The following is a 115,343-nucleotide window of genomic DNA, read 5'->3' on the forward strand; positions in this document are numbered from 1 at the left end:
AACGCCCGGTCCCATTCCGAACCCGGAAGCTAAGCCTGACAGCGCCGATGGTACTGCAACCGAAGGGTTGTGGGAGAGTAGGACACCGCCGGACTCAACGTTAAACAAGGTCCAGGCCCCGGTCGAGAACCCAACAGTTCTCCCGGGACCTGGACCTTTTTCACGTTCCCCACACCGCAACACCCTGCCTACGCCCGTGACACCCGTGCCTGAAGGCGAAACACCCGTGCCTGAAGGCGGAACATGCGTGCTTGAAAGCGTGACACGCGTGCTTGGAGGCGGAACATCGTGTCGCGCGCTCAAGCACGCGAGTTACGCGCTCAAGCACGTGAGGTGCGGGGGTCGGGCGCGCGACGTGCGGGGTTGGGCGCGTGAGGTGTGGGGCTGGTTACGTGAGGTCAGGGGTTGGGTAGGGGCCGACGGGGCGGCGCAGGTGATAGATGTCCATGATCCAGCCTTTCCGGTCTCGCGCCGCGGCGCGGGTGGAGCGGATCTGGGTGGCGAGAGCGTCGGTGAGCGGGCCTGAGAGCAGGAGCTCGTCGGGCGTGCCGAGGTAGGCGCCCCAGTAGATCTCCAAGCCCGTGTCCGCGAACCGTGAGAACGTGCACCTCGCGTCCAACATCACGAAGACGTCGTCGACGTCTGCGGGCCAGCCTGCTTCCAGGCGGCGACCGGTCGTGATCAGCACCGGCCGTCCGATCTGGTTCATCGTGGTCCGGTGCCGGGACGTCAGCGCGGCCACGCTGCTGACGCCGGGAACGACGTCGTACTCGAACTCGACGTTCCCGCGTTCGAGCACGGCGTCCAGCAGGGTGAGAGTCGAGTCGTACAGGGCCGGGTCGCCCCACACGAGAAAGGCACCCCGCTCATCGGGACCTAGGGAGCCGATCATGGTCTCGTAGACGTCGGTGCGGAGGCGGTGCCAGTCGGCGACCGCCTTCCGATAGTCATCCGGCGTACGGTCGCGTTCGGGGTCCGGTGCCCGTACGACGCGGTAGCCGGGCCGTTCGACGAAGCGGTCGAGGATCTCCTGGCGCAGACCCACCAGGTCCTGCTTCTCTGAACCCTTGTCGAGGACGAAGAAGACGTCGGTCTCGTTGAGCAGCCGGATGGCCTGGACGGTCAGGTGGCCAGGGTCGCCGGCGCCGATGCCGATGGCGGAGATCTTCCTCATCACCGCAGTCTGCCCGCCCCCTCACTGCACACCCCTACCCCCATGGGGTATAAATGAAGTGATTGCTTCGTCTGTCCTGTAGAGGAGTTCGTACCGATGGCCGAAACCACCTACATCGTCAAGGGCATGTCCTGCGGGCACTGCGCTTCCTCGGTCACCGAGGAGGTCGGCGGCATCTCGGGTGTCAGCGCCGTGAACGTGGACGTCGCGAGTGGCAAGGTCACCGTCACCAGCGAAGACGCACTCGACGTCCAGGTCGTGGACGCGGCCGTCTCCGAGGCCGGTTACCAGCTCGTCTCGTGAGCACCCCCGTCAAGGTGTCGGCGTTCGCCGCGGCTCTGGTCGCGGTGTTCGTCGTCGCCTGGGCGATCGGGTCCGCGGTCGGGCCCCTTGACGAGACGCCGCCCCCGACGCCGCCGACCAGCGTGCACGAAGGACATCACGAGGGGCACCCGGGAGGGACACCGTGAGCGTCGAGACCTCCCAGCGTGTCGAGCTGGTCATCGGCGGGATGACTTGCGCCTCCTGTGCCGCGCGGGTCGAGCGCAAGCTGAACAAGGTCGACGGCGTCTCCGCCACGGTCAATTACGCGACCGAGAAGGCGCACGTCGATTTCCCGGGCGCGATCTCCGTCGACGACCTCGTCGGCGTCGTCGAGTCCGCCGGATACACGGCTCAGCCGCCGAAGCCGGACGAAGCACAGACAGACGAGACCGGCGAGCTCCGGCAGCGCCTGCTGGTCTCGGCCGCGCTCGCGGTGCCGGTGATCGTGCTCGCGATGGTCCCAGCCTGGCAGTTCACCTACTGGCAGTGGGTCTCGCTGGCACTGGCCGCCCCCGTGGTCACCTGGGGCGCGTGGCCGTTCCACCGCGCCACCTGGACGAACCTCCGCCACGGCGCCGCCACCATGGACACCCTCATCTCACTCGGCGTCGTGGCCGCCGCGCTCTGGTCGCTGTACGCGTTGCTGTTCGGCACCGCCGGTACACCCGGCATGCGGCACGGCTTCGAGTGGACGATGGAGCGTGGCTCCGGCGCGGGCAACGTCTACCTCGAGGTCGCCGCCGGAGTGACGACGTTCCTCCTGGCCGGTCGCTACTTCGAGGCCCGCTCCAAGCGCCGGTCCGGCGCGGCCTTGCGTGCGCTGCTCGAACTCGGCGCGAAGGAGGTCGCCGTTCTCGAAGACGGGGCCGAGCGCCGCGTCCCGATCGGCGAGCTGAAGACCGGCGACGAGTTCGTCGTGCGGCCGGGGGAGAAGATCGCCACCGACGGCGTCGTGATCGACGGCGGGTCCGCGGTCGATCTGAGCATGCTGACGGGTGAGGCCGTCCCGGTCGAGGTGACTACCGGTGACACCGTGGTCGGCGGGACGGTCAACGCGGGCGGCAGGCTCGTCGTCCGTGCCACCCGGATCGGCGCCGGCACGCAGCTGGCGCAGATGGCGCGGCTGGTCGAAGCGGCGCAGAACGGCAAGGCACGGGTCCAGCGGCTTGCCGACCGGGTGTCGGCCGTCTTCGTCCCGGTGGTGATCGCGCTCGCGGTCGGCACGCTCGGCTTCTGGCTCGGCGCCGGCACCGGGGCGGACGCCGCTTTCACCGCCGCCGTCGCGGTCCTGATCATCGCCTGCCCGTGCGCGCTCGGGCTGGCCACGCCGACGGCGCTGCTGGTCGGCACCGGCCGCGGCGCGCAGCTAGGGATCCTCATCAAGGGTCCCGAAGTGCTCGAATCCACTCGGAAGGTGGACACCGTCGTCCTGGACAAGACCGGCACGGTGACCGCCGGGAAGATGAGCCTCACCGACCTCCATGGTGACGACGAGACCGAGGTGCTCCGGCTGGCCGGGGCCGTCGAGCACGCGTCCGAGCATCCCATCGCCCGCGCGATCGCCGGGGCCGCCGAGGAGCGGCTGGGTGCGCTGCCGCCGGTCCAAGGGTTCCGCAACGTCGAGGGCCTGGGTGTCGTCGGCGAGGCCGAGGGCAAGACCGTCCTGGCCGGGCGCATCGCACTCCTCGACCAGCACGGCATTACCGTCGGCAACGAGTTCACGCAGGTCAAAGCCGCCGCCGAGGAGCGAGGCGCGACGGCCGTCGTGGTCGCCTGGGATGGCGAGGCGCGTGGCGTGGTCGTCGTCGCGGACACGGTCAAGCCGACGTCCAAGCAGGCCGTGGCGGAACTGCGGGCGCTCGGGCTCCGCCCGGTACTGCTGACGGGTGACAACGCGGGCTCCGCGCAAGCGGTCGCCGCCGAGGTAGGGATCGACGAGGTCGTCGCCGAAGTACTGCCCGCCGACAAGGTCGACGTCGTCAAACGGTTGCAGTCCGAAGGACGCGTGGTCGCCATGGTCGGTGACGGCGTCAACGACGCGGCCGCGCTCGCGCAGGCCGACCTCGGCTTGTCGATGGGCACCGGGACGGACGCCGCGATCGAAGCCGGTGACCTGACCTTGGTGCGTGGCGACCTGCGTGCGGCCGTCGACGCCATCCGGCTCTCGCGCCGCACGCTCGGCACGATCAAGGGCAACTTGTTCTGGGCGTTCGCCTACAACGTCGCCGCGCTGCCGCTGGCCGCGCTGGGCCTGCTCAACCCCATGATCGCCGGAGCCGCGATGGCGTTCTCCTCGGTTTTCGTGGTCTCCAACAGCTTGCGGCTACGTGGCTTCCGCGGCACCGCTTAGGAGCGGACGAGCCGCGCGATCGCGTCGGAGGCTTCCCGGACTTTGAGGTCGGCTTCCTCACCGCCCGTGGCGGCGGCCTGGACCACGCAGGTGGCGAGATGCTCGTCCAGGAGTTCGAGGGAAAACGACTGCAGTGCCTTCGTGGCCGCGGACACCTGGGTCAGGATGTCGATGCAGTACTTGTCCTCTTCCACCATCCGCTGCAAGCCGCGGATCTGCCCCTCAATCCGGCGCAGGCGCTTGAGGTAGGCCTCCCGCTCGCTGCCATAGCCCGTCATCGCCGCACCCGTTCTGTCGTCGTTCCCCTGCCGTCACCGACTATACCCTCCCCACGTATCCGCCCGGGGCGGCCGGAAAAGATCGGTGCCAGGATGTCGAAGACGATCCGAGGGCTCCGACTAGTGCGTGAGTGGCCGGGTAACGGCCGAATGACCAGGAGGAACACCGATGAAGTACATGATCATGATCACGATGAACCCGACCGCGTGGGACGCCCTGCCCGAGAGTGAGCGCGACGAGGTGATGGCCAGGATCGACCCTTTCATGAAGAACCTGACCGAGAGCGGCGAACTGCTCGGGACGCAGGCATTGGGGGAGCCGAAGGAGAGCACGGTGGTCCGGGTGCGTGACGGCGTCCCCGTGGTGACCGACGGGCCGTTCGCCGAGTCGAAGGAGTACCTCGCGGGCTTCTACCTGGTCGAATGCGACAGCAAGGAGCGCGCGATCGAGATCGCCGGTCAGATCCCGGACGCGCATGTCAACGCGATGGAGATCCGGCCGGTGATCTTTTCTTCGGGTTTGGGGTTGACCAGCCAGGCGTAGCCCTGCCCGGTGAGGGCGGGGCGGGGTCCAGGCTAGGCGGGTGCTTCGGTGCCGGCGCGGGCCTCTGGCCTGCTCCGGCGCTGAACGGGTACTTCCGGTTCCTCGGTGACCGCAAGGACCGCTCCGGCTTCCGCGAGTAGTTCGCGGCAGCCGACCAGCTGTTTCAGCACGTCGTCGCGCAGGTGGAGGGCCACCTCGGCCTTCTGCCGCGCGTCGGTGATAAGACGTTCGCCCTCTTCGGCGGCGTCGCTGAGCAGTTTCCGCGCTCTGGCCTGCGCGGCTTCGTCCCGCGCGGCGAGCGCGCGCATGGCCTCGGCCCGGCGCAGTGTCATGGCGCGTTCGAAGTCTTCGGTGATCTGCTCGCGTTCCGCCTCGGCCTTGGCGGCCTCTTGAGTGGCGCGCGCGATGATGTCGGCGGCTTCTTCGCGAGTGAGTTCGAGCATCCGGCGCGAACGTTCCTGCAACGCGTCCGGCGCGATCGGCACTCGGCTGATCCGGTCGACACTGTCCTTCAGTTCGCGGTTTTCCGCTTCCGCGGCGGTGAGCCTGGCGGCAAGGGCTTCCTCGCGACGGATCGCCTCGTCACGTTCGGCGGCCACCCGCTTCAGTTCGGCTTCCACTTCGCGAACGAATTCCCGGACCTGCGCGCGGTTGAATCCACGCCACGCCAGATCGAAGCCGGGCATCTCCATTAGTCACCTCCACAGTGGTCGATCCGTCACCGGTGGGCGGTTTTTCGGTACCACACGGGCATTTCTACGACCAGTGTGCCTGAAGCCGTCACGACACGCGTCACGGGTGGGTGATTCCTGCGCCGAACGGTCGGCGCAAGCGGTGAGAAGGGTGAACATCGAACCGGTGGGAGAATAGGCGACCAGCGCTTTACCCCTACTGGAGGTGGCCGCGTGACGAGCAGCCGAATTCGGGTCCCTGGCTGGAATACGGCGACAGCGGCCGACGGGTATCGGCAGGTCAGAGAGAACATCACGATCTTGCTCACCGATCACCCCGGCACGGGTGACCGGATCATCCCGGCATGTCCACAGTGGACAGTCCGGGAGCTGCTCGCGCATCTGGCCGAAGTCTGTGATCGGGTGATCACCCGGTTCGGCGGCGAACCGTGCCCGGTTCCGGAGACGGCGTCGGTCACCGAAGTGCTGCGGCTCTGGAACGAGCGCGGCCCCGAGGCGGATACGTTGCTCACCGTCGACGGCGAAGGGAAGAGCCGGGGCGACATCATGGTGATGGACGCCTTCACTCACGAGCTCGATCTTCGGTACGCGCTCGGCGAGCCGCTGCCCGAGGCACACGCGGCCTGGCTGCGTGGGTTCGAAGTGCTCGTCAGTGGTCTCGGTTCCTCGCTGGCCAGCCACGGGCTGCCCGGGATGCGGATCGAGACCCAGGGCGCGACCTGGATCGCCGGTACCGAACCGGTCGCCGCGGTGCTTTCGGGCCCGCCCACGGACCTGTACCGTTCGCTCGCCGGACGCCGGAGCCCGGCCCAGATCACCGCCTTGACGTGGCTCGGTGATCCCGAGCCATGGCTCCGAGCCTTCACCTGGGGGCCGTTCGTCCCGCCGGACGAGCCGACCGAGCCGGTCATCGCGAAGCGTTGATCAGCCGGTCGGGGACATCGAAGACAGCATCGCGGCCAGCCCGAGCACGACGGCCACGATCAGCACCTCGACCCCGACGCTGACCCGCAGCCGCCGCAGGTCGGCGGTCACCACGCCGGTGCCGCCCCGGCCGGAGAAGCCGCGGCGCACGGCGTTGCGGCTCACGTTCGCCACCGTCAGCAGCGAGGCGAACCCGGTCAGTTTCAGCAGGAAGACGATGCCGTAGGCCGACGTCCAGAGCGCCTCCACCGACGGCACGAGCCGGAAGCCGAGGTAGGCGCCGCTGACCACCATGACCACCATCGACGTGGTGGCGATCGGGTGGAACCGCGCCAGTGCCGGCTCGGCCTCCGAGGCCGGGATCCGGCCACGCAGGAGCACCCCGAGCTGGATCAGGCCGCCGCCCCAGACGGCCATCGCGCCGAAATGCGCGAGGTCCGCGCCGACCGAGAGGAACATGATCTTGTCGGCCACCGCGTGCCCGGTCGCGGAGAAACTCAGCATCACGATGAACCCGGCCGCCATGCCGAGGTTCTCGTAGCGCGATCGCAGTCGTTCCGGCAGGCCCTCGGTCAGCAGCTTCCGTGCGATCACGGCGAACGCGACGATCACGGCGAGGCGCAGGAGCAGCAGTTTCCCGTACGCCACCCGCAGGGTCGCCTCGATCAGGGCCGGGTCGAAGATCGCGTCCGCGCCGCGGCCCGCGACGTAGGGGCCTTGCAGCAGGAACCCGGCGACGGCCGTGACGCCGGAGAGCCACAGGCCGGCGGTGATCAGCTTCCGTGCCGCCGGGTCGGTCCGGCCGCCGGGACGGCAGACCAGCAGGAAGACCAGGCCGCCGAGCAGTGCGACGCCGCCGAACGAGCCCCAGCGGAAGGTGGTGAACAGCGCGTCGGTGACCGGATCCGTGCCGGTCGAGGCGGATACGGCGCCCGCCGAGGTGATCAGGGGGCCGGTGCCGATGACGAACGCGATCGTGCCGCGTACCGGATGGGAGTCCGTCGAGACGAAGGCGTACTCGACGAGGTAACTGCCGTCGGGCAGGTCGGGCTTCAGCTTGATGGCGACCTCTTCGGCGACGTCGCCCGGCTGGAACACCGGACCGGTGACGACGTTCGTGCCGTGGGCGTCGACGACCTTGATGGAGTTCGGCTGGATGCCGATGTTCTCCGACAGGGTCACGGAGACCTGGGTGGGTGCCGAGGTGAGCCGGGCGCCGTCGGCCGGGTTCGAGGAGAGCAGTTCGACATGGGCGGAGGCCGGGGCCGCGGCGAGTACCGCGACCCCGAGCCACGCTGCCACGAGGGCGAGGAGCGCGAAGAGCCTCCTGGTCACGACGCCGTGGTCGCCAGCTCACGCCGGCTCTCGGGCGAGCACGTGCAGCCGGTCAGCTCCTGCTCGGCAGCCGAGGCCTTCCGGTGCACGATCATCGCGATGATCATCGGGATGGTGACGATCGTGTTGTAGAACAAGTGCAGTTCCACGCGCGGGATGAACAGCTGGATGATGCTGCTCGGCGCGGTGCCGCCGCCGAGCCGCCAGCCGGTCTGCGCCTGGAGCAGCAGGAGCAGATGCTCGATGTGGTGCCAGAACTGCAGGCCGAGCGCGAGGTTCCACCACTGCCGCGAGCGGCCGGCGAAACCCTTGCGCAGGGCGAACAACGCGATCAGCATGACGATGGCGTAGCCGTAGTGCAGCCATTCGGAGCTGATCAGTTCGGGGAAGGGGATGCCGAGCACGCCTCGGGCGTCCGACGTCTTCCAGCCGAGGGCGTAGATCTGAAACGCCTGCACCAGGTGCTCCACCCAGTGGGCCACCACGACCACCGCGAAGACGGCCAGTGCCGCGCGGTGGTATTTCCCGTTGAGCGAAGCGAGCAGGCCGGGGCGTGTCGAATCGAGTGCGGCCATGAAGGGGCTCCTAGCGCGAAAGACCGGCCGGTGACGGATACCGACGATATCCCGCGTACCGGCGGTTTCCGTTACTCCGGATTGCTGACATAACCTACGGAATTACGCCGTTCGGCCGGTTGTGGCAACGAATGGGCCAACGAATGGCACGGAAGGGTCACGAAAAGGAGCGGTTCGTGGTCAGCGAACGACGATTCCCTGTGCTGCTTTCGGCGCCGCGGGGATGTGGAACAGCTCGGTGAACAAGTCCAGGTACTCGGTGGCGCCTTCGAGCCGGACCTTGCCGGTCCGCAGCGCGTCGGCGGCGGAGAGCTCGCCGCTGAGAAGGTCCGTGATGAACGGGCCCAGCGGTTCGATCATCGCGTCGGCACCCGGATGCGCGCCGTCCGCGACCTTGAGCGCGCCGTCCTCGACGATCGCGTGCAGGACCATGCCACCAGGGTAATGCAGTTCGTAGGTGGCGTGGACACCCTTGGCCTTCTCGCTCTGGAAAGTCGTGTACAGCGAGAGAATCGCCGCGTCCAGGGTGAAGACGTCCTCGGGGGCGGGCCGCCCCAGCGACCGCGCGCCCCAGAGGCCGAGGTCGAGCACGATCTGGTCGAGCTCGCCGCCGTACTCGGTGAGTTCGTAGACCACCGAGGCGTCGAGCTGGGGGAGCAGGCGGCGGCGGAGCACACCGGACTGCTCGAGTTCGTTGAGCCGGGCCGAAAGCGTGCTCGCCGGGATCCTCGGCAGGCCTGACTGAAGCTCGGTGAACCGCTTCGGGCCGAGGACCAGGTCCCGGACGATGAGCAGTGACCAGCGTTCGCCGATGATCTCCAGCGCGCGGGCGAGCCCGCAGAACTGTCCGTAGGTACGACTGGTCATCCGCCGATCCTTTCGTTCCCGTGCCGGAAGTGTCTTGGGCCGTTCACGCGGGTTCACCCTCGGAAAGCAGGTCGTGCTGCAGGATCTGCAGTTCGTCGCAGGGTTCCACGCCCAGTTCATTGTTGAGCCTCGTGCGCACCTGGCGATAGGTCGCCAGCGCGTCGGATCGACGTCCGCTGCGGCCGAGTACCCGGATCAGCTGGCCGTGCAGGGCTTCGTCGAGCGGGTTCGCCGTCACCAGGGAGCGCAGTTCACCGATCAGCTCGTGCCGCATCCCGGCCGCGATATCCGCCTCGATGCGCAGGTGCAGGGTGCTGCGCCGCTGCTCGACGAGGTCGACCGCGTACGCCGACAGCACTGGTCCACAGTGGACGTTCGCGAGCGGCGGCCCGGACCACAGGTCGAGCGCCGCGCGGAAGGACCGAGCCGCTTCGGCGTGCTCGCCCCGCAGCTGGAGCTCCCGGCCCCGCTTCTGCAGCGTCTGGAACTCGAAGACGTCCACCTGCGTGGGATCGATGCGGAAGACGTACCCCGGCGGTTTCGTCGCCAGCATGGTCTCGCCGTACGGGGCGAGGTCGTTCTCGTCGATGCACCGGCGCAGCTGATAGACGTAGGTGTGCATGGTGGTGCGGACGCTGCGTGGCGGGTCGTTCGCCCACAGCTCCTGGACGATCGTGTCGATGTGCACGATCTTGCCCGGGCTCATCACCAGCATCGCGAGCACCTGAAGCAGCTTCGGTGTCGTCGGCGCGTAGTCGATCCCGTCCCGTATGAGTTCGAGCGGGCCGAGGAGGGTGAAACGGACAGGGCTTGCGGACAGGGCCGGATTCGTGTTGGGTGCCGAGCCGTGGTGCGTGTCCGATACTCGTGATCCGGGGTACATCGTAAGCGCCCTCCAGCTCGATACGCGTCGTGTCGTGTTTCCCAGTGCGTCGACAGTGACAGAGCGGCACAGTGAGGGGCCAGTGACTCGTCCACCAGACGTCGCGTGCGTGTGTCCCGGGAAAACATGGATTTTTCATGTTTGACCCGTGAATCGCGCACTGGCCGGTACGTGGTCTCGCCCAGCAGGATTCGGGGATCGCACCGACCTACGGGGGTTCCCATGCGCGAGGCAGTGTCGAACGGGTCCGGCTCGATCAGCGGCGGTCTGGGATTCAAAAGGCATCTGCGTGCGGAGATCAGTGAGGGCAACGGCGCCTACCTGTTCTCGGAACAGGGGGTCATCGCGATGCGCGGCGCACAGGTCGCCTCGGTCGCGGCGCTGCTCGACGGCACCCGTGACCTCGACGGCTTGCTGTCCGCCTGCCCGGAGGGGATGAGCGCGGAGCAGGTGACCGGCGTGCTCGCCCGGCTGGTCGAGGCGGGACTGGTCTCCTTGCGTGTACCGGACGAACTCAGCGTGGACGAGCGCGCGCTGGCGTACTGGGACGCGTGCGGTCTCGACGCGTCCGCGGTGGCGTCCCGGCGGAAGCCGGCGACGGCGAGCTTGACCGCGATCGGCCGCGGCGTCGACACCTCCCAGGTGGCGCACGCGCTCACCGCGAGCGGCATCGAGGTCGTCGACGCGGCCGAGGAACTGGCCATCGTGCTGTGTGACGACTACCTGGATCCGCGCCTGGCCGAGGTCGACGCGGAGCATCGGCGCACCGGCCGTCCGTGGCTGCTGGCGAGACCGTCGGGTTCGCAGGTGTGGATCGGCCCGATCATGCGGCCGGGGCGGTCGGGTTGCTGGAACTGCCTGACCAACCGGCTGTGGGGGCACCGGCACGCGGAGGCGTGCGTGCAGGAGGTGCTCGGGCACGACGGCCCCGCCTCGTTCCCGATGCCCGCGGTGCCGCCGCTGACCGCGGCCGCGTCGCATCTGATCTCCCTCGAAGCGTCGAAATGGCTGGCGGGACACCGGTATCCGGGTCAGCAGTGCGTCTGGATCCTCGACACCCTCGACCTGCAAGGGCGGCTGCACGAACTGCGGCGGCGGCCGCAGTGCCCGGATTGCGGCGACGAGGGGATCGTCGCGGCGCGGACGGCCGAACCGGTCGTCCTCAAGGAGGCCAAGAAGGCGACGTCGGGCGGCGGCGGGCATCGCACGCTCACCCCGGTCGAGGTCCTCGACCGCTACGGTCACCTGGTCAGCCCGGTCACCGGGATCATCAAGGAGATCGCGCGCGACCCGAGGGCTCCGGCGTTCGTGAACGCCTACCGCTCCGGGCTGAACGTCGCGCGCCGCGTACGCGGTGAGGCGGGACTGCAGGCCGGGCTGCGTGGGGACAACGGCGGCAAGGGTGCGAGCCCGATCGACGCCGAGGTCGGCGCGCTGTGCGAGGCCATCGAACGGTTCTCGGCGAACTACCAGGGTGACGAACTGCGGATCCGCGACACCTTCCGCGCGCTCGGCGGCGACGCCGTCCACCCGAACTCGTGCATGCTCTTCGACGAACGGCAGTACGACGGCCGGGACGAGTGGAACGCCAGACACGCGATCTTCCAACATGTTCCCGAGCGCTTCGACGAGAAGGCCGCCGTCGACTGGACACCGTTGTGGTCGCTTTCCCGGCAACGCCGGAAGCTGATGCCGACGGCGTACCTGTACTACGGCGTGCCGCTGGAATGCGGGATCACCGGGATACGCGCCGACTCCAACGGCTGCGCGGCGGGCAGCAGCCTCGAAGACGCGATCCTGCAAGGACTGCTCGAACTCGTCGAACGCGACGCCGTCGCGATGTGGTGGTACAACCGGCTTCCCGTACCCGGCGTCGACATCGCGTCGTTCGACGACCCGTGGGCCGAGGAGATGGTGGGCCAGTACGCGCGGTCGGGCCGCGAACTGTGGGTCCTCGACCTGACCGCGGACCTCGGAATCCCGGTGATGGTCGCGCTGTCCAGGAGTATCGCCGGGCCGCGCGAGAACGTCATGATGGGTTTCGGCGCCCACCTGGATCCCAGGACGGCGCTGCGGAGGGCGGTCAGCGAGCTCAACCAGATGATCCCGGCGGTGCTCGCGAACGACGTCGAACTCGGCGATCCCGATGCGGCGCAGTGGCTCCGGCACGCTACGGTCGCCAACCAGCCGTATTTGCTGCCGGCGCCTGGACGGTCGGCGAAACGGGCGGCGGACTTCAAGTTCGTCCGGCGCCCCGACGTACGGGACGACGTGGAATCGCTGGTACGCAAGCTTTCCGCGCTGGGAATGGAGACGCTGGTGCTCGATCAGACCAGGCCCGACATCGACCTCCCGGTGGTCCGGGTGGTCGTCCCGGGGTTGCGGCCCTTCTGGAGCCGCTTCGCCCCCGGGCGGCTCTTCGACGTCCCCGTTCGGCTCGGCAGAGTCGCCGAACCGACTCCCTACGACCGGCTGAACCCCTTCCCCATGTTCTTGTAGATTCCAGCTGGAGCAACAGTTGAGGACTGATCCCCCCGGCGGTGTGGCCGAGACGATCCCCCTGTGGTCGCTCACCGACGACAGCCTTGTCGAAATCGGTGAGGACGGCTCACTGGTGGTCGTGACGCGCTGGGGGGAGTACGACTTCGGCCGCGCGGAGCCGCTGGTCCGGGAATCGTTGCGGCGGATGGCGTTGGGGCCGATCTCGCTGGCGAACGTGACGTCGTCGTGGGAGCCGGTCGAACGGGAGCCCGACCTCGAAGGCGAACTGAGCTGGACGGCCGACGGCGCCGACGCGCTGCGGCAGGCGCTCAAGGAACTCGGTGGTTCCGTGGTGCGCTCACTCGGGCTCGCCGACGGGCGAGGACCGCTGCTTTCGGTGATCCCGGTGGTGCTCGCGCCGGTGTTCACGCCGGAACGGATCCCGGCCACCCGCCCGATCCGGTTGTCCCGCTTCTGTTCCCTGCGCTCCGACGCCTACGGGATGGGGCTGGAGTCGCCGTCCGCGCGATACCGCGTCGTGCTGTATCAGCCGTGGGCGGTGCACGTCGCGGCGACACTGGCGACGGCGAAGTCGGTGGGGGAGATCGCCACCACCACGGGGATCGACACCGCCGTGGTCGGCGCGATCGTGTCGTACCTCGTCGCGGCGGGCGTCGTCCAGGTCTCCGGGGAACAAGGCCGGTTCGCCGAGGACGACGACCCCGAACTGGGTTTGTGGTCCCCGGACGAGCTGCTGTTCCACACCACGAGCCGGACCTGGCGCTCCGGTGGCCCGGCCGATCTGCCAGGGCTGGGGAAACCGCCGGTGGTCAAGGCCGCCACCGGGGAAGGGCCGGTCTATGCGCTGTACCGGCCGGACCTGACCGCCTGTGCGGAGACCGACCCGACGCTGACGGCGTTGCTGGAGAACGACCACACCTGCCCCGAATTCAGCGAGGGCGTGCTGTCCGCCGAGCAGATCGGCGAGTTCCTGTTCCGGGGTGCGCGGATCCGCTCGATCGGGCCCGCGCACTTCCCCAGTGGACAAGGACCCAATGGGCCGAGCCACAACGCTTCGCAGCGGCCGTACTTCAGCGTCGCCTGCCTGTACGAACTCGAGTTGTACGTCTCGGTGAACCGCTGCTCGGGGCTGGACCGCGGGATCTACCACTACGATCCGCTCGGCCACCGGCTGAGCCTGGTCAACGACGACGAGGCCGACCTCGCCGCGATGCTCGACATGGCGATGATCGGCGGCGGCAACCACCGGCGGCCCTCGGCGCTGATCACGGTGACCGCGCGGATGCCGCGGATGGCGTCGGTGCTCGGCGGCGGCGCGTACGCCACGACCCTGGCACACGTGGGCGCGCTGCAGCAGACGCTCTACCTGGTCGCCCGCGCGATGGGGCTGGCCGCGCACGCCGTCCCGGTGGACGCGGGGGACCGGGTCGACCGCGCCCTCAAACTCGACTGGCCCGCCGAAGTGGGCGTGGGGGAGTGCGTACTCGACCTCCCCTCGTGACGGAACCCCGATCATGCGTGCTTGAAGACGTCACACGCGTGCTTGAAGAGGGAACACGAAGATCCGCCTTCAAGCACGCGTGTTACGCCTTTAGGCACGCATGTTCCCTCTTCAAGCACGCATGTTCCCTCTTCAAGCACGCATGTGACGTCTTCAAGCACGCGTGTTACGGCTTTAGGCACGCGAGATCGGTGTTCGGGGTCGGTTCGACCGTTCGCCGATCGCGCAGACCTGGATAACCCCTGCGTAGAGCCCACCTCGATCGCATGTCGAGTGCTTCGAAATCGTTGGCGCGTTTGCTGGCGAGCAGAGGAAAAGCGACAGCGAATCCGAGGTTGGTCTGATGCAGCTACGAACAGTCGCCACGGCGGCGAACGAGAAAGGCGCCATCGAACCCGGTCGGCTCCCCGAGCCGGCGTCTCCCTTGCAACCTGCGGTGCTGCAGGCCATCTCCGCGATGCACGCGAGGTACTTCGACCCGATCACGCTGGGGGATCTGGCGTCCGAAGTCTTCGTAAGCCCCTTCCACTTCTCCCGGATCTTCACCAAGGCCACCGGGGTGACCCCCGGCCGGTACCTCACCGCGATCCGGCTCTTCGAAGCCAAACGACTGCTGCTGACGACATCGCTGACGGTGTCGGACATCGTGTGCAGTGTCGGCTACAGCAGTGTCGGCACGTTCACCAGCCGCTTCACCCGTGCGGTCGGGATGACCCCGACCCAGTACCGCGATCCCGAGGTCGGCGAACTGCTTGTCGCGCTGGCCCCGCATTTCCAGCGGCTGCCTTCGCTGGAGTCCCTGCACGGCGCCGGGATGGGCTGCGCGTCACTGCACGCCGGCACCGGCACGATCAGCGTGCGCGTGGAGACCCCGCGCGGGGCGGGCCCGGCGAGTGTCCTCATCGGACTGTTCGCCGAGTCGATCCCGCAGTGCGGCCCGGTCGCGTTCGGCGGACGGGCGAACGTCCTTTCGGCGGACATCGAGATCCAGAACGTTCCCGAAGGCCGGTGGACCGTCATCGCGGTCGCCGAGCACGCCGCCGGGACCGCCGCGTCGACGTTCTCCATGGGCACCCTGCCCGGCCGCGTCGACATCACCCGCTACGGCCGGGTCCACCTGCGGATGCCGATGCGCAGCCCGCGGCCGACCGACGCGCCGATGGCGATCACCCTCGCCGGTGGCCCGGCGTCGACCGGCAACCGCATGACCCTGCCCGCTCCCGACTACCTGCGCGCGGTCGCCTGACCGAGGTCTATTCCGCGGTTCTCCCGGTTACGCAAACCGGGAGAACCGCGGGCGCAACCGTGGAGTAGCTGCCTTATCGCCACGCATGTGAGCCTTTAAGCAGTCCGCAGAATTCGAATCCACCCGTTAGGGGGAGAGTGCGTTGGGCAATGGTTGGCGCACGTTCAGACGTCGCATCATCACTCCGGATGTCTCCGAGACGTCGCTGGACAAGCGGGGTTTTCACAAGAAGAGCCCAGCCGCTCAAGAATTGCTGGAGACCGTCGGTGAGAAATTCCTGCTCGGCTACGCGCACGCGGTAGAAGCGCGTACCACCGGACAGGCGGAAGAATGGCTCGAACGTATTCCGGTCAAATACCGCGGCTTCGCTTACGAAGGCGCGGGAATGGGCTACGGAATGCTGGACGGCCTGCCTGGCGGAGGTCGCGGGCATATCGCGGACTTCCTCGACGGACCGGCCGAGAAGCACGACTACATCATCTACGTCGGCGTCGGCTGGGCGATGGCGCGGCTGCCGCGCTTCCGCTGGCCGTCCGCCGAGGAGTTCGACCCGTTGCTGCGCTGGCTGGTGCTCGACGGGTACGGCTTCCACCAGGCCTACTTCAAAACCGCCAAGTACATCGACGGTCAGTTCCAGGACCCGAACTTCAACTGGCCCGCCGGAAACAACGGCTACTCGTTGCGGGCGATCGACCAGGGCATCGGCCGGGCGCTGTGGTTCGTCTGCGGCACCGACGTCGATCTGGTCACCGAAGCGATCGCGCGATTCCCCGAGCGGCGTCACGGAGACCTCTACGCCGGGGTCGGGCTCGCCTCGACCTACGCGTGCGGTGTCACCTCGGACGAACTGCTGAAGCTCGCCGAGTTCGCCGGTGAGTACCGCGGGAACCTGGCGCAGGGTAGCGCTTTCGCCGCCGAAGCCCGGATCCGCGCCGGACTGCTGATCCCCGAGACCGATGTCGCCACCCAGGTGATCTGCGGGCTGCCGGCCGAGCGCGCCGCGGCCATCACCCAGGAAGTCCGCCCCACCGTGATCGTCGACGGCGAACTCCCGCATTTCGAAACCTGGCGACAGCGCATCGCCGCCGAGGTACTGACTTCTGGAGGTGCAGGTAAATGACCGCGACCTTGGGCTGGCTCCGCAAGCAGCTTGCGGGCATCGTGGCGCTGTTGCTGATGGCGGGACTGTTCGTGGTGGCGCAGCTGCCCACGGTCTCGACCGCCGAGGCGGACACCATGGCCTCGAAGTACGCGTTCGAGCCCTTGACGATCGCCCTGCCGGAGGCGGCGAAGAGCCAGTCGATCCGGACGGTGAACAAGGAGTACGAGCACATCCGTGCCTGGATCTCCTCGGTCGGCGCGGCGATCGCGGTCAACGACCTCGACGGCGACAAGCTCGCGAACGACCTGTGCTTCGTGGACCCGCGCAGCGACCAGGTGGTCGTCACCCCGACGCCGGGCAAGGGCGGCGAGCGGTACGCGCCGTTCGCGCTCGACGCCGCGCCGCTGCCGATGGGCAAGTACATCGCGCCCATGGGCTGTGTGCCGGGTGACTTCAACGAGGACGGCCGGGTCGACCTGCTGGCCTACTACTGGGGACGCACGCCGATCGTGTTCCTCGCCGACCCGTCCGCGACCGGCCTCTCGGCGAAGTCATACGTGCCGGTGGAACTGGTGCCGGGCAACAACGTCAAGAACGGCGAGTACTCCGGTCCGCTGTGGAACACCAACGCCGCGGCCGTCGGTGACTTCGACGGCGACGGCCACCAGGACATCTTCATCGGCAACTACTTCCCCGACAGCGCGGTGCTCGACGACCGGGTCGAGGGCGGGGTCGAGATGAACAAGTCGATGTCGCACGCCGACAACGCGGGTGGCAAGTACATCTTCCGCTTCACCGGCGCCGCCACCCAGGCAGGCAAGCCTTCGGTCACCTTCCAGTGCGACGACCAGGCCATCCCGGCCGACGCCCGCGGCGGCTGGTCGCTGGCTGCCAGCGCCACCGACGTCGACGGCGACAACCTGCCGGAGCTCTACATCGGCAACGACTTCGGGCACGATCGCCTGCTGTACAACAAGTCCACGGCAGGCAAGACCTCCTTCGCCGAGGTGAAGGGGATCCGCGGACCCACCGAGCCGAAGTCCAAGGTGGTCGGCAACGACTCCTTCAAGGGGATGGGCGTCGACTTCGGCGATCTCGACCACGACGGCCTCTACGACATGTACGTCAGCAACATCACGACGTCGTGGGGTATTGAGGAAAGCCACTTCCAGTTCATGAACACCGCCAAGGACACCGCGGATCTGCGTGGCCGTCTGCAGGGCGGCGAGGCACCGTGGGTCGACCGCAGCGCACAGGCGGGCACCGCGTGGTCCGGCTGGGGCTGGGACGTCAAGATCGCCGACTACAACAACAGCGGCGAATCGGTGATCACCCAGGCGACCGGCTTCGTCAAGGGCGACGTCAACCGCTGGCCGCAGCTGCAGGAACTGGCGACGTCCAACGACGAACTGCTGAAGCACCCCTACTTCTGGCCGAACATGGTCGCCGGTGACGACGTCGGTGGCGACCACACCCTGCACTTCTGGGCGAAGGGAGCCGACGGCCGCTACACCGACCTGGCCCCGCGCCTCGGTCTCGCCGTCCCGGTGCCCACCCGAGGCATCGCCACCGGTGACGCCGACGGCGACGGCAAGCTCGACTTCGCCGTGGCACGCCAGTGGGAGCAGCCGATCTTCTACCACAACGTCAGCGCCGGCACCGGGTCGTATCTGAACCTGAAACTCTTCCACGACAAGGCATCGGCGGACGGTCCGCGCAAGGCCGCCGGCACCGCGGCGATCGGCGCGCAGGTCACCGTCATCACCCCCGACGGCAAGAAGTACATGGACCGCGTCGACGGCGGCAGTGGCCACTCCGGCAAGCGCAGCCACGAGATCCAGATCGGACTCGGCAAGGTCACCGGGCCGGTGAAGGTCCACCTGCAGTGGCGTGACCTGACCGGGACCATCCGCACCCAGGAAGTCCAGCTGACCCCGGGCAACCACACGTTCCAGCTCGGCGCTCAGGCTAAGGAGAAGTGACCGTCATGGCTGAGCAGACACTCACCGCACCGAAGAGCAACAAGACGATCACGGCCCTTCGCCGGTTCGCGATCTCGATCACCGTCTTCAACATCATCGGCTACACCGTGCTCGGTTTCGAGCAGCCGTACACCTATCCGTTCATCGCGCTGGCGACGGCGTACACCACGGAAATCCTGCTGGAGATCATCGGGGCGCGTGCCCAGGGGCGGCCGGTTCGCTTCCGCGGCAACGGTTTCAAGGGACTGGTGGAGTTCCTCTTCCCGGCGCATATCACCGGTCTGGCGCTCAACATGCTGACCTACGTCAACGACCAGGTGCTGGTCATGATGTTCGGCGTCGTGGTCGCCGTCGGCGCCAAGTGGGTCCTGCAGGCCCCGATGCGCGGACGGCTCCGCCACTACATGAACCCGTCGAACTTCGGCATCACGATCATCCTGCTGGTGTTCCCCTGGGCGAGTATCGCGCCGCCGTACCACTTCACCGAGCAGGTCGACTCGTGGGTCGGCTGGGTGATCGTCGGCATCATCATGGTGTCGGGCACAGTGCTCAACGCGTTGCTGACCCAGCGGATGTGGTTGATCGGCGCCTGGCTGATCACCTTCGCGTTGCAGGCGATCATCCGTGGTCTGGTGTTCGACACGGCGATTCCCGGCGCGCTCGGGATGATGACCGGGGTGGCGTTCGTGCTCTACACGAACTACATGGTCACCGATCCGGGCACGACCCCGTCGAAGCCCGCGTCGCAGGTGCTCTTCGGTTCGGGTGTGGCCGTGGCCTACGGGTTCTTCATGGTGGTCCACGTGGCGTACGGCCTGTTCCTCGCCACCGCCCTTGTCTGCCTGATCCGCGGGATGTTCCTGTGGGGCCTGCACTTCTCCAAGAAAGCAGGAGAGAAGTGGGAGGCCGAGCAGGCGAAGTCGGCCGAGGTCACCACCCTGCCGAAGCCGGCCGAGAAGCCGGAAACCGAAGAATCCGGGGCCGTGGCGGCATGACCTCCGGTGCGGAAGCCACCCGGGGGGCGCGTCTCGCGCCTCCCGGGCCGCCGCGCAGAGCGACTTTCGGTCTGCTGAAGAAACTTTTCACCGACCGGCTGGCGCTCATGTCGGACTCGGCGGGGAACTACGGGGACGTCGTCCGGATCGCCATCGGTCCGAAGACGATGTACCTCGTCAACCACCCCGACCTGGCGAAATACGTGCTCGCGGACAACGCGGCCAACTACCACAAGGGAATCGGCCTCCAGGAGGCAAGACGGGCACTCGGCGACGGGCTGCTCACCAGTGACGGCGAGGTCTGGAAGAAGCAGCGCCGCACGATCCAGCCGGTGTTCCAGCCGAAGCGGATCGCACGGCAGGCGTCCGTCGTCGCGAACGAGGTCGAAGGGCTTGTGAAACGGTTGCGGGACACGACCGGACCGGTCGAGATCCTGCACGAGATGACCGGGCTGACCCTCGGTGTACTCGGCAAGACCTTGCTCGACGCCGACCTCGGCGGGTTCTCGTCGCTGGGGCATTCCTTCGAGGCCGTGCAGGACCAGGCGATGTTCGAAGCGGTGACGCTGAGCATGGTCCCGCAGTGGGCTCCGCTGAAGAAGCAACTGCGGTTCCGGGGATCGCGGGACGACCTCCGCCGTATCGCCGAAGAACTCGTCGAGCAGCGGTTCACGAACCCGATCGAGAACGGGGAAGACGTCCTGTCCCGGCTCATCGCGACCGACGGCACCCGCGAGCAGATGCGGGACGAGCTGATCACCCTGCTGCTGGCCGGGCACGAGACGACGGCGAGCACGCTGGGCTGGGCGTTCCACCTGCTCGACGAACACCCCGAGGTCGCGGCGAAACTGCGGGCCGAAGCGGACGAGGTCCTGGGCGACCAGGCGCCAACGGCCGACGATCTGCACCGGTTGCCTTACACCTCAAGGGTCATCGAAGAGGTCATGCGGCTGTACCCGCCGGTGTGGCTGCTGCCCAGGGTGGCGCAGGCCGACGACGAGATCGGTGGCTACCACATCCCCGCGGGGTCCGATGTCGTCGTCGTGCCCTACACGCTCCACCGGCACCCGGCCTTCTGGCCGGACGCCGAGAAGTTCGACCCGGACCGGTTCGACCCGGACCGGCCGAGCGGACGGCCCCGGTACGCCTACATCCCGTTCGGTGCCGGGCCGCGGTTCTGCATTGGCAACAGCCTCGGCGTGATGGAGGCCGTTTTCGTGCTGACGATGGTCCTGCGGGACCTCGAACTCAGGAAACTCCCGGGCTACGACGTGGTCCCCGAGGCGATGCTTTCGCTCCGGGTCCGAGGCGGGCTGCCGATGACCGTGCACAGCAGGAACAGGAGGTAGGTTCCGTGGAACCGGACGAACAGGCCAAAGTGCTGACGCTGGAGGCCTACGCGGACACGATCATCCCCGGGGAGAAGCGGTTCCCCGGCGACCACGCGATCGCCGGCGCCTCGCCGGGACCGGGCGCGGTCGTGGCGGGCGCACTCGAACTGCTGCACACCGAGGCGACCGGGGTGACCGTCGGGCTGCCTTATCTGGCGCAGTCGCTCAACGACCACGCGAAGGTCTACGCCAAGGAACACGACCTCACCCTCGACGAAAAGCTTCCCCCGTTCGTCGCGTTGTCCTTCGCGGACCGGACGGGGCTGGTGCGGTCGCTGACCACGCCGGGTCATCCGGAAAAGGACGGCTGGGTCAGCCTCGCCTTGTTCTGCAACATGTCCTTCGACAGCGCGGCGCACAAGCACACCGCCGAAGCCATCGCCGAAGGCCACCCCGGCCTGCTGGCGATGGGGTACACCGCGCCGGACGAGGACGGCCTGTGGCGGTTCCCGAAGTTCTCCTATCGCCGCGAACTGGCGAAACACCACCCCGACACCACGCCTTCCGGGAGCCCGGCATGAGTGCTTACGACAAGACCGACGTCGTCATCGTCGGCAGCGGGTTCGGCGGGTCGATCCCCGCGTACCACCTGGCCGCGGGTGGGGCGAAGGTCACCGTGCTGGAACGCGGGCCGTGGCTGGAGACCAAGGATTTCGAACACGACTACCTGCTCGGCTCGTCCTACACCAGGGCGTTCGAATTCGTCGTCGGCGACGGGATGAGCGTGCTCGGCGGCAACTGTGTCGGCGGCGGCAGCGTGGTGTACTTCGCCGCGATGCCCCGCGCGCCGAAGTTCGTCTTCGAGCGCCACGGCAGCATCGGCCGCCGCATGTGGCCTTCGGTGCTGACACGCGACACGCTGGAACCTTGGTACGACCGGGTTTCCGACTCGCTTCCGGTGTCCAAACAGGACTGGAACGACGTCTCCTACGCCGGTGGCCTGTGGGCGGCGTTCTGCGATCACTCCGGCCGTACCGCCAACCCGGCGCCGGTCGCGGTGGACAACGACCGGTGCGTGAACTGCAACTTCATGATGGCGGGCTGCCGGTTCGACGCGAAACGCTCGCTGCTGACCAACTATCTGCCTGCCGCGCTCGCGCACGGCGCGAAGATCCGTCCGCTGCACGAGGTCCAGCGGATCGAGCGGATCGAAGACGGCGACTACCGCGTTCACTTCAACATCGTCGACGACGTGGACTATCGCCAGCAGTCCGGCAGCGGGACGATCGACGCGAAGGTCGTCATCATCGCCGCCGGCGCCGGTGCGACGCCGGTGATCCTGCAGCGTTCGGAGGCGGCTCTCGGCACCATGCCGCATGCCGTCGGCCGGTACTTCTCCGGCAACGGCGAGCGGCTCAACACCGCGATCGTCAACGAGGAGCGGGTCCGCGAGGTGCTCGGACTGTCCCGTGAGGACGGTAAGGTCTACGAGGCCAACCACATCGGCAAGGGCCCGACCGTGGCGAACTGGGACAAACTCGACGGTTCGCTGCCGGAGTACGAGCGGTATTCGCTGGAGCAGCTGTACTTCCCGCCCGGGCTCGGCACCATCCTCGCGCAGGTGCCCGACGGTGACGAACCACGCTGGTTCGGGGCGCAGAAGAAGGAGATCCTCAAGCAGTGGGCCTCCTGGCTGACCATCTTCCTGATGACCGAGGACGACAACGAAGGCGTCTTCGGCGCGCCGCCGCCCACCGGCAACGCCTACCGCATCTCGCAGCAGATGCTCGGGCGTGGCCCGCTGAAGTACGACCCGACGCCGAACACCCTGCACGGCTGGTCGCTGGCCGACGCGGAGTGCAAGGAGATCCTGGAGAAGGACGGGCTGGCGAAGGTTTCGCCGTGGACCAACGACGTCGTCGGCGCGTACACCGTGCACCCGCTGGCGTCCTGCCGGATCGGTGACGACCCGGCGACCTCGGCGTTGCACCCGAACCACGAACTCCGCGACCACCCCGGGATCTTCGTGACCGACAGCGCTTCCGTCCCCGGTGCGCTGACGGTGAACCCGGCGATGACGATCGCGGCGCTGGCCGAGCGTTCGGTGCCGGGGATCGTGCGGGCGCTGCAGGCACGCGGTGTCGACGTCTCGTACGGTGCTCCGGCGCCCGACGGTTCCATCACCGGCAGGCGGGCGGTCAGCCGTCTTCCCGTGGTGACCGGCTGATCATGGCGCCGACGCTGGTTCGACTCGCGTTGCGCCGGGCGTTGCGTGAGACCCGGTACGTCCGGCCGGTCACTTTCGGCCGGGCGTCCGGGCTCGTGCGCGACGTCTACCGCCAGCTCGAACGGGACTTCGGCATGCTGGCGCCGCCGGTCGCACTGCATTCGCCGTCGCCGCCGGTCCTCGCGGCGAGCTGGCTGATGCTGCGGGAGTCACTGGCGGCGGCCGGGGAGACGAGCCGTGCGGACCGGGAGGTCGTCGCTTCCCTGGTGTCGCAGGCGAATTCGTGTCCCTACTGTGTCGAGGTGCACGGGATGGCACTGGGCTCACTCGGGTATGCGTCGACAGCTTCGGCCGTCGCGGCGGGGGACGCTGTCCCGGATCCCCGCTCGGGTGCGTTGTCGGCGGGTGGCCGTGCCGAGCTGACGGCGGTCGCGTTCACGTTCCACTACCTGAACCGGGTGGTGAGCGTGTTCCTCGGGGCGTCGCCGCTGCCTCCTTCCGTGCCGGATTCCGCACGTTCCAAGGCGAAGGCCGTGCTGAGGCGTTTTCTGAAGCCGGTCTCGGGGGTTTCGCCGGGGCTGGCGTTGGATTTCGTGCCGCCCAGCGCGGACTCGGTGGCCTGGGCCGCGGGGAATCCGGTCGTCGAGGACGCCTTCTCGCGTGCTTCGTCGGCGTTCGCCGCGCTGACGATTTCTCCCGTCGTGCGGGATGTCGTCCTCCGCGAACTGTCCACTTGGGACGGTTCGCCGCCCGGATTGAGCCGGGCTTGGGTGGATTCCGTCGAGGATCCCGCCGCTCGGCTGGCTTTGGTCGTGGCGAAGGCGGCCTACCAGGTCGACGACGCTCTGGTCGCCGCCGCGGGTTTGGGCGATCGGGAACTGGTCGAGCTGGTGGGCTGGTCGAGTTTCGTCGCCGCGCAACGGTGTGTGGTCCTGGAGACCCGTGCCGCCAGGTGACTTGTGCGGGTGGCGCGGCACCGTACTCGCGTGCCCAGAGCCGTCACTCGCGTGCTTAAAGACGGAACTCGCGTGCTTGAAGGGGGAACTCGCGTGCTTGAAGGGGGAACTCGCGTGCTTGAACCTCGCACACCGAGTTCGCCATCCAGGCACGCGAGTTGCGTGTTCAAGCACGCGAGTTACGTGTTCAAGCACGCGAGTTACGTGTTTGAGCACGCCACTCACGACCCACCCGGCACCTTGGCACCGCAAGTAGTCGGCTAATTGCGGTGCGGTGAAGAGTTCCTGTCCATTCAGGAGAAGACCGAGCGGGTGGCAGGGGCAATCCTGGGCGGACGGAACGAGCACGGACGGAACGAGCACGGACGGAACGAGCACGACGGAACGAGCACGGACGGAAGCGAGCCGGGAGCAACTGCGTCGCCCGCGAGCCGGCTTCCCGGTGACTCGGTCCGAAAGGCACGGCGGCCGTCGCGGAACCCGCGGCGGTCGCCGGATTTGTTGGCCTGCCTTCAACAACATGAGAGAAGACTCCACGACCCGCACCGGTTCATGCTTGACGGGACTGCAGATGCGGACGGCGCCGTGGCTCTGGTGACAGAGCCCGCGCCGGAACCGGATTCCATGACTTGAGTGGTTGAGAGCTAGGGGAGTGCGGTGGCATGAGCGTTGAGCGGATTTCGATTGTCGGTATCGGTCTCCGATACCCGGACGCCGGTTCCCCGGAAGAACTGTGGGAGAACGTCCTCGCCGGCCGCCGGGCGTTCCGGAGACTGCCCGACGAGCGGATGAACCGCGAGGACTACTACTCGCCCGACCCGAAGGCTCCGGATCGTTTCTACGCCCAGAAGGCCGCGGTCCTCCGCGACTACGAGTTCGACCGGATCAAGTACAAGGTCGCGGGCAGTACGTTCCGCTCGACCGACACCACGCATTGGCTCGCGCTCGACGTCGCCGCGCAGGCGCTGGCGGACGCGGGTTTCCCCGAGGGCGAGGGCCTCCCGAGGCCCGCGACCGGCGTGGTCATCGGCAACAGCCTGACGGGTGAGTTCTCGCGTGCCAACATCATGCGGCTGCGCTGGCCGTACGTCCGCCGTACGGTCGCGGCGGCGCTTGCCGAGCGCGGCTGGGCCGAGGGGGACACCGCCGAGTTCCTCCACGACCTCGAGGCGCAGTACAAGGCGCCGTTCCCGGAGATCGACGAGGACTCCCTCGCGGGCGGGCTGGCGAATACGATCGCCGGCCGGGTCTGCAACTTCTTCGACTTCGGCGGCGGCGGGTTCACTGTGGACGGTGCCTGCTCGTCGTCCCTGCTTTCCGTGGTCAGCGCGGCGAACGCGCTTTCGGGGGGCGACCTCGACGTCGCCATCGCCGGTGGGGTCGACTTGTCGATCGACCCGTTCGAGGTGATCGGGTTCGCCAAGACCGGCGCACTGGCCAAACGGGAGATGAAGGTCTACGACGCCGATTCCAACGGTTTCTGGCCCGGCGAGGGTTCCGGCATGCTCGTGCTGATGCGCGAGGACGACGCGATCGCCCAAGGCAAGCGGATCTACGCCTCCATCGGCGGCTGGGGTGTCTCCTCCGACGGCAAGGGCGGCATCACGCGGCCCGAGGCGTCGGGTCACCGCCTTGCCCTCAAGCGGGCTTACGACAAGGCCGGGTACGGCGTCGAGACCGTCTCCTACTTCGAGGGGCACGGCACCGGGACCGCGCTGGGTGACGCCACCGAGATCGAGGCGCTGTCCACCGCCCGCCGCGACGCCGACCCGCTCGCCGAGCCCGCCGCGCTGAGCACGATCAAGGGCAACATCGGGCATACCAAGGCCGCGGCCGGTGTCGCCGGGCTGATCAAGGCGACACTGGCGGTCTACCACCAGGTCATCCCGCCCGCGACCGGGCACTTCGAGCCGCACGAGTCGCTGGTCGGCGACTCCGCGCGAATGTACGTCCCGGCCGACGCCGGGTTGTGGCCGTCGGACCACCCGGTCCGCGCCGGTGTCTCCGCGATGGGGTTCGGCGGGATCAACTCGCATGTCACCGTCACCGAGGCGCCGGGTGCCGCACGGCGCAAGGAACTCGACGAGAAGACACGCTCGCTGGTCTCCGGCCGTCAGGACAGCGAACTGCTGCTGCTGGACGCCGACGACGCTGCCTCGCTGCGTGGCCGGGTCACCGGGTTGCTGGAGGTCGTGCCGAAGCTTTCGCTCGCGGAGCTCGCCGACCTCGCCGGTACGCTTTCCGCGGAGCTGTCCGGGAAACCGGTCCGCGCGGCGGTCGTCGCGGCCAACCCCGAGGACGCCGAACGCAAACTGGCGAAGCTGCTCGACCTCTTGGGCGTGGGCGAGCCGGAGGTCTTCTCCGCCGGAGAGGGCATCTTCGCGAGCTCGCGTTCCAAGGGGCCGAAGATCGGCTTCCTGTTCCCTGGCCAGGGTTCCGGACGGGGCACGGTCGGCGCGGTGCGCAAACGCTTCGCCCACGCCGACGACATCTACCGCGCCGCGAACCTGTCCACCGGCGCCGACCAGGTCGCCACCGACGTCGCCCAGCCGCGGATCGTCACCGGCTCGCTGGCCGGGCTGCGGGTACTGAAGAGCCTCGGCATCGAGGCACAGACGGCCGCCGGGCACAGCCTCGGCGAGCTCACCGCACTGCACTGGGGTGGCGCGCTCACCGAACGTGACGTGCTCAAGCTGGCCAAGGTCCGCGGCAAGGTAATGGCTACCGCCAGCGCCGGAAACGGTGCCATGGCGGGGATCGCGGCCGCGCCGAACGTCGTCGAGCGGATCGCGGACGGCGAGGACGTCGTCATCGCGGGCTACAACGCACCCGAGCAGACCGTCCTTTCCGGACCGGCCGACGCCATCGAGCGGGTGGTCGCGGCGGCCCGCGCCGAGGGCATCACGGCGACCCGCATCAACGTTTCCCACGCGTTCCACTCGCCGGCGGTCGAACCGGCTGCCGAGGCGATGACGGAGGAACTCGCCGCGTTCGACTTCACGCGGCTGGACAGGCCTGTCGTGTCCACGGTGACCGGTGACGTGCTGCACGCCGCCGAGGACCTGCGTGACCTGTTGCGTGACCAGGTGGTCCTGCCGGTGCGCTTCCGTGAGGCGGCCGCGAAGGTCGCCGAGCGCAGCGACCTGGTGATCGAGGTCGGCCCCGGCCGGGTCCTCACCGGTTTGTTCGGCGAGATCGCGCCGGGTACCCCGGTGCTGGCGATCGACACCGACAGCCCCACGCTGGCCGCGGTGCTGAAGGTGGCCGCCGCCGCGTTCGCGTTCGGTGCCCCGCTGGAGACGTCGGCACTGTTCGCCGGCCGGGTCGTGCGGCCGCTGCCCGCCGACGGGGTGTTCAACTTCCTGGCGAGCCCCTGTGAGGCCGCGCCGTCCATCGGTGCGGACCTGGCCCGTGACCGCGTCGAGGAGCCGGCCGAGGCGACGGCGGGGGAGGCGTCCGAAAGCGGGGGCAGCAGCACCCTCGATCTGCTGCGGAGGCTTGCTTCCGAACGGGTCGAACTGCCGCTGGAAGCCGTCACCGCCGACACACATCCGCTCGACGACCTGCACCTTTCGTCGATCACCGTCGGCCAGCTGGTCAACGACGTCACCCGGGCACTGGGCCGCCCGGCGCTGGAGGGCATGCCGAACTTCGCGACGGTCTGCCTCGGCGAACTCGCCGAGATGATCGACGAACTCGCGCAGACCGCCAAACCGTCCGACAGCAACCACGCCGAGGTCACCGGTGTCGGGCCGTGGGTCCGGCCGTTCGCGGTGGAGTACGTCGTCGCACCGAGGCCGGCACCCGACCTGACGCCTGGTCTCTTCACGGCTGGTCTTTCAAAGGCGACTGGTCTTTCAATAGCGGAGTGGACGGCGTTCGCGCCCGAAGGTCATCCGCTGGCCGAGCCGCTGCGTGTGGCGCTCGCCACGGCGGGCGTCGGCGACGGTGTCCTCCTCTGCCTGAACGAGGACAGCGACGCCGATGACGTCGGGTTGTTCCTGGAAGCGGGCCGCGCGGTACTGGCCGCACCCAACGGCACGCGGTTCGTCGTGGTGCAGCACGGTCTCGGTGCTTCCGGTCTGGCGAAGACCCTTCGACTGGAGGACCCGTCTGCCCGCACCACGATCGTCGATCTGGCCGACGTCAACCCCGTCGACCTCGAAGCCATCGGTGCCGCGGTGTCCACTGTGGTCACCGAGGTCGCGGCGACGAACGACTTCAGCGAAGTCCGCTACGACACCGCCGGTGTCCGCACGGTGCCGAAGCTCGCCGCCCTCGCGCCCTCGGAGTCCGAGGGGACTCCGCTGGGCACGGACGACGTCCTGCTCGTCACCGGTGGCGGCAAGGGCATCACCGCGGAGAGCGCGTTGGCGCTGGCCAAGGACTCCGGGGCGAAACTGGCGCTGCTGGGCCGGAGCGACCCGGCCGACGACGTCGAACTGTCGGAGAACCTCGGCCGCATGAAGGCCGCGGGGATCGACTACCGCTACGAACGCGCCGACGTCACCGCTGCCCAGCAGGTCGCGGACGCCATCGGCCGGATCCAGGCCGAGTTCGGCCCGGTCACCGCGGTCCTGCACGGCGCGGGCCGCAACGAGCCCGCGGCGCTGTTCTCCTTGACCGAGGAGACCTTCCGCAAGACCCTCGCCCCGAAGATCGGCGGCCTCAACGCCGTCCTCGACGCCGTCGACAAGGACAAGATCAAGCTGCTGGTCACTTTCGGCAGCATCATCGGGCGAGCGGGCCTGCGTGGTGAGGCGCATTACGCCACCGCCAACGACTGGATGACCGAACTGACCGTGCGTTTCGGCCGCGAATACCCCCAGGCGCGGGCGATCGCACTCGAATGGTCGGTCTGGTCCGGGACCGGGATGGGCGAAAAGCTCGGTGTCGTCAGTGCTTTGATGCGCGACGGCATCACCCCCATCCCGACCGAGGAGGGCATCGAGATCCTCCGCCAGGTCGTCGGCGATCCGGCCGCCCCGTCGGTACTGGTCGTCTGCGGCCGTACCGCGGGGCTGGCCACCCTGCCGGTGGAGAAGCGCGAACTGCCGCTGACCCGCTTCGTGGACCGCGCCGTGGTGCACTACCCGGGTGTCGAGCTGATCACCGAGGCCGACCTCTCGGCAGGCAGTGACCCGTATCTGGCCGACCATCTGCTCGACGGTCAGCTGCTGTTCCCGGCGGTGATCGGGATGGAGGCGATGACCCAGGTCGCCAAGGCCACGCTGGGCGTGGAAAGCCTGACGGCGCCGGTATTCTCGGACGTGGAGTTCCTGCGCCCGATCATCGTCTCACCGGGTGGGTCGACCACGATCCGGCTCGCCGCGCTGGCCAGGGACGCCGAAACGGTGGACGTGGTGCTGCGCAGCGGGGAAACCGGCTTCAGCGCCGACCACTTCCGCGCCCGGCTGCGGTTCAGCCGTCCGGATCCGCTCGGTGAGACCGTCGTCCGCGACGTCGCCCTGCCGCCGGTCCCGGTGGACCCGACGACCGAGCTGTACGGCACGGTTTTGTTCCAGGGCAAGCGGTTCCAGCGGGTCACCGGCTACCGACGGGCCAGCGCGCGGCACGCGGTCGCGGAGATCGCGACCGGCGCCGAGGTCGACTGGTTCGCGCCGTTCCTCCCGCAGGAACAGCTGCTGGCCGATCCGGGCACCCGCGACGCGATGATGCACGCGATCCAGTGCTGCGTCCCGGACGCGACCTTGCTGCCGCAAGGGATCGAGCGGCTGTACCTCGCCGAACTCGGTGCGCAGGACCCGGATTACGTACTCCTCGACGCCCGCGAGCGGTCGCAGGACGGCGACAGCTACCTCTACGACCTCGACGTCCGTAACCCGGATGGAACGCTCGTGGAGCGGTGGGAAGGGCTGAAGCTGCGCGCGGTCCGCAAGCGCGACGGTGAAGGGCCATGGGTCCCGTCGATGCTCGGGTCCTATTTGGAGCGTTCCGCCGAGCGGCTGCTCGGCTCGTCCCGCGCGATCGTCGTCGAACCGGATCCGGTGGGCGTTCCCGTCGAGACCACGGCCGAACGGCGGGCGCAGACCGCGCTCGCGGCAGGCCGTGCGGTCGACGCCCCGCTGGAGATCCGGTACCGCCCGGACGGGAAACCGGAGGCCGACGGGGTCGAGGTGAGCGCGTCACACAGCGCCGGCCTCACCCTGGCGATCACCGGCACCGGCCGGATCGCGTGCGACGTCGAGACGGCGATCGAACGGGCACCGGAGGACTGGGCGGGCTTGCTCGGCGAGGATTTGCTCGCGGTGGGCGAACTGCTCGCCGCCGACGCCCGCGAGCCGCTCTCGGTCGCGCACACCCGGGTCTGGAGTGCGCTGGAATGCGTGCGCAAGACCGGCGACATGACACAGGCACTCACCGTGCACCGGGTCGACCCGGACGGCTGGGCGGTGCTTTCCCACGGCCGTGCCCGCATCGCCACCTGGGCGACGACGGTCAACGACCGGACCGATCCCGTCGTCTTCGCGGTGCTCCAGGGAGAGGAAGACTGACATGGCCGACTACTACGAGATCCTGCATACGGTCGGGTTCGAAGAGACCAACCTGGTGGGCAACGTCTATTACGTGAACTACGTGCGCTGGCAGGGCCGGTGCCGTGAGATGTTCTTGAAGGACAAGGCCCCCGCGGTGCTCGAAGAGGTCCGTCACGATCTCAAGCTGTTCACGCTCAAGGTGGATTGCGAGTTCTACGCGGAGATCACCGCGTTCGACGAGCTGTCCATCCGGCTGCGGCTGGAAGAGCTGACCCAGACCCAGATCCAGTTCACCTTCGACTACGTCCACCTGACCGCCGACGGGGAGCGGCTGGTCGCCCGCGGACGGCAGCGGATCGCCTGCATGCGCGGCCCGAACACGGCGACGGTGCCCAGCCGGGTGCCCGAGCAGCTGCGTGAGGCGCTGGCCCCGTACGCGGTCAACGGCAAGGGAGAATGACGTGGGCACCGCTGAGCCTGCTGCCGGGTCTACGCCACCGGAGCCGCCGCGGCCCGTGCTGAAACGGCTGCCGACGCCCGCCACGCGGCGACGGCTGTCCGCTCAGGCCGGGCTGCGGGAGGTGATGGGCCAGTTCGCCACCGGGGTCACCGTGCTGACCGCGGGCGGCGAACGGGCACACGGGATGACCGCCAACGCCGTCACTTCCGTGTCGCTGGAACCACCGATGGTGCTGTGCTGCGTTTCCCGCGCGGCCCGGATGCACGAAGCGATCGTGACGGCAGGCTCGTACGCGGTCACGGTGCTGGCGTCGGACCAGAAGGAACTCGCGAAGTACTTCGCGGACTGGCGACGCCCGGCCGGGCTCGCGCAGTTCGATTCGGTGGACTGGACGGCCGGGCCGCAGACCGGCTCCCCGCTGCTCGACGGCGCGCTGGCGTGGCTGGAATGCGAATTGGCCGAGGTCTACGAAGGCGGCGACCACTCGATCTTCCTCGGCAGGGTGGTCGCCTCCAGCCGCGGTACCGCGCAGGACTCGCTGGTCTTCTACGGCGGCGGCTATCACCAGATCGACGGCCGCGTCCGGGCAACCGCTTGACAGGAAGGGGAAAGATCATGACCGCCAACGAATCCGCCACCGTCCGGTCGGACGAGACACCGCCATCGGTGCACTCGCTCGACCGGCCGCCGGTGGTGACCACGATGCCTCGGCTTGGGCGGGGGGTGTGCTGGCGCGACATCGTGCGCGAGATCGAAGCCGACGAACTCGAGCGCGAGGCCCGCCTCAAGGAGGCGGCGTGACCCTGCAGGGTGATCCGGGCGCTCAGCGCACGGAGGATTCCGAGGTGGTGCCGCTGCCGGAAGACCGGCTGCGGCGCCCCCGGCTTCCGAGGACGACCGACGGGCAGGTGATCCCGCTCGCCCGCGGCACCGAACCGGTGCATCCGCCCGAACCGACGATGCCGCTGCTGCGCACCCAGCGCGCCGAACTGCGCGAACATATCGTCGACGGACGGCTCGACGGGGTCCGGCGGCAGCATTCGCTCGGCAAGCACACCGCGCGCGAGCGGCTGGACCTGTTGCTGGACCCCGGTTCCTTCACCGAGGTCGAGTTGTACCGGCGGCATCAGGCGAGCGGGCTCGGGCTGGCGGAGAACCGGCCCTACACCGACGGCGTCGTCGCCGGTTCGGGCACGATCGACGGACGGCGTGTTTTCGTCTACGCGCAGGATTTCACCGTCTTCGGCGGGTCGCTCGGCGAGGCGCACGCGGCGAAGATCCACAAGGTGATGGATCTGGCGATCTCCACCGGTTCACCGCTGATCGGGCTCAACGACAGTGGCGGAGCGCGGATCCAGGAAGGCGTCATGGCGCTCAACGGCTACGGCGGCATCTTCCGCCGCCAGGTCGAGGCGTCCGGCGTCATCCCGCAGATCAGCGTGGTGCTGGGGCCGTGTGCGGGCGGGGCGGCGTATTCACCCGCGCTCGCGGACTTCGTCTTCATGGTGCGTGACACCGCCCGCATGTACCTGACCGGGCCGGACGTCGTCGAAACCGTGACGGGTGAACGCGTCAGCCATGACGAACTCGGTGGCGCGGACGTGCACGGCGCGTCGTCCGGGGTGGCGACCGTGGTGCACGACGACGAGGAGAGCTGCCTCGCCGACGTCCGCTACCTGGTGTCGCTGCTGCCGTCGAACTACCTCGACCCCGCACCCCGCGAGCCGTCGCGGGACGCGGGCAAGGACCGGCGGCCCCGGTTCGCCGAACTCGTTCCGGTGGAGCCGAACAAGCCCTACGACATGCGGGACGTGTTCGCGGAACTGGCCGACGACGGCGAGTTCTTCGAACTGCACGAACGGTGGGCGCGGAACGTGCTGTGCGCGCTCGCGCGGATCGACGGGCGGGTGGTCGGCCTGGTCGGCAACCAGCCGGTGGTGTTCGCCGGCGTGCTCGACGGTCCCGCCTCGCAGAAGGCGGCGCGGTTCGTGCGGTTCTGCGACGCGTTCGGCATCCCGCTGGTGACCCTCGTCGACGTCCCCGGTTTCCTGCCGGGTGTCGAGCAGGAGCATTCCGGGATCATCCGGCACGGCGCCCAGCTGCTGCACGCCTACTGCGAGGCGACCGTGCCGCGGATCCAGGTCATCCTGCGCAAGGCCTACGGCGGCGCGTACATCGTGATGGACTCGCGGTCCATCGGGACCGACCTTTCGCTGGCCTGGCCGACCAACCAGATCGCCGTCATGGGCGCCGAGGGCGCGGTCAACGTGTTGTTCCGCCGGGATCTCGCGGCCGCGTCCGACCCGGACGCGTTGCGCGCCCACCTGGTCGCGGAGTACACCGAGGAGTTCATGAACCCGCAGTACGCCGCCGAACGGGGGCTCGTCGACGACATCATCGATCCGGCCGACACCCGCTCCGCCGTCGCCAGGGCGCTGGACATGCTGCAGGACAAGCGAAAGGCGGCGCCGCAGCGTAAGCACGGCAACCACCCGATCTGAACGGGGGACCACCATGCCACCGTCCGAAAAGGACACTGGGGTGCCGGTCTTCCGGGTTCTGCGGGGGGACCCGGAAGACGCCGCACTGGCGGCACTCGTCGCCGTCTTCGGCGCGCTCGCGGCCGCGGTGCCCCCGCCCGCCGCTCCCGTGCCGTCGGCCTGGTCACCACAGACCAGGCCTGCTTGGCGTACGTCGACCCTGCCCTGAACCCGGGCTCAAGTCCGTGAAGGCCGCCTTCCCGAGGTTTCCACTTACGTTCTGAAAAATGATCAGAACTTCGGGGGCCTCAGGGTTCGTCACCACGAGGGGTAGCGTCGGGCGGAGTCAGGCCTGAAGTCGCAAACGCCAGCCGACGTAGTCACGCGCGATGCGCCGGTTTGCACCATGACGGGAGCGCATGAGCGAGCTGGGCGCGGCGTTGCGGGCGGCACGGGAAGCTGCCGGGATCAGCCTGTCCGCGATGGCCGCGAAGACCCACTACAGCAAGCCCTATCTCAGTCAGCTCGAAAGCGGCACTCGCACGGCGAAGCCGGACCACGTGACCGCGTACTCCCGCGCCCTCAACGTCGCGGTTGACGCGCTCTACGGTCCTCCGCTCGACCCGCTCCGGATAGCTCACGAATGGCTCGTGGCGGACACCCCAGTCACGGTTCACCGCGAGGCGGGTCGTCGCGTCGGAGCGAGTCTCGCCGACGAGCTGGAAGACCGCGTGATGGAACTCCGGCTGCTTGACGACACGGTGGGCGGCGGGGACCTCATTCCACTCGTGCGACGCGAACTGGCCAACACGGCGGAGATCGTGAAGCACGGGAGCTATGCCGAACCGGTCGGTCGAAGACTCCGCGTGATCGTCGGCGAGCTGGCCCAACTCTCGGGATGGGTCGCCAGCGACGCCGGGCACTATGTCGAGGCTCAGCGGACTTACCTGGCGGGCGTGTCCGTGGCCGCGGAGGCCGGAGACGCCGCCCTCGCCGGGCAACTCCTTTCCTCGCTCTCCTACCAAATGGCTAACGTCGGTGACCCCGTCGATGCCGCGCTCCTCGCGAAAAGCGCGGTTGCCGGTGCTCGTCACGCGTCGCCGGTCGCACGGACGCTTCTTCTTGAGCGCGTGGCGTGGGCCAGCGCACGGTCGCGGGACCGGGATACGGCTCAGCGTGCACTCGACGCGGTTGACGACGCCTACGAAGCACGCTCAGCGGAGATCGCCGAGCCGCACTGGGTCTACTGGATGTCGCGGGACGAGATCGACGTCATGGCTGGGCGGTGCCTCATCGAACTCGGCGATCCGTCGAGCGCCTCGCCGCTCCTTACGACAGCGATCGACGGGTACGACACGAACCATGCGCGAGAGGTGGCGCTCTACCAAACGTGGCTCGCCGAGTCATACGCTCGTACCGGCGAGCTGGACGCGGCGCGCGGTGTCATCGAGAGGGCCAGAACGGCGACGTCGGACGTGAACTCCGCGCGGCTTGTGCACCGAGTCGAAGAGATCGAAAGGCTTGTGGGGTAAGGGCCGGGTGCCGAGTTCCGCTCGACGCCGAGTTGCCGGTATCCGCGGTTGAAAGGCCGCATCTCGCCACGGGTGTTCACGCGGCGCCGGCGGTCGCGAGCCGGTGCGCCGCCTCGGTCTCCCGCCGCGGGGGATACGTGCTGTGGCGGGGATGCACGGCGACGTAGAGGATCCCGCCGGCGACCACCGTCTCCAGGTCCGTTCGCTCCCCAGGCTCGAACGGGCCCCCACAGGCCGCGCAGGTCCGCTGGCGCTCCGCGGCGCTCACGACCGGTCCCGTTGCTCCGGGACGTCCGGCTCGGGCCACGAGAGGCCCAGCAGGTCGACGTCCAGTTCGTCGTCGGCGTAGATCTCGTACGGGTCGAGTCGGTCGGTCATGGCTGGCTCCTCGGGTTTTCGGCTGCTACCAGAGCACTACCAGGAGCCCCTTGCCGGCGACTTGTTATTTGCTCATCGCCGATCTTCAGCCGTCCTCGAGTACATCGCGATCGCTCTCCGATCGGACGGGTCCATCCTTGGTTGTCAAGTGAGTTGTTCATCCAAGATCGGGAGGAACGTCATGGCGGCACAGCTGCGAATTTGGGTGGTGACCGATGATTTCGACCCGTGCGGGATCGCCGAGGCAGGGGAGACGGCCAACGCCGCGGAACCGAGGCGGAGCCCCGAAAACCTGGTCGGCGAGCATGTCGTCCTTGGCTACAGCTGATGGACATGAGCGGCGAGCGGCAGGGACAGCACGAACAGAGAAGACCATCGGGTATCGCGCGCGGGAGAATGAAGATCGTCCGCGACCCGGCGAGACATCGAGGAGGCCTTCGGATGGCTATGCGCCTCCAGCTCACGTCGGGTTTGCAGGTGCTGGAAGAATGGGCGGGCAACGCACAGCAGGCCGACCGCAATGTTATCTACGAAGCCCTTTTCGCGGTAGCCGACGGATCCGCTTTTCTCATCTACGACATTTTCGGAGATGGCCGCGATCCGCATCAATTCATCATTCTGGTGAAACATGACCTGGTCATCAGGATAGGGCTCAAGCGCACCGATTCCTCGTTCGAGATCGTTTATATCGGCGCACTGGAGCACGGGACACCCGCCGCGGTGTGGGCCGAGGACTCCGACGGCTCCTGACCTGCGTGCACGGGCGGGTGAGGCCGAAAAGACCAGGCTTCATACCGCTGAACGGCCCAGTATCGTGACCGATGCCGACGGCCTTTCGCAGTAGTGGATCATGCGTTCCTCATCTTGACATCGTCCGCTCCGGCGTGAAATTCTTTCCCTGATTACGGATGGGGAATTATGCCGTAGGTAAATTGCGGTATTCGAGGTCTGGAGGCACGAAAATGTCGTCACCCGAATTTCCTGGATTGGATGTGTCGACGCGGGTACGCGCGCGTGACATTCAGATGGCCGGAGTGGCCGACGTCCGCCGCCGGGTGCTGATGATCTCCGGCGCGATCGACACCACCGAGCACGACGTGTCGGTCAGCGTCAACCTCCCGGAACCGGGCCGCTGGCAGGTGATCAAATCCGAGACCAACCTGACCGACAAGACCTGGGTCGCGATGCAGGTCGTCACCGACGAGGATTCGACCTTCGTCAACGACGCCGAGACGCTCGTGCTTTCGCGCCAGTTCTCGAAGTCCTTCATGACCCCCGACCAGCGCCGCCTCACCTTCTACGACGGTGAAGTGCGTCCCGGCGAGGCCGTGCTGAAGGTGTACTCGCTGGACGCGGGTGGCCGGAAGCCGACCTACTCCTACTCGCGCTACAGCCCCATCGCCACGGACACCGCCGAGCAGTCGCAGCAGACACTGGAAGAACTGATCAGCAACGGGATGCGGCAGCGTCCGGTGATCGAGCTGATCGTCCCGGTGACCGTGATCGGCTGAGTCCGGCCGTGATCACCTTCGTTCCCGGACCCCAGCTGCTCGATTCGCCGCGCGGACGGGAATGGCCGGTCCTCCCGGCCGTCCGCGCGGCCGCCACCCCCGAACCGCCGTCCGGCGCCGACGTCGTCATCGTCGGTGCCGGCCCGGCCGGGCTCGCGGTCGCTTCGGCACTGTGGCACCACGGGGTGCGTGACATCGTCATCGTGGACCGCGACGGCCGTCCTTGCGGCCGCTTCTTCGACCGGATCGATCTGCTCGGCCAGCGCGTGTTGCGCTCACCCTACGAACACCACCCCGGCGTCGAGGGCTACCGCGACTGCGAACTGCTGGACTTCGCCCGGCTGCACTGGTCGGTGCTGACCCCGGTGGAACGCCGCGAGATCCGGATGGCGCAGGCCGGGCACCGCTCGGTCGTCCCCGTCGACGTCTTCGAGGCCTACTGCACGCATCTGGCCGCGAGCCATCACGTCACCGAGCGGACCTGGCGTGGTTCGGTCCGCGAGGTCCTGCCGACGTCGGACGCGGTCACCGTACGCGCCGACCGGTTCTCCGTCACCGCGCGCCACGCGGTCCTGTGCCTCGGCGAGGAACGCCGGTCCGCGCCGGATCACTGGTGGGGTGGCGGTTATCCGCCGCGCGGCGTGAGCTACTGGGACGAACCCGTTCCCCCCGGCGGGAAACGGCTCGCCGTCGTCGGTGCCGGTCTCACCGCCGCGCATCTGATCGCCAACGGGCTCGCCCAGGGTCGCGAGGTGCACTGGGTGGTCCGCGAAGCAGGCGAGCGCTATCAATGCGCCGACGTCAACTCGTCGTTCTTCCGCCCGGAAGGCCGCGCCCGCTTCGACGGGGTGGACTGGTCCGACCGGCTCGAACTGATGGGCCGCTTCCGGCGCGCGTCGATCATGTTCGAGTTCCGGCCGCTGCTCGAAGCGGCCGAAGCCGAAGGACGGCTGATCGTGCACCGCGGCAAGGCGATCACCAAGGTGACGCCCGGCGTCGGCCTCCGCCTCGAAGACGGCTCGACGATCTCGGTCGACCACGCCGTGCTGGCGCTGGGCACCTCGCCGTCGATCGGTGACGGCCTGATGCCCGACGCCGCCGTCCTCGACCGTGGCGGCTGGCCGCAACTGGACGAGCGCACCTTCGCCTACACCGGCGCGCCCCGGGTCTTCGCCGTCGGTGCCGCCGCGGGGATGGCGCTGGGTCCGGCCGCCCGCAACATCGACGGCCACCGGGTCGCCACCGCACGGGTCGCGGCCGCCGTCGCCGAGAACCTGCGCCGGGACGCCCCGCTGCGGGCCGCCGCGAAGGACGTCGCCCGTGTCTGAGCCCTACGACTCCCGGTTCACCCTGCCCTCGGTCGACGACACCCCGTCGACCGAGGCGGGGGTGATCCTGATGGGACTGGACGCCGAACGCCTGCTCGCCGGGGTCGGCCTCGCGCGGATCGCCGACGAACCCGCGCTGGTGGCACTCGCCGTCGACCAGGCCCGGCACGACGCGCTCGCACTCGGCACCGCCGCGATGGTCGAGGCGGGCATCACCCGCTGGCGCGCGGTCCGCCCGCTGATCTCGGCAGGGCCGGAGATGACAGCGGCCGGTTCACTCCGGAAAGAATGGGAGCAGACCAGCGCACGGGTCACCGCCACGGTGCCAGGGCTGGGACCGGCGTCGGTCGCCTGCCTCGCGGCCTGCTGGCTGCGCCGCGACGACGTCGACAAGTTCGCCGAACTCGGGCGGGCGCCGGAGAAGGGGAGTACCACGCGCGATGTCCTATCTCGAGTCTTTGCCGACTGACGCCACCCTGCTGCAGGTCTTCCAGAAGTTCCCCGCCCCGGCTTCGAAACTGCTGGACTTCCACGAACTCGTCATGCGCGCGCCGTCGGCGTTCAGCGCGGGGGAGCGGGAACTGATCGCGGCCTACGTCTCCGGCGTCAACGATTGCCAGTACTGCCACGGGGTCCACACCGTCACCGCGGAGGCTTTCGGTGTGCCGGAAGGACTTCTGGCCACCGCACTGGCCGATCTGGACTCCTCGGCCGTCGACGAGCGCATGAAGCCCGTGCTGGCCTACGTGGGCAAGCTGACGCGGACGCCGTCGAAAGTGACCGACGCGGACGCCGAAGCCGTCTTCGCGGCGGGCTGGGACGAGGCCGCCCTGCACGACGCCGTCCTCGTCTGCGCGCTGTTCAACTTCATGAACCGGATGGTCGAGGGACTCGGGATCCGCGCCGACGCTGCCTACGCGAAGACCTCGGGCGTGCGGCTGAAGGACGGCGGCTACGCCGGTCTCGCGGACCTGCTCGCCCGCGTCTAGTGCCCTGCGTCCGCACACCTGCCTCCGGGCAAGTGGGTTGTGAGCGGTAAGTCGTGTTCTCTTGTGGGGTAAGGCAAAGGTGGCGCCTTCGGGTGAGGTGGTGCCTGGGGTGGCGCGGCACGCACTCGCGTGCTTGAAGGCGTAACTCGCGTGCTTGAAGGGGGAACTCGCGTGCTTAAAGACGTAACTCGCGTGCTCAGACCCCGCACACCTGAGTTCGGCATCCAGCACGCGAGTTACGTGCTCAAGCACGCGAGTTACGTCTTCAAGCACGCGAGTTACGCCTTCGCTCTGGCTGCCGACCCCGCGAACAGCCACTCACGAACCCTCGCCGTCCGCATTTAGAGGACTAAACGCGACCCACGAATGACTACGCCATCCGGGTGGCGCGATCCGTCAAGTGACCACACTCGGTCATTATCGCCTGGTGAGAACAGCCCGCGACGCTTCGTGTCCGGAGCGCGCGGGACTGCTCCATTCGATAGTTGTGACCGGGCAAACAGAGCAAACCAGGAGAACCTTCTGGAGTAGGCGAAAAGCACGGCGCCGCGATGATGCCTGTCACTGGCTGCGTACCCGCCCCGGGCAGCACGATTCCCACATCGAAGGAACACCCCGAAAACCATTGAAACGCCTGGGAGCAACTCGATGAAGAACGCTGTGACCGACAACGTCCGCTCGCTCTTCGCCGTCCGGGGGATCGACACCGATTCCGCCGGGAACCACGTCGACCTGGTGATCGACCGTTTCGACAACTGGACCAACCGGCCGGGCGGGCAGGTCTTCGACTGCTTCACCGGTGCCTGCTGTACGTCTCCGCCCCTGGCCGAAGCGAGCTGAGAGCGTCCCGCCCGCCGTCGCTCGCGCCCCGAACGCGAGTGGCGGCGGGTTTCTCCGCGCGTGGGAGGGAAACCGCGATGACCCCGGCCAAGACGAACCCGGCCAAGACGAACCCGTGGCGTGTCCTCGGTGTGCTCTGTATCGCGAACTTCCTCGTGCTGCTGGACACCACCATCGTCAACACCGCCGTACCCGACATGATGACCCGTCTCGACGTCGGGATCGGCGAGATCCTCTGGATCCTCAACGGTTACCTGCTCGCCTTGGCGTCGCTGCTCGTCTTCTTCGGCAGGCTCGGTGACCTGGCCGGGCCGCGGCGGCTGTTCGTGCTGGGGCTCGCGGTGTTCACACTCGCCTCCGCGCTCTGCGCGCTGGCGGACGGCCCCGCGTTGCTCATCGCCGCCAGGGTCGCGCAGGGGATCGGCGCCGCGATACTGAGCCCGCAGGCGTTCGTGCTGATCGCGGCGATCTTCCCGGCCGAACGGCGCGGGGCCGCGTTCGGCCTGTTCACCGCGGTCGCCGGGATCGCGGCCATCAGCGGCCCCACCCTCGGCGGGCTGCTGGTCACCGAATTCGGCTGGCAGTCGGTGTTCCTGCTCAACGTCCCGGTGGGGATCGCCGGCATCCTGCTCGCACTGCGCGTGGTGCCGGACGCCCGTACCGGCAGGTCGCACCGGTTCGACGTCGTCGGCGTGCTGCTGGTGACCCTCGGCCTGATCGGTCTCGTCCACGGCCTGATCGAGGGCACGATCGCGAGTTTCGCCGTCGCGATCGTCGCACTCACCGTGTTCGTCCTCTGGGAGCGGCGGAGACGCGATCCGCTGGTACCGCTGGGACTCTACCGGGACCGCGGCTACCGCGTGGCCACCGTGCTCACCGGCGTGACGGCGTTCTCGATCGCCGGTTTCCTGCTCGTCTTCGTGCTCCAGACGCAGAACCTGCTTGGTATGAGCCCGCTGATGTCGGGTGTCGCGGCCCTGCCGTGGACGCTGGCACTGAGCGCGGTCGCCCCGGTGGCCGGACGGCTGGCCGACCGGTTCGGCGGCCGATGGCTGCTTGTGGGTGGTCTAGGCCTGTACGCGGCGGGGGTGGCCGCGACGGCGTTCCTACCGGACGAGACCTCGACGGCCGCCGTCTTCGTGGCCCCGTTGATCGCCGTCGGCGTCGGGCAGGGGCTCGCCATCGCCCCCGCGACGACCGAGGCGTTGCGCACCATCCCGCCGGATTCCGCCGGCGCCGCGTCGGGTGTGCTCAACACCGCCCGCCACGTCGGTTCCGCGCTCGGCGCCACCGTCGCGGGGGTGTTGTTCCAGGCCAGGCTCTCCGACGGCCAGCTCGGTGCCGCACGCACGACGTTCCTGATGCTGGCGGTCGTACTCGCGGCCGCTGCGCTCCTGGCGGTACGCATGCCCGGACGACGTCCGGTCGTCGCGACGGAAAGTCACCGACCGACTGCGGAATCCGTAGTCGCGTGACTCGTTTGCCGTAGCGCCTCGTAGGCGGCCGAGACCGACTCACCACCCGAACGGTGGAACGCGTTCTGTTCGGGCGTGTTTATGTTGGATGACGGGGGCGTGCGCGGAGGGGCGGCGCGATGGTGATCAGAGTTCTCGTGGCCGAAGACATGCACATCGTCAGGGGGGCACTTGTAGCGCTACTGCGGCTGGAGCCGGATATCGAAGTGGTGTCCGAAGTGGCGTCCGGTGACGAGATCCTCGCCGCCGCACGGACTTCGCGGACCCAGGTCGCGGTCATCGACATCGACCTCCCCGGCAAGGACGGCCTCACCGCGGCCACCGAACTGCACGAGCAGCTTCCCGAGGTCAGAACGCTGATCCTGACCAGCCTCGGCAGGCCGGGCACCCTCCGCCGGGCACTGGCGGCCAAGGTGAACGGATTCCTGTTGAAGGACGCCCCGGCGGAGAAGCTCGCCAACGCCGTCCGCGGGGTCGCCGCCGGACGGCGGATGGTCGACGGCGATCTGGCGCTGGCCGCCTGGGACACCGTGGACTGCCCGCTGACCCCGCGCGAGATCGACGTCCTGCGGCTCACCGCGGAAGGCCGCGACACCCTGGAGGTCGCGGCGAAGGCCTTTCTCTCCACCGGAACCGTGCGCAACTACCTGACCACGATCGTTTCGAAGCTCAACGCGCGCAACCGGGTCGACGCGATCCGGATCGCCAAGGAGTCCGGCTGGATCTGACGCCCTAAACCGGGACCACCGCGCGCAACCGGAACCGCCCGTCGGGCTCGACACCGGCGGTCAGCTCGCCGCCCAGTCCGGCGACGCGGTCGGACATGTTCGTGATGCCACTGCCCGCGGCCTCGACCCGCACCGGCTTCTCCGGCTCCGGCGGGCGCCCGTTCTGGACGCCGTCGTTGACGATGTCCAGTGAGACCCCGGCACCGAAGCGCCGCACGGCGATCTCGCAGGATTCGACCTTGCTGTGCCGCAACACGTTCGTGACGCCCTCACGCAGCACCACGGCCAGCACAGTGCGTATCTGTGCGGGCAGGTCGTCGTATTCGATCTCCAGCCGCACCTGGACGTCGGCGGCTACCAGTACCGCCTGCGCGGACCGGGATTCCTGGTCGAGTGACAGTTCCCGGTAGCCGCTCGCCACCGACCGGACGTCGGTCAGCGCCTGCCGGGTCAGCCCGAGGATCTCCAGCAGCTCGTCGGAGGCCCGCGTGGTGTCGATGTCCATGATCCGGCTGGTCAGTTCGCTCTTCAGTGCGATCGCCGAGAGGCTCATCCCAAGCAGGTCGTGCAGGTCGCGGGCGAAGCGCAGCCGCTCCTCGGCGACCGCGACCTCGGCGAGGCGTTTCCTGGTCTCGCCCAGTTCGGTCACCAGCCGGATCAGCCAGATGAGACCGAACACCATCAGCCCGGTGTTCAGGATGGACGCGAAGCTGTAGAACCCGCCGAGGAAATTAGTGCCGTACTCGATCCGGATCAGCACCACGCCGGCGGCGGTCGCGGCGAACGCCGTCCAGCCCGCCAGCGGCGGCAGCACCAGCAACGCGGTGCCGGCGAACAGGCTGGGCAGGCTCACCCAGGAGTTCCCGAGCGGGATCAGCGGCAGGAAGATCAGGCAGGCCTGGACGAACAGCAACGCGTAGCTCTGCCGTGAGCGCAGCCGGACGTTCGGCCGGGCGAAATAGGACAGTTGCAGGGTGATCAGCGCGGTGAGATACCCGGCGATCAACGCGATGGACCAGCCATCCTTCGTCAGCATGAAGGCCCGCGTCATCGCGGAGAGACCGAAGAGGATGAAGACCACCGTCAGTGTCCACTGGACGTTCCTGGCGTCGATCCGCGACCACTGACCGGGAGTTTGCTCCAGCGCCGTCTCGGTGGGTTCGACCCGCTCGGATACCGGGAGTTCGGCGTGCAGCCGCCACCGGCCGCCCGCGTCGAGGCCCGCGGTCAGCTCGCCGCCGTGCCCGGCGACCTCCGCGGTCACCGAACGCAGGCTCTCGGCGGTTTCCTCCGGGACGTCCTCGTGCGCCGTGCCGTCGTGGACGATCTCCAGCCCGACCCGGCCTTCGCACATCCGGACGGTGATCTCGCAATGCTCGACGCCGGTGTAGCGGAGCACGTTCGTGACGCCCTCCCGCAGCACCTTCGCCAGCAGGGTGCGCAGCTTCACCGGCAGCTCGACCTGTTCGAAATCGAGCCGCACCGCGACGTTCGACGCCGAGAGCAGCGAGACCGCGGTCCGTGATTCCTTCTCCAGCGACAGCTCCCGGTACCCCCTGGCCACCGACCGCACGTCGGACAGCGTGCGCTGCGCGATCCCGGTGATCTCGGCGAGTTCCTCGCGGGCCCGGTCCAGCGATTTGCGCAGCAGCCGGTGCACCAGTTCGCCCTTGAGCGCGATCGCCGAAAGGCTGAGCCCGAGCAGGTCGTGCAGGTCCCTCGCGAACGCCAGCCGCTGCTCGGCCACCGCCCGCCTCGCCAGTTCGGTCCTGGCCTGGTGCAGTTCGGTCACCAGCCGCGCGAGCCAGGTCAGCAGGTAGACGACCAGCGCGTAGAAGACCGCGGTGATGCTGTCGAACACCGCGCCGAGCCACGTGTCGTCGTAGCTCCACAGGATCCAGGTGGTGCCCGCCATCAGCACGGTGAACACCGCCCAGCCCGTCCGCGGCCGGAAGAGCAGCAGTGAACTTCCGGCCGCGAGAGTGGTCAACGAGCTCAGCGCCGCCTCGAACTGCAGGGTCGGCAGATACGCCAGGCAGGCCTGGACCACCAGCATCGCCTTGGCCAGCCGGGTGTCGAGGCGGACCGCCGGGCGGCTGAAGTACAGCAGCTGGATCGCCAGCACGGGGCCGACGTACAGCACGGCCATCAGGCCTTGCCAGAAGTCCACCCCCGGCCGCAGCAGTACGGCGAGGAGGCCGAACAGGCAAGAGTTGACGAAGACGACGGTGATGATCAGCCCGGCGAGGAACAGCGCCCGCCGGGGCCGCCGGTCGATCCCGGCGGTTCCCAGAGGTTCGGCGGTCACCGCGAGCTGTTCCGGCACAGGCACCCCAGTGGTAACAGGAGACGTCTTACGATGTTGTGCTTCGCCCTCACGATGGCCGTGGCCGGGCGCCGCACGATATTCCCTCGCGGTGTATTCGGATCCTAACCCATGCTTGTTACCCCGGTTGCTCCTTCCGGGTAAAGGGGAACGGCGAACGGGGAGACGTTTTTCCCTACTGGGGACAAGGAAAAACGCAGATATCACCCGTGCGGGTGTGGGACGTTCGCACCACGGCGGCGATCTCGGAACACGCCACGATCGAAGACGCGGCGGCTCAGACACTCCGAAGGTTCCGAGGACTCCGAGGGTTCCACTGTGTACGCCGGGGCCGGTGGCTCTAAGCTCGGCGCATGGCCAGGTATTTCGACGTACATCCGGAAAATCCGCAACGGCGCGCGATCGGACAGGTCGTCGACATCCTGCGTGAGGACGGGCTCATCGCCTACCCGACGGACTCCTGTTTCGCGCTGGGCTGCCAGCTGGGGAACAAGGACGGTATCGATCGGATCCGGAGCATCCGCAAGCTCGACGACCGCCACCACTTCACCCTGGTATGCCAGGACTTCGCCCAGCTCGGCCAGTTCGTGCACATCGACAACGCGGTCTTCCGTGCGGTCAAGGCGTCCACCCCTGGCAGTTACACCTTCATCCTCCCGGCCACCAAGGAGGTCCCGCGCCGTCTGCTGCACCCCAAGAAGAAGACGGTCGGCGTGCGCATCCCGGACCACGTGGTCACCCAGGCGTTGCTGGGGGAACTCGGCGAACCGCTGCTGTCGAGCACGCTGCTGCTGCCCGACCAGGAGGAGCCGATGACCCAGGGCTGGGACATCAAGGAGCGGCTGGAGCACGTGGTGGACGCGGTCATCGACTCCGGCGAGTGCGGCGTCGAACCCACCACGGTGATCGACTTCTCGTCGGGGGAGCCGGAGATCGTGCGCCGGGGTGCCGGAGACACCACCCGCTTCGAATGACGCCGGTGGGACCGGTCGCCCCGGTCCCACCCTGGAAGCGTCTTCAGTGCGCGACGAGCCCTTCGATCTTCGACGGCGCCGAGGGGATGTGGAACAGCCGCGTGAACAGCTCCAGATGCGCGGGGTCGCCCTTGATGGCCACCGCGCCGCAGGTCAGCGCGCTCGCCGCGTCCAGCTCGCCGTTCAGCAGTTTGAGCATGAGGGGGCCACGCGGCTCGATGACGATGTCCGGAGCCGGATGCGGTCCCTCACCCGCGGTCACCGTGCCGTCCTCGACCACCGCGTGGACGATCATCTGATCGCCGTAATGCAGCTCGAACGAGCCCTGGACGCCATGGGCTTCGTCCGGCTGGAACGTCGTGTAGAGCGACAGGATGGCCGCGTCGAGGGTGAACAGGTCGTCCGCGGCCGGGTCGGTGAGCGACCGCGCACCCCACAGGCCCAGCTGCAGCAGGATCTGGTCGAGGTCGTTGCCGTATTCGGTCAGCTCGTAGACCACCCCGGCGTCGAGCTGCGAAAGCACCCGGCGCTGGAGGACGCCGTGCCGCTCGAGCTCGTTGAGCCGGGTCGACAGGATGCTCGTCGGGATCTTCGGCAGGCCATGCTGCAGTTCGTCGAAACGCTTCGGGCCGAGCACCAGGTCGCGGATCACGAGCAGGGACCAGCGTTCCCCGATGATCTCGAGCGCGCGGGCGAGGCCGCAGAACTGGCCGTAGGTGCGAGCGGTCATGCTTGACTCCTCAACTTCCTGGATCTGGTGACAGGTGGTGCTCGTTCGCCGTGCGGCGATCAGCGGATCGGGTGTCCTTCGGCGAGCAGTTCGCGGTGCAGCTCTCGCAGTTCGGCGCAGGGTTCCACCCCCAGTTCGTCGTCGAGCCTCGCCCGCAGCCACTGGTACGAAGCCAGTGCGTCGCTGCGGCGGCCGCTGAGTCCCAGCGCGCGGATCAACTGGGCGTGCAGGGTCTCGTCGAGCGGGTTCGCGGTGGTCAGCGACCGCAGCACACCGAGCATCTCGCGGTGACGGCCGGCGCGGATCTCGGCTTCGATCCACAGGTCACGGGCATTGCGCCGGTGCTCCAGCAGATAGACGGTGTAGGCGGCCAGCGTCGGTCCACAGTGGATGTTGGCGAGTGGTGGACCGGACCACAGGTCCAGCGCGGTACGGAAGGCCTGCGCGGCGGCGATGTTGTCGCCGTCGGCCAGCAGGTCGCGGCCGAGCCGGTGCAGTCGCTGGAACTCCGACACGTCGACCACGGCCGGGTCGACGTCGAGCCGGTAGCCGGGCGGGCTGGTGACCAGGAGACCGCCCTCGTCGGTGCCGTCCGGGTCGAGATGACGCCGGAGGTGGTGGACGTAGGTGTGCAGGGTCCGGCGGACGCTGCGCGGCGGCGTGTCGTTCCACAGCTCGTGGACCAGTGAGTCGACGTGGACCGTCTTGCCTGGCCGGATCAGCAGCATCGCCAGCAGCTGCAGGAGTTTCGGTGTGGTCGGCGCGCGATCGGCTCCGCCGGTGTGCAGTTCGAGCGGGCCGAGGAGCCGCGCGCGCACCGCCGTGCCTGCCGCGCCTCCCGGTTCGGTATTCATCGCGTGCACCCCCTGCCCCTCCGGCGGACTCCCCCTCTGTGACGGTGACAGAGGGACAACCTTCGGAACAGTGCTGGAAACACCTGGTGGACCGTGATTTATTCGTTGTGCCGTATGCGATGGTCACGACATGCCGCGCGAAACCGTTTGTGGCAAACGAGAAGACGCGGTCGCGGTCAGAGCCAGTCGGAATCGGTGGCGATGCGGATGGCGTCGACCCGGTTGCGGGCGTTGAGTTTCGTGACCACCGTCGCCAGATAGTTCCGCACGGTTCCCGGTGACAGGAACAGTTCCGCCGCGATGTCGGCGACCGTACGCCCGTTCGCGGCGAGGCGCAGGATCTCGGCCTCGCGCGGTGTCAGCGGGCAATCTTCCGTTTCCCAGGCGGACAGCGCGAGTTCGCTGTCGATGACGCGGCGCCCGATGGCGACCGAACGGACGGCGTTGGCGAGCTTGTCGGCCGGCGCGTCCTTGAGCAGGAACCCGTTCACCTTGGCGTCGAGCGCGCGACGCACCGTGCCGGGGCGGCCGAGCGAAGTGAGGATCAGCGTGCGTACTCCCGGAAGTTGCTGGTAGAGCTCGGAAGCGGCGGTGAGGCCGTCTTTGGCGGGCAGGTCGATGTCGATGATCGCGACGTCCGGTAGGTACTCGGCGGCCATCGGAAGGATCTTGTCGCCGGAGGAGACCTCGGCGACGACCTCGATGTCCTGCTCGAGATTCAGCAGGGCGATCAAGGCACCGCGAACCATGTGCATATCTTCGGCCAATAGGACTCGGATCACTCCGACCTCCTCTTCCCCAGTGTGCTAACTCTCAGTGTACATAGCAAACCCGGAAGAGTGAATCTGAATCGCACGATACAAGGTTGCGGTTTATCTCGGCCTGGCCCGAGCTGATCAAGACCTTGGTGAGCTGCGACGATGCGACGGCTTTGGGGATCGCGCCCTACCTGTGAAAAAGCAACCGGCCAATTACCCGCTGTCAGGCAAGGAGGTGGCAAAAATGCCGCCAGAAGTGCATTACATTTCTCGATGAGTACGTTCCACTCCGGTGAATTCGACTGGCGAACGGGTGAATTAACCATTTTCGGTCGCGGGTAATCGACTGTTCGGCGGTACCGGCCCGCCACTGGCGCGGACCTCGATCACCTGTCGAGCGCCGCGTGGTCTCCTCGGCAAGAGCCGAGTTCGCGCGCGAAGCCGCCACAATCCACAAAGGACGTATGTGATGAGCTCATTGCTGGGTGCACTGCGCAAGGTCATATTAGCGCCCTCGCTGGCCTCGGTCGGTTTCGAGGGGCGCGGGTTCGGGGTGCCGCCGACCCCGGCGACGGCCCGGCTGGAGTCCATCCCGCAGGCGGTGGTCTGCGGGTTCGAATGGGGGATCCACGGCCCGGCGCTGTGGGAGGCCGAACGGCGGCTGGACATGGTCGAGCCGGAGACGCGCGGGTTCGCCTACGAGGGCGCGGCGATGGCGTTCACCATCCTCGACGTCATGCCGGGCGGACGGAAGGACCGTACGGCCGAACTGATGAGCGGCCCCGGCCTCCCGCATGTGTTCCTGACCTACATCGGCATCGGGTTCGCGATGGCGCGGCTGCCCCGGCCGCTGTGGAAGAAGGTGCTGCCGGAGCTGGACGGCGTCCCGTTCCACCCGACCATGAGCTGGCTGGCTGTCGACGGCTACGCCTTCGACCGCGCCTACTTCGACACCCGCAAATGGGTCGACGAGCAGTTCGTCCCCAAGCCGTACGCGTGGGCAGGCGCCCCCGCGTACTTCCCGCGCGCCTGCGACCAGGGCATCGGGCGGGCACTGTGGTTCATCAACGGTGCCGACCCGGTGAAGGTCGCCGCGGCGGTGAACCGTTTCCCCGCCGGACGCCGTCCCGACCTGTGGAGCGGCGTCGGGCTGGCCTCGGCCTTCGCGGGCGGGTGCGACCAGGCGGGACTGACCAGGCTGCGTAAGTCGGCGGGGGAGCACCAGGACGAACTCGGCCTCGGTGTCGTGTTCGCGGTGAAGGCGAGGACGTTCTCGTCGTTCGTGCCACCGCACACCCGCCGCGCCGCGCGGACGCTGGCCGGGCTGAGCATCGAGGAGGCCGTCGACCTCGCCGACCGGACCGAGGTCGTCGCGAACGCCGCCGACGGGACGCCGGCCTACGAACTGTGGCGGGCGAACATCCGCGAGGGTTTCGCCCCGGCGGCCGGCCGCTTGTCGGCCTGAGGTCCCGTGGACGTCATGAAAGGGTCTTTCAGGACGCTTTTCGTCTTGAAAGACCCTTTCATGACACCCGGGTGCGGATCAGGCGGCGTGCTTGAACGGCTCGGGCCGGTGCCTGAGGTCGGGCAGCGCGAGCAGGACCGGCGGGTCGAACAGGCGCTTGGGACGCACCCGCAGGTCCGCCAGCCGGGCGGTGACGCCGGGCTCGACGGTGATCGGGCCGTGGTGGCCGGTGTATCCGGTGCCGCGGCGCGTGAGTGGCCCGGTCACGCAATGCGCGACGAGGTGCCAAGTGCCTTCCGGGACCTCGGTCAGCTGGTAGGGGCCCGGCGCCTCGATGAGTGTGTAGCGCACGGGCGCGCCCTCGGGGATGCGCGTCGGGAACAGACCGACGAACACGAGGCCGGGCGAGATCTCCGGCGGCGCCGAGACGAAACCGCGGACGATCGCCGGTTTCACCCCGGGACGGGGTTCGCCGGCCAGCCGGTGCTGGAAACCGCCCTGCTGGCGGTACGCGGAGGGGGAGAGTCCGACGCGGCTGCTGAACCGCGTGCTGAAAGTGCCGACGCTGTTGTAGCCGACGCGGTGGCTGATGTCGGCGACGGTGATCGAGGTGGTCAGCAGCAGACGCTTGGCCTCGTCGAGCCGCAGCGCGGACAGGAACCGGCCCGGCGAAACGCCGGTGGCCTGCGCGAACACCCTGGTGAAATGGAATTTGCTGAACGTCGCGGCGCGGGCGATGTCGTCGATAGTGAGCTCTTCGCTCAGTTTTTCGTTCATGGCCCCAATGGCTCGCTCCACGGCTCGCCGGACAGTCTCATCCATTGTACCGTCCTTTCGCTCGAGGAATTCTGGCGTGCTTTACGGTTTCCGACACTAGTGCTCGCCGCCGCTTCTCCTGAAGTGCTTGATTCACCGGCCGATATGTATTTATGTGCGCGGCGGCGTGAAAATTTCATGTGGTGCACGGGTATCGACCGCAGCCGCCGCTCACGGAAGGACCATGCGAAAACCACAGGCCGGCGGTGGCAGGGACACTGGATCTACGCGACGAACAGCAGCAAAATTCCTGGTAGCGCATTCACGCCGGAAGTCCCCGGCCGTGTTGACGCGGTCCGAAGAACGTATTCCCGCGGCAACACAGAACCGGCCCTTGACCGCGTCCCCCCGCGGCGGTCAAGGGCCGGTTTCCATTTCGCGGGGCAGGTGTGTGAAGATAGTATTGTCGGCTCGTGGGGCAGGCGAAGGCGAAAGGCAGATGGGGTCGATGATCAAGGTCCTGGTAGCGGAGGACATGCACATTGTCCGAGGGGCCCTCGTCGCGCTGCTCGGTCTGGAAGCCGACATCGAGGTCGTCGCCGAATGCGCGAGTGGTGACGAGATCCTCGCGCTCGCGCAATCCGCGCGTCCCGACATCGCGCTCATCGACATCGATCTGCCTGGCAAGGACGGGCTCACCGCCGCCGCCGAACTGCACGAACAATTGCCCGGCGTCCGCACGCTGATCCTGACCAGCCTCGGCAGTCCCGGCACCCTGCGGCGGGCATTGGCCGCGAAGGTCAACGGTTTCCTCCGCAAGGACGCGCCAGCCGACAGGCTGGCCAACGCGGTCCGCGGGGTCGCCGCCGGGCGACGCGTCGTCGACGGCGATCTGGCGCTCGCGGCATGGGACAGCGAGGAATGCCCGCTGACCGCGAGGGAGATCGAAGTGCTCCGGCTGGCTTCGGTGGGTTCCGACCCGACCGAGATCGCGGCCGAGTTGTTCCTGTCCGCCGGGACCGTGCGGAACTACCTGACGACGATCGTGTCCAAGCTCAGCGCCCGCAACCGCGTCGACGCGGTGCGGATCGCCAAGGAATCCGGCTGGCTCTGACCTCGGTCCGGTTTCATCGCGTCGGCACGTTCATCGTCGCGAGGGCGAGCTCCGCCGCGAATTCGCCGGGAGAAGCCGTTTCCGCGAGCAGACGGCGTTGCCGGGCCGCGCCCGTCCCGTGCTCGAAAAGCGAGTTCAGTCCCTGTTCGACGTCCTCGGTGTCGCCGGTGGTCTTGAGCGCCGGCCGGATGAAGTCGACGAGTCCTTCGATCAGGACACGTTGATCGGCATCGCGGCCGGTGAAGACGTCGACGCCGGGCCCGTCGAGCCCCTTGCGAGCCGCGGCGTACAGCGCCGCGCCGATCCGGACGTTCCTGGCTCGCGGGAGTTCGGCCGCTTCGACGCAGGTGATGACGAGTCCGCGTACCAGCGCCGCGAGGAGCACGGCGTCGTCGACGGAAAGGCAGACGTCGGCGATCCGCACCTCCACCGTGGGGTGCCGGGGCGAGAGCCGGGCGTAGAAGTACACGCCCGCCGTGTCGAGGGCGGCACCGTGCCGCAGCGCCTCCCCGACGCTCTGGTCGTACGCGGCCGCGCCGGACCACTCGTCGGGTGGTTTCGCCGTCGGCCACCGGTCCCAGAGCGGATATCGCCTGCTCGCCCACCCCGAATCGGCGCCGTTCTCGACCGGGGAGTTGGCGCTGATCGCCAGCAACGGGGCGAGCCACGGCCGCAGCCCGGCGAGGACCCGCGCGCCGAGGTCCCGCGACGGCAGACCGACGTGCACGTGGCAGGCGCAGGTGCCCGCTTCGTCGATCAGGGCCGGGAAGTTCGCGGCCAGCCGCTGGTAGCGCGGCGTGGACGTGATCGCGCCGGGACGGAGGCCGCAGGGCGGGATCCCCGACGCCACCATCAAGCAGCCGTCGGCCTCCGCCGTTTTCGCGACGCTCTGCCGCAACCGCGTCAATTCCGGACGCACCTCGTCCAGGCTCCGGCAGATCCCGGTCGCGGTCTCGATCTGGAACCGCATCAACTCACCGGTGACCCCCGGTTCGGCGGTGAGGTGCTCCAGCAGGTCGGGCGCGCGCAACGCGACTGAGCCGTCCATCGGATCGAGAAGGACGAACTCTTCTTCCACGCCAAGGGTGAAGTTCGTGCCGACAACCGCCATGGCTCCCCGTCTCTGGTGGTTTCCCCGCCGCTGACGAATCTCCACCTCCGAGCGCGAGCAGGAAAGGGCCGGTGTGCTGAACTTCGTTGCGGCGAAAGTGTTTCGTCATCTCACGGAACGTCTTGATCAGCTTGGGTAACCTGGGCTCATGGTCGAACTTTTTCCGCCCATCGAGCCCTACGACGAGGGATTGCTCGACGTGGGTGACGGTAACCGGATCCACTGGGAAACCTGCGGTAACCCGGACGGGAAGCCCGCGGTCATGCTGCACGGCGGTCCCGGGCAAGGCTGTACGCCGGGGATGTGGCGGATGTTCGACCCGGCCCGCTATCGGGCCGTGTTGTTCGACCAGCGCGGTTGCGGCCGGAGCACCCCGCACGCGAGTGACCCGGCGACGGAGATGCGGCACAACACGACGGAGCATCTCGTCGCCGACCTGGAACTGCTGCGGGAACACCTGGGCATCGAACGCTGGCTCGTCACCGGCGGCTCGTGGGGTACGACCCTCGCACTGGTGTACGCCCAAAGGTATCCGGAGCGGGTCACGGAGATCATCGTGAGCGCGATCAGCACGACGCGGCGCTCCGAGATCGACTGGCTGTATCACGGTGCCGGCCGGTTCTTCCCCGAAGAGTGGGCGAACTTCCGCGGCGACCGTTCCGGCGATCTGGTCGCGGCCTACGCACGCCTGATGGAGGACCCCGACCCGCTGGTCCGCACCGAAGCCGCCCGCGCCTGGTGCGCTTGGGAGGACACCGTGCTTTCACTGGAGCCGAGCCCCGCCGTCCACAATGGACCGATCGGTGCGTGGGAACTCGCGATCGCCCGGATCGTCACGCATTACTACTCTCATGAGGGATGGCTGGAACCCGGCGCGGTGATCCGTGACGCCGTCCTGTTGCGGGACATTCCCGGCGTCCTGATCCACGGCCGCCGGGACCTGAGCTGCCCGGTCGACACCGCCTGGGAACTCGCCCGAGCCTGGCCCGGCGCGGAACTGCTGATCGACGACGGGTCGGGACATCGAGGAAGCGACGTCAAACGGGCCTGGAAACTGGAGGCCTTGGCACGGTTCGCCGGGGGCTAGTGAGGGGACGGTCGAGGTGCCGTGTTCGGATCTCGGTTCGCTGGGTGCGTTGGCCGTTGCTGTGCTCTTGCCGCGAATCGGCGACGGGCTCCGGCGAGTGGGCAGTCCTATCCCGATCCTGACACCTTTGCTTGTCCCTCGATAACCCCGAATCGCCACTCGCGACTACCCGGACCCATGTCTGGCCGTCGCCCTCGGTCGCGCGCATGTCTTGAAGGCCCCCTTTGAGACGATCAACGTCTCAAAGGGGGCCTTCAGGACACCGCAGCCGCCCTTGGTCAGAGGGGTCGTGAGTGGCAATGAGGGTTACTGAGGGAAATCCTGTTTCCGTGAAGTTGGTGTCCTCTGTGAATAGTCAGGGAGCTTCTGTCATCTAGGCTGCGACGATGACTCCATCGAGATCACCCCGGCGGTCCTGACATGGCTTGGATTTATGGCCTCAGCATCGAATGTGGCTCGCAGGAAGGGCACGCTCAAGAACTCCTGCGACACTTCTCCGACTGGCCCACTAGTCTGCAGCGGGACGAAGGAGACTGGTGGTGTTCGGCTTTTCCTGAGGGCCTCAGTCGAACAGGACCTCAATCCGACGCGGACGCGGAAGCGATGACCGCCGTCGGCCACCTTCTCTACGAGAGGCTTCGGTCGGCGCCACCGCTGTACCGCTACGCCCTGGCAGGCGTCGAGACCGATCTCTTCCGGACCTACGATGACTTCTTCCAGCGAAACGAGGACTTGTCGATCTTCCCCGGCTTGGTCGTCCGCGAAGAGATCTGGTCCGGCACTGGAGAGTCCGCCGTGTTCGTCCCCTTCGGACCCGGGTATCGCTGGATGCCCTATCCCGGCGAGGTCTACCACCGCCCGCAATTCGCTTGACCCCGCCACCCGGCACGACAACCCTGCCCAAGACAACACAGCAAGACGAGCACGGCCAAGACGAGCTCGGCCCAGACGAGCATGCCCAAGACGAGCACGGAGGCAGCACCACCCATGGAGATCCGTCCTACGACCGATCAGGACTCAGACGTCTTCATCGAAACGCTGTACGCGGCCTTCGCGCGCTTCCCGGAACCCGACGGCAAGGTCTGGTCCGCGCTCGAGATGGATCGTGCCCTGCTCGCGGTGGAGGGCGCGGGAAAGCCGATCGGCACCGCCGCCGCGTACTCCTTCGAGCTCACGCTGCCCGGTGAGGTCGTCGTCCCGGCCGCCGGGGTGACCGCGGTCGGTGTCCTGCCGACGCATCGACGTCAGGGGGTGCTCAGCGCGATGATGCGACGGCACTTCGCCGACGTGCGGGCTCGTGGGGAGTTCCTCTCTGTCTTGCTGGCTTCCGAGGCGGTGATTTACCGCAGGTTCGGTTACGGACCGGCGACGTACACGCGAAGGCTGACGGTGCCGCGCCATAAGGCCGCTTTCGCGCTTCCGAGGCCGGAGGGCTCGATCGAGGTGCTGCGGCGCGCCGAGTGCGTCGACATTCTGGAAGAGGTCTACGACCGGTACCGTCGCGCGCTGCCCGGCGCGCTGTCCCGTCCGAGCCATTGGTGGGCCTCGGGTGCCGGGCAGTCCCCGATTTCCCCGGCGCCGCGCTACATCGCCGTCCATCGTGACGCCGAGGGCGTCGCGGACGGGTACGCCTGCTACTCGCAGCCCGAGCTCGAAACCTTGACTGTCGACGAGATCATCGCCACAGACGACACCGTCTACACGGCTCTGGCCCGGTTCGTGCTCGAACACGACCTGGTCACTCAGGTCGTGTTCAAGCATTTGCCGACCGGGCATCCGCTGCGCTGGCAGTTCGAGGACTTTCGGGCAGGCGAGATCGGCGACGACACCGACTGGCTTTGGGTGCGGCTGCTGGACATTCCGCGGGCGCTGACCGCGCGCCGCTGGTTCACCGACGGCGAGCTCGTTCTCGACGTCGACGACCCGGTGCTCGGCGAACACGGCCGTTACCTGCTGACCGTTCGCGACGGCGAGGCGGCCTGTGTCCCGACCGGCCGGGAGCCCGACCTGTCACTGGACGTGAGCGACCTGGGTTCGGTCTACCTCGGCGGAACCGCACCGGGCACGCTCGTGCGTGCCGGGCGGATCCGGGCCCACCGCCCGGGCGCGGCGGCCATCGCCGACGACCTCTTCCGCGCCGAGCGTCCCCCGCACTGCCTGCACTGGTTCTGAACCCTCACGAGGGCTCGCCGGGCCGGATCTGCTCGACAGCGTGGCGGAGTGCGTTGACGAAGGCCGTGGTCGCGGGCGGATCCGGCGGGTCGCCATAGGTGGCAAGGTAGACGTGCCGCTGGAAGCCGGGAAGGACGCTGGCCTCGATTCCGGGCGCGCGGTGGGTGCGCAGTGCCAGCCCCGGCATGGTGGTCACACCCATGCCCGCGGCGACCAGCGCCTGCTTGACGATGATGTCGTCGCTGGTGTACGCGATGGGCGGGACGAAGCCCGCCTTGCCGCAGGCATCGAGGAACTCGCGGCGGCAGTTCTCGCAGCCCTCGATCCAGACGGAGTCGCGGTTGCCTGCCAGTGTCTGACCGGATTCGAGGCTGAGCAAGTACATCGGGTCGTCGAACAGAGGCGTGACGCGGATGTCGTCCGGGGGCGGGTCGTCGTAACGGAAGACGACCGCGACGTCGACCTTCCCTGTCCGCAGCAGATCGAAGGCCACGCGCGGGTGGCCCTCGGTCAGCTGCAGTTCGATGCCGGGGTGCTCGCGGCTCAAGGTGCCCGCGGCGTGCGGCACCAGCGCGGCGAGTGCCGACAGGAAGCCGGCGACGCGGACGCGGCCGGTGCGCAGGCCCACCATCGCGGACAGTTCCGCGGCGGCGCTGTCGACCCGGCCGATGATCTCGGTGGCGCGGCGGGCCAGGTGCTCGCCCTCGGGGGTGAGCCGGATGCCCCGGCCGACCCGCTGGACGAGCCTGGCCCCGGTTTCGGCCTCCAACTTGGCCAGATGATGGCTGACGGCGGGCTGGGAGTAGTTCAGGTGCTTGGCGGCTTTGGTGACCGAACCCTGCGCGGCAACCGCCGCGAGCACCCGTAACCGCAGGATATCCAGCATGCATAAAGGATACGCATGAGTTGGCTCAAGTATTGTCATTAGACGAATGAGTCGGCGCGCGGGAGGCTGATCGGGACAGACCCGCTCAGCGAAGGAGGACGCGGCCATGACCCGCTCACTGGCAACGCTCACCGACCTCGTGCCGGCCGTTCGCCAGGCGGTCGACGTGCGGACCGGCTGGCCGGACACCGCGGAACTGGTCGCCGATCAGCTCCGCGCGCACCTGCCCGGCCCGGAGATCCTGACGCCCGAGCAGCGTCTCGGTCAGGCTGATCGGATCACGAGTCACCTGCTGCACGTGGAGCCCGACGGTGCGTTCTCCATCCTCGGCCTGGTCTGGCGCCCCGGGCAGACCACCCGGATCCACGATCACCTCACCTGGTGTGTCGTGGGTGTGCTGTCGGGCATCGAGCACGAGGAATTGTTCGACGCGGCGCTGAATCCCACGGGCACGCGCGACAACTCTTCCGGCGAGGTCAGCGGTTTCGCGCCGCCCGGCGACATCCACCGGATTCGCAACATCGGCGACGAGACCGCCCTCAGCCTGCACATCTACGGCACCGACATCACCCGCGTCGGGTCCAGTGCCCGCCGTTACTACGATTGAGGAGTTCGAATCATGGACCAGCACGCCATCGACGAGGTACTGAACCGCCCGCTCAGCCAGGAACTGCTGGCCCGTGACCTTGCCAGGCTGGCCTTCATCGCATTGGACGGCACCCCGCGGTCGATTCCGATCGGAATCTTCTGGAACGGCACGGAAATCGTCATGTGCACCGCGACGAACGCGCGGAAGATTCCGGCGTTACGCCGTGATCCCGCGGTCGCGCTGACGATCGACACCGAGTCGCATCCGCCGAAGGTCCTGCTCATCCGCGGCCGGGCGGAGCTGGATGTCGTCGACGGCATCCCCGAGGAGTACATGCGGTGGAACGGCACTTACGAGATGACGCCCGAGCAGCGGGCGGAGTGGGAGCAAGGCGTGCAAGCACTGTACGACGGCATGGTCCGGGTCGTGGTGAAGCCGACCTGGGTCAAACTGATCGACTTCGAGACCACGCTCCCCACCGCCATCGAGGAGCTCATGCAACGGCAGAAAGAACGCCAGGGCGCCTGAACGCCGGACAACACTGACCCGAATGGAGATCATCATGGACGACACCGACCAGCGAGGCACTGGGCGCGGGACGATCCTGCGGCTGGACAACATCGCCATCGTCGTCGACGACCTCGCGGCCGCGAAGGCGTTCTTCGTCGAACTCGGACTGGAACTGGAAGGTGAGGCGACGGTCGAGGGCAGCGAGGTGGATCGCCTCGTCGGGCTTGAAGGAGTCCGATCGGATATCGCGATGATGCGCACCCCGGACGGCCATGGACGGCTCGAACTGACCAAGTACCTGACGCCGCCGAGCCGGGACGGCGACCCGCGCGCGCCATCGAACACGCTGGGCGCGCATCGCGTCATGTTCGCCGTCGAGGACATGGACGACATCCTCGACCGCTTGCGGCCACACGGAGCCGAACTTCTCGGTGAGCTGGTGCAGTACGAGAACAGCTACCGGCTCTGCTACCTCCGCGGCCCCGCGGGCATTCTCGTCGCGCTGGCCGAGCAGACCAAGTGACGCGGTCAGGGCGATGAAGGCACAACGACGTCCCCGGGCGTCTTGTCCGCCCGCAACCCACGCCAAGCCGTATGCCGCAATCGCCCGTCCGGCGTCCAGTTCCGGTGCACGACCTCGCCGACGAGTTCCGGCGTCACCCACCGCGCGCCCCGGGCCCGGTCTCGCGGGACTTCCGAGGCGAACGGCGGTGTCTTCCGCGCCAAGGGGGTGAGGCGGGTGTGCAAGTCTTCGAGGACCTTGTCGCTGAACCCGGTTCCGACGTCGCCGATGTAGCGAAGCCCGCCGGAGTCGTCGTGCGCGCCCAGCAGCAGGGCGCCGAACGTGCCCCCGCGGCGTCCCTCACCGGGCCGCCAGCCGCCGATCACGACCTCCTGCGTCAGCCACAGTGCCCGTTTGATCCACTGCCGCGTGCGCTTACCGGGGTAATACCGGCTGTCGTTCTTCTTCGCGACCAGCCCTTCGAGGCCATGCTGCCGGGCGACGTCGAGCAGCTGATCGGGTGAGACGTCGTCGTCGGTGTAACCCGGCGGTATGACCAGGCGTCCGCCGGGCGTCACCGCGGTCAGCAGTTCGCGACGGGCGCTGTAGGGCTCGTCGAGCAGGAGCTCGCCGTCGAGAAGGAGGACGTCGAAGGCGAAGAAGTGCACCGGGCTGCGTTCCAGCAGTGTCGCGTCCGGGGTACGCAGATGCCGGGTCTGCAGCAGGGGGAAACTCGGCCGTCCCTTGTCGTCGAGGACGACGATTTCGCCGTCGAGGACGGCTTCGCGGCCGTCGAGGGCTTCGCCGGTCAGGTCCGGGTACGTTGCTGTGATGTCGAGGCCGCGGCGGCTGGTCAGGCGTGTCTCGCCATCGCGTGAGACACGCAGGCAGCAGCGGTAACCATCCCATTTGTACTCGTATCCCCACCCGCCGGTGGGCAGGTCACCGTCCGTCGCCAGCATCGGGGCGATCGCGTCCGGCACGGTGGTCATGGCTCAAGGTACCCCGGAACCGCTTCGGTGATCTATCGTCGAAGGGTGCCTGAGGAGCGGATAACGGTCGAGGTCGAGGGACGTCGGTTCAGTCTGTCCAATCTGGACAAGGTGCTTTATCCGGCGCATGGTTTCACCAAACGCGAGGTTCTCGACTACTACCGCCGCATCGCCCCCGTCATCCTTCCGCATCTACGCGACCGCGCCGCCACCTTCCGCCGTTTCCCGGACGGCGTCGACGGCGAACCGTTCTACGAGAAGAACGTCGCCCGGCACGCGCCGGAGTGGGTGCGCACCGCCCGGCTCACCAACCGCGGCCGCCGGGGCGGGGAGGAGACACTCGACTACCCGGTGGTCGGTGATCTCCCGACGTTGCTGTGGGCGGCCAACCTCGCCGCACTCGAACTGCATATTCCACAGTGGACGGTCGGCCCGCGCGGGGCGCGGAAACCACCCGATCTGCTGGTCTTCGACCTCGATCCCGGCCCGCCGGCGGACGTCGTCGACTGCTGCCGGGTCGCCGAAACGCTCAGCGAGCTGCTCACCGAAGACGGGCTGACCGTCTACGCGAAGACCAGTGGCAACAAGGGAATGCAGTTGTACTGCCCGGTGCGCACCCGGTCCGAGGATCGTCCTTCCGAGTACGCCAAGGCGGTCGCGGAAGAACTGGCGCGCCGGTCGCCGGAGCGCGTGGTCGCGCGGATGACGAAGGCGATCCGCCCCGGCCGCGTGTTCATCGACTGGAGCCAGAACAACACCGCCAAGACCACCATCGCGCCGTACTCCCTGCGCGGCCGCGCCATCCCGACCGTGTCCACCCCGGTGACCTGGGAGGAGGTCGAGGCCTGCGGCAAGGCCGCCGACCTGCTGTTCACCGCCGAGCAGGTGATCGAGCGGGTCGAGGAGCTGGGTGACTTGTTCGGCGACATCGCCGAGCACCGCGCGGCCATCCCGTCGCGGTGAGTCCCCGACCGCCGGGGCGACCCCTACCGAAGACGGTTGCGCGAAACCTCCGGCGGCTCCTACGTTTTTTGGAGCCGAACGATCGAAGGGCGCCCCGATGGACTTCCGGTACTGGCTCGGTCAGGCGTTGACGTCGAACGAGGCGTGGGCGGAGACGTTCACCCCCGTCCGGCGGCATCCGTCGCTGGAAATCCCCGACGGGCGGTTCGAAACCGCCTTCGAGGAGCTCACCGAGCGGTTGAAGGACAACTACCCGTTCTTCCACCCGTCCTACGCCGGTCAGATGCTCAAACCACCGCATCCGGCCGCCGTGGTCGGCTACCTGACCGCGATGCTGATCAACCCCAACAACCACGCGCTCGACGGCGGCCCCGCGACGGCCGAGATGGAACGCGAAGTCGTCGGTCAGCTGGCCACGATGTTCGGTTATCCGGAGCATCTGGGGCATCTGACCACCAGCGGCACGGTGGCGAACCTCGAAGCGTTGTTCGTCGCGCGGGAAACGCGTCCGGGCAAGGGGATCGCCTACAGCGCCGAGGCGCATTACACACACGGCCGGATGTGCGGCGTGCTCGGTGTCGAGGGGTATACGGTCCCGGTCGACGCCCGGGGCGCGATGGACCTCGACGCACTCGAAGAACTGCTGCGGACCGGGAAAATCGGCACCGTGGTACTCACCGCGGGCACGACCGCGCTCGGCACGGTCGAACCGATCCACGAGGCGCTCGCACTGCGCGAACGGTACGGCGTCCGGATCCACGTCGACGCCGCCTACGGGGGCTTCTTCCGTCTTCTGTCCGGTTTGGACGGTCCGGAAGGGCTGCCAGAGGCGCCCTGGCTCGCCATCGCCGAGGCCGACTCGATCGTCATCGACCCGCATAAGCACGGCCTCCAGCCCTACGGCTGCGGTGCGGTGCTGTTCAGGGACCCCACGGCCGGCCGGTTCTACCTGCACGATTCGCCGTACACCTACTTCACCTCGGAAGACCTGCACCTCGGCGAGATCAGTCTCGAATGCTCGCGGGCGGGCGCGGCGGCCGCCGCGCTGTGGCTCACCTTCCGTGTGCTGCCACCCACCCCCGGCGGGCTGGGCCAGGTGCTCGCGGCCGGGCGCCGGGCGGCGTTGCGCTGGGCGAAACTGCTGGAGGACTCCGAACGCTTCGACCTGTACCAGCCACCGGAACTCGACATCGTCACGTATTTCCCGCGCACGGAACCATTTTCCCTGTCGAAGATCGACGAGGTGAGCGCGCGGATCATGCGTAACGGGATGGCCGCGGCGAAGGATCCGGTGTTCCTCAGCACGCTGCGGGTGAGCGAGGCGCAGTTCGGCCTGCGCCACACCGGCGCCGGTGCGGACGCGGACGGCGCGAGGATCCTGCGTAGCGTGCTGATGAAGCCCGAAAGCGAGGACCACGTCGACCGGCTCCACGAGCGGCTGGAAGAGTTGTCCCGCGGTTGAGCACCGAGTACCGCGAACGAATGGATCCACCATGCCCGCACCAAATCCCGCCGAACCCGTGACCGCGGTGGAGAACCGGTCCCTCGGCAACGGATTCCGGCGGCGTCACGTCACCATGCTCGCGATCAGTGGCGCGATCGGGGCGGGGTTGTTCGTCGGCACCGGCGCGGGGATCAAGACCGCGGGCCCCGGCATCCTGCTCTCGTACGTCGTCGCGGGCCTGCTCATGGTGCTCGTCATGCGCATGCTGGGTGAGATGGCGGCCGCCGAGCCGAGCAGCGGTTCGTTCTCGGTCTACGCGGAGAAGGCGCTCGGGCGCTGGGCCGGGTTCACCGTCGGCTGGCTGTACTGGTCGCTGCTGGTGGTCGTGGTGGCCGCCGAAGCCACCGCGGCGGCCGGGATCGCGAACGGGCTGCTGCCCGGCATTCCACAGTGGACCTGGGTGCTGGTCTTCATGGCGGTGCTGACCGTGGTGAACTTGTTCGCCGTGCGCTCGTTCGGCGAGTTCGAGTTCTGGTTCGGCGCGATCAAGGTGACCGCGGTGGTCGGGTTCCTCGTACTCGGCACGCTGGCGGTGTTCGGGATCCTGCCGGGGACGTCGCCGGTGGGCATGGACAACCTGACCGGACACGGCGGGTTCCTGCCCAATGGCGTGCAAGGGGTGCTGACCGGCCTGCTCGCGGTCGCGTTCTCCTTCGGCGGTATGGAACTGGTCACCATCGCGGCGGCGGAGTCCGAGGATCCGGCGGATTCGATCCGCCGCACCACCCGCACGGTCATCGTCCGGCTGCTGCTGTTCTACGTCGGCTCGGTCACGCTGATCGTGCTGTTGCTGCCGTGGGAATCCGCCTCGGCGAACACCAGCCCGTTCGTGACCATCCTGGAGCGGATCGGGGTGCCGTCGGCGGCGTTGCTGATGAGCTTCGTCGTGCTGACGTCGCTGCTTTCGGCGTTGAACGCGAATCTGTACGGCGCATCGCGGATGGTGTTCTCCCTGGCCTCGCGTGGTGAAGCCCCGCGCGCGATGCTGCGGCTGTCCGGAGCCGGGGTGCCAAGGACGGCGGTGCTGGCGTCGGTCGCGTTCGGTTTCGTGGCCGTCCTGCTGAACTTCCTCGCGCCAGAGCACGTGCTGCCGTTCCTGCTGAACGCCATCGGGGCGAACATCCTGCTGGTGTGGATCTTCGTCGCCATCTCCCAGCTGCGGCTGCGGAAAGCGGCGGAACGCGACGGCACGGCCGCCGAGCTGCCGGTGCGGATGTGGGGTTTCCCGTGGCTCAGCTGGGTCGCGCTGATCGCGATGGCGGGTGTCTTGATTCTCATGTGGACGGACGCCGACGCACGCACGCAGTTGTTCACCAGTGGCGCGGTCGCCGTGCTGATCGTGGTGATCAGCCTGCTCAGGCGACGTCCGCGACGCTGAACAATGCGTGCTCGACGTGGCTGAGCGCCAGCCGGACCGCGCCGAGCGCCACCGAGTCGTCGCCGAGCAAGGACGTCTCCACCCGGACCGGGAACAAGCACAGCCGGGCCAGTTCGGTCCGCAACGGCGTCGTCAGCAGGTCACCGGCCTGCGCGAGCCCGCCGCCGATCACCACCAGCCGCGGGTCGACGGTGAGCACGGCCGCGGCGACGCCGACGCACAGGTCCGTCACGAGGGCGGCCACGATCGCCTCGGCCTCGGGATCGCCGCCACGCAGCGCCTCGAAAACCCGTCTGGTGGCTTCGGCGGAGCCGGAACCGTCGCCGAACGCGAGGAACCGGTCGAGTGCCGCGTACCAGCCGACCCGCCGCAGTGCGCCGATCTCGCCCGCCGCGCCGTTATGCCCGGAGTGGAGTTTCCCGCCGAGCAGCAGGCCCAGCGAGACCGTCCGGCCTGCCTGCACGTAGACGACGTCGTCGACGCCGTGTGCCGCCCCGCGCCAATGCTCGGCCAGCGTCGCGAATTTGGTGTCGTTCCCGGCCAGCACCTGGCAGCCATTGCCGAACTCCGCGGGCAGGTCGAGTCCCGCCCAGCCGGGCAGGCGATCACTGCGGACGACCTTGCCGCCGGATACGACGCCGGTGGTGCCGACGCCGAGCACCCGCACGTTCGCGTAGCCCTCGACGGCGGTGCCGAGCACTTGGTGAGCGGCGCCGAGCCTGTCGGGCGCATCCATCTCCGGGGTGAGTTCGGCCCTCGCCCGTCCGACGACGTCACCCCGCAGGTCGGCGACCAGGCACAACGCCTGGTGCGGGCCGACTTCGAGCCCCGCGACGTGGCCGGCCTCAGGACGGAACCGGTACCGCTTGGCGGGTCTGCCCACCGGCCGCGGCGCGTCGGGGGAGAGCGGGACCTCCTCGACCAGCCCCTGTTCGCCGAGGTCGATGGCGATCTCCTCGACCGTCGGACGGGAGACCTCGCTGGCCCTGACCAGTTCGGCGAGGGTGAGCTCCTCGGCCGCGTACAGCGCCCGCAGGACCGCTACGGCGTTGAGCCGCCGCAGCAGTGACGGATCCCCGCCGGACAGTCTGGCCATACGACTCCTCAGGGGGCGACGCGCTGGTCGTACTGGGCGCGTGCGCCGGCGATCTCGCTCTGGTGGTCCTCGGTCCAGGTGACCAGCGACTGGATGGTCTTGTGCAGCGTGATGCCCAGCGGTGTCAGCGCGTACTCGACCCGGGGCGGCACGACCGGGTAGACGGTCCGGTTCACCAGCCCGTCACGTTCGAGGTGCCGCAGCGTGGTGGTGAGCATGCGCTGGCTGATGCCGTCGATCTTGTACTTCAGTTCGGTGAACCGGAGGGTGTTCACGTCGAGCAGCGCGATCACCAGGAGTGACCACTTGTCCGCCACCCGGTCCAGGATCTGGCGGACCTCGCAGTCCTCGCGGGTGTCCCACTGGAAGGCCTCGTAGTCAGCCTCGGTGAGTTCACAACGACTGGGTGAGTTCAAAGTGCCTTCTTCCATGGTCATCGATAGTGACGGAAGATTCCCTTGGTTACAAGAGGGAACCGACCGGCAAATGAGTAACCGTCGGTCCCTTGTCCACTGAGGGAGTCTGGACCTTGATCACAACGCAAACGCCGCCGCGCGCCGCTGACCGGATGAGCGGGCGGGCCTGGGGCGTCCTCCTGGTGCTGTGCGGCGCCATTTTCCTGGAGGGCATCGACGTCGCGATGCTGAACGTGGCGTTGCCGTCCATCCGCGCCGAACTCGGCCTGTCGACCGCGACGCTGAGCGGCGTGGTGAGCGCCTACGTGCTCGGCTACGGCGGGTTCATGCTGCTGGGCGGGCGCGCCGCCGACATCTACGGCCGCCGCCGGATGTTCCTGACCTGGCTGGTGGTGTTCCTCGTCTTCTCCGGGCTCGGCGGATTCGCCACCGAGGGCTGGATGCTGCTGCTCGCCCGGTTCGCCACCGGCGTCGCCGCGGCCTTCATGACCCCGGCGGGCCTGTCGATCATCACCACGAGTTTCGAAGAAGGCCCCAAACGCACCAAGGCACTGCTGTTCTACGCCGGCACCGCGGCGGGCGGCTTCTCGCTCGGCCTGGTCATCGGCGGGCTGCTGACCAGGATCGACTGGCGATGGGTGTTCTTCACGCCGGTGATCCTGTCCGCCGTCATCCTGGCCGCCGCGCTCTGGCTCATCAAGGAACCGGTGAAGCAGGACCGCGTCCCGCGGCGCCTGGACCTCGGCGGAGCCGTCACCGTGACCGTGGCGATGTTGCTGATCGCGTACGCGGTGGTCCGGCTGGAACACCCCGCGCGGGGCTGGGGCTGGACGGTCGCGTCGTTCGCCGGGGGAGCGGCCGCGCTGGCGGCCTTCGTGGCCATCGAACGCCGCTCACCCGCGCCGCTGGTGCGGCTGGGCATCCTGAGGTCGGGACCGCTGGTTCGGGCCAACGTCAGTGCGCTGCTCTACGCCGGTTCGTTCTTCGGGTTCCAGTTCCTGGTGACGCTGTACCTGCAGGAACTCCGGGGCTGGTCGACGCTCGAGACGAGCCTGGCGCTGCTGGCGACCGGGATCGACGCGATCCTCGCACCGACGCTGACCCCGCGGCTGGTGGCGAAGTTCGGCAACACGCGAGTGATCTTCGGCGGTCTCGTGCTCGCCGTCGCGGCGTACGCGCTCTTCCTGCCGCTGGGCCTGGACTGGACGTACGCGGCGATGTTCCCGTCGATGATCATCCTTGGCCTCGGGTTCGCCCTCGCCTACGGTCCGCTGACGATCGTCGCCACCGACGGGATCGCCGAGGAGGAACAAGGGCTGGCCGGTGGCCTGCTGTACACGGCGTTCCAGTTCGGCGCGGCACTCGGGCTGTCCGCGGTGACCGCGGTCAGCGTCGCCGCCCTCGGCGCGGGTGTCTCACCGGAGGACGCGCTCGGCGGGTTCCGGGCGGCCTTCGTGGTGCCGTTGGTGATGGCCGTCCTCGCCGCGATCGTCACCGCGTCCGGACGTCAGCGTGCTTCGACGAAGGAAGCCAGATTGGCCAAGGAGGAGGCGATCCCGGCCTCGTGATCCGCTCGGCCGATGCCGAATGGCACGTCCGCCGCGGTGACGGTCACTTCGGTGCCGTCACCGGCGGCGGTGAGCTGCCAGGTCATCGTCATGGTGCCCGCGAAGGCCGGGTCCTCGGCCTCGAACACCGCCGTCTGGACGACCCGTTCCGATGGCACGAGGTCGGTGAACCCGACGTCGGCGACGTCCGTCGCGTCCGACGACTTGCCGGGCGCGGCGGAGGCGTCGAGATAGGTGAGGATCATCCGGAAACCGCCGCCCGGCCGGGGATCCCAGCGTTCGATCCGGCCGCGCATCCCCTCGGGCGGCAGCCAGGTTTCGAGGGACTCCCGGTCGAGCAGGGCTTTGTAGACGATCGCGGGTGGAGCCTCGATCACGCGGCTGCCTCGGTCGATCCTGTCCATCCTCCGATCTTAGGGCCGATTACCCTGCCCGGGAGGGATCACGGCGAGCGCGATCCGGGGAAAGGGTGATCCACATCGAGTACGTCATCGCCTGGTCCGCCTTCCTCGGCGGCTGGCTACTGGTCGCCGGGCCTATGTATCAGGGCGCCCTCGAACTCCGCGAGGAGAGCGAGCGGTTCGACGATCTGCGCTCGGTCGAGACACGCCGTCCCGCCGGCGGCACCCCCACGTCGCGCTGGTGGTGGCTGGTGCCGCCGGTGGCCGTCATCAAAGAACGCCGTCGACGGAAGAGGATGCAGCGTGAGTTCATGAAGACGCTCACCGCCGGCCAGCGGCGCACGATGACCACCTTCGCCAACAAGGCCAAAGGATGGTTCATCGTCTGCGCGGGTGCCTTCTTCATCGCCCTCAAGGAGACCTGGCACCTGAATCACCTGTACCACTGGCCATTGTGGACTTACCTCGCGCTCGTGCTCGTCCCGCTGGTGCTGAGCGTCCTCCACACCTCACGCGGTGTCCAGCTCACCGTGCTCATCATGGGTGCGGAGGACTGATGGTGTCCCGGGTGATCGACTCGACCTTCTCCTGCGCCTTCTTGGCGTCGGTGACCCAGAGCTTGTAGAAGTCGAACGGGCAGTCGGCGACGCCCTTGTCGCCTTCGTCCGCGTCGTGCACGCCGGTGTAACCACGGTGCAGCAGCTTGAAAATGTGGTTTTGCGACTGGTCGTAGGTTCGCGCGTCGCGGATCGCCGACACCGACAGTTGCGCGTACTGGATCCCGTATTCCTCCTCGCCGGTCTCGCCGAGCGTGCGGCCGTCGAAGCCGATGATCGCGGAATGGCCGAAGTACGAGTAGACGCCGTCGAAACCGGCGGCGTTCGCCACCGCCACGTAACAGTTGTTGGCCCACGCCATCGCCTTGGCCATCAGCACCTGCTGTTCCTTCGCCGGGTACATGTAACCCTGGCAGCGCACGATCAGTTCGGCGCCCTTCATCGCGCAGTCGCGCCAGATTTCCGGATAGTTCCCGTCGTCGCAGATGATCAGCGAGATCTTCATGCCCTTGGGGCCGTCGCTGACGTAGGTCTCGTCGCCGGGGTACCAGCCCTCGATCGGGCACCACGGAAGGATCTTCCGGTATTTCTGGACGATCTCGCCGCGGTCGTTGATGAGCACGAGCGTGTTGTACGGCGGCTTGGCCGGGTGCTCTTCGTGGCGTTCGCCGGTGATGGAGAAGACACCCCAGGTCTGCGCCTCACGGCAGGCGGCGGCGAAGATCTCCGTTTCCTCGCCGGGAATCGTGGCCGCGGTCTCGTACATCTCGCCTGGGTCGTACATGATGCCCTGCGTCGAATACTCCGGGAACACCACGAGATCCATCCCCGGCAGGCCGGATTTCATGCCCACCACCATTTCGGCGATCTTGCGGGCGTTGTCGAGGACCTCGGCCTTGGTGTGCAGACGCGGCATCTTGTAGTTGACCACCGCGACGCCGACCGTGTCCGGGCTGGCGGAAATGTCACCGTGTCGCATGAGGACTCCTTGTCTCCGAAGGGGTTTTCTGGAGCAACAGGGCCGCCGCGACCAGCGCGACGGCGATCCCGGCGGCCAGCAGCGCGGTACCGCCGTCACTGCGGTAGGCGCCGGTCAGGCCGAGGAAGGCGGGCACCGTGCAGGTCGGCTGGCTGAGCAGCAGGACGGTCCAGCCGGTGAACCGCGTCAGCCGTTCCATGCCGAGCCCGAGCACGAGGAAGAACAACGTCCACAGCAGCGCCCAGGACAGCCAGATGACGCCGAACACCGGATCGCCGTCGTGCCAGAACGCGATCCCCGCGTACACCACGGCGGCGCCCGCCACGAAGAGCGAGAACCAGCCGATGCCCTCGGGTGCCAGACCGGCGAGGTTCGCGATGCCGACGTACAGGTAGGTGAAGCCGAACAGGTACAGGCCGGACGCGGCGAGAATCGCGTCCGGATTTCCGCCCGCCTGGACGATCAGGACGGTCGGGGTGACGCATTGGAGTGTGCCCACGAACAGGTTCAGCACCGCCGCCGACCGGGGCGGTATCCGGCCGAGCAGCATCAGGCCGTTGATCATCAAGGCGGCGCCGACGTAGAGCAGGCCAACGTTGCCCATGCTCACCTCCGCGTAATGTGCGTCACATGAAATAATTCCAAATGAAACTATGTGGTTGACGAGGACGAGTCAAGGGGGCTACAGCCGGGTGAGCACCTCGAAGTCGTAACCGTCGGCGACCGCGAGGTGAACGTGCTGATCGGCCTGCTGCCCGCGGAATTCGATCGTGCCCCTCGGGCCGTGATAGGCGACGCCGTCGATCGCCGCGTTGAGCGCGGGCAGCTCCGGCGTGCCCGCGCGGCGGACGAGTTCCGCCAGCGTATGCAGTCCCTCGTAACAGGATTCGGCGGCGTTGTTGAGTGCCGGGGCGCCGGGCCCGTTGCGGTCGACGTAGCGGCCGAGCAGGTCCATGGCGTCGGCGGTGACCATGGAGCGGAAGTAGGCGGCGGAGACGTAGAGATTCCTGGTGGCGTTCGCGCCGCTGGCGAGGAGCATGTTCTCCTCCATCAGCGGACTGAACCGGACCAGCCGGTCGCTGAGCCCGCGTGCGGCGAACGCCCGGTTGAAGCGCACGGCGTCCTGTCCGACCAGCAGCATGAGCACACCGTCGCTTGTGGACTGTTCCACCGAACGGACCACTGTGGACATATCGCCCGCGCCGAGCCCGACGAACGCCTCGCCGGTGATGCGCAGATCCAGATCCTTAGCGTACTGCCGGATCGCCTGAGCCGACCGGCGCGGCCAGACGTAGTCGTCCCCGACGACGAACCAGCGCCGGGTGCCGAGGTGATCACGCAGCCAGCGCAACGCCGGCTCGATCTGGCAACGCGGCGTCTCACCCGTGCAGAAGATGCCCGAGCGGCGCTCGCCGCCTTCGTAGAGCGACGTGTACACGTACGGCACCCTGTCGGCCACGACCGGCGCGAGCGCGTGCCGGATCGACGAGATATGCCAGCCGCTCACCGCGTCGACCTGCCCGTCCTCGACGAGCCGTCGCAAGTCGCCGGCCACTTGCGAGGGTGTGCCACCGCCGTCGACCACCTCGGCTTCGACCTGCCTGCCGAGGATGCCCCCGGACTCGTTGAGTTCGTGGACGGCGAGGTCGGTGATCGCCTCACAGGACGGGCCGAACAGCCCGGCGGGACCCTGCAACGGGACCACCATGGCCACGCGCCAGGTGTCGTCGCGGGTCCGCGTGGCGAGGCGAGGGGGCATGGCGCTCCGTGCGGTGGCCCGGTAAGGTCAAAATGCTTTCACCTGGAAGTATTGCGACGGTGTCCGGTTTTGGCAAGGGGACGGGATATGGGGACACGCGGCGTTGCGACCGCCGGAATGTCGCTCACCGGTTCGCTCACCCGTGCCGCGCGGGCTGTCGCGGCCAGGGTCGAGCATGTGCTCGCCAAGGAGAGTCTCACCCTGGACCAGTGGCTGGTGCTGGACGCGCTGAGCGGCAAGGGCGGCCTCGCGATGGCCGACCTCGCCGATCGCACCCTGACCACCGGACCGACCCTGACCAGGGTCGTCGACAAACTGGTGACCACCGCGCAGGCCTACCGCGAGGTCGACGCCGCCGACCGGCGCCGGGTGCTCGTCCACCTCAGTGCCCGCGGGCGGGCGACGCACCGGCATGTGGCCGCGAAGGTCGGCGAGGTGGAAGCCGGCCTCGGCCTGGCGGAAGACGTGCTCGTGGCGCTGCGGGGTCTCGGCGCCTGAAGCCCGGACCGTCAGGGCCTGCTCATCTCCAGGGTTTCGCCTCCCCGTTCGCAGCGGCCGAACACGCCGTCCCGCTCCTGCCATTTGTCGGTCGCCGAACACTGCCAGTCGTCGACTTCGAGAACGGCGTAGCTGCCCTTCCCCAGTGTGCCGACGTCGCGGTAGTAGCGGGTGGCGATGTCGACGGCCCGCGCACACGGGGTGTCGCCCAAGGTGGCGATGACCCGAGTCGGCCCGGTAGTCACGCCGCCCCCGAGGGCGCAGGCGACAGCGGCCGCGTTGTTCGGATCCGCCGGAATCGGTGGTTCGATCCGCGGTTGCCCGCCGGTCAACGTCACGGTGTGGCGGGTCCGTGGCCCTGACGGGCAGCAGGGCCGGTCGCCGGGACGGTAACGCGGAAACTCGAGCACGGCACTCGCCCCGTCCTGCGACACCAGCTCGCCCAGCTGCGCGCGGATCCGTCCCACGGGTGTCTTCCCGGCGAAGAGATCGACCGTCCAGCACCGTTCCTGGCGGTCGATCCGGCACAGGGAGGTCAGCGAGCGCAACGGACCGGGTAGTGGTCCGATCGGCATCACAGGTTGGGGGCCGTTGCCCCACATCGATTCCAGCGCGGCGGACAAATCGAAATCGTCCTGCTGGAGCGCGGTTTCACCCGGCCTTTGCCGAACGCGATTCTCGGTGGCCGCGCCGTCCCATTCATACCGGCTCGTGACCGGTCGCTGCCGGGCCTGAGCGCCAATGGTGACGAAAGGATGCCCTCCGTCATCGAGGTCGATGACGCGAGAGGTGCCGCCTTCCGAGACGGCGAGCTGGAGCGTCCACCGGACGACATCGCCGTCGCCGACGAACGTGCGCAGCTGGAATTGCCGGCTGTCGGCCTGCTCGAAGGAATACTCGAGCGAAGGTTTGACAACGCCTTCGGGGATCGGGTCGCCCGCCTCGATCCGGTCGCCCGGTCGCGCGCCGGTCGCGCCGGCCGACAGTTGGTTGCGGTTGTCTCGCGGACTCGGCTCCCCGGTCGGGTGGGGCCCGCACGACAAGGCGCCGACCTCGGGAGGCGCCGGTTCGGTGGACACGATCTTCACGGTGGCGGAGTTGACGATCACGACGCCGGGATGGCTTGTTCGCACGGCGACCTTGACCGGGTCGCCGCTCCACGTGGCCGCCGCACCCGACCGGACCACCGACGTGACCGCGTCGACGCATCCCGGGTGCTGGGCGTCGTGGTCGATGCGCGTCGCGTCCAGGACGGCGACCTGCCAGTTACCGGAGGCGTAGGACGCGCCGAACGTCGCCGCCCCGGAATCGGCGGGCACACCAGCGCCGGTGTCAGTATCTCGACGGGTGAGCTGAATGAGCAGTGCGGCGACAAGGATGCCCGCCACCACGATCGCCAGTATCAGCAGCGGCCGCTTGCCGATGCGTAGTGTCTTAGTGGTTGCTTTCGGAGGTCCTTCGGGGTCTCGACGGCCCAGGTTCCCGCTGGACGTACGGCCGAAAGGCCCGAGTACAACCCGGTACGAGGACCTTTCGGCCGCACACCCAGCGGAAACCTGGATCCGCCGATACCCATGAAGGACTTCCGAAACCGACCACTTATCCATTCGCGCCACCCAGGAGTTTCGCCGGGTCACGTGGTTCCAGCCGTCCGCGATTGGCCGAGAGATCTTCCGAGCTGCCGGTTTCGCCGAGGCCTGCCTGATACGCGGCGGCGATGCCGGTGGTGCGGAAGGGCGCGCCGTCGGGCCGGATCGGGACTTTCATCGCGGCGCCGTCGGCCAGGACTTCGAGGACGATTTCCCATTCGGTATGGAAACGCTGTACCTCGGCGATGATATCGACGGCTTTCACGGCATGGGAGTCGAGCGTTATCTGCGCGGTGGGAAACGGGGAACCCAGCGCCAACGGTCCTTTGTCCGAGTTGCCGCTCAATGCGCGGAGTACCGGCCGGTCGTTGTCCAGGTTCGCGCCCGCCAAGGGAATCTCGCTGACCGTTCCGTCGCTGCCGCCTTGGGGCACCGTGCCGACGAGCGTGCCGTCCAGCACCGGGCCACGGCTGACGAACCGGACCGACGCGGCTTGGATGACCACCGATCGGCGGAGGCTCTCGACCATCAGCCGGAACTGGATCCCGCCGACCCACGCGCCGCCGTTGGCGAGGATCCAGCGCTGCCGGTCGGCGGCACTGTGCACGGCACCGAACCAGTCGGGCGGCCGGTTTCCTTGCGGGAGCGCCATTCTGTCCCCGGATCGTGCCTTCGTGCCGAACAGTTTGTACTGCAGGGGCGGACCTGACATCGGCGGCAACTGCCAATCGTGTTGTTCCTGTTCCCGCTGGTCGACACGATCGGCGATATCCGTGGACCGCATCGCCCAATAGAGGCCGCCGACACCGACCGCGAGCGTGGCCCCCGCGATGAGGACGTTCCGCCGGGTCAAACGGATCTCGATGGAGTCTTCGCGCTTGCGTTCAGGGGGCGCGTCCGCCGGAACCTCGGCGGTGGCCGTCACCTGCTCCGGTAGCGCCTTGTCTTGGGGGGAAACCGGATTTCCCGGCTTGTCCGCCGGGACAGGGGAAGAATCGTCCTGGTGTGGGCTGCTGGTCATAGTCCCTCCTCGTATCCGGGCGCCGTCGACGACCAGGACCACTCGGAAGCCGCGTCATGACGACGGCCGCGGGTTGTCGCACCCTGGCGAATGGGCCTTTGGTGCCTTGTTCGGCTCCGGACTCCTTACTGGGTCTGGTGCGAGGTGTGCATGCCGCTGTCAGCCTCAGCGGCATGCACACCCGTTTCGGTTTCTTCGCGTCCGACGATCAGCTAGAGAACGAGTGCGGGCAAGGGCTCCGGGGGTTCGGGTCGCAATGGGATGCCCGTGGTGTGCCGGCGGTGCAGCCACCAGAGCCCGGCGAGTCCGAGCGCACCCGCCTGGAGGGCGGGGGTCGCGGCGATCGCCATAGCCACGAGCGCGGTGACGAGAGCAAACCAGTAGAGCAGGACTCGCCTGGTGTCGGCCCAGCTGCCGAACAAGGTCCGGTGGAAGAGGTCGAGCCATCGCGCGCGCCGCAGATGCGGATGACGGCAGGCGGGATCGGTGATGATGCCGACGGGTTCACGGGTCAGGTCGAGCAGTTCGTCGAGACTGACTTCGGTCGAGTGACACTCGCGATGGTGATTATGCTTGGCGGGCAGTTTGTTCTCCTGCTCGCGGGGTGTTTCGTCTGGCGTGTCGCCGGAAGCCAGCGGTATGCTGGACATGGTTGAGCCTCCATGGAACTTCTGCCGTTTGGTGGAGTTGTTGAACCGTCAAAGCGGCTCCCCGGGCAAGGGGAGCCGCTCCTTTTCAGGCTTGAGATCCCGGTCTGCGGTCACCCGTGTAGTGGACAGCTTGAACTGGGCCTCAATGCCCATTGTGGACGAACTCCGGGGGCTACGGAGCAGTAGCCAGGAGGTTTCGTGAATGTTGCGCCCAACGGTCCGATCGGCTTCACCGGGGGTGATCAGCGCGAATGGTCTTCACCCGATCGATTGACGACCCGGCCGGCGCGCCGTCGAATTGACACTGAGACGTGCTTTAAAAAAGCAATGAGTGTCTCGCGGTAACCCGAACGTGCGCGGTGAATTCACCACAGGGTTGCGATACGGCTGAGAAGTGTTCGGTACCGAACACCCGCGGAAGTCATTCGCACGTGCAGACGTTCATGCGGCCGGAATGACGTCCGTTCGCCGCCGGATTCGACCGCTTACCGCAGTTTTTCTTGGTGAGAACCGTGCGGGAAGATGGGTTCTACTCAAGGTATCAAGGGTTTCCAGTCCGACATTTCTTCATGTTTTCCTTGTGTGTCACGGATAACCGACGCCGGCTTGTCGTCAGGATGGTGAATTACCGGCACTGGGCCACGAAATAACGGTGAAATTTGACGACGGGGTCGGCCAGGCCCCCGCGATGGGTGACCCGGGTCACCCATCCCCGGACTGATGCGTTCGGGACCGCGCCAAGAGCCCTGTGGAGTCGTACCGGATTGGGGGCTTGGGACGTACCTTCGCCGAGTAGTCGAAGGAACACCCTTCGAGGTATCGCACCCGCCGCGTCGACGGCCACGACGACCCGCGCCGAGCTCGCCGGATCAGGCGGGGAAATGGTGGATCGGCGTGAGTCGTGGATCTCAAGGAACCCCTGGCCACTCTCGTGACCAGGGGCTACCCCTTGGCGGCGTGCCCCCGGCAGGACTTGAACCTGCGACCTAGAGATTAGAAGGCTCTTGCTCTATCCAGCTGAGCTACGAGGGCCGACGTCGGCGACGTTGGGTGTCGCCCAGCATCGGCAGCTTAGCCGTCGCCAACCTGTCGATCGTTCGACACCGCCAGATCGTTTCAGGTCAGGCCCACCGTTTTTTGGAACGCCCGTGAGCGCGTCACGACGCGGGGTGACGCGCCCACGGGCCGGGGCCGCCTTGGGGGAGCGGCCCCTGGGTTCGCACTGGTCGCGAGTCGACTCTTCCCGCGAGCGACCGGCACGAACCGCCTGGAGGTGATCAGTCCCAGATCTTGAGGGCACGGATCACGAACGGTCCCTGGGGCACGTAGGTGCCACCACCCGGATAGGTGATGAAGTCTCCCTCCGTGGTGCACTCTTCGCTCTGGTAAATCGTGACGTCGCGGCTCAGCCGGTTGACGAACGCATGTCCGTCGAATCCTTCAGGCAGGGGAATGCATTCTTCGGGATTCGAGGAGCGCAGATCGAATTTCCGCGCGTCGCCGCCGTACGATTCTTCGGGCCATACGCAGAACTCGCCCTTCTGACAGGCGGGTTCGGGCGGCGTGGCGGCCGCGCTCGCGACTCCGGCGCTGGCCAGCAGGCCTGCCACGGCCAGCAGGAGCATCTGCGGGAGGCGTGTGCGAAGGTGCGTCAAACGTCGTTGCATGACTGGGTTCTCCCCCGTGAATCAGCGGCTCGATCGCCGCCGGTGAATGTGTGATTCCACGATGACTCGCCGGGAAGGCTTTGTCAGCCCGCATTTCTACTTCTGTGGATAAGTAGTTGTGCGCCGCTCGATCGGGGCGAGTTGTCCACAGATCACCAGGATCGCCTTGCCCGGTCCGGACCTGAATGCTAAGCGGGTGCGGTGGACTCGCGGACGACCAATTCGGCGGGCACCTGGGCCGGGGCGGGTGCCTTGTCGCCGCGCAGCAGCCCCAGTACCAGTTCGCCGGCGACCCGGCCCTTGGCCGACAGATCCTGCCGGACGGTGGTCAGCGGTGGTTCGGACCACCGGGCGGGCGGGGCGTCGTCGAACCCCACGACCGAAAGATCGCCGGGAACGGACAGACCCAGCTGCCGGGCCGCCGAGATCGCCGCCAGCGCCAGCTGATCCGACATGCACAGCAGCGCCGTCGGCCTCGGCTGCCGGTCGAGCAGGCCGAACGCGCTCGGGATCGCTCCCTCGACCGAGATACCGGACGCCTCCCAGATCGGCACGTCCGCCGTCGAAACCCCGGCCTCGGCCAGCGTTTCCAGATAGCCTGCCAGCCGTTCGCGCGTGTCGTGGAACCGGCTGTTCCCGGCCTCCTCCGCGTTCATTTCGCCTCCGCGTGGCGCCGAGAGGCACTGTGCCGAGAAGATCCCGATCCGCCGGTGCCCGAGGTCCAGCAGATGCCGGGCCGCCGCGGCCGCGCCCGCCCGGTCCTCGACCCCGATCCGGGCCGCGCCGCGTACCTGCGGCTGGTCGATCACCACCAGCGGCAGCCCGCGATCGCGGACCGCGGTCAGCGCCGGCGCGCCGTCCGCCAGCGAACACGCCACCGCGATGTCGGCCTGCGCGGTCAGGACCCGCTCCGCGCGCGGGCCGCCGCTCTCGCCGTCACCGGGGAGCAGCAGGAGGGCGTGGCCTTCGGGATCGACGACGGTCGCGAGCGCGTCGAGGGTGACCGAAAGCGCGGGATCCGAGAACGCCGTCGAAAGGTTCGTGTCGAGCAGGATGGCGATCGCGCCGGTGCGGCTCATGGCCAGGCTGCGCGCCGTCGGATTCGGCCCCGCGTAGCCGAGTTTCTTGGCCGCGCGCAGCACCTCTTCCCGCAGCTGGGCGGACAGCTGGTCGGGCCGGTTGTAGGCGTTGGAAACGGTCGCCCGAGACACTCCGACAGCATCGGCGACATCGTCCAACGTCGGCCTTCTTCGCCGGGTGCTGGTCACGGCCACAGTCTAGCCCTGGCGAGGAACCGGTAGACTTTCTGAAGCGCTTAAGTCATTCTGGGAGAACAGGAAGCGAAAGGGGACTTGGGTCTATGCGTGACCGTACGGCCGTATTCGTCGTGTTCGCTCTCAACGGGGCGGCACTCGGTTCCTGGGCGCCGCGGACACCGGCGCTCTCGGAGCGGGTGAACGCTTCGCCTGGTGTGTTCGGCCTCGCCCTGCTGGGGGCCAGCGTCGGTATGCTGATCGCCGCGTCGGTCTCCGGGCGGCTGATCGAGCGGCACGGTGCCCGCGCGGTGGTCGCGGGCAGCACGATCATCGCCTGCGCGGCACTGCCGATGGTCGGTTTCTCGACGTCGGTGCCCCTGCTGGCCGGGGCCCTGTTCGTGCTCGGCGCGAGCGTCGGCGCGCTGGATGTCGCCATGAACGTCGCCGGCGTCGAGGTGGAGCGCCGTCACGGGCGGGCCATCATGCCGGTTCTGCACGCCGGATTCAGCTTCGGCGCGCTGGCGGGCTCCGTCGTCGCCGGATTCGCCGCCTCGCACGACTGGTCGCCGGGCAGGCACCTGACCGTCGCCGCGCTGGGTGCGCTGGTCGTGCTCGCCTTCGTCATCGCGGCCGTGCCGGGCGCGCGGCCCGTACGCACCGAGCCCGTCGCGAAGCCGCGGATACCGCCCATCAAACGTCCTGTGCTGTGGCTGCTCGCCGCCATCGCGTTGTTCTCGGCGATCGCGGAGGGCGCGAGTTCGGACTGGTCCGCGCTGCTGATGACGTCCGTCCACGGCGTCGGGGACGGCGCCGGGGCGTTCGCCTACTCCGGGTTCGCCCTGTCCATGGCGCTCGCGAGGCTCGCGGGTGCCTGGCTCCAGAACCGGTTCGGCGCCACCCGCGCGCTGGCGGTGGGTGCCGGGATCGCCGCGGCGGGACTCGTCCTCGCCGCGCTCGCCGACCTGCCGGTGTTCGGTTTCGTCGGCTTCGCGCTGGCGGGCGCCGGACTGGCGGCCGCCTTCCCGATCGCGTTGAGCCTGGCGGGTGCTTCGGGTAAACGTCCCGACGGCACCGGAGGGGAGCGGGAACTGGCGTTCGTCACCGCGATCGCCTACACCGGATTCCTCGCCGGACCGCCGCTGATCGGCGGGATCGCGCAGGTGACGTCGCTTTCGGTGTCATTCCTGTTCGTCGGCCTCACCGCCGCGCTGATCGTTCCGTCCGCCCTCGCCGCCGCACGGGCACGGAAGCGTGAGGAGGAGTCCGTACCCGTCGCCCGTTGACATCCTCGCCGACACGCGGGCAAGCTGATTGCTCGTAAACTGAAATGAATGCGATCCGTTCGCCATTTCAGGACGGCTGATCCGGGGAGGGCGGCGTGAGGGTGCTGATGCTCAGTGGCGGCGTAGGGGTCCTGACCGGTCGTCACCAGGTTCCCGGGATCCCGGCCCGGCTGGTGCAGCCCACCTTGCCCCGGCTCGTGCTCGTCCCGGTGCTGTTCCGGCTGGTGATGCTGGTCCACGCGCTGTGGGCGTTGGGCCTCGGCTCGACGACGGCGTTGTGGGTGGTCGCGGCGCTGTACCTGGTGCCGAATCTCGCCGAGATCGCCTGGATCTTCCGCTGGTCCGCCCGTGACCCCGCGAGCGCACGGCTGGTGCCGGTGGCCGACCTCGGCGTCGCGGTGCTCCTGGCACTGGGGGCCGCGTTCGTCGCGTCACCCACGATCACGTCCATCACCTGGACACACCTGATGGGGACGGTGATGATCTGGACCCTGCTGCGTGGCGCGCTGGCGGGCGCACTGGTCATCGGGGGTGTGGTGGCTTTGCAGTCCCTGCTGGCCACGGCGTCTCTGCTCGGCCTCTTCCTCGCGCTCGGCACCGCGCTGGTGGCGTCGCTGGCGATCGTCGGCCTGGTCGGCGCGTCGATGCGGTTCGCACTCGGATTCGGGGAGCAGCAGGGCCGGGCGGCGGAACGAGAGCGGCATCGCCGCGACGTCCACGACACCGTCCTGCAGGTGATGGAGTCCTTCGCGATCCCCGCTCCCGCCGACGAACTCGACCCGGCGGCCAGCCTCGACCGGGTCCGCCGCACCGCCCGCGCCCAGGCGATGCGCATCCGCATCAGCCTCGAACACGAACCGGCGACGCGGACCGGACTGCATCAGCGGCTGCGGCTGCTCGCCGCCGAAATGGCCGCGGAAGGACTGCGGGTCGAGGTCGTCGTGCAGGACGCGGGTGGCCCGGACATCGCGGAGGAGACGGCCGAGACCCTCCACGACGCCGCCAGGGAAGCCTTGCGCAACACGTTGAAGCACTCCGGGACCAGGCGGGCCGTCGTCAGCGTCGAGGAGATCGGCGGCGGGGTGTCATTGACCGTGCGAGACCACGGCGCCGGCTTCGACGTCGGCGACCGCCGTCGAGGCTTCGGCCTGGAGAACTCGATCATCGCGCGGATGGCGGAGATCGGCGGCTACGCGCGGATCGAGTCCAGCCCCGGGCTGGGGACCAGGGTGGTCCTCCTCGGGCCGCCGTCAGTCCTGCGTCTCCCCGTCGGGTGAGTCCCGCCACTGCTTGAACGGCCGGTCCAGCGTCCACTTGTCGCCGTGGCGCTCGACGACGCGGTATTCGCAGGTCGTCGGGTTGGACAGGGACTCGAACAGTTCGATGCTCCAGCCGAACAGACGGCGGCACAGCAGCCGGATGGTCAGGCCGTGCGAGACGACCAGCACGGTCTTGGGGTGATTTTCGCCGCAGGCCGCCAGTTCACTGAGGAAGGCCGCGACCCGGTCGTCGACGTCCGCGCCGGATTCGCCGAAGGGGAGCCGGTAGAAGAAGTGCCCGAACTCGTGACGGCGCTGCTTCTGGACCTCCTGCTCCAGCGGGTCCTGCAGGTTGCCCCAGTCCTGCTCCCGCAGCCTCGGCTCCGGCACGATCCGCTCGCAGGCACTACGGATATCCAGTAACCGCAACGTTTCCCGCGTCCGCAGATATGGGCTGACGTATACCGCCGGGCGTTCGCCGTCGAGGAGTTCCCCGATCTCCGGGCCCGCCAGCCTCGCCTGTTCACGGCCGGCTTCGGTGAGCGGGAGGGAGTGGTCGGGGGTCCGGGTGTAGGCGAGTTCGTCGACGTTGCCGAGCGACTCGGCGTGCCTCAGCAGGATGATCCGCACGCCGCCATCTTGCCCCTCGCGCGTCCGGCTTACCCTCGTGACGTGCCTTCAGACCCCGAGACGAAACCGGCCGTACCCGCACGGAAGGCCGGCGTCCTGCCGCTGGTGTCGATCGGGGCGCTCCTGGCCGCGGTGGTGGCCGTCGGCCTGGTCGCGCTGACCGGCGGCGCCGGTTACGTCATCGCCGGCCTGCCCGATCCGGGGCTCGTGACGCGGTACGGCATCACCGTCGTCCGGGTGCTGGCCGAGGCTTCGTCGGTGCTGTGCGTGGGTTCCCTGCTGCTCGCCGCGTTCCTCGTCCCGCCGCAGAAGTCCGGGACGCTCGCGGCGGACGGCTACGCGGCCATCCGGGTCGCGGGCGTCGCCGCGTGGGTCTGGTTCTTCGCCGCCGTCGCGTCAGTTTTCTTCTCCGCGGCCGACGGCGCGGGACGCCCGTTCACCGAGGTGCTCTCGCCGCAGGTTCTGGTCGACCTCGTCGACGCCATCGAACAGCCCAAGGCCTGGCTGTTCACCGCGCTGATCGCGCTGCTGGTCGCGCTCGGCTGCCGTCTCGCGCTGACCTGGGGCTGGACGACGGTGGTCTTCTTCCTGTCGATCGGCGGCCTGATCCCGGTCGCGGTCACCGGGCATTCCGCGAGCGGCGGCTCGCACGACATGGCGACCAACAGCCTGCTGTACCACCTGATCGCCGCCGCGTTATGGGTCGGCGGCCTGGTGGCGGTGCTCGCGCTCGGCTGGCGCCGGGGCGAGAACCTCAAGCTCGCCGCGACCAGGTTCTCCAAGCTGGCGCTGGTCTGCTGGGTCGTGATGGCGCTCTCCGGCATCGTGAACGCGCTGGTCCGGATCAAGATCGGCGACCTGTTCACCACCGACTACGGCCTGCTCGTGCTCGCGAAGATCGTCGCGCTGTTGCTGCTCGGCGTCTTCGGGCACCAGCAACGGCAGAAGGGCGTCACCGGGCTGGTGAACGGTGCGGGCGGCGGACAGCTGCTGCGGCTCGCCGCGGTCGAGGTGCTGATCATGTTCGTCACGATCGGCATCGCCTCGGGGCTCGCGAAGACCCCGCCGCCGCAGGAATCGCTGACCCAGCCGTCGACGACGGAACTGCTGATCGGCTACGACCTGTCCGGTCCGCCGACCGTCTTCCGGCTGCTCACGGACTGGCGGTTCGACCTCGTCTACGGCACCCTCGCGATCGTTCTCGCCGGGCTGTACCTCGCCGGAGTGCGGCGGCTGAAGCGCCGTGGCGACACCTGGGCCACCGGCCGGACGATCTCGTGGCTCGCGGGCTGTTTCGTGCTGCTGATCGCGACGTCGTCCGGTATCGGGCGGTACGCGCCCGCGATGTTCAGCGTGCATATGGGCAACCACATGCTGCTGTCCATGGTGACCCCGGTGCTGTTCGTCCTCGGCGGGCCGGTGACGCTCGCGCTACGGGCGCTGCCGCCGGCTGGCAAGGACGCCCCTCCCGGGCCACGCGAATGGCTGCTCGCCGCCGTGCACTCGCCGCTTTCGCGGTTCCTGACGTATCCGGTGGTCGCGCTGCTGCTGTTCGTCGGTTCCTTCTACGGCCTGTATTTCTCGGGCCTGTTCGACGCCGCGCTGAACTATCACTGGGCGCATCTGGCGATGAACGCGCACTTCCTGCTCGCCGGCTACGTCTTCTACTGGCCGGTGATCGGTGTCGACCCGGCGCCGCGACGGCTCCCGCCACTGGGACGGCTGGGGATGATGTTCGGCGCCATGCCGTTCCACGCGTTCTTCGGTATCGCGCTGATGAGCATGCAGACCGTGCTGGGGCAGGACTTCTACCGATCGCTGAAGCTGCCGTGGGTCACCGACCTGCTCACCGACCAGCGGCTCGGCGGCGGGATCGCGTGGGCGTCCGGCGAGGTGCCGGTGCTGCTGGTGCTGATCGCGCTGCTGGTGCAATGGGCGCGTCAGGACGAGCGTGAGGCGCGGCGGCGGGACCGTCGCGAGGAGGTCACCGGTGACGCGGATCTCAACGCATACAACGCGATGCTGAAGAAACTCGCCGATCAGGGCCGGGGCCCGGGACAGGGTTCCTAGGCTTCTCGGACTCCGGGCCCCTCAAAGTTCCCCTCACGACCATGGGGGATCCGCCACGCGGCCGGCCCTAGCACATCTCCCCGCCCGGCCCGCGACTTCCACCCGAGTTGTCCACAGGTAGCCCACATCGCCGGGAGTTGTCCACAGATCCCGCTCGCGCCCCTTTTCGCTCCTTGATCCACGGCAGTCTGAAATCAAGCGAGACGCCGGGAGCGGCCCGGATCGAGGAGAAAGGCGAGTGTGATGGCGATGGGTGAAACGTGGGTGACCATGGTCGGCAACCTGACCAGTGAACCGGTCCACCATCCGCAGCGGGGGCACGGGCACGACGTCGTGTCGTTCGGCTTGCGGAGTGTCGAACGCCGGTACGACAAGGAAAGGGGCGAGTGGAGTGAGGGGCGTCAACTCGCGGTCAAGGTCACCTGCTGGCGGAAGCTGGCGATGGCGGCCTTCACCTGCCTGAGCAAGGGTGATCCGGTGATCGTGGCCGGACGGCTGCGTGGCGCCGAGACGGCGGAGGAGATCCCGGCCCCTCTCGGTCTACCTGAGCTTGAGGCCTTCTCCATCGGCCCCAACCTCGCGCGGTGTTCGGCCGAGATCCGGCGGATGGGCCGTGACCAGCCGCGGGCGATACCGGTACCGTCGCCGCCCTCGGCGAATCCCATGGTCACCGCGCTCGAAGAGGCGCCGGTGGCCTGAGGTTCGCGATGCTCCCTCAGTGATGTAGGTCTGACTGTGGGTAGTTCGGTGGTGACCGCCGTCAAGGCCGCGATCGGCTCGCTCTACGATCGCGTGTATGGCCGAGTTCATCTACACCATGAAGAAGGTGCGCAAGACCGTCGGGGACAAGGTCATCCTCGACGACGTCAGCACCGCGTTCTACCCCGGCGCCAAGATCGGCGTGGTGGGGCCGAACGGCGCGGGTAAGTCCACCGTTCTGAAGATCATGGCGGGGATCGAGCAGGCCAGCAACGGCGAAGCCTTCCTCCAGCCTGGCGCCAGCGTCGGCATCCTCATGCAGGAGCCGGTGCTCAACGAAGAAAAGACCGTCCGCGAAAACGTCGAAGAAGGCCTTGGCGAGATCAAGGTCAAGCTCAACCGCTTCAACGAGGTCGCCGAGCTCATGGCGACCGACTACAGCGACGAGCTGATGGACGAGATGGGCAAGCTCCAGGAGGACCTCGACCACGCCGACGCGTGGGAGATCGACTCCGCGGTGGAGCAGGCGATGGACGCCCTGCGCTGCCCGCCGCCGGAAGAGGCGGTCACCCACCTTTCCGGTGGTGAGCGCCGCCGGGTCGCGTTGTGCAAGCTGCTCCTGTCCGCACCCGATCTGCTGCTCCTCGACGAGCCCACCAACCATCTGGACGCCGAAAGCGTGCTGTGGCTGGAGCAGTTCCTCGCGAACTACGCCGGCGCCGTCCTGGCCGTCACGCACGACCGGTACTTCCTGGACAACGTCGCGCAGTGGATCATGGAGCTCGACCGCGGCCACGTCGTCGGATACGAGGGCAACTACTCGACGTACCTGGAGAAGAAGGGCGAGCGTCTCGCCATCCAGGGCAAGAAGGACGCCAAGCTCGCCAAGCGGCTGAAGTCCGAACTCGAATGGGTGCGGTCGAACGCCAAGGCACGCCAGACCAAGTCGCGGTCCCGGCTCGACCGCTACGAGGAGATGGCGGCGGAGGCGGACAAGTACCGCAAGCTCGACTTCGAAGAGATCCAGATCCCGCCGGGGCCCCGGCTGGGCAGTGTGGTCGTCGAGGTCAGCAAGCTGCGCAAGGGCTTCGACGACCGCGTGCTGATCGACGGGCTGTCGTTCGACCTGCCGCGTAACGGCATCGTCGGCGTGATCGGGCCGAACGGTGTCGGCAAGACGACCCTGTTCAAGACGATCGTCGGGCTCGAGGAGCCGGACGACGGTGTGGTCAAGATCGGCGAGACGGTCAAACTGTCCTATGTGGACCAGAACCGTGGCGGGATCGACCCGAAGAAGACGGTATGGGAGGTGGTTTCGGACAAGCTGGACTACATCCACGTCGGGCAGACCGAAATGCCTTCGCGTGCCTACGTCAGCGCGTTCGGTTTCAAGGGTCCGGACCAGCAGAAGCCGGCGGGCGTGCTCTCCGGTGGTGAGCGCAACCGGCTGAACCTGGCACTGACCCTCAAGCAGGGCGGGAACCTGATCCTGCTCGACGAGCCGACGAACGACCTGGACGTCGAGACCCTTGGCTCGCTGGAGAACGCGCTCGAACAGTTCCCCGGCTGTGCCGTGGTCATCTCGCACGACCGGTGGTTCCTCGACCGGGTCGCGACGCACATCCTCGCCTGGGAAGGCACCGACGAGAACCCCTCGCAATGGTTCTGGTTCGAAGGTAACTTCGAGGGCTACGAGAAGAACAAGGTCGAGCGTCTCGGTGCCGAGGCGGCTCGTCCGCATCGCGTCACCCATCGCAAGCTGACCCGCGACTGAGGGCCGGGGGTTCCCCGTGGAAGCCAGCAAGCGCCAACGGCCGGGCCTGCCCACCACCATGGTGGGCAGGCGGACGGCTGCCACCGGGGGAACCTTGTCCGCTGTCGGCAGGCTGATCGAACGAGCGGACGCCCTGCATTTGAGGGCGCCCGAACTCGCGCTGGTCCTCGGGGAGCGTGCGGCCGCGCTCGCCGAGGCGGCCGGTGACGACGAACAGTGGATCCGCGCGGAAAGCCTGGTGGTTACCGCGCGGGTGCGGCTCGGTGGCCGTCCACGGACGGTCGGCCGGGCAGTGGCTGCCCTGCGTGCCGCCGAACACGCGGGCCACGGCGACATCGCCGCGCGGCTGCGGATCGACCTCGCGGTCTGCGCGCGCGGTGTCGGCGTCCCGCTGACGGGGCTCGCCGCGCTCCGGCCGCTGTTGTCGGATCCGGCGGTCTCGCCGGTGCACCGGGCCGAGGCGCTGTGCCATCTCGTCGGCTGCCTGGCGCAGTTCGGCCGGAAGGCGGAACTGGACCGCGTACTCGCCGAGGCCGACAAGCTCGTACTCGGCGACGGCGCGATGTCGGCGGATTCGCAACTGCTGAACCGTGCGCTGCTCCGGGTCGGGGTGTCGGCGCACCGCCGCCGTCACGGCGATCTGACGTCGGCCGCCGACGCCGCCCGGACCGGGCTCGGCATGCTCGAAAAGCTCGCGAACCCGGACGACGACGGCGGTCTCGTCCGGATCCGGCTGATCCTGCAACTCGTCTGCACGCTGCTCGACCGCGGTGACGCGGAGATGGCGCTCGAGGTCGCCCAGCCGATCCTCGACGCCCCCGTCCGCGCCGCCGGGATCTCGCCCGCCGCGTGGCTGCGGCTGGCCGTGGCCACCCGCGTCCTGCTGCCGGCGGGATCCGGGGAAGCCGCGGGCAGTCTCGTGCGTGAAGCGGCCTCCGAAACCGAAGGCCACGGTCTGCACGCGGTCACGGCACGGCTGTGGCTGGAACTCGCCCAGATCGAGGAGCGGCTCGGCAGACCGGAGGAGGCCATCGGCTGCCTGCACCGGTCGCGTGCCGCCGAGCACCTGCACGCACGGGCACGCAGGCAGGCGTGCAACGTCCTGCTCGGCGAATTCGGCGCGGCCGAGCACACCGCTGTCGACCTCGACGACGTCCTGCGGACCGTCGCAGCCCGCCCCGCGGTCCCCTCGCCGGCTCCGGCCGAGGTGACCGCGGTGATGGCGCCGATCGACGTGGCGCCGCCGAAACGGGCGGCCGTCGAGTCGCCGGTACATCGTGAACAGCCGCGACCCACACGGCAGAGCGGACAGATGGAGTCCGCGCCGCTGCGGAACGCGGCCGCTGAGCCGCACCGTCTCGCTGAGCCCGGCCGCCCTGTTGAGACCGACCGTCGTGCCGAGACCGACCAGCGTGCCGAGTCCGACCGTCGTGCGGAGCCTGCTCGTTTCGCGGAACGTTCGCGCCATGCCGAGCCGTCGCGTCCGGAGGCGCAGACCGCGCCGACCGGGAGCGAGCCAGCGGCTGAAGCGCCGGTGCTGAAGCCGCCGACCCGTTCGGAGCCGGTTCGTGAGACCGTCGCGTCGGACAGCGACTGGCGGCGCCGGGTACCGAAGAAACCGGCCAGGCCGGCGATCAGGTTCGAGCCCAAGGTCGAGCCCACCGCACCGAAGCTGATGCCGCCGAAACCGGCACCGCGGCCCGAACCCGCGCTCCGCCCCGAACCCGCGCTCCGACCGGAACCGGTCTCCCGCACCGAGCCCACGCCTCTCTCGGAACCCGCACTCCGACCGGCGACCGCGCCCCGGCACGAACCTGCGCCCCGGCACGAACCGGTGTTCCGGTCGGAACCGGTGCCTCGCGCCGAACCCACGCCCCGGACCGAACCAGCGCACCGGACCGAACCAGCGCACCGGACCGAACCCGTGCACAGGACCGAACCTGCGGCCAGGCTCGAATCCGAGCCAGGGCGGCGCAGCCGTCCCGAGGCCCCGGCGGCTCGCGAAACCGCTGCCCGCGAAACCACCGCCCGCGAAGCCGCTGCCCGCGAAAACACCGTTGCCTGGCCGGAAACCACGAACCCGACCGCGCGGCGGCAGCCCGAGGCGCCCGTCCGGTACGAGGCACCCGTCCGGCGCGCCGAGCCCACGCCGGAACCCGCGGTCCCGGAACTGCTTCTGGCGCCCGAGCCCGCCGCCGAACCCCGGCCGCGGATCGCGGCGGAAACCGAAGTGCCGCGTGCGCCGGGAACCGCCGCCCCGTTGTGGGAGACCGACGAGTGGGCGGCGGAGGAACGCGCCCGCCGGTCGGCCGCGCCCGCGTCGCGTACGACCAGGCACGACGCCGAACACGGTTCCGTTGCCGCGAAATCGGTACTGGACCGGCTCGGGATCTCGAGCACCGGCGGGCACGGCGGTGGCCGCCGCCGTGCGGACAACACCACGGAACCCGCGTCGCCCGTCGAGGAGCGTGCCGAAGCCGAGCCCGTCCGCCGGGAGCCGTCGCCGGTGGAGTTCGCCGAACCCGCCGTCCCGCTCGCGCCGCCGCCCCGCGAAGACCCGCCCGCGTCGCCGTCCTACGGCACCGGCGGCCAGGAACAAGTCGCGGATCCGTGGCTGCCGAAGCTGCGGATGCCGCCCGCACTCGACCCGCTCACCGACACCGGTTCCTGGCGGCCGATCACGCCGTTCCCGGAGAGCTACGCCCGCGCGATCGCGGAAGACGAGCCACCACCGGACGCCGGACTCGCCGACCTGCTCGCCCGCGCGCTCGCCGAGCACCAGGCGGGCACCGCGAGCGCCGCCGCGCTCGTGAAACAACTCGGCTCCCAAGACTCGGGGAAGCGGCCGGTCAACGGCCGCGACCGGCATCGCGCCAACGGGAGCGATTGACCGGGCGATAGCAAAGGTCCCTTGCTCCACCGAGTCTGGACGGCCGGGACTTGAACGATTCAGTCCGGCGGCTGGAACCGCTCACTGTTCCCGTGGCCGCGAATGGCGTGCTGGTCACCCCCGGTACGGCGGGTCGCGGGAAGGGCCGGACAGACCGCCGATGTGACCGGCGAGTAGCTGAACCGATCACGGCGATTCCGGTATCTGAGCAGGGAAATCTTCGACAAACGGGAATGACCCGGCCTTGTCGGGCTGACTGTCCGGAGCTGTAGGTTGGGTCTGGGCCGGTACAGAGTCGTGCTGGTCGCGGTATCAATCTCGCTACAGTGGAGAGTTGCCTCAAATGAGCTCGACGGGAGTCTCGTCCCTGCCCGGAAAAGATGTCGGCACCGAAGAAGGCGCCCGGCGCCGGTCGGTGAACCCGGAGCAGATCCGGGACGACCTGATCGACGCCGCCGCGGCGTTCGCTCCGGAGATCGGCGACCTGATCCGGCTGTACTACCGGCACATCCCTGCTGAAGAGATCCTCGGCGACGACCCGGTCGACCTCGTCGGCGCCGTTCGTTCGCATCTGCAGCTGGCCAAGCACCGGATGCCCGGCCGCCCCGCGGTGCGCCTGCTGAACCCGACCGGCCCCGAAGACGGCTGGACGCGTGAGGCCACCGTCGTGCAGGTCGTCACGGACGACATGCCGTACCTGGTGGATTCCGTCGCCGCCGAATTCGCCCGTGACGGCGTGCAGGTGCAGCGCATTGTGCACCCGATCGTCGTGGTCAGCCGCGACCTGACCGGTGAGCTGCTGGAGGTCCACCCGGCAGCCGACCCGGCCGAGCCGCCGTCGAATTCGGCCGCCGAGTCGTGGATGTACATCGAGATCGACCTGGTCACGGATCCGAACCGCGCCCGCGAGCTGGACAACCGGCTCTCGTCGGTGCTGGGTGACGTCCGCGAGGTCGTCGAGGACACCGACAAGATGGCGGAGACGGCGCGCCGTCTCGCCGGCGAGCTGGACACGAATCCACCGCGGCTCTCCGCACACGAGGTCGCCGAGGGCGCCCGGTTGCTGCGCTGGCTCGCCGAGGGGCACTTCACCTTCCTCGGTTACCGCCGCTACGAACTGATCGACAACCCGCACCCGGACAGCGACGAGCCCGCCCTGCGTGCCGTGCTCGCGTCCGGGCTGGGTGTGCTGCGCCAGGACAGCCTGGCCGCTCGCAGTCTCACCGCCGGTCCCGACACGGCCGCGTCCGCGCTGGCGCCGACACTGCTGGTGCTGACCCAGGCGAGCGCGCCGTCAACGGTCCACCGCCCGGTGTATCCGTACTACGTCGGCGTGAAAACGTTCGACGACAACGGGCACGTCACCGGCGAGCACCGTTTCCTCGGCATGTTCACCACCACCGCCCTGCACGAGAACGTGCTGGACATCCCGGTGGTGTGCAACCGGGTCCGCGAGGTCATCCACCGCGCGGGCTTCCCGATGGAGTCCTTCTCCGGCCAGCGGATGCTCGAGGTGCTGCAGAACTGGCCGCGTGCGGACCTGTTCTCGGCCGACACCGATTCGCTGTACTCGACGACCACCGGCGCCATCACGTTGTCGGATCGCAGACGGCTGCGGTTGTTCCTGCGCCACGACCCGTACGGCCGCTTCTACTCGTGCCTCGTGTTCCTCCCGCGTGACCGCTACACGACCCGTTCGCGGCTCGCGATGCAGGAGGTCCTGCTCGACGAACTCGAAGGCACGCAACTGGAATACAGCGCGCGCATCGGCGAGACCGTGCTCGCGCAGGTGCACTTCATCGTGCACACCGACCCTTCGCAGCGGTCGGAGCCGGACACCCTCCGCATCCAGGAACGGCTCAATGAAGCCGTTCGCGGCTGGGACGACCGGATGGTCGAGGCGATCCTCGCCGAGCGGCGCGAACGCGCTGGGGACAGCGGTGTCGCGATCGGCCTGCTGGGCGAGGAGTCCGCGGGTGAACAGGGTCAGCGGTTCGCCGCGGTGTTCCCCGAGGGCTACAAGGAGGACTTCACCGCCCTCGAAGCACTCGCGGACCTCCGTGCCCTGGAGGCGTTGACCGACGAGGGCGACTTGTCGATGTCGTTCTACCTGCCGGCCGACGCCGAGCCGGGGGAGCGGCGCTTCAAGCTGTACCTGCGCGGAGAGGGAGTCACCCTTTCGCAGGTGTTGCCGGTCCTGCAGCGGATGGGTGTCGAGGTCGTCGACGAACGCCCGTACGAATTGCGCCGCGAAGACGGCGGCCGGTCCTGGATCTACGACTTCGGCCTGCGGATCGATCCGCAGGTGCTCGACCACGCCGATGACGATCTCCGCACCCGCTTCCAGGACGCGTTCCACGCCGCCTGGCGCGGCGACTGCGAAGTCGACGGCTTCAACGGGCTCGTCCTGCGTGCCGGGCTCACCTGGCGCCAGGCGGCGATCCTGCGGGCCTATTCGCGGTACCTGCGCCAGACGAAGATCCCGTTCTCGCAGGAGTACATCGAGAACACCGTCCTCGCGCACACCGACATCGCCACCGCGCTGGTGCGCCTCTTCGAGACCCGGTTCGATCTCGCGCTCGGCGACGAGGTGCGCGCGTCCCAGGCCGAGCAGCTGACCGCCGAGATCGGCGACCTCGTCGACGAGGTGACCAGCCTCGACGAGGACCGGATCCTGCGACGGCTGATGGCGGTCATCCTCGCCACGCTGCGCACGAACTATCACGTCACCGACGCCGACGGGAAGCCCCGGCAGTACCTGGCGCTCAAGCTCGACCCGAGCGCGGTGCCCGAGCTGCCCGAGCCGCGGCCGAAGTACGAGATCTTCGTGTACTCGCCGCGGGTCGAGGGTGTGCACCTGCGCTTCGGCGACGTCGCGCGTGGTGGCCTGCGGTGGTCCGACCGCCGGGAGGACTTCCGCACGGAGATCCTCGGCCTGGTCAAGGCGCAGGCGGTCAAGAACGCGGTCATCGTGCCTGTGGGTGCGAAGGGCGGCTTCGTCGTGAAGCGCCCGCCGGTGGCGACCGGTGACCCGGGTCTGGATCGCGACGCCCAGCTGAACGAGGGCATCGCCTGCTACCGGATGTTCATCTCCGGCATGTTGGACGTGACCGACAACCGTGTCGAGGGCAAGACCGTCCCGGCGCCGGACGTGGTCCGCCACGACGGCGACGACAGCTATCTCGTGGTCGCGGCCGACAAGGGCACCGCGAAGTTCTCCGACCTCGCGAACGAGGTCTCGGCGCACTACAAGTTCTGGCTCGGCGACGCCTTCGCGTCCGGTGGTTCGGTCGGCTACGACCACAAGGCCATGGGCATCACCGCGAAGGGTGCCTGGGAGAGCGTCAAACGCAACTTCCGTGAGCTGGGCAAGGACACCCAGACCGAGGACTTCACCGTCGTCGGCATCGGCGACATGGCAGGCGACGTCTTCGGCAACGGCATGCTGCTCTCGGAGCACATCCGGCTGGTGGCGGCCTTCAACCACCTGCACATCTTCCTCGACCCGAACCCGGATGCGGCCTCTTCGTTCGCCGAGCGCCGCCGCCTGTTCGACCTGCCGCGTTCGTCGTGGGAGGACTACGATCGCTCGCTGATCAGTGAGGGCGGCGGCATCTACTCGCGGGCAGCGAAGACGATCCCGATCAGCCCGCAGGTCCGCGAGGCGCTCGGCCTCGGCGAGGACGTCACCGCGCTGGCGCCGAACGATCTCATGCAGGCGATCCTGCTGGCCCCGGTCGAACTGCTGTGGAACGGTGGCATCGGCACCTACGTCAAGGCGGAGAACGAGACCCACGCCGACGCGGGTGACAAGGCCAACGACGCCTTGCGGGTCAACGGGAACCAGCTCCGGGTCAAGGTCGTCGGCGAGGGCGGGAACCTGGGGCTGACCCAGCTCGGCCGGATCGAGTTCGCCCGCGCGGGCGGCAAGATCAACACCGACGCGCTCGACAACTCGGCCGGCGTCGACTGCTCCGACCACGAGGTCAACATCAAGATCCTGCTGGATCACCTGGTCGCGACGGGCGGGCTGGGCGCCGAGCAGCGCAACGAGCTGCTGGAGCAGATGACCGACGAGGTCGGCGAGCTGGTGCTGGCCGACAACTACCGGCAGAACGCCGTGCTCGGCGTCAGCCGGGCGCACGCCGGACCGATGGTTTCGGTGCACCAGCGGCTCGTCGCGGCACTGGTCGCGAAGGGCGCCTTCGACCGGAAGCTCGAAGCGCTGCCGAGTTCGGCGGAGTTCCGCGCGCTGGAGAAGGCGGGCGAAGGACTGACGTCGCCGGAGCTGGCGACGCTGCTCGCGCATGTGAAGCTCGACCTCAAGGACGAGTTGCTGGCGAGCGAACTGCCGGACTCCGAGGTGTTCTCGCGCCGTCTGCCGGAGTACTTCCCGAAGCCGCTTCGGGAGCGCTTCGGCGACGCGATCTTCCAGCACCCGCTGAAGCGCGAGATCATCACAACGATGGTGGCCAACGAGGTCGTCGACGGCGCCGGGATCTCCTACGTCTTCCGCCTGATGGAGGAGATGAACGCGACGGCGACCGACGCCGTCCGCGCGTACGCCGTGGTCACCCACGTCTACGACCTGCCGTCGTTGTGGAACGAGATCGACGCGCTCGACAACGTCGTGCCCACCGAGGTCGCGGACTCGATGATGCTGGAGACCCGCAGGCTGCTCGACCGGGCCGCCCGCTGGTTCCTCACCAACCGGCCGCAGCCGCTGGCCCCGCTCGCCGAGATCAACCGGTTCGGCCGGGTCGTCGGCGAGCTGGCCCCGCGGGCACACGAACTGCTTCGCGGTGTCGAGTGCGCGTCGGTGGACGCGAACACGGAGCGGCTGGTGGGGAAGGGTGTCCCGGCGGAACTGGCGGAACGCGTGGCACTCCTGCTGCACACCTTCGGCCTGCTAGACGTCACCGACGTCGCGGAGATGGCCGAGCAGCAGGCGGGGATCGACGCGGTGCACACCCCGGCTGAGACCGCTGGCCTGTACTACGCGCTGTCCGACCACCTCGGCGTCGACAAGATGCTGACCTCGATCAGCGGTCTCGAACGGGGCAACCGCTGGCACGCGCTCGCGCGGCTGGCGCTGCGGGACGACGTCTACGGTTCCTTGCGGGCGATCACCCTGGACGCGTTGCGGCACAGCGACGCGGGCTCCGACCCGGACGAGAAGATCGCGCACTGGGAGAAGATCAACGCGTCGCGGCTGCAGCGGGCAAGGGTCGCGCTGGACGAGATCAGCCAGTTCGGCAAACTCGACCTGGCGACGCTTTCGGTGGCGGCGAGGCAGATCCGGAGCACGGTGAGGTAGTGAGCTACATTTCCCTGATCCGGCCACGCTGGTCGGATATGGACGTCTACGGGCATGTCAACCACGCGAATCTGGTGACCCTGCTCGAAGAGGCGCGGATCCCGCTGCTGTTCGGCGATGCCGTCCGTGCCGGTCTCACCGAGCTGCCCAAGGGCATCGTCGTGGTGAAACTGGCCGTCCATTACCGTTCGCCGATCGTGGTGTCCGATCAGGACATCCGGGTGGAGATCTCGTTGAAGGACTTGAAGCACGCCAGCTTCACCCTCGGCTACAAGGTGCACAACGGGCCTGCCGGGGGGGACAAGGTCGCGGTCACCGCGGAGACGGTGCTCGCGCCGTTCGACACCGGGTCGGCGCGGCCCCGGCGGCTGACCGAGGACGAACGCGCCTTCCTGGAGAAGGGGTTCGCGGATGCCTGAGCTCGTCATCCCGGACGCGGGCGACCGCGAAACCCTCGGCGCGTTCGTGGCCAGGGCGGTCCGGCTCGACCAGAACACCCTGGTGCGGCTGCGGCAGCGCGGGGACGGCGTCGTCGAGGCGTGGAGCACGACTCCGTTCGAGGTCCTCGCGACCAGGGCTGTGGCCGGTGACATCACGCCGTCGGACGTGACGGTGTCCGGGAACGAGCTGCTCGCCGCGCTGACCATCGCCGGTGGCGAGCGGATGGACCCCGGCCCGGCCCGTGACCTGATGTGGCATTCGGAGCTGCCCGCTTCGGGACGCTGGCAGCTGATCGACGAACTGCCGGCGACGGTGATCTCCGAACTGGCCGATCGCGGCGTCACGCTGGCCCGCGACAACGTCGGTCCGCACGGCAACCCGCCCGCTTCGCTGATGGACCAGGCGGTGCTCACCGTCACCGGCGGCGAGCAGGAGATCAAGGTCCAGATGCGGTGCTTGTTCGCCCTGTCCGGGATGGGCTTCCTCGACTCGTCGATCGCCGACGACGTCGTCCGGGTGACCGCGACGGATTCGTGGATGCGCATCGACGCCCGCTACGGCGCCGTCCTCAAACGGCGCCACGCGCTCCTGCCGCTGCTGTTCTGACGGGTTTCTTACCGCTTCACGCCGCGGGTGGCTTCCGGCCGCCCGCGGTGTCAGGCTGTCCGCATGAGCGACAGTGTCCCTCGCGACGACGGCAAGGGCGGGGAGGACCCGACCGCGGACTTCCTCGCCGAGGTCCGGGCGGAGGAGACCCCGTGGCGGACCGAACGCCCGCCGGGTGAAGAAGCCCCGGACCGCGCCGGACGTCCTGAGCGGTTCGGCCGGGCGAAAGCCGCCGGACGGGCCGCCGCGCAGGCCGCGCCCTACCTCCAGGCCGCCGCGCTGGCGACCTGGATCGTCTCGGGCGCCGTCGGTGACTCGGGCGACTCCGGTTCCGGCGACCTGGGCTCCTCCGGCGACGCCTGACCCCCTCCGGCGACGCCTGAACTCCCACAACTAGTCCTCTGGTTGCGGTAGTTGGCATCGCGAACTGCCGCAACTAGAGGACTAGTTGCGGAGGGGGCTAGATCTTCGAGCGCATGGTTCTCATGCGTTCGATCTCGGCGGACTGGCCGGTGATGACCTCCTGCGCCATCTCCTGCGCCTTGATCTCCACCCCCTTGCCGAGCTGGGCTTCGGCCATGGTCAGCGCGCCCTGGTGGTGCGCGATCATCAGATCGAGGAAAATCTTTTCGAACGCGGGCCCGCCGGCCGCCCGCAAATCCGCGAGCTGGGCTTCGGTCGCCATGCCCGGCATGAGGGCGTGCTCGTGCCCGCCGCCGTGCCCCTCGTGTCCCGCACCCGGCACCGGCTTGCCGCGATCGGACAGCCACGTCCGCATCATCGCGACCTCGCCGTCCTGAGCGACCGAGATCCGGCCGGCGATCGCCCGGATCTGCTCGTTCGCCGTCTTGCCCGGCACCAGGTCGGTCATCACCTTCGCCTGCTGGTGGTGGGGGATCATCATGGTCATGTACTCGACGTCGGCTTCGTTGGGCTGATCGCGCTGAAGCGGGCCGGGGGCGACGGTGCCTGCCTGCTCACCCGGTTTCCCCGGAACAAACACGGGCGCGCTCGAAGCCGGCGGGGCCGGGGGTTCGTCGGCGGTGCAGCCCGAGACGACGAAAGCGACGGCCACCAGCGCCGATGTCAAACTCTTTTTCATCCCGGGAGATCCTCCATTGGTCGGTATCTGCTGAGCCTAAATAAGGAATAAGGTGCGCGTAAAGCTGGGTGGAAGGAGAGCCATATCGTGCTGAATCCTGGGCTGAAACGCCGCTTGACCAGGGGCTTCGTGTCGGCGGTCGCTGTTGCCGCCCTCGGCGCCTCCAGTGCGTTCGTCGCACCGGCCGTCGTCGCGGAGCCTTCGGCGACCACGATCCCGGGTGTGGACGAGATCGTCCACAGCCCGAATCTCCGGTCGATCGCGAACGTCCCGCAGCAAGGACCGTTCACCAAGGACTCGACCGGCACCGACATCGCGTTCACCAAGGGCCACGCGATCATCGGCACGTACGACGGCTTCAACGTCTTCGACGTCCGCAACCCCTACCGCCCGAAGATCGTCAGCCAGGTCCTCTGCCCCGGCGGGCAGAACGACGTGTCGATCTCCGGTGACCTGCTCTTCGTGTCGACGGACTCCTCGCGCAGCGACAACTCGTGCTCGAGCGTCCCGAAGCCCGCGTCGGACAAGTCCGCGTGGGAGGGCATCAAGATCTTCGACATCTCGAACCTCGCGGCGCCGAAGTACGTCGCGGCGATCGAGACCGACTGCGGTTCGCACACCAACACGATGGTGCCGGACAAGAACGGCAAGAACGTCTACGTGTACGTCTCGTCGTACGCGCCGGCGGCCAACCTGCCGGACTGCCAGCCGCCGCACGACAAGATCTCGATCGTCAAGGTCCCGCTCAAGGACCCGGCGAAGGCCGAACTCGTCGCGAAGCCGGTGCTGTTCCCGGACGGCGGCAACGCCGGTGGCCCCAACCCCGACGGCACCAACCGTTCGGCGACCACGGGCTGCCACGACCTCACGGCGCTGCCGGAGAAGGACCTGATGGCCGGTGCCTGCATGGGTGACGGCGTCCTGTTCGACATCTCCGACCGCCTCAAGCCGCGAGTGCTGAGCCGTGTCCAGGACAACGTGAACTTCGCGTTCTGGCACAGCGCCACCTTCAACAACGACGCCAGCAAGATCGTCTTCACCGACGAACTCGGCGGCGGCGGCATGGCGACCTGCCTGGAGAAGTTCGGCGGCACCCGCGGTGCCAACGGCATCTACGAGATCACCGGCCGCGGCGACAACCGCAAACTGGAGTTCCGCAACTACTACAAGATCCCGCGTCTCCAGTCCGAGACCGAAAACTGCGTGGCGCACAACGGTTCGCTGATCCCGGTGCCGGGTAAGGACATCATGGTCCAGTCCTGGTACCAGGGCGGCGTCTCGGTGTGGGACTTCACCGACGTCACGCGGCCGAAGGAGATCGCGTACTGGGAGCGTGGCCCGCTGTCGAACGAAAAGCTCGTCGGCGGTGGCACCTGGTCGGCGTACTGGTACAACGGCTACATCTTCTCGTCCGACATCGTGAAGGGTCTCGACGTCCTCGACCTGAACGACTGGCGGACCTTCCCGGCGAAGTTCGTCCGGCAGAACGAGTTCAACGCCCAGACGCAGTACAAACTGCACCCGGGCTTCAACTGATCCACTAGCGTGAGATGAAAGTCCCCTTCATGGCGAATTTTGCGATGAAGGGGAGGTCGTGAGTGATTTGGGTCGTTAGAACGACCCAAATCACTCACGACCACCGCCACGCACCCGCCTGCCGTGAGCTCCCTAAACCCAGCATGCCCCCGATGTCACATTGGGGACGCTGAACGTCCCCAATGTGGCATTGGGGGCAGGGGTGGGGTCGGGCATATGCAATGGTGGGCGTACCCCTCGAGAGGAACCGAAACGCCGGTCACGACCCAGCCGACTGCCCCGCCAACGGCCGCCTTCAGTCCTTCTGCAGGAAGAAGTACGCGTACCGTTCGTCCAGTTCGTTCTTCGGGACCAGCTGGATGGCCTTGGGGGTGAACCCGCACCGCTCGGCCAGTTGCCAGAAGGCGTCGACGCGGTACGTCGTCATCGCGGCGAGGCCTGAGCGGTACGAGCGGCGCCGGGAGCGGGTCCGCCAGGTGCCGGGGTCGTACTTGACCTGGATCAGCGCGAGTCCGCCGGGCACGAGTAGTTCCCGCGCGATGCGGAGGAGGCGCTCGCCGTACTCGGGCGTCGGGATCAGCTCGAAAACGTAGAAGCTCACGTAGACGTCGCAGGGTTCCTTGACGACTGAAAGCGCGGATTCCGGGTTCGCGACGTCGATCTCGACGGCCTGGAAGTCCGTCTGGCAGACGTTCGCGACCTGTTTCCCGCATTCGGCGAGGGTTTCGGCGGAGATGTCGACGCCGATGAATTCCTGGGCGCGTGGCGCGAAGTGGATGGCGTTGGCCCCGCCGCCGCAGCCCCATTCGATGACGCGATTCCAGGGGCGGTCAAAACCGGCGAGCCGGGCGCCGCCCTCGAACATGTCGAGGTGCTGTTTGCCGATTTGTGACCAGAGGTCGTTACCGTCGAACGTACCGGCGTCGCGCCAATGCGAATTGTCCTTCCATCTCTTCTCGCCGGGTTCGTTCCAGTATCCCTGCGAGTCGGCCGAGATGGCGGACTCCGATTGTTTGGCGCCGACCGTCGCCAGCGCGCGCTGGCCGAGGTCTTCCGCTTTGGCGGCGATCTTCTTGGCGAACGAGATGACAGACATGGGGGTAGCCGTTCCCTTTCCCGGTGCGACAGAAAAGACGCCGTTCACGACGCCCGTCTGGACATCGCTTTATCCGTGAGCAGTGCCGCCACCGGCACCACCGCGAGTGCCACGCCGAAGCCGCCCAGCGTGTCAGTCGGGTAATGCGCGCCCATTGTTACCTGGGCCCAGCCCATCGCGAACCCGGCGAGTACGACCACGACGACCACCAGCACCGACGCCCGGCCGCGACCGAGTCCGCCGAAGAAGCCGAGGGCGGCGGTAAAAGCCAGCGCGGTCACGAAACCGGTGTGCCCACTGGGATACGAGAGGAAATCGCCGTGGATGTACCGGCCGGTCAACGGTTTCAGCCCGCTGGTCAGGCCGACGGTGATCAGCACCGCCACCACACCGGCGACGGCGGTGCGGGGACGCCGCGCGAGAAAACACGCCCCCAGGAACAGGAGCATGACGATCACCGAGCCGATGGGCTCGCCGAGGTAGTCGATCACCACGCCGATGGTCCACCACGGATCGTCGGACCAGGCGAGCGCGTCGACCAGCACCGCGTCCATCCCTGTCGGCTCGGTGGTCCCCGCGTACAGCAGCAGGAGCACGACGGCACCGAGAAAACCGGCGACGGCGAGGACGAACGCGGTGGGGCGGAGCACCGGCGGCAGGGCCGGGGGTGCCGCCAGTACGCCCGTCTTCACTCCGCGGCCACCTGCTCGGCGGCCCGGATCGCGCCTTCGTACCCGGAGATCAAGCGGTCCAGCCCGACCTCCGGGGTGAATTCCTGTTCGTAGACCATCCGCGCGGCCTTGCCGAGTTCGTGGTTCCGTTCGACGTCGCCGACGATCTCCCGCAGCCGTCGCGCCAGCGACTCGTCGTCGCCGGGTTCGTGCAGCAGCCCGGTGACACCGTCCTCGACAAGCTCGCGGAACGCGCCGTGCGCGGCGGCGACGGTCGGGACGCCGGCGGCCATCGCCTCGACGACCACCAGCCCGAACGTCTCCAGCCATTCCGACGGCGCCACCGCGACGGCCGCGCGGGTGACCAGCTCGGCGCATTCCGCCTTGGTCCGCAGGCCTTCGTAGCGGACGTCGTCGCGGCCTTCGGCCCAGCGGGCGACCTCGTCCTGCATCGGGCCGGTGCCCGCGATCACCAGCGGCATCCCGAGCCCGCCTGCCGCGGCGAGCCGGTCCCAGGCCCGCATGAGCAGGCCGATCCCCTTCTCCGCGGTGATCCGGCCGAGGAACAGCACATGCTCGCCGGTGCCGACGCGCCTGATCCCCGGATCGGTGACGAAGTTGTACTTCACCGCCATCTTCTCGGCGGGCATCCCGGCGGCGATCAGGATTTCGCGCTGCGCCCGCGAGATGCAGAAGAACCGCGAGATCCCGGTCCACCAGCGATTCCGGTTGACCACCAGGCTCGCCGCCATCGGCACGGTCGCGAGGCTCGAACCGCGGTAGCAGCCGTGCCGCACCGCGGGCACCGGCGTCCGGCCGACGCAATCGGTGCAGACATGGCCGTCGCGGTACAGCGTGCCGGGCGGGCAAATCAGCGTGTAGTTGTGCACCGTCGCGACGGCGGGCACGCCGACGTCCGCGCACGCCGCCAGCACCGACGGCGAAAGCAGCGGGAACGTGTTGTGGATGTGGACGACGTCGGGCCGCTCTTCGGTCAGCCGCCGGGCGAGATCCGCGCGCACCGCCCGGTTCCACGGCACCCGCAACGGGACGACGGCCTTACGCGGCAACGACATCGCGGAGATGTCGTCGCTGCGCCGTTCGAAGAGGCCGACGTCGTGCCCGGCGTCCGCGAGCAGCGCGACCTCCTGGTCGACGACGTTGTTCTCACCGCTCGGTTGTTCGGACCGATAGCGGTTGTGGACCACGAGGACCTTCACGCAGGCTCCTTGGCCGGGATGTACTTCTTCTCGACGACGGTTTCGGACGGCGTCCGCACCAGCAGTGACGCCGCCAGCGCCAGATGCAGCAGGTACGGCGAGGCGTCGCCGAGTCCCGCTTCGGTGTAGGACGCGGAAAGGCAGTAGGTGATCAGGAAGATCGCGCAGGCTCTGGCCAGCGACGGCGGCCGCAGTGCGGCGACCACGATCAGCACGAGCATGAAGGCCGCGACGATCGCGATCCCGACATAACCCTGTTCGTGGTAGACCGCGAGCCAGCTGTTGTCGATGGGCAGGCCGATGTAGGACTTGTTCGTCAGCCCGACACCGAATATGTACTCGCCGAGGGTGCGTGGATCGGACAGCAGCGCGTCCCAGACCTTCGCCCTGCCGGTGAGGCTGGAGAAGTTCTCCTCGCTCTGTCCGCGCAGGAACCAGGCCTGCAGCAGCGAACCGAGGGCGACCGCGACGACGGCGGCGGTCAGCGCGACCCCGGCGAACACCTTGCGGGCCCGCGCGCTGGACATCCACAGCGAGAGCAGGGCGAGCAGGACGCCGGCGATCAGGCCGAGCATCGCCGTGCGGGTATGCGTCAGCAGCAGGATCCCGAACGACGGGACGATGACGATCAGCGCGTTCAGCCGGTCGAGTTCGCCGCCGAGCCACAGCAGCAGGGTGAGCCCGATGACCACCGCGGCGTACTGCCCGACCTGCGGCGGGGTGAGCGGCCACAGGGTGCCGGTGAGCCGTCCGCCGTACTCCTCGGCCAGCGCCATCCCCGGCGACGCCGCCAGCCCGACGACGACCGTCACCAGCACCACGGAATAAGTGCGGATGTGGTGCCGGACAAGCCGGATCCCGCCGTCCCACCAGCGGGTGAGCAGCCACAGCGTGCTGACGAACAGGCCGAACCGGAAGCAGCGGAACAACGCGCCGTACCCGACTTCGAGGTTCAGGCTCGCCAGGAGACTGAGAATCGCCAGCACGGTGAGCAGCAGCAGATACGCGCTCGGCCGGATGCGGAGCCGGACGTTCAGCACCAGCGCGACGCAGAACGCCAGCACCAGCGACCCCATGGTGACCAGCTGGATCACCGACCGCGGGATCGGGATCACCGTCGTCGCGCCGGTGGAGCCGAGGGTGTTGAGGATCAGCAGTGCCCAGACGAGGGCGACCGCCTTCGGCATATCCGGCGACTGCGAAGGACGCTCGACCCGCGGGAGGCGCGGAAAGCGGGTTCTCCTGGCGGTTTCGCTCCGCATGTCAGCCTCCTTGGCGGGTGTAGGTGGAGCCGGTGTCCTGTTTGTACGGCCCGCCTTGCCATTCGCCGATGCCCAGGCTCCGGCTCGGCTCGAAGCCGATGAAGTTCCACGGCCCGGCGTAGGTGTTGTCGTGCCACCTGTTGCCTTGGTTGAAGGTGATGGCCTGCTGGACGACCTCGCCCTGGTACGGCGACCAATCCGGGTACGTGCCGAAGTTCGCCAGTACCGCCATCCGCGCGCACGTGCTCTCGCAGCCCGCGACGGCCGGATCGAGGACGAACCGGTTGTGGTGGATGTCGACGCGTTGCGTCTTCCACCGGCAGTCGTCGTACAGCGGGCCCGACGCGATCGCGGGCTTCGCGCAGGTCTCGTGTCGTGGCACCAGCTTCGTGCAGGCACCCGACGACGTATTGGCCGGGCTGTTGCAGAACCGGTCGGAGTTCTCCCACAGCGTGATGCCGTTCCAGTTGTTCTCGAGCACGTTCCCGGCGATCTCGACCTTGTCCGTCCGCGCCTTCACCCTCGGCTCGCCGCCGGACTCGGAGAGGTAGATCGCCGCCACCGGGAAGCTGTCACCGCGGTCGATGTAGGACTTCCCGTCCACCCAGTTGTTGCGGCGCACGGTGTTGCCGCGAATGACGGCGTTGTAGCTGGTCTCGTAGAGGATCGCGGTGCTGTCGTTGCCCTCGACGAGATTGCCCTCGATCAGGAAGTCATTGTTGTTCGTATCCGCCCACAGCCCGACGCCGCGGTTTTCGTGCACCCAGTTCCCGCGCACGTCGGCGCCGTCGACGGCCCAGAACTTGACCCCGCCGGTGCAGCCGCAGCCGTCGACCTTCCGTTCCCAGTCGCCGGTGTTGTTGCCGGTGATCTCGTTGCCTTCGACGAGGAGCCCGGTGATCCCGTTCTCGCCCTCGTAGGCGTTCATCCCGTACTGCCCGTTGTTCCGCAGGCAGTTCCCCCGCACCTGCTGCCGCGCACCCGCCATCAGGCCCGCGCCGTCGTTCTCCTGCACGGTGTTGTGCTCGATGACCCAGCCCGGGGCCGAATCGTGGTTGACCACGCCTTCGTCACGCGGGGCCATGAACCCGCGCACGGTGAGGTACTGGAGCTTGACGTCGGGACCGCTGCCGGAGAAGGCGTACTGGTTGATCCTCCGGCCGTCGAGGATCGCACCGGGGCCGCCGAGGTAGACGTTGCCCGCCTTCGGCTGGACCTGGTCGAACCGGTCGTCGCCGAGCCGGTGCGTGCCCGGGGCCAGCCAGAACGTCGTCCCGGGTCCGGCCGCCCTGGTCTTCGCCGCGAGATCACCCGGTACCGCCGGATCGACCGTCACCGCTCCCGCCGGTGCCGCCGCCGGGCCGGGTGGCAGCTTGTCGCACACCTGCGCCACCGCGCCGGACGGCGCCCGCGCCGGATCCGGTGGTTTCCCCGCCTCGTCGGCCGGGTCGGCGGTGCAGGAGGCCAAAACCGTCACGGTGGCCAGGAGGACCGGCAGGACGACTCGGCGGAAGCGGTGCGGTCGGGAGGTCACAACGTGGGTTCCTCGGGGTCGAAGGTGAGCACGCTGGACAACGTGCCTTCCGCACCGGCGGTTCCGGCGCCGAGCAGGGTCCACGCGGGCTCGCGGCGGCCGAAGCCCGCCGAGTACCAGCCGAGCGGCGGGGTGGTCTCCCCGCGATGTGCCGACCACGTGAGCTGCGAAGGCAACTCCAGCGATGCCCCGCGTTCCTGACCGTCGACCGTCCAGGACAGCTTCGCGGTGTCGCCGGTGACGGCGACCTCGACGGCGGGACCGAAGTGGAACGCGAGACGGCACGGACGTGCCTCACCACCGTCGACGTCGTCAAGAATCCGCAGCTCAGCACCGTCCAGCTCCACCGAACGCCGGTGGAGCGCCGGGGCGTAACCGTCGTGCTCGGCACTCCATCGCGACGGGGTTCCGGCGGCGATCACCTTGGTGACGGCGTGTTTCGTCCACAGGAACGGCCCGCCGGAGACGGACTGGTCGCTGCCGCCGAGTTCGAGTGTGTTGTGCCCGGCCGTGGACCGGAAGTACGAACGCCACTTCGGTTCCCCGTGATAGCAGTACGTTCCTGGGTCGGCGAGGATGTCGACGCCGTCGTGCCGGACCTCGACCGAGAGCGCGTCGGCGTGCGCGTGCGCGGCGATGGACAGGAAGCCGTGCGGCCCGCCGTCGCAGCGGCACCAGATGTCGCCATCACGCAGGATGGTCATCCCGGCGTCGGCGAAGTCGTCCCGCCGCCGCACCGGACGCGCGGCACCGATGTGAATATCCTTGGCCAGCGCGGAAAAGAGCGGCGTGCGGACGTCGCCCTCCCGTACCTCCGGCCACCAGTCCAACCGTCCGAAAAGGACTCCGCCGGTGGTGATCAGTGAGCCCCAGCGGCTGGTGTCGTCACCGTCGACGACGATCCCGAAGCCGTCGTCGGCGTCACCCTGCCTCGGGGGCCGAAGCCGGCTGTCCACAAGGGACGCGAGTGCGTCGGTCATCCGGAGCAGGACGAGCCAGGTCGACTCGGGCACCGCCACGCCGGCGGCCTTCGCTTCCAGTGCCCCGGCGAGTCCGAGTTCCAGGACGAGCCCATGGTACTCGGTAGCGAGTTCACGGTTGATGCCGGAGCCGAAGGTGTTGTGCGCCAGCATCTTGTCCAGCGACGCCAGTGCCGAATCGCGCCACCGGCCCGATTCCGGGAACCAGTCGAACGCGCAGGCCGCGGCGAGCTGTCCGGCGTCCTCGGCGATCACGTGGTTGTTCGCCGACGAGCCGCGGCTAGGAAAGGCGGCCAGCCAGCGCTGGTGGTGCCAGATCTGGTTGAGCGCCACCGGATTGTCCTCGAACAGCGACGACGTCTCCGCCCAGCCGTCGAGCAGCCGCCGGACCCACACCCAGGAAAGCAGCCGGATGCCGAGTTCGATCCCGCTGACCCAGTGCACCCCGCGCATCGGCGGATTGGCCACCCACCACGACTTCAGATGCGCGGCGACGCGTTCGGCGTAGCGGTCCTCACCGGTCAGGGCGTACGCGGCGGCCAGCACGGTGAGATGCTGGTGCCGTGACGGCTCCCAAATCTGCTTGATATCGCCGACAGCCTCTTCGCTCCGGTACGGGATGTCGAAGGAGTACACATCGGACGGTGCCCGCCGCCCGGTCTTCGGGTCACGCGACCAGTCCGGGTCGACGAGGTCGTCCCGCTCGACGCCGAAGTACTCGGCGCGCCCGTCCATCAGCCGGTCCGCCTTGACGACCAGGTCCTTGACCGCGTCACCGGACACGGCGGCGAGGACGTCCTCGCCGGGAACGCGGGCGAACCGCCGGTCCGGCAGCCAGGCCGCCTTCTCCCCCGCGACCCCGCGCCACTGGCGTTTGCGCACGACGTCGGTGACCCGGCCCGCGATCTCGGCCGGTCCCATCCGCGACAGCCTTCGCAGGTACCAGGACGGATCCATCAGCCGAGTCCTTCCTTGGCGTTGATCCGCACCGGCACGCCGGTCTCCAGGCTGCGGTTGACCGCGAGCGTGGCCAGCGTCGTCGAGACCAGCGACTCGACCGAAACCGGCATTGCGACGCCGGTCGTCAGCGCGTTGACGAACGCTTCGAGTTCGGCGGCCTGGCCCTTGTCACGCCCCTTGGGGATCCGCGAGCTGGCCCACTTCTTGCGGCCGAACACCGAGGCACGCGCGAAGTCGTCGAACTTCAGCACCTTGCCGTCGGCGGTGAGGTCGATCGTCTCCTTGGGGAACGCCGAAGAACCGCTGGTGGTGTAGGCGATCGACGCCGTCGAACCGTCCGGGTAACGCAGCAGGATCTGCAGGTCCTGATGCCCCGGCGTCGCGGTGGCGTACACCGAGACCGGGTCGGAGCCGAGCAGCCGGCTGACCGTGTCGATGAAGTGCCCGCCCTCACCGGCGAAGCGCGAACCTTCGCTGTCGAACTGGTTGTACCAGCTGTTGGCGTCGAGCTGACCGGCGTTGATCAAGTACCGCACCGAAGCCGGGCCGATCCGCGGTCCGAAGTGGACGACCGCTTCGTTCAGCAGCGGCGCGAACCGGCGGTTGAAGCCGACCTGCAGCCGGTCGTTGCCGGATTCCTCGATCGCACCGAGCACGATTTCGAGTTCCTTCTCCGACAAGGCGAGGGGCTTCTCGACGAAGACGGCCTTGCCCGCGAGCAGCGCGCGCCTAGTCAGCTCGGCATGCGAGCTGTGCCGCGTCACGATGAACACCGCGTCGATCGAGTCGTCTTCGAGCATCGAGTCGACATCGGTCGTGGCCTTGGCGAAACCGAACTTGCGCTTGGCGTTCGCGCCCGAGAGCGCGGACGTGGTGACGACCTCAAAGAGGTCCATGTACTCCATCTCCGCGAGATGCGGCAGGAGCATCGAGGACGCGTAGTTGCCCGCGCCGATGAACCCGATCCGCAAACTATCCGGCTTGGGCACCGCACGCGTGGTCACCGTCTTCGGCATCGCGACCTCGGCGACCTGCGCGGTGGCCGTCGCGGTGCGCTTCTCGTACTCGAACAGCACCGCGACGGCCTTGAGCTCGCCCTCGTTCAGCTTCCGGTACGTCTCGACGGCGTCGGAGAAGGCCGAGACATGCGAGATCAGCGGCTCGACGTCGAGACGGCCGCTGCCCATCAGGTCGACGACGCATTCGAGGTTGCGGCGTTCGGTCCACCGGACCTGGCCGATCGGGTAGTCGCGGCCTTCGAGTTCGTACTCCGGGTCGTAGCGGCCGGGGCCGTACGAGCGGGAGAACCGGACGTCGAGTTCCTTTTCGTAGTAAGCGTTCCACGGCAGGTTCAGCGAGCATTTGCCGATGTCGATCACCCGGCCGCGATCGCGGCTCAGCTTCGCGGCCAGCTCCACCGGCTCGTTCGTGCTGCCACCCGCGGCGAGGTAGACCTGGTCGACACCGTGCCCGGCGCTGATCTCCGCGACCGCGGTGTCGATGACGCCGGATCCCGGATCGGCGCACCTGAGCGCGCCGAGCTGTTCGGCCAACGCGCACCGCGTCGGGTCCGGGTCGACGCCGACCACGCGCACACCGGAGGCGACCAGCAACTGCACCACCAGCTGGCCGATCAGGCCGAGCCCGATGACCAGCGCGATGTCACCGATCTGCGGTTCACCGCGGCGGACACCCTGCATCGCGATCGAGCCGACCGTGCCGAACGCGGCATGCCGCGGGTCGACGCCGTCGGGCACGCGGGAGTAGAGGTTCTTGGGCACCCAGTTGAGTTCCGAGTGCAGTGCGTGCTCGTTTCCGGCGCAGGCCACGTAATCCCCGACCGTGACGTCGTGCACACCGGCGCCGACCTCCTCGACCACACCACAGAGCGAGTACCCCAGGGGGGTGTACGAATCGAGTTTGTTCATCGCCTTGCGGTAGGTGGCGCCGAGCCCGTTCGCCGCGACGCTCTGCATCACCTTCGCGACCTGATCCGGCCGCGCCTTCGCCTTGCCCACCAGTGAAAGGCTCGCCTCGGACACCTTCATCATCTCGGTGCCGGCGGAGATCAGCGAATAGGCGGTGCGGACCAGCACACCCCCCGGTTTGCACGCGGGGGCTCCGACGTCGAGGAGCGCCAGCTCCCCGCTCTTGTAGTTCTGCACTACCTGCTTCACGTCGCTCCTAGGAGGCGTTCGCGCGGGCCTCGACGGCGCCGCGATACCAGTACTCGAGGGTCAAGATGTGCCAGAGGTGCTTGGACCGGTCCTGCTGCCCGGACGCGTCTTCGTCGACGAGCCGTTGCAGGGCCTCACGCCGGAGGAAACCGGCCTTCACCAATTCGCCTTCGTTGGTCACCTCACGCACCAGTGGCGCGAGGTCGCGGCTCATCCAAGCCCGCAGTGGTGCGCTGAACAGGCCCTTCGGCCGGTGGACGATCTCCGCGGGGAGTATCGACAGCGCCGCTTCCTTCAACGCCATTTTCCCTTGGCGCTTCACGATCTTCTTGTCGCCGGGGATCCGGAACGCGGCCTTCACGACCTCGATGTCGACGAACGGCGTCCGCACCTCGGTGGAGGCGGCCATACTCGACCGGTCGGTGTAGGCGAGGTTCAGGCCCGGGAGGAACAGCCGGGAATCGGCGAGGCACATACGGTTCACGAAGTCGGACAACGTGTTGTCGTGATAAGTGTCCGCGTGCTCGGTGAGCACGTCGTCGACGGCGCCGGCGAGGTCCGGGTTCAGCAGCCCGACGAGTTCGGCCTGGTCGTACATCGTGTAGCTGCGCCGGAACGCGGTCTCCTCCGGCAGTTCCGCGAACGAGAGGAACCGCTTGGCGAACCGCACCGAGCGGAACCCGCGCTTCGACGTCGCCACCGGCAGTCTGTCCACAACGGACTCGATGGGACGGCGCACCAGTCCCGGAACCCGTTGGTACCGCACGGCGAGCTTGTTCGCGAGATGTTTGCGGTACCCGGCGAACAGCTCGTCGGCACCCATCCCGGACAGCATCACCTTGACACCCGCCTCGCGGGCGGCGGTGCAGATCAGGTAGCTGTTGATCGCCGCCGGGTCGCCGATCGGCTCGTCGAGGTGATACGTCATCCTCGGCAGCAGATCCAGCACCTGCGGCGCGATCTCGATCTCGTGCAGGTCGACGCCGAACTTCGCGGCGACCTTCTTCGCGTACATCAGGTCGTCCGGCATCGCCTCGAACTTGGCGTCCTCGGCCCGGAAACCAATAGTGTACGCGGAAATCCCAGGCTGCTCACGCGCGGCGATCGCGGTCAGATAGCTGGAGTCGAGCCCGCCGGAGAGGAACGTCGCGACCGGCACGTCCGAGATCAGGTGCTTGCGCGTGGAGTCCTCGATGACGGCGTTGAGATCGAACTCGCCCTCGTACGCGGCGCCTTCCTCGGCGACCTGGCGCAGCGACCAGAAGGTGCCGCGGTCCAGGTCACCGTTGGGCCGGAAGCGTGCCCAACTGCCCGGCGGCAGCTTCTCGGCCTCACGGAACGCACAGCGGCCGTCCGGAACCCAGTAGTAGAGCAGTGAAGCGACGAGTGCGGTGTCGTCGACGGTCAGCGAGCCACCGAGTTCCGCGGCCAGCGCCTTCAGCTCGGACGCGAACACGACGCCCTTGCCGCGGCGCACCAGGAACAGCGGTTTGATGCCCAGCTGGTCGCGGACCAGCACGAGTTCACCGGAACGCTCGTCGAAGACACCGAACGCGAACATGCCACGCAGCCGGTGCAGTCCCCCGGTGCCCCATTCGCGCCAGGCCTCCAGCAGGACCTCGGTGTCGGACGTCCCCCGGAACCGCACGCCGGCGGCTTCGAGTTCCTTCCGTAGCTCCGGCGCGTTGTAGAGCTCGCCGTTGTAGGTCAGCGCGAGACCGTCCTTGACCATCGGCTGCGCGCCGGTCTCGGTCAGGTCGACGATCGAGAGCCTTCGGTGTCCTAAGTGGACTTCTCCCTCGCCTGCCCGGTGGTCGTACCGCCCCGAACCATCCGGTCCGCGGTGGGCGAGGGTTTTGGTGAGCCGATCGGTGAGCGGTCCCCCGTCCGGCCAGAAATAGGCCCCTGCGATGCCGCACATCTGCTTAGCTCCCCTTACAAGGCTTCGGCGTTATCAGGTGAAACAGGCGCGAATCGTTTTGTCGGCTGATCGGCGTTGTTCTCTTGATCCTCAGGCCGCTTGTACGGCGTCGGCGGCCGCCGCCGGGCTGCTTTCTTGTCCTTGGCCGGTTCCAGCACCCGTTCGACCGGCTTCTGCTGGATCGAGTTCTGCCTGGCTGGATCGGGCGGCGCCACCGCGAGCCGACGCACGGTGGGCTCGTCGTCCGGGAACATCTCCACCGGTCTCGGCGGCGGCCCGGACGGCTTCGGATGCGGCACCCGGTCGAACATCGGCTGCGGACGGCGAGGCGGCATCGGCTCACGCGCCCGGACCGGTTCCGGCGCACGCACCGGCTCCGCGACCCGCTCGACCACCCGCTCGACCACGACGACCTGGCGTTCTTGCGCCTCGACGTCAACACCTCGTCCACGCAACGCGGTGTGCAGGCCGTCCCACAGCGTGCCGTCGGTGTGGTCACGCGGATCCGGGTCCACCAGCACGACCCCGATAACCGGGATCCGCCGTTCGGCCAGCTGACGCGCGACCGTGTGCAGCCATTCGGTATTCGCCTGCCCGGCGCGCACGACGAGGATGGCTTCCGCGCCGAGATGTTCGAGGTTCGTCCACGCCGTCCCCGGCTCGATCGAGCCGACACCGACCCGGCGTTCACCGGGGGCCGTCGGCTCGTCGCGTTCCAGCACCCGGATCCCCGCGCCGACCAGCGCACGCAGATTCGCCTTCGGCAGGTCGTCGACGAGCGCGACCGGACCCTTTCCGGCGAGTTCGGCGGCGATGTCGGCGGCCAGCGCGGCCGTCGTCGCGCGTGCGCCGAGATCGAGCAGGGACACCGTCCCGGCTTCCTTGCTGATCGTCCGGATCAACGTGGTGGCGACCCGTTTGCGTTGTTCGAGCGCGCGGGCCTTCCGCAGCCATCGCGGCGGCTTCGGCAGCTGGGCGATCACCGAGGCGCCAAGATGGCGTGAGAGCTCGCGGCGCAGTACCGGCCGGTCCTTCACCACACTGCTGATGGCGGCCAGCACGAGCCCGAGCAGCAGGCCGAGCACCAGGCCGATGCCGCCTGCCGTGCCGGTGGTCTTCAGCACCGAACGCGGCAGGATCCGCGGCACGTCCACGATCTGCGTACCCGCGCCGACCTTCGGCGTGCCGATACCCGCTTCCTGCGCGCGGCCGTCGTAGTCGGAGATCTTCGACGTCAGCTCCGCGCGGCGCGAGTACAACCGCTCCAGCTGCGCGGGATTGGCGTTCCGGTTCTTCGCCTCTTCGGTGACGATGTCGGCCTGGATGGTGCCGATTTCGGTCTGCGCCTGGTTGCGCTGGTCGAGCAGGGCCTTCTGCTCGGCGGCCGCGGCCGCCTGGGAGCGCGCGATGTACTCGGCGATGAAGGCGTCGGCGAGCGCCTGCGTGCGGGCGACGGCGTCGGCGTTGTCCTTGCCTTTGACCGTCAGCTGGAGCACGTTGTTGGTCACGCCAAGGGCCGTGTAGTCCTTGAGGAACTCTTCGGCGGGCTGAGTGCTGTTCAACTTCTTGAGCGCGTCGGCCGCGATCTTCGTCGTCTGCATCACCGCGACGTCGGTCTCCATCAACGTGCCGCTGTCGCTGGGTGAATCGTCCGCGTGGACGACGAGGATCTTCGCCACCGCCGTCGGCGGCGACGGCAGGAACATCGCCACGAGCCCGCCGGCGATCAGGCCGGCGAGCGCGGTGGCCAGCCACAGGCGTCGGCGGCGCCGGACCGAGACAACGAGCCGCTGGAGGTCGACAAGGGGTTCGGGTTTCTCTTTTTCCGCGGTCGTCACGGGGTACCTGCCAGTGCTTCTCGATCGGTCTTGGCGGGTTTGGGCGGTTTGGCCGCCCGGCTGCGGGTCGGCCGGACGGGGCGGATCAACGCCGCCCCGACCACGGTCAACCCGGCGTCGGCGCAGGCTTCGGCGATGCCGACCAGCTCCCACGCGGTACGCGTCCCCACGCCGAGCACGACGAGAACCCCGTCGGCGTCGGCGTCTTCCACGACCGGCCGTCCGGGCGCCACCGTGACAACGGTGAACCACCGATCGGAAAGCTCGGCGATATCGGCGGCGGCCACCCGCGCGGCGTGGTCTCCATCGGCCACCACCACCAGCAACCGCCGCTGCCGCAACCTCGCCACGAGGCGGCGGTAGTGGACGTCTCCGTCAATCTCGTCGGGGAAGACGTCCACTCGCTGGATGTTCCACGGCTTGTCGTCACCGAGGACCTTCGCCCGCAGGCTCCGCTCGGCCTCGGGGTCCGGCACGTCGACGACGTCCACGGTGGCCAGCACCGGACCACCCGCCGCCGCGCCGATCTCCTCCTCGTCCCGCAGCCGCCGGTCGGTGCGGGCGGCGAACAGGTGACCGAGGAGGCCGAATACGAAGAACAACGCCGCACCGCCGAGAGCCAGCTGCGGCAACGTCGGTGATGCCGCCGAAGTCGGCCGCTCGGCCCCACCCATCACGACCATGCTGCCGAGGCCGCTCGCGGTGTCGGTGGCGTTGAGGCTGGACATCGCCTGCTCGATCGACGAGCGCAGCGCGGCCAGTTCGGTGCGGAGCTGGACGGTCTCGACCGTCGTCTTCCCGTCGGAGACCTTCTCGGTCAGCTCGGTGATCCGCTGGTTCGTCTGCGAGACCTGCTGACGCAACGTCTCGCGGCGCTCGTTCGCCAGCTGGACCGCGGAGTCGCCGGAGCTGGTGAGGATCTGCGTCGAGTACTTCACGAATTCCTGGGCGACCTGGTCCGCGACCTGCTGGGCGTGTTCGGCGGAGTCGTCGGTCGCGGCGATGGTGATCACGTTGCCCTGCGCGACCGTGGTGGACACCTGGTCGCGGAGGCCGAGACCACTGCCCCGGCCGAGCACGGCGGCGGCCCGGTCGAGGACGACCGAGCTGGTCGCGACCTCGGACTGGGTGAGCAATTCGTCGGCCTCGCGCGGCCCCTGGAGCAGGACGTTGGACGTGGTCCGGTAGCCGGGGGAAAGGATCAACGACGAACCCGCGCCGACCAGGGCACCGAGGACGGCGAGGACCACCAGGGTCCGCCATCGGCCGCGCAGAACCTGTCCGATCATGGACAGGCGCACCGTATCGTCAGTCAAAGCCGGGATCTCCCATCGGCGCGTGTGGGTGTGGCATCAATCCCGTCGGACCGATCGCGGCGTTGGTTACAGGATTGCCCGAGTCTTGTTCAAAACGCGACCGGGGAAATCGATCAACGGGTCGCGGCCGCATAGGCCGCGAGCAGGGCTTTCTGGGAGTTCTCCCAAGAGAGCGGACCGGCGACGCGCGCCCGCCCCAGCTCACCCATCGCGGCCCGCTCCTCCGGCGAGTCGAGCAGCTGCGCGATCAGCTTCGCGAACTCCGGCTCGTCGTTCGCCGGTGCGTACAGCGCGGCCTCCCCGGCCGAAACCCGGGCCTCCCGCAGCTCGAAGGAGACGATCGGACGGCTCATCGCCATGTACTCCATGATCTTGTTCATGGTCGACACGTCGTTGAGCGGGTTGAGGGGATCCGGCGACAGGCAGACGTCGGCCACCGACAGGTAACGCACGAGATCCTCGTCGGAGATCCGGCCGGTGAACTCGACCTGATCGTCGAGCTTGAGTTCCTTGGACAACGCGACCATGGCGTCGAAAGCGTCGCCGGAGCCGATGAACACGGCATGCCAGTCGGTGCGGCCGACCTCGTCACGCAGGGACGCGAGCGCGCGCAGGGCGTAGTCGACGCCGTCCTGCGGGCCCATCACGCCGAGGTACGCCAGCAGATGCGGCTTGCCCTTCTTCAGTTCGGGCTCGGCCGGGACCTGGTGGAACCGCTCGACCACCGGCGCGCTGCGCACGACGAAGACGTCCTCCGGCGCTTTGCCGCCACGCTTCACCGCGACGTCCTTGTAGCTCTCGTTGGTGGCGATCACGACGTCGGCGGTCTTGTAGGTGCGGCGTTCCAGCGCGCAGACGGCGCGATACAGGAAGTCCTCACCGCGGTTGAAGCGCGAAAGGTACAACTCGGGGCAAAGATCGTGCTGGTCGAAGATGAACTTCGCGCCCTGGCGCTTGAGGTAGAGCGCGACCAGGAACAGCATGTCCGGCGGATTGCAGGCGTGCACGACGTCCACCCGGCCGACCTTGCGGGCGAGCCGGAGTGTGTGCCACAGCGCGGATCCGTACTCCTGGACGTATCCAGCCGGACCGCCGGTGGCGGCCTTCAACGGGTACCGCAGGATGTGGACGCCGTCGATGGTGACTTCGGCTTCGGTGTCCCGTTTCGTCCCTTGTGGACAGATGACGTGGACTTCCCAGCCGTCGCCCGAGAGTGTCTGGCACTCTTGCCAGACGCGGCGATCGAAGGGGACGGAAAGGTTCTCGACGAGGATGAGAGCTTTACCAGGCAAGACCGACATATCCCTCTTCAGCCCGGCGCTTGTCGGCATCGGGTACGCGGACGAGATCGATGATGGGGTGGCCGCCGCCCGCCGGGAGCGCCGCGAGGACGTCCGGGTCGTTGCAGCCGATGAGGGAGACCTCGGCGTGGTCGAGGACCTCGCCGATGGACCCGGCCAGCAGCTGGCCGAGATGCGGCAGCCTGCCCTCGATGTACTCGCGGTTCGCGCCCATCAGCCGCGAAAGGCTGACGTTGGCGTCGTAGATGCGGAGGTCGTAACCCTTGCCGAGCAGGCGCTCCGCCAGCTCGACGAGCGGGCTCTCGCGAAGGTCGTCGGTACCCGGTTTGAAGGACAGGCCGAACAGGCCGACCTTGCGCTTGCCGGCGCGGACGACGAGATCGAAAGCACGCTGGAGGTGTTCTTCGTTGGAGGGCAGCACATGCGACAGGATCGGGACGGCGACGTCCGCGCGGTGCGCGGCGTAGACCAAGCCGCGCAAATCCTTGGGGAGGCACGAGCCGCCGAACGCGAACCCGGGGCGGAGGTAGGCGGGGCTGATGTTGAGCTTGCGGTCGGCGAGGAAGACGTCGATCACCTGATGCGAGTCGAGCCCGAGCGCGCGGCAGATGGCGCCGAGTTCGTTCGCGAAGCCGATCTTGAGGCCGTGGAAGGAGTTGTCGGCGTACTTCGTCATCTCGGCGACCGGGATCGCGACGCGGAAAACCTCGCCGGGAAGCCCTTCGTAGAGCGCCGCGACGACGTCGCCACTGGCCGAGTCGAACTCGCCGATGACGGTCTTGGGCGGGTCGTAGAAGTCCTTGACGCTGCTGCCCTCGCGCAGGAACTCGGGGTTCACCGCGACACCGAAGCCGACGCCGGCGGTGAGACCGGAGGACTTCTCGAGAATGGGGACGAGCAGGTCCAGGCAGGTGCCGGGGAGCATGGTGCTGCGGAAGACGACGGTATGCCTGGTGGGCTTGTCCTTGAGCGCGTCGCCGATCTGCTCGGCCACCCGCTCCAGGAACGCCGTCGACAGGCTGCCGTTGGGCGCTGACGGGGTACCGACGCAAATGAGGGAGACGTCGCTGTCCGCGATCGCCTGTCTTACGTCGGTGGTGGCTCTCAGTTTCCCTTGGGCGACCACTTCCGCGGTCAGTTCGCCGATCCGTTCCTCCACCACCGGCGCCTTGCCGCTGGAGACGAGGTCGATCTTCACCGGATTCACGTCCACCCCGACGACCTCGTGCCCGCGCCCGGCAAGGCACGCCGCCGACACACAACCGACGTAACCGAGCCCGAACACACTGATCTTCATGACGAATTCCTCCAGCCGCGCTCTGCTGACCATTGGTCGGCCGGGGCCCGCGGTTCGTTACCGCCGCCCGCCGGTTGGCCGCGTTTGGCGGAGCGGCAGGGAGGCAGGGGGAGGGTTCTCGTGAGTGATTTGGGTCGTTCTAACGACCCAAATCACTCACGAGCACGGCACCGAGGACAGGTCGGTTCTCGCCCATCGGCCGGGTCCCAGCCCTCGCGCACCAGGACCATCCGGACCTCGGCGGCGACCGCGCACGGTGAGGTCCGGACGTCCTGCCACCCATAAACGAGCCGGGCGCGGCCTGCCAACTCCCCGGCGTTGTCCCGACGGCGATCACGGAACGCGACGCTCGCCATCGCATGGGTCGCGCGCCCATCGAGGCGGACCGTCAGCCGAACTCCGTGCGAGTCGTAGGTCACGTCTTCCCAAAGCGTCTTGCCGTCGACTTCGAACGGCGTCTGTTTGTCTCCGGCAGGCAAGCCGTGTTCATCCTCGACTTCTTTCTGGTATTCGACCTCGAGTGCGGACATCAGCCCGTTCCGCACCAGCGCCAGCCCCAGCAAAATGGCGGCCCGGTAACGAAAAGGTGGCCGGAGCGCGACGCACGCGTCCATCGTGGAGACCAGCACCCGGCTCCGGCTGACCAGGTCGACGATCGTGTTCGTGGCCTCTCGCGGGGTCCGCTGCGAAACAGCGAGATCGACGATCGTGTCGGTCGTTCGCGTCCGGGGCGGCCGCATTTCAACCGCCGTGTAGGCCAAGGCCCGGGAGCGATGCACGAGGACCATCGGTGGTTGAGAGACGGCCGAACTCGTGTAGGGCACCGTGATCTCGATCGGCCCCTCGATGACCGGGACGAGGTTCCATTCTTCCGCGGCCGTGCGATGGCTCAGGGTGGCGTGACCGCCACCGTAGAGAACCGCCGCGTGGAGTTTCGCCGTCCGGGACAACTCGCCGGTGAACGTGGCGATGACACCGGGAAGCACGATCCGCCACCGGCCGGCGTCGATATTGGCCCGCACGTCGGACGGAGTATGCCGGTAGGCGCGGAGTTGGGTCCTGCTGACGATTCCATGCTGCTCTTGCAACAGAACCGGCCAGCTGGGGCGAAGGTCGGCCGGAATCGAGTCTTCCGACCAGCGAGTGTGAATAGGCACCCTCCGACAATCGCGTCCGAAGGAGAGGCCTGGGGAGCGTGGGCGAAATCTGTGGATAAAGGGTCTGGTTGTGGATAAGTCGGGTCTCGTGAGTGATTTGGGTCGTTCTAACGACCCAAATCACTCACTAGCTTTTTCAGCTTCCCTGGACGAACTTCGCCGCCAGGCCTTCCCCGACCGAGGTCGACTTCCCGTGGTCTTCGATCGGCGACACCTTCGAGTTCTTGAAGCAGATGTACGTGACGCCCGAGTCGACGCCGCCGTTCTCCGGGTCCGGGTTGATGCCCAGCGACTTCGCGGTCGCGTAGGACGCTTCGCCGATGATGTCGTTCGGGCCGGTGTCACCGATGACGGTGTAGAGCACCTTGTTGTTGTAGATCACCGCGCACGAGCCGGCGCCCTTCAGGCCCGAGTTCCCGAAGTTCCACGTGCTGCTGACGCTCGGCACGACGATGTAGGGCGTCTGGTCGGCGATCAGCGCCTTGCCGTCGGAACGCGGGAACGCGGTGTCGGGCTGGAACCACGGGTCGGTGTTCTCGTTGCATCGCGCGGTCGGCTGCCCGTCGCAGTCGATGTCCATGTCGGCTTTCCAGAAGACGGCGCTTCCCGCGTCGCAGACGGCGATCGTCCGGCCGGTCTCACTGTCGGTCTTGTACTTGCCGTTCGAGATCTGTTTGCAGCTGGTGGTCTTCGCGAGCAGCTGCTGCGCGGTCGGGCCCGCCTGGATCGCGGGTGAAGCCACGGCCGTCGCCGCCGCCGGGGCCAGTCCTGCGGCCAACACCAGCGCCGAGAGCAGGAGTAACTTCCGCATACCGTTGCACCCCTTAGTTAGTAAGTCTTCCTTACCTCAACGGAGAATGCAGCGGCCAACG

At 68.2% G+C, this 115,343-nt stretch carries 100 protein-coding genes, 1 tRNA gene and 1 rRNA gene; 58 read left to right on the forward strand and 44 right to left on the reverse strand.

The window, feature by feature from the left end; all coding sequences use genetic code 11:
- Positions 1–94: ribosomal RNA gene (rrf, locus tag AB0M65_RS00765) — 5S ribosomal RNA — on the forward strand; the annotation flags it as partial.
- A gap of 294 nt (positions 95–388) precedes the next feature.
- Here rrf and cobF read toward each other — a convergent pair.
- Positions 389–1,174 (reverse strand): precorrin-6A synthase (deacetylating), encoded by a 786-nt coding sequence (cobF, locus tag AB0M65_RS00770; RefSeq protein WP_364019278.1) that lies wholly within the window; start codon positions 1,172–1,174, stop codon positions 389–391.
- 96 nt (positions 1,175–1,270) lie between these two features.
- Here cobF and AB0M65_RS00775 point away from each other — a divergent pair, with 96 nt between their 5' ends.
- From AB0M65_RS00775 to AB0M65_RS00785, 3 genes are read left to right on the forward strand one after another with little or no spacing between them, the layout of a single operon-like run.
- Positions 1,271–1,477 carry a cation transporter gene (locus tag AB0M65_RS00775; RefSeq protein WP_364019281.1) on the forward strand — a complete coding sequence of 69 codons (207 nt, stop codon included), beginning with the start codon at positions 1,271–1,273 and terminating at the stop codon, positions 1,475–1,477.
- The gene (locus AB0M65_RS00780; protein ID WP_364019284.1) at positions 1,474–1,644 is read left to right on the forward strand and encodes a hypothetical protein; all 171 of its coding nucleotides are present in this window, start codon (positions 1,474–1,476) and stop codon (positions 1,642–1,644) included. The genes AB0M65_RS00775 and AB0M65_RS00780 overlap by 4 nt, the downstream gene beginning before the upstream one ends.
- 41 nt (positions 1,645–1,685) lie before the next feature.
- On the forward strand, positions 1,686–3,848 hold the full coding sequence (locus tag AB0M65_RS00785; protein ID WP_364019636.1) for a heavy metal translocating P-type ATPase: 2,163 nt from the start codon (positions 1,686–1,688) through the stop codon (positions 3,846–3,848).
- On the opposite strand, the gene AB0M65_RS00790 is transcribed toward AB0M65_RS00785, so the two are convergent.
- On the reverse strand, positions 3,845–4,126 hold the full coding sequence (locus AB0M65_RS00790; protein ID WP_364019287.1) for a metal-sensitive transcriptional regulator: 282 nt from the start codon (positions 4,124–4,126) through the stop codon (positions 3,845–3,847). The two genes, AB0M65_RS00785 and AB0M65_RS00790, sit on opposite strands and share 4 nt — an antisense overlap.
- 169 nt (positions 4,127–4,295) lie before the next feature.
- Here AB0M65_RS00790 and AB0M65_RS00795 point away from each other — a divergent pair, with 169 nt between their 5' ends.
- A complete protein-coding gene (locus tag AB0M65_RS00795) occupies positions 4,296–4,670 on the forward strand; it encodes a YciI family protein (protein ID WP_364019290.1) in 375 nt (124 codons plus the stop codon).
- 32 nt (positions 4,671–4,702) lie between these two features.
- On the opposite strand, the gene AB0M65_RS00800 is transcribed toward AB0M65_RS00795, so the two are convergent.
- The gene (locus tag AB0M65_RS00800) at positions 4,703–5,362 is read right to left on the reverse strand and encodes a M protein (RefSeq protein WP_364019293.1); all 660 of its coding nucleotides are present in this window, start codon (positions 5,360–5,362) and stop codon (positions 4,703–4,705) included.
- Between the two features lie 213 nt (positions 5,363–5,575).
- On the opposite strand from AB0M65_RS00800, the gene AB0M65_RS00805 reads away from it, so the two are divergent.
- Positions 5,576–6,286, forward strand: coding sequence for a maleylpyruvate isomerase family mycothiol-dependent enzyme (locus tag AB0M65_RS00805; RefSeq protein WP_364019295.1), 711 nt, complete (start codon positions 5,576–5,578; stop codon positions 6,284–6,286).
- On the opposite strand, the gene AB0M65_RS00810 is transcribed toward AB0M65_RS00805, so the two are convergent.
- The 4 genes from AB0M65_RS00810 to AB0M65_RS00825 all read right to left on the reverse strand — a co-directional run bounded on the left by AB0M65_RS00810 (position 6,287) and on the right by AB0M65_RS00825 (position 9,946).
- Positions 6,287–7,621, reverse strand: coding sequence for a copper resistance protein CopC (locus AB0M65_RS00810; RefSeq protein WP_364019298.1), 1,335 nt, complete (start codon positions 7,619–7,621; stop codon positions 6,287–6,289).
- On the reverse strand, positions 7,618–8,196 hold the full coding sequence (locus AB0M65_RS00815; RefSeq protein WP_364019301.1) for a hypothetical protein: 579 nt from the start codon (positions 8,194–8,196) through the stop codon (positions 7,618–7,620). The genes AB0M65_RS00810 and AB0M65_RS00815 overlap by 4 nt, the downstream gene beginning before the upstream one ends.
- A 180-nt stretch (positions 8,197–8,376) precedes the next feature.
- Positions 8,377–9,063, reverse strand: a complete 687-nt coding sequence (locus tag AB0M65_RS00820) for a winged helix-turn-helix transcriptional regulator (protein WP_364019303.1) — start codon at positions 9,061–9,063, stop codon at positions 8,377–8,379.
- 43 nt (positions 9,064–9,106) lie between these two features.
- Positions 9,107–9,946, reverse strand: coding sequence for an AfsR/SARP family transcriptional regulator (locus tag AB0M65_RS00825; RefSeq protein WP_364019306.1), 840 nt, complete (start codon positions 9,944–9,946; stop codon positions 9,107–9,109).
- Positions 9,947–10,168: 222 nt separating this feature from the next.
- Between AB0M65_RS00825 and AB0M65_RS00830 the strand changes: the two genes are divergently transcribed.
- From AB0M65_RS00830 to AB0M65_RS00910, 17 genes are all read left to right on the forward strand, one after another.
- The gene (locus AB0M65_RS00830; RefSeq protein ID WP_364019309.1) at positions 10,169–12,445 is read left to right on the forward strand and encodes a TOMM precursor leader peptide-binding protein; all 2,277 of its coding nucleotides are present in this window, start codon (positions 10,169–10,171) and stop codon (positions 12,443–12,445) included.
- A 43-nt stretch (positions 12,446–12,488) separates the two neighbouring features.
- Entirely contained in the window at positions 12,489–13,949 is a 1,461-nt protein-coding gene (locus AB0M65_RS00835; protein WP_364019638.1) for a SagB/ThcOx family dehydrogenase, read from the forward strand.
- A 343-nt stretch (positions 13,950–14,292) separates the two neighbouring features.
- Positions 14,293–15,195, forward strand: a complete 903-nt coding sequence (locus AB0M65_RS00840; RefSeq protein WP_364019312.1) for an AraC family transcriptional regulator — start codon at positions 14,293–14,295, stop codon at positions 15,193–15,195.
- Between the two features lie 142 nt (positions 15,196–15,337).
- The gene (locus tag AB0M65_RS00845) at positions 15,338–16,315 is read left to right on the forward strand and encodes a DUF1702 family protein (RefSeq protein WP_364019314.1); all 978 of its coding nucleotides are present in this window, start codon (positions 15,338–15,340) and stop codon (positions 16,313–16,315) included.
- On the forward strand, positions 16,312–18,279 hold the full coding sequence (locus AB0M65_RS00850; RefSeq protein WP_364019317.1) for a CRTAC1 family protein: 1,968 nt from the start codon (positions 16,312–16,314) through the stop codon (positions 18,277–18,279). The genes AB0M65_RS00845 and AB0M65_RS00850 overlap by 4 nt, the downstream gene beginning before the upstream one ends.
- A gap of 5 nt (positions 18,280–18,284) precedes the next feature.
- Positions 18,285–19,274 carry an enediyne biosynthesis protein gene (locus AB0M65_RS00855; protein WP_364019320.1) on the forward strand — a complete coding sequence of 330 codons (990 nt, stop codon included), beginning with the start codon at positions 18,285–18,287 and terminating at the stop codon, positions 19,272–19,274.
- Positions 19,271–20,623 (forward strand): cytochrome P450, encoded by a 1,353-nt coding sequence (locus AB0M65_RS00860; protein ID WP_364019323.1) that lies wholly within the window; start codon positions 19,271–19,273, stop codon positions 20,621–20,623. The genes AB0M65_RS00855 and AB0M65_RS00860 overlap by 4 nt, the downstream gene beginning before the upstream one ends.
- Positions 20,624–20,628: 5 nt before the next feature.
- Complete coding sequence (locus AB0M65_RS00865) at positions 20,629–21,186, forward strand: DUF5987 family protein (RefSeq protein WP_364019326.1); 558 nt, start codon at positions 20,629–20,631, stop codon at positions 21,184–21,186.
- Positions 21,183–22,832 carry a GMC family oxidoreductase gene (locus tag AB0M65_RS00870; RefSeq protein ID WP_364019329.1) on the forward strand — a complete coding sequence of 550 codons (1,650 nt, stop codon included), beginning with the start codon at positions 21,183–21,185 and terminating at the stop codon, positions 22,830–22,832. Before AB0M65_RS00865 ends, AB0M65_RS00870 begins: the two co-directional genes overlap by 4 nt.
- Positions 22,833–22,834: 2 nt before the next feature.
- Positions 22,835–23,788: a carboxymuconolactone decarboxylase family protein gene (locus AB0M65_RS00875; RefSeq protein WP_364019332.1), complete on the forward strand. Its 954-nt coding sequence runs from the start codon at positions 22,835–22,837 to the stop codon at positions 23,786–23,788.
- 662 nt (positions 23,789–24,450) lie between these two features.
- A complete protein-coding gene (locus AB0M65_RS00880; protein WP_364019334.1) occupies positions 24,451–30,303 on the forward strand; it encodes a type I polyketide synthase in 5,853 nt (1,950 codons plus the stop codon).
- A 1-nt stretch (position 30,304) separates the two neighbouring features.
- A complete protein-coding gene (locus tag AB0M65_RS00885; RefSeq protein WP_364019337.1) occupies positions 30,305–30,745 on the forward strand; it encodes an acyl-CoA thioesterase in 441 nt (146 codons plus the stop codon).
- 1 nt (position 30,746) lies between these two features.
- A complete protein-coding gene (locus AB0M65_RS00890) occupies positions 30,747–31,343 on the forward strand; it encodes a flavin reductase family protein (protein ID WP_364019340.1) in 597 nt (198 codons plus the stop codon).
- Between the two features lie 17 nt (positions 31,344–31,360).
- On the forward strand, positions 31,361–31,546 hold the full coding sequence (locus AB0M65_RS00895; protein ID WP_364019343.1) for a DUF6222 family protein: 186 nt from the start codon (positions 31,361–31,363) through the stop codon (positions 31,544–31,546).
- Entirely contained in the window at positions 31,543–33,246 is a 1,704-nt protein-coding gene (locus AB0M65_RS00900; RefSeq protein ID WP_364019346.1) for an acyl-CoA carboxylase subunit beta, read from the forward strand. Before AB0M65_RS00895 ends, AB0M65_RS00900 begins: the two co-directional genes overlap by 4 nt.
- 13 nt (positions 33,247–33,259) lie before the next feature.
- On the forward strand, positions 33,260–33,454 hold the full coding sequence (locus AB0M65_RS00905) for an acyl-CoA carboxylase epsilon subunit (protein ID WP_364019349.1): 195 nt from the start codon (positions 33,260–33,262) through the stop codon (positions 33,452–33,454).
- Positions 33,455–33,644: 190 nt separating this feature from the next.
- Positions 33,645–34,757, forward strand: a complete 1,113-nt coding sequence (locus AB0M65_RS00910; protein WP_364019352.1) for a helix-turn-helix transcriptional regulator — start codon at positions 33,645–33,647, stop codon at positions 34,755–34,757.
- A gap of 76 nt (positions 34,758–34,833) precedes the next feature.
- Here the strand turns inward: AB0M65_RS00910 and AB0M65_RS00915 are convergent, their stop codons facing one another.
- Positions 34,834–35,025, reverse strand: coding sequence for a hypothetical protein (locus tag AB0M65_RS00915; RefSeq protein ID WP_364019355.1), 192 nt, complete (start codon positions 35,023–35,025; stop codon positions 34,834–34,836).
- A 291-nt stretch (positions 35,026–35,316) separates the two neighbouring features.
- Between AB0M65_RS00915 and AB0M65_RS00920 the strand changes: the two genes are divergently transcribed.
- The 9 genes from AB0M65_RS00920 to AB0M65_RS00960 all read left to right on the forward strand — a co-directional run bounded on the left by AB0M65_RS00920 (position 35,317) and on the right by AB0M65_RS00960 (position 42,006).
- Positions 35,317–35,463 carry a hypothetical protein gene (locus AB0M65_RS00920; protein WP_364019358.1) on the forward strand — a complete coding sequence of 49 codons (147 nt, stop codon included), beginning with the start codon at positions 35,317–35,319 and terminating at the stop codon, positions 35,461–35,463.
- Positions 35,464–35,576: 113 nt separating this feature from the next.
- Complete coding sequence (locus AB0M65_RS00925) at positions 35,577–35,885, forward strand: DUF6235 family protein (RefSeq protein WP_364019361.1); 309 nt, start codon at positions 35,577–35,579, stop codon at positions 35,883–35,885.
- 275 nt (positions 35,886–36,160) lie between these two features.
- Positions 36,161–36,646 (forward strand): DUF6423 family protein, encoded by a 486-nt coding sequence (locus AB0M65_RS00930; protein ID WP_364019640.1) that lies wholly within the window; start codon positions 36,161–36,163, stop codon positions 36,644–36,646.
- An 8-nt stretch (positions 36,647–36,654) separates the two neighbouring features.
- Positions 36,655–37,974 carry an FAD-dependent oxidoreductase gene (locus AB0M65_RS00935; RefSeq protein WP_364019364.1) on the forward strand — a complete coding sequence of 440 codons (1,320 nt, stop codon included), beginning with the start codon at positions 36,655–36,657 and terminating at the stop codon, positions 37,972–37,974.
- Positions 37,967–38,443: a DUF6187 family protein gene (locus AB0M65_RS00940; protein ID WP_364019366.1), complete on the forward strand. Its 477-nt coding sequence runs from the start codon at positions 37,967–37,969 to the stop codon at positions 38,441–38,443. The genes AB0M65_RS00935 and AB0M65_RS00940 overlap by 8 nt, the downstream gene beginning before the upstream one ends.
- Positions 38,415–38,963 carry a peroxidase-related enzyme gene (locus AB0M65_RS00945; protein WP_364019369.1) on the forward strand — a complete coding sequence of 183 codons (549 nt, stop codon included), beginning with the start codon at positions 38,415–38,417 and terminating at the stop codon, positions 38,961–38,963. The genes AB0M65_RS00940 and AB0M65_RS00945 overlap by 29 nt, the downstream gene beginning before the upstream one ends.
- Positions 38,964–39,611: 648 nt before the next feature.
- Positions 39,612–39,803: a hypothetical protein gene (locus AB0M65_RS00950; protein ID WP_364019372.1), complete on the forward strand. Its 192-nt coding sequence runs from the start codon at positions 39,612–39,614 to the stop codon at positions 39,801–39,803.
- Between the two features lie 77 nt (positions 39,804–39,880).
- Positions 39,881–41,278 carry an MFS transporter gene (locus tag AB0M65_RS00955; protein WP_364019375.1) on the forward strand — a complete coding sequence of 466 codons (1,398 nt, stop codon included), beginning with the start codon at positions 39,881–39,883 and terminating at the stop codon, positions 41,276–41,278.
- Between the two features lie 119 nt (positions 41,279–41,397).
- The gene (locus tag AB0M65_RS00960; protein ID WP_083255140.1) at positions 41,398–42,006 is read left to right on the forward strand and encodes a response regulator transcription factor; all 609 of its coding nucleotides are present in this window, start codon (positions 41,398–41,400) and stop codon (positions 42,004–42,006) included.
- A 4-nt stretch (positions 42,007–42,010) separates the two neighbouring features.
- Here AB0M65_RS00960 and AB0M65_RS00965 read toward each other — a convergent pair whose 3' ends face one another.
- Positions 42,011–44,332 (reverse strand): histidine kinase, encoded by a 2,322-nt coding sequence (locus AB0M65_RS00965; RefSeq protein WP_364019379.1) that lies wholly within the window; start codon positions 44,330–44,332, stop codon positions 42,011–42,013.
- A gap of 353 nt (positions 44,333–44,685) precedes the next feature.
- Between AB0M65_RS00965 and AB0M65_RS00970 the strand changes: the two genes are divergently transcribed.
- Positions 44,686–45,306 carry an L-threonylcarbamoyladenylate synthase gene (locus AB0M65_RS00970; RefSeq protein ID WP_364019381.1) on the forward strand — a complete coding sequence of 207 codons (621 nt, stop codon included), beginning with the start codon at positions 44,686–44,688 and terminating at the stop codon, positions 45,304–45,306.
- 43 nt (positions 45,307–45,349) lie between these two features.
- Here AB0M65_RS00970 and AB0M65_RS00975 read toward each other — a convergent pair whose 3' ends face one another.
- The 3 genes from AB0M65_RS00975 to AB0M65_RS00985 form a co-directional block, all read right to left on the reverse strand.
- A complete protein-coding gene (locus tag AB0M65_RS00975) occupies positions 45,350–46,036 on the reverse strand; it encodes a winged helix-turn-helix transcriptional regulator (RefSeq protein WP_364019384.1) in 687 nt (228 codons plus the stop codon).
- Positions 46,037–46,095: 59 nt separating this feature from the next.
- Positions 46,096–46,890 (reverse strand): AfsR/SARP family transcriptional regulator, encoded by a 795-nt coding sequence (locus AB0M65_RS00980; RefSeq protein ID WP_364019387.1) that lies wholly within the window; start codon positions 46,888–46,890, stop codon positions 46,096–46,098.
- 176 nt (positions 46,891–47,066) lie between these two features.
- Positions 47,067–47,672 (reverse strand): response regulator transcription factor, encoded by a 606-nt coding sequence (locus tag AB0M65_RS00985; RefSeq protein ID WP_364019390.1) that lies wholly within the window; start codon positions 47,670–47,672, stop codon positions 47,067–47,069.
- Between the two features lie 445 nt (positions 47,673–48,117).
- On the opposite strand from AB0M65_RS00985, the gene AB0M65_RS00990 reads away from it, so the two are divergent.
- The gene (locus tag AB0M65_RS00990; protein WP_364019393.1) at positions 48,118–49,113 is read left to right on the forward strand and encodes a DUF1702 family protein; all 996 of its coding nucleotides are present in this window, start codon (positions 48,118–48,120) and stop codon (positions 49,111–49,113) included.
- A gap of 78 nt (positions 49,114–49,191) precedes the next feature.
- Here the strand turns inward: AB0M65_RS00990 and AB0M65_RS00995 are convergent, their stop codons facing one another.
- Positions 49,192–49,890 (reverse strand): helix-turn-helix transcriptional regulator, encoded by a 699-nt coding sequence (locus AB0M65_RS00995; protein WP_364019395.1) that lies wholly within the window; start codon positions 49,888–49,890, stop codon positions 49,192–49,194.
- A 487-nt stretch (positions 49,891–50,377) separates the two neighbouring features.
- On the opposite strand from AB0M65_RS00995, the gene AB0M65_RS01000 reads away from it, so the two are divergent.
- Positions 50,378–50,983, forward strand: a complete 606-nt coding sequence (locus tag AB0M65_RS01000) for a response regulator transcription factor (RefSeq protein WP_364019642.1) — start codon at positions 50,378–50,380, stop codon at positions 50,981–50,983.
- Positions 50,984–50,996: 13 nt separating this feature from the next.
- Here AB0M65_RS01000 and AB0M65_RS01005 read toward each other — a convergent pair whose 3' ends face one another.
- On the reverse strand, positions 50,997–52,094 hold the full coding sequence (locus AB0M65_RS01005; RefSeq protein WP_364019398.1) for a glutamate--cysteine ligase: 1,098 nt from the start codon (positions 52,092–52,094) through the stop codon (positions 50,997–50,999).
- A 148-nt stretch (positions 52,095–52,242) separates the two neighbouring features.
- On the opposite strand from AB0M65_RS01005, the gene pip reads away from it, so the two are divergent.
- The 3 genes from pip (at position 52,243) to AB0M65_RS01020 (ending at position 55,353) form a co-directional block, all read left to right on the forward strand.
- Positions 52,243–53,181, forward strand: a complete 939-nt coding sequence (gene pip / locus AB0M65_RS01010; RefSeq protein ID WP_364019401.1) for a prolyl aminopeptidase — start codon at positions 52,243–52,245, stop codon at positions 53,179–53,181.
- A 603-nt stretch (positions 53,182–53,784) separates the two neighbouring features.
- Positions 53,785–54,054, forward strand: a complete 270-nt coding sequence (locus AB0M65_RS01015) for a hypothetical protein (protein ID WP_364019404.1) — start codon at positions 53,785–53,787, stop codon at positions 54,052–54,054.
- A 114-nt stretch (positions 54,055–54,168) separates the two neighbouring features.
- Entirely contained in the window at positions 54,169–55,353 is a 1,185-nt protein-coding gene (locus AB0M65_RS01020; protein ID WP_364019407.1) for a GNAT family N-acetyltransferase, read from the forward strand.
- Between the two features lie 4 nt (positions 55,354–55,357).
- Here AB0M65_RS01020 and AB0M65_RS01025 read toward each other — a convergent pair whose 3' ends face one another.
- Positions 55,358–56,239, reverse strand: a complete 882-nt coding sequence (locus tag AB0M65_RS01025; RefSeq protein WP_364019410.1) for a LysR family transcriptional regulator — start codon at positions 56,237–56,239, stop codon at positions 55,358–55,360.
- Positions 56,240–56,345: 106 nt separating this feature from the next.
- On the opposite strand from AB0M65_RS01025, the gene AB0M65_RS01030 reads away from it, so the two are divergent.
- From AB0M65_RS01030 to AB0M65_RS01040, 3 genes are read left to right on the forward strand one after another with little or no spacing between them, the layout of a single operon-like run.
- Positions 56,346–56,846: a cysteine dioxygenase family protein gene (locus AB0M65_RS01030; protein ID WP_364019413.1), complete on the forward strand. Its 501-nt coding sequence runs from the start codon at positions 56,346–56,348 to the stop codon at positions 56,844–56,846.
- A 12-nt stretch (positions 56,847–56,858) separates the two neighbouring features.
- Positions 56,859–57,356 (forward strand): pyridoxamine 5'-phosphate oxidase family protein, encoded by a 498-nt coding sequence (locus AB0M65_RS01035; protein ID WP_364019416.1) that lies wholly within the window; start codon positions 56,859–56,861, stop codon positions 57,354–57,356.
- A gap of 34 nt (positions 57,357–57,390) precedes the next feature.
- Positions 57,391–57,861, forward strand: coding sequence for a VOC family protein (locus AB0M65_RS01040; RefSeq protein ID WP_364019419.1), 471 nt, complete (start codon positions 57,391–57,393; stop codon positions 57,859–57,861).
- Between the two features lie 5 nt (positions 57,862–57,866).
- Here AB0M65_RS01040 and ligD (AB0M65_RS01045) read toward each other — a convergent pair whose 3' ends face one another.
- On the reverse strand, positions 57,867–58,832 hold the full coding sequence (gene ligD / locus AB0M65_RS01045; RefSeq protein WP_364019422.1) for a non-homologous end-joining DNA ligase: 966 nt from the start codon (positions 58,830–58,832) through the stop codon (positions 57,867–57,869).
- Between the two features lie 45 nt (positions 58,833–58,877).
- Here ligD (AB0M65_RS01045) and ligD (AB0M65_RS01050) point away from each other — a divergent pair, with 45 nt between their 5' ends.
- From ligD (AB0M65_RS01050) to AB0M65_RS01060, 3 genes are all read left to right on the forward strand, one after another.
- Complete coding sequence (gene ligD / locus AB0M65_RS01050) at positions 58,878–59,795, forward strand: non-homologous end-joining DNA ligase (RefSeq protein ID WP_364019425.1); 918 nt, start codon at positions 58,878–58,880, stop codon at positions 59,793–59,795.
- 97 nt (positions 59,796–59,892) lie between these two features.
- A complete protein-coding gene (locus tag AB0M65_RS01055; RefSeq protein WP_364019428.1) occupies positions 59,893–61,257 on the forward strand; it encodes an aminotransferase class I/II-fold pyridoxal phosphate-dependent enzyme in 1,365 nt (454 codons plus the stop codon).
- 31 nt (positions 61,258–61,288) lie between these two features.
- The gene (locus AB0M65_RS01060; protein WP_364019430.1) at positions 61,289–62,677 is read left to right on the forward strand and encodes an amino acid permease; all 1,389 of its coding nucleotides are present in this window, start codon (positions 61,289–61,291) and stop codon (positions 62,675–62,677) included.
- Here the strand turns inward: AB0M65_RS01060 and AB0M65_RS01065 are convergent.
- A complete protein-coding gene (locus AB0M65_RS01065) occupies positions 62,655–63,773 on the reverse strand; it encodes an ROK family transcriptional regulator (RefSeq protein WP_364019433.1) in 1,119 nt (372 codons plus the stop codon). The genes AB0M65_RS01060 and AB0M65_RS01065 overlap by 23 nt on opposite strands.
- 8 nt (positions 63,774–63,781) lie before the next feature.
- Positions 63,782–64,210 (reverse strand): helix-turn-helix domain-containing protein, encoded by a 429-nt coding sequence (locus AB0M65_RS01070; protein WP_364019436.1) that lies wholly within the window; start codon positions 64,208–64,210, stop codon positions 63,782–63,784.
- A 131-nt stretch (positions 64,211–64,341) separates the two neighbouring features.
- On the opposite strand from AB0M65_RS01070, the gene AB0M65_RS01075 reads away from it, so the two are divergent.
- Complete coding sequence (locus AB0M65_RS01075; protein WP_364019644.1) at positions 64,342–65,757, forward strand: MFS transporter; 1,416 nt, start codon at positions 64,342–64,344, stop codon at positions 65,755–65,757.
- Here AB0M65_RS01075 and AB0M65_RS01080 read toward each other — a convergent pair.
- Positions 65,697–66,161, reverse strand: a complete 465-nt coding sequence (locus tag AB0M65_RS01080) for an SRPBCC family protein (protein WP_364019439.1) — start codon at positions 66,159–66,161, stop codon at positions 65,697–65,699. The two genes, AB0M65_RS01075 and AB0M65_RS01080, sit on opposite strands and share 61 nt — an antisense overlap.
- Positions 66,162–66,226: 65 nt before the next feature.
- Between AB0M65_RS01080 and AB0M65_RS01085 the strand changes: the two genes are divergently transcribed.
- Positions 66,227–66,715: a hypothetical protein gene (locus tag AB0M65_RS01085; protein WP_364019442.1), complete on the forward strand. Its 489-nt coding sequence runs from the start codon at positions 66,227–66,229 to the stop codon at positions 66,713–66,715.
- On the opposite strand, the gene AB0M65_RS01090 is transcribed toward AB0M65_RS01085, so the two are convergent.
- From AB0M65_RS01090 to AB0M65_RS01100, 3 genes are all read right to left on the reverse strand, one after another.
- On the reverse strand, positions 66,696–67,694 hold the full coding sequence (locus tag AB0M65_RS01090; protein ID WP_364019445.1) for an aliphatic amidase: 999 nt from the start codon (positions 67,692–67,694) through the stop codon (positions 66,696–66,698). The two genes, AB0M65_RS01085 and AB0M65_RS01090, sit on opposite strands and share 20 nt — an antisense overlap.
- Complete coding sequence (locus AB0M65_RS01095) at positions 67,681–68,298, reverse strand: AmiS/UreI family transporter (RefSeq protein ID WP_364019448.1); 618 nt, start codon at positions 68,296–68,298, stop codon at positions 67,681–67,683. Before AB0M65_RS01095 ends, AB0M65_RS01090 begins: the two co-directional genes overlap by 14 nt.
- Positions 68,299–68,376: 78 nt before the next feature.
- The gene (locus AB0M65_RS01100) at positions 68,377–69,453 is read right to left on the reverse strand and encodes a substrate-binding domain-containing protein (protein WP_364019451.1); all 1,077 of its coding nucleotides are present in this window, start codon (positions 69,451–69,453) and stop codon (positions 68,377–68,379) included.
- Between the two features lie 87 nt (positions 69,454–69,540).
- Between AB0M65_RS01100 and AB0M65_RS01105 the strand changes: the two genes are divergently transcribed.
- A complete protein-coding gene (locus AB0M65_RS01105; protein WP_364019454.1) occupies positions 69,541–69,951 on the forward strand; it encodes a MarR family transcriptional regulator in 411 nt (136 codons plus the stop codon).
- Between the two features lie 11 nt (positions 69,952–69,962).
- On the opposite strand, the gene AB0M65_RS01110 is transcribed toward AB0M65_RS01105, so the two are convergent.
- The 6 genes from AB0M65_RS01110 to AB0M65_RS01135 all read right to left on the reverse strand — a co-directional run bounded on the left by AB0M65_RS01110 (position 69,963) and on the right by AB0M65_RS01135 (position 76,116).
- Positions 69,963–71,342, reverse strand: coding sequence for a hypothetical protein (locus AB0M65_RS01110; protein WP_364019457.1), 1,380 nt, complete (start codon positions 71,340–71,342; stop codon positions 69,963–69,965).
- Positions 71,343–71,550: 208 nt separating this feature from the next.
- The gene (locus AB0M65_RS01115; protein WP_364019460.1) at positions 71,551–72,561 is read right to left on the reverse strand and encodes a hypothetical protein; all 1,011 of its coding nucleotides are present in this window, start codon (positions 72,559–72,561) and stop codon (positions 71,551–71,553) included.
- A 212-nt stretch (positions 72,562–72,773) separates the two neighbouring features.
- Positions 72,774–73,211, reverse strand: a complete 438-nt coding sequence (locus AB0M65_RS01120; protein ID WP_364019463.1) for a hypothetical protein — start codon at positions 73,209–73,211, stop codon at positions 72,774–72,776.
- A 958-nt stretch (positions 73,212–74,169) separates the two neighbouring features.
- Positions 74,170–74,243, reverse strand: a tRNA-Arg gene (locus tag AB0M65_RS01125).
- 245 nt (positions 74,244–74,488) lie between these two features.
- Complete coding sequence (locus AB0M65_RS01130; protein WP_364019466.1) at positions 74,489–74,878, reverse strand: peptidase inhibitor family I36 protein; 390 nt, start codon at positions 74,876–74,878, stop codon at positions 74,489–74,491.
- Between the two features lie 188 nt (positions 74,879–75,066).
- The gene (locus AB0M65_RS01135; RefSeq protein WP_364019646.1) at positions 75,067–76,116 is read right to left on the reverse strand and encodes a LacI family DNA-binding transcriptional regulator; all 1,050 of its coding nucleotides are present in this window, start codon (positions 76,114–76,116) and stop codon (positions 75,067–75,069) included.
- A 122-nt stretch (positions 76,117–76,238) separates the two neighbouring features.
- On the opposite strand from AB0M65_RS01135, the gene AB0M65_RS01140 reads away from it, so the two are divergent.
- Both AB0M65_RS01140 and AB0M65_RS01145 read left to right on the forward strand, forming a co-directional pair.
- Positions 76,239–77,417 (forward strand): MFS transporter, encoded by a 1,179-nt coding sequence (locus tag AB0M65_RS01140; protein ID WP_364019469.1) that lies wholly within the window; start codon positions 76,239–76,241, stop codon positions 77,415–77,417.
- Positions 77,418–77,524: 107 nt separating this feature from the next.
- Complete coding sequence (locus tag AB0M65_RS01145) at positions 77,525–78,694, forward strand: ATP-binding protein (RefSeq protein WP_364019648.1); 1,170 nt, start codon at positions 77,525–77,527, stop codon at positions 78,692–78,694.
- On the opposite strand, the gene AB0M65_RS01150 is transcribed toward AB0M65_RS01145, so the two are convergent.
- Positions 78,668–79,306, reverse strand: coding sequence for a histidine phosphatase family protein (locus AB0M65_RS01150; RefSeq protein WP_364019472.1), 639 nt, complete (start codon positions 79,304–79,306; stop codon positions 78,668–78,670). The two genes, AB0M65_RS01145 and AB0M65_RS01150, sit on opposite strands and share 27 nt — an antisense overlap.
- A 42-nt stretch (positions 79,307–79,348) precedes the next feature.
- Here AB0M65_RS01150 and AB0M65_RS01155 point away from each other — a divergent pair, with 42 nt between their 5' ends.
- The 8 genes from AB0M65_RS01155 to AB0M65_RS01190 all read left to right on the forward strand — a co-directional run bounded on the left by AB0M65_RS01155 (position 79,349) and on the right by AB0M65_RS01190 (position 93,466).
- Entirely contained in the window at positions 79,349–81,376 is a 2,028-nt protein-coding gene (locus AB0M65_RS01155) for a cytochrome c oxidase assembly protein (RefSeq protein ID WP_364019475.1), read from the forward strand.
- A gap of 249 nt (positions 81,377–81,625) precedes the next feature.
- Complete coding sequence (locus AB0M65_RS01160) at positions 81,626–82,075, forward strand: single-stranded DNA-binding protein (protein WP_364019478.1); 450 nt, start codon at positions 81,626–81,628, stop codon at positions 82,073–82,075.
- Positions 82,076–82,172: 97 nt separating this feature from the next.
- Positions 82,173–83,849, forward strand: coding sequence for an energy-dependent translational throttle protein EttA (gene ettA / locus AB0M65_RS01165; protein WP_364019481.1), 1,677 nt, complete (start codon positions 82,173–82,175; stop codon positions 83,847–83,849).
- Positions 83,850–83,865: 16 nt separating this feature from the next.
- Positions 83,866–86,739: a hypothetical protein gene (locus tag AB0M65_RS01170; RefSeq protein ID WP_364019484.1), complete on the forward strand. Its 2,874-nt coding sequence runs from the start codon at positions 83,866–83,868 to the stop codon at positions 86,737–86,739.
- A 343-nt stretch (positions 86,740–87,082) separates the two neighbouring features.
- Entirely contained in the window at positions 87,083–92,056 is a 4,974-nt protein-coding gene (locus AB0M65_RS01175; RefSeq protein ID WP_364019487.1) for an NAD-glutamate dehydrogenase, read from the forward strand.
- The gene (locus AB0M65_RS01180; RefSeq protein ID WP_364019490.1) at positions 92,056–92,475 is read left to right on the forward strand and encodes a thioesterase family protein; all 420 of its coding nucleotides are present in this window, start codon (positions 92,056–92,058) and stop codon (positions 92,473–92,475) included. The genes AB0M65_RS01175 and AB0M65_RS01180 overlap by 1 nt, the downstream gene beginning before the upstream one ends.
- The gene (locus AB0M65_RS01185; protein ID WP_364019493.1) at positions 92,468–93,103 is read left to right on the forward strand and encodes a hypothetical protein; all 636 of its coding nucleotides are present in this window, start codon (positions 92,468–92,470) and stop codon (positions 93,101–93,103) included. The genes AB0M65_RS01180 and AB0M65_RS01185 overlap by 8 nt, the downstream gene beginning before the upstream one ends.
- 63 nt (positions 93,104–93,166) lie before the next feature.
- Positions 93,167–93,466: a hypothetical protein gene (locus AB0M65_RS01190; RefSeq protein ID WP_364019496.1), complete on the forward strand. Its 300-nt coding sequence runs from the start codon at positions 93,167–93,169 to the stop codon at positions 93,464–93,466.
- Positions 93,467–93,563: 97 nt separating this feature from the next.
- Here AB0M65_RS01190 and AB0M65_RS01195 read toward each other — a convergent pair whose 3' ends face one another.
- Positions 93,564–94,205 carry a DUF305 domain-containing protein gene (locus tag AB0M65_RS01195; protein WP_364019499.1) on the reverse strand — a complete coding sequence of 214 codons (642 nt, stop codon included), beginning with the start codon at positions 94,203–94,205 and terminating at the stop codon, positions 93,564–93,566.
- 87 nt (positions 94,206–94,292) lie between these two features.
- Here AB0M65_RS01195 and AB0M65_RS01200 point away from each other — a divergent pair, with 87 nt between their 5' ends.
- The gene (locus AB0M65_RS01200) at positions 94,293–95,741 is read left to right on the forward strand and encodes a hypothetical protein (RefSeq protein WP_364019501.1); all 1,449 of its coding nucleotides are present in this window, start codon (positions 94,293–94,295) and stop codon (positions 95,739–95,741) included.
- 295 nt (positions 95,742–96,036) lie between these two features.
- Here AB0M65_RS01200 and AB0M65_RS01205 read toward each other — a convergent pair whose 3' ends face one another.
- The 14 genes from AB0M65_RS01205 to AB0M65_RS01270 all read right to left on the reverse strand — a co-directional run bounded on the left by AB0M65_RS01205 (position 96,037) and on the right by AB0M65_RS01270 (position 115,282).
- The gene (locus AB0M65_RS01205) at positions 96,037–96,837 is read right to left on the reverse strand and encodes a class I SAM-dependent methyltransferase (RefSeq protein WP_364019504.1); all 801 of its coding nucleotides are present in this window, start codon (positions 96,835–96,837) and stop codon (positions 96,037–96,039) included.
- A 44-nt stretch (positions 96,838–96,881) separates the two neighbouring features.
- Positions 96,882–97,529, reverse strand: coding sequence for a phosphatase PAP2 family protein (locus AB0M65_RS01210; protein WP_364019507.1), 648 nt, complete (start codon positions 97,527–97,529; stop codon positions 96,882–96,884).
- A complete protein-coding gene (locus AB0M65_RS01215; protein WP_364019510.1) occupies positions 97,526–98,728 on the reverse strand; it encodes a glycosyltransferase in 1,203 nt (400 codons plus the stop codon). Before AB0M65_RS01215 ends, AB0M65_RS01210 begins: the two co-directional genes overlap by 4 nt.
- Complete coding sequence (locus AB0M65_RS01220) at positions 98,725–99,915, reverse strand: O-antigen ligase domain-containing protein (protein WP_364019651.1); 1,191 nt, start codon at positions 99,913–99,915, stop codon at positions 98,725–98,727. Before AB0M65_RS01220 ends, AB0M65_RS01215 begins: the two co-directional genes overlap by 4 nt.
- Before the next feature lie 76 nt (positions 99,916–99,991).
- Complete coding sequence (locus tag AB0M65_RS01225; protein WP_364019513.1) at positions 99,992–101,524, reverse strand: right-handed parallel beta-helix repeat-containing protein; 1,533 nt, start codon at positions 101,522–101,524, stop codon at positions 99,992–99,994.
- Positions 101,521–103,461: an alginate lyase family protein gene (locus AB0M65_RS01230; protein ID WP_364019516.1), complete on the reverse strand. Its 1,941-nt coding sequence runs from the start codon at positions 103,459–103,461 to the stop codon at positions 101,521–101,523. The genes AB0M65_RS01225 and AB0M65_RS01230 overlap by 4 nt, the downstream gene beginning before the upstream one ends.
- Positions 103,461–105,641, reverse strand: coding sequence for a bi-domain-containing oxidoreductase (locus AB0M65_RS01235; protein ID WP_364019519.1), 2,181 nt, complete (start codon positions 105,639–105,641; stop codon positions 103,461–103,463). Before AB0M65_RS01235 ends, AB0M65_RS01230 begins: the two co-directional genes overlap by 1 nt.
- A 7-nt stretch (positions 105,642–105,648) precedes the next feature.
- Entirely contained in the window at positions 105,649–107,562 is a 1,914-nt protein-coding gene (gene asnB, locus AB0M65_RS01240) for an asparagine synthase (glutamine-hydrolyzing) (protein ID WP_364019522.1), read from the reverse strand.
- A 14-nt stretch (positions 107,563–107,576) separates the two neighbouring features.
- The gene (locus AB0M65_RS01245) at positions 107,577–109,400 is read right to left on the reverse strand and encodes a Wzz/FepE/Etk N-terminal domain-containing protein (RefSeq protein WP_364019525.1); all 1,824 of its coding nucleotides are present in this window, start codon (positions 109,398–109,400) and stop codon (positions 107,577–107,579) included.
- Complete coding sequence (locus AB0M65_RS01250) at positions 109,397–110,689, reverse strand: exopolysaccharide biosynthesis protein (RefSeq protein ID WP_364019528.1); 1,293 nt, start codon at positions 110,687–110,689, stop codon at positions 109,397–109,399. Before AB0M65_RS01250 ends, AB0M65_RS01245 begins: the two co-directional genes overlap by 4 nt.
- Before the next feature lie 140 nt (positions 110,690–110,829).
- On the reverse strand, positions 110,830–112,017 hold the full coding sequence (locus tag AB0M65_RS01255) for a glycosyltransferase family 4 protein (RefSeq protein ID WP_364019530.1): 1,188 nt from the start codon (positions 112,015–112,017) through the stop codon (positions 110,830–110,832).
- Positions 111,998–113,314 (reverse strand): nucleotide sugar dehydrogenase, encoded by a 1,317-nt coding sequence (locus tag AB0M65_RS01260; RefSeq protein WP_364019533.1) that lies wholly within the window; start codon positions 113,312–113,314, stop codon positions 111,998–112,000. Before AB0M65_RS01260 ends, AB0M65_RS01255 begins: the two co-directional genes overlap by 20 nt.
- Positions 113,315–113,466: 152 nt before the next feature.
- The gene (locus AB0M65_RS01265; protein ID WP_364019536.1) at positions 113,467–114,336 is read right to left on the reverse strand and encodes a hypothetical protein; all 870 of its coding nucleotides are present in this window, start codon (positions 114,334–114,336) and stop codon (positions 113,467–113,469) included.
- Positions 114,337–114,607: 271 nt separating this feature from the next.
- Positions 114,608–115,282: a glycoside hydrolase family 75 protein gene (locus AB0M65_RS01270; protein ID WP_364019539.1), complete on the reverse strand. Its 675-nt coding sequence runs from the start codon at positions 115,280–115,282 to the stop codon at positions 114,608–114,610.
- Positions 115,283–115,343: the final 61 nt, after the last annotated feature.

It is taken from the genome of Amycolatopsis sp. NPDC051071 (assembly GCF_040682875.1).
Lineage (GTDB): Bacteria > Actinomycetota > Actinomycetes > Mycobacteriales > Pseudonocardiaceae > Amycolatopsis.

Excerpts from the sequence above, each read along its gene's own strand:
- cobF (WP_364019278.1), bottom strand. The coding sequence starts at position 1,174 with ATGAGGAAGATCTCCGCCATCGGCATCGGCGCCGGCGACCCTGGCCAC.
- AB0M65_RS00775 (WP_364019281.1), top strand. The coding sequence starts at position 1,271 with ATGGCCGAAACCACCTACATCGTCAAGGGCATGTCCTGCGGGCACTGC.
- AB0M65_RS00785 (WP_364019636.1), top strand. The coding sequence starts at position 1,686 with ATGACTTGCGCCTCCTGTGCCGCGCGGGTCGAGCGCAAGCTGAACAAG.
- AB0M65_RS00790 (WP_364019287.1), bottom strand. The coding sequence starts at position 4,126 with ATGACGGGCTATGGCAGCGAGCGGGAGGCCTACCTCAAGCGCCTGCGC.
- AB0M65_RS00795 (WP_364019290.1), top strand. The coding sequence starts at position 4,296 with ATGAAGTACATGATCATGATCACGATGAACCCGACCGCGTGGGACGCC.
- AB0M65_RS00800 (WP_364019293.1), bottom strand. The coding sequence starts at position 5,362 with ATGGAGATGCCCGGCTTCGATCTGGCGTGGCGTGGATTCAACCGCGCG.
- AB0M65_RS00815 (WP_364019301.1), bottom strand. The coding sequence starts at position 8,196 with ATGGCCGCACTCGATTCGACACGCCCCGGCCTGCTCGCTTCGCTCAAC.
- AB0M65_RS00820 (WP_364019303.1), bottom strand. The coding sequence starts at position 9,063 with ATGACCAGTCGTACCTACGGACAGTTCTGCGGGCTCGCCCGCGCGCTG.
- AB0M65_RS00825 (WP_364019306.1), bottom strand. The coding sequence starts at position 9,946 with ATGTACCCCGGATCACGAGTATCGGACACGCACCACGGCTCGGCACCC.
- AB0M65_RS00830 (WP_364019309.1), top strand. The coding sequence starts at position 10,169 with ATGCGCGAGGCAGTGTCGAACGGGTCCGGCTCGATCAGCGGCGGTCTG.
- AB0M65_RS00840 (WP_364019312.1), top strand. The coding sequence starts at position 14,293 with ATGCAGCTACGAACAGTCGCCACGGCGGCGAACGAGAAAGGCGCCATC.
- AB0M65_RS00850 (WP_364019317.1), top strand. The coding sequence starts at position 16,312 with ATGACCGCGACCTTGGGCTGGCTCCGCAAGCAGCTTGCGGGCATCGTG.
- AB0M65_RS00855 (WP_364019320.1), top strand. The coding sequence starts at position 18,285 with ATGGCTGAGCAGACACTCACCGCACCGAAGAGCAACAAGACGATCACG.
- AB0M65_RS00860 (WP_364019323.1), top strand. The coding sequence starts at position 19,271 with ATGACCTCCGGTGCGGAAGCCACCCGGGGGGCGCGTCTCGCGCCTCCC.
- AB0M65_RS00870 (WP_364019329.1), top strand. The coding sequence starts at position 21,183 with ATGAGTGCTTACGACAAGACCGACGTCGTCATCGTCGGCAGCGGGTTC.
- AB0M65_RS00875 (WP_364019332.1), top strand. The coding sequence starts at position 22,835 with ATGGCGCCGACGCTGGTTCGACTCGCGTTGCGCCGGGCGTTGCGTGAG.
- AB0M65_RS00880 (WP_364019334.1), top strand. The coding sequence starts at position 24,451 with ATGAGCGTTGAGCGGATTTCGATTGTCGGTATCGGTCTCCGATACCCG.
- AB0M65_RS00885 (WP_364019337.1), top strand. The coding sequence starts at position 30,305 with ATGGCCGACTACTACGAGATCCTGCATACGGTCGGGTTCGAAGAGACC.
- AB0M65_RS00895 (WP_364019343.1), top strand. The coding sequence starts at position 31,361 with ATGACCGCCAACGAATCCGCCACCGTCCGGTCGGACGAGACACCGCCA.
- AB0M65_RS00905 (WP_364019349.1), top strand. The coding sequence starts at position 33,260 with ATGCCACCGTCCGAAAAGGACACTGGGGTGCCGGTCTTCCGGGTTCTG.
- AB0M65_RS00910 (WP_364019352.1), top strand. The coding sequence starts at position 33,645 with ATGAGCGAGCTGGGCGCGGCGTTGCGGGCGGCACGGGAAGCTGCCGGG.
- AB0M65_RS00920 (WP_364019358.1), top strand. The coding sequence starts at position 35,317 with ATGGCGGCACAGCTGCGAATTTGGGTGGTGACCGATGATTTCGACCCG.
- AB0M65_RS00925 (WP_364019361.1), top strand. The coding sequence starts at position 35,577 with ATGGCTATGCGCCTCCAGCTCACGTCGGGTTTGCAGGTGCTGGAAGAA.
- AB0M65_RS00930 (WP_364019640.1), top strand. The coding sequence starts at position 36,161 with ATGGCCGGAGTGGCCGACGTCCGCCGCCGGGTGCTGATGATCTCCGGC.
- AB0M65_RS00945 (WP_364019369.1), top strand. The coding sequence starts at position 38,415 with ATGTCCTATCTCGAGTCTTTGCCGACTGACGCCACCCTGCTGCAGGTC.
- AB0M65_RS00950 (WP_364019372.1), top strand. The coding sequence starts at position 39,612 with ATGAAGAACGCTGTGACCGACAACGTCCGCTCGCTCTTCGCCGTCCGG.
- AB0M65_RS00955 (WP_364019375.1), top strand. The coding sequence starts at position 39,881 with ATGACCCCGGCCAAGACGAACCCGGCCAAGACGAACCCGTGGCGTGTC.
- AB0M65_RS00960 (WP_083255140.1), top strand. The coding sequence starts at position 41,398 with ATGGTGATCAGAGTTCTCGTGGCCGAAGACATGCACATCGTCAGGGGG.
- AB0M65_RS00970 (WP_364019381.1), top strand. The coding sequence starts at position 44,686 with ATGGCCAGGTATTTCGACGTACATCCGGAAAATCCGCAACGGCGCGCG.
- AB0M65_RS00975 (WP_364019384.1), bottom strand. The coding sequence starts at position 46,036 with ATGACCGCTCGCACCTACGGCCAGTTCTGCGGCCTCGCCCGCGCGCTC.
- AB0M65_RS00980 (WP_364019387.1), bottom strand. The coding sequence starts at position 46,890 with ATGAATACCGAACCGGGAGGCGCGGCAGGCACGGCGGTGCGCGCGCGG.
- AB0M65_RS00990 (WP_364019393.1), top strand. The coding sequence starts at position 48,118 with ATGAGCTCATTGCTGGGTGCACTGCGCAAGGTCATATTAGCGCCCTCG.
- AB0M65_RS00995 (WP_364019395.1), bottom strand. The coding sequence starts at position 49,890 with ATGAACGAAAAACTGAGCGAAGAGCTCACTATCGACGACATCGCCCGC.
- AB0M65_RS01000 (WP_364019642.1), top strand. The coding sequence starts at position 50,378 with ATGATCAAGGTCCTGGTAGCGGAGGACATGCACATTGTCCGAGGGGCC.
- AB0M65_RS01005 (WP_364019398.1), bottom strand. The coding sequence starts at position 52,094 with ATGGCGGTTGTCGGCACGAACTTCACCCTTGGCGTGGAAGAAGAGTTC.
- pip (WP_364019401.1), top strand. The coding sequence starts at position 52,243 with ATGGTCGAACTTTTTCCGCCCATCGAGCCCTACGACGAGGGATTGCTC.
- AB0M65_RS01015 (WP_364019404.1), top strand. The coding sequence starts at position 53,785 with ATGACCGCCGTCGGCCACCTTCTCTACGAGAGGCTTCGGTCGGCGCCA.
- AB0M65_RS01020 (WP_364019407.1), top strand. The coding sequence starts at position 54,169 with ATGGAGATCCGTCCTACGACCGATCAGGACTCAGACGTCTTCATCGAA.
- AB0M65_RS01025 (WP_364019410.1), bottom strand. The coding sequence starts at position 56,239 with ATGCTGGATATCCTGCGGTTACGGGTGCTCGCGGCGGTTGCCGCGCAG.
- AB0M65_RS01030 (WP_364019413.1), top strand. The coding sequence starts at position 56,346 with ATGACCCGCTCACTGGCAACGCTCACCGACCTCGTGCCGGCCGTTCGC.
- AB0M65_RS01035 (WP_364019416.1), top strand. The coding sequence starts at position 56,859 with ATGGACCAGCACGCCATCGACGAGGTACTGAACCGCCCGCTCAGCCAG.
- AB0M65_RS01040 (WP_364019419.1), top strand. The coding sequence starts at position 57,391 with ATGGACGACACCGACCAGCGAGGCACTGGGCGCGGGACGATCCTGCGG.
- ligD (WP_364019422.1), bottom strand. The coding sequence starts at position 58,832 with ATGACCACCGTGCCGGACGCGATCGCCCCGATGCTGGCGACGGACGGT.
- AB0M65_RS01055 (WP_364019428.1), top strand. The coding sequence starts at position 59,893 with ATGGACTTCCGGTACTGGCTCGGTCAGGCGTTGACGTCGAACGAGGCG.
- AB0M65_RS01060 (WP_364019430.1), top strand. The coding sequence starts at position 61,289 with ATGCCCGCACCAAATCCCGCCGAACCCGTGACCGCGGTGGAGAACCGG.
- AB0M65_RS01065 (WP_364019433.1), bottom strand. The coding sequence starts at position 63,773 with ATGGCCAGACTGTCCGGCGGGGATCCGTCACTGCTGCGGCGGCTCAAC.
- AB0M65_RS01070 (WP_364019436.1), bottom strand. The coding sequence starts at position 64,210 with ATGACCATGGAAGAAGGCACTTTGAACTCACCCAGTCGTTGTGAACTC.
- AB0M65_RS01075 (WP_364019644.1), top strand. The coding sequence starts at position 64,342 with ATGAGCGGGCGGGCCTGGGGCGTCCTCCTGGTGCTGTGCGGCGCCATT.
- AB0M65_RS01080 (WP_364019439.1), bottom strand. The coding sequence starts at position 66,161 with ATGGACAGGATCGACCGAGGCAGCCGCGTGATCGAGGCTCCACCCGCG.
- AB0M65_RS01090 (WP_364019445.1), bottom strand. The coding sequence starts at position 67,694 with ATGCGACACGGTGACATTTCCGCCAGCCCGGACACGGTCGGCGTCGCG.
- AB0M65_RS01095 (WP_364019448.1), bottom strand. The coding sequence starts at position 68,298 with ATGGGCAACGTTGGCCTGCTCTACGTCGGCGCCGCCTTGATGATCAAC.
- AB0M65_RS01100 (WP_364019451.1), bottom strand. The coding sequence starts at position 69,453 with ATGCCCCCTCGCCTCGCCACGCGGACCCGCGACGACACCTGGCGCGTG.
- AB0M65_RS01105 (WP_364019454.1), top strand. The coding sequence starts at position 69,541 with ATGGGGACACGCGGCGTTGCGACCGCCGGAATGTCGCTCACCGGTTCG.
- AB0M65_RS01115 (WP_364019460.1), bottom strand. The coding sequence starts at position 72,561 with ATGACCAGCAGCCCACACCAGGACGATTCTTCCCCTGTCCCGGCGGAC.
- AB0M65_RS01120 (WP_364019463.1), bottom strand. The coding sequence starts at position 73,211 with ATGTCCAGCATACCGCTGGCTTCCGGCGACACGCCAGACGAAACACCC.
- AB0M65_RS01130 (WP_364019466.1), bottom strand. The coding sequence starts at position 74,878 with ATGCAACGACGTTTGACGCACCTTCGCACACGCCTCCCGCAGATGCTC.
- AB0M65_RS01140 (WP_364019469.1), top strand. The coding sequence starts at position 76,239 with ATGCGTGACCGTACGGCCGTATTCGTCGTGTTCGCTCTCAACGGGGCG.
- AB0M65_RS01145 (WP_364019648.1), top strand. The coding sequence starts at position 77,525 with ATGCTCAGTGGCGGCGTAGGGGTCCTGACCGGTCGTCACCAGGTTCCC.
- AB0M65_RS01160 (WP_364019478.1), top strand. The coding sequence starts at position 81,626 with ATGGGTGAAACGTGGGTGACCATGGTCGGCAACCTGACCAGTGAACCG.
- ettA (WP_364019481.1), top strand. The coding sequence starts at position 82,173 with ATGGCCGAGTTCATCTACACCATGAAGAAGGTGCGCAAGACCGTCGGG.
- AB0M65_RS01175 (WP_364019487.1), top strand. The coding sequence starts at position 87,083 with ATGAGCTCGACGGGAGTCTCGTCCCTGCCCGGAAAAGATGTCGGCACC.
- AB0M65_RS01185 (WP_364019493.1), top strand. The coding sequence starts at position 92,468 with ATGCCTGAGCTCGTCATCCCGGACGCGGGCGACCGCGAAACCCTCGGC.
- AB0M65_RS01190 (WP_364019496.1), top strand. The coding sequence starts at position 93,167 with ATGAGCGACAGTGTCCCTCGCGACGACGGCAAGGGCGGGGAGGACCCG.
- AB0M65_RS01195 (WP_364019499.1), bottom strand. The coding sequence starts at position 94,205 with ATGAAAAAGAGTTTGACATCGGCGCTGGTGGCCGTCGCTTTCGTCGTC.
- AB0M65_RS01205 (WP_364019504.1), bottom strand. The coding sequence starts at position 96,837 with ATGTCTGTCATCTCGTTCGCCAAGAAGATCGCCGCCAAAGCGGAAGAC.
- AB0M65_RS01220 (WP_364019651.1), bottom strand. The coding sequence starts at position 99,915 with ATGCCGAAGGCGGTCGCCCTCGTCTGGGCACTGCTGATCCTCAACACC.
- AB0M65_RS01230 (WP_364019516.1), bottom strand. The coding sequence starts at position 103,461 with ATGGATCCGTCCTGGTACCTGCGAAGGCTGTCGCGGATGGGACCGGCC.
- asnB (WP_364019522.1), bottom strand. The coding sequence starts at position 107,562 with ATGTGCGGCATCGCAGGGGCCTATTTCTGGCCGGACGGGGGACCGCTC.
- AB0M65_RS01250 (WP_364019528.1), bottom strand. The coding sequence starts at position 110,689 with ATGATCGGACAGGTTCTGCGCGGCCGATGGCGGACCCTGGTGGTCCTC.
- AB0M65_RS01255 (WP_364019530.1), bottom strand. The coding sequence starts at position 112,017 with ATGTCGGTCTTGCCTGGTAAAGCTCTCATCCTCGTCGAGAACCTTTCC.
- AB0M65_RS01260 (WP_364019533.1), bottom strand. The coding sequence starts at position 113,314 with ATGAAGATCAGTGTGTTCGGGCTCGGTTACGTCGGTTGTGTGTCGGCG.
- AB0M65_RS01270 (WP_364019539.1), bottom strand. The coding sequence starts at position 115,282 with ATGCGGAAGTTACTCCTGCTCTCGGCGCTGGTGTTGGCCGCAGGACTG.